The 86,401-nt window shown below is 71.0% G+C and carries 78 protein-coding genes and 1 pseudogene; 25 read left to right on the forward strand and 54 right to left on the reverse strand.

Features of this window, described 5'->3' with window-relative positions; genetic code table 11:
* Positions 1 to 37: 37 nt before the first annotated feature.
* From ACFQ2D_RS14340 to ACFQ2D_RS14390, 11 genes and pseudogenes are all read left to right on the forward strand, one after another.
* Entirely contained in the window at positions 38 to 766 is a 729-nt protein-coding gene (locus ACFQ2D_RS14340; protein ID WP_386795688.1) for an SIMPL domain-containing protein, read from the forward strand.
* 2 nt (positions 767 to 768) lie between these two features.
* Entirely contained in the window at positions 769 to 933 is a 165-nt protein-coding gene (locus tag ACFQ2D_RS14345; protein WP_280942441.1) for a hypothetical protein, read from the forward strand.
* A gap of 199 nt (positions 934 to 1,132) precedes the next feature.
* The gene (locus tag ACFQ2D_RS14350) at positions 1,133 to 1,723 is read left to right on the forward strand and encodes a hypothetical protein (protein ID WP_280942440.1); all 591 of its coding nucleotides are present in this window, start codon (positions 1,133 to 1,135) and stop codon (positions 1,721 to 1,723) included.
* Positions 1,720 to 3,393, forward strand: a pseudogene (locus tag ACFQ2D_RS14355) (type IV secretory system conjugative DNA transfer family protein); the annotation flags it as partial. The gene ACFQ2D_RS14350 and the pseudogene ACFQ2D_RS14355, both read left to right, overlap by 4 nt.
* 155 nt (positions 3,394 to 3,548) lie before the next feature.
* Entirely contained in the window at positions 3,549 to 4,367 is an 819-nt protein-coding gene (modA, locus tag ACFQ2D_RS14360) for a molybdate ABC transporter substrate-binding protein (protein WP_386795689.1), read from the forward strand.
* Positions 4,368 to 4,377: 10 nt separating this feature from the next.
* The gene (gene modB / locus ACFQ2D_RS14365; RefSeq protein WP_280942439.1) at positions 4,378 to 5,064 is read left to right on the forward strand and encodes a molybdate ABC transporter permease subunit; all 687 of its coding nucleotides are present in this window, start codon (positions 4,378 to 4,380) and stop codon (positions 5,062 to 5,064) included.
* Positions 5,064 to 5,684 carry an ATP-binding cassette domain-containing protein gene (locus ACFQ2D_RS14370; RefSeq protein WP_280942438.1) on the forward strand — a complete coding sequence of 207 codons (621 nt, stop codon included), beginning with the start codon at positions 5,064 to 5,066 and terminating at the stop codon, positions 5,682 to 5,684. Before modB ends, ACFQ2D_RS14370 begins: the two co-directional genes overlap by 1 nt.
* A gap of 59 nt (positions 5,685 to 5,743) precedes the next feature.
* Complete coding sequence (locus ACFQ2D_RS14375) at positions 5,744 to 6,301, forward strand: flavin reductase family protein (protein WP_280942437.1); 558 nt, start codon at positions 5,744 to 5,746, stop codon at positions 6,299 to 6,301.
* Between the two features lie 16 nt (positions 6,302 to 6,317).
* Positions 6,318 to 8,273: an acetyl-CoA hydrolase/transferase C-terminal domain-containing protein gene (locus ACFQ2D_RS14380; RefSeq protein WP_280942436.1), complete on the forward strand. Its 1,956-nt coding sequence runs from the start codon at positions 6,318 to 6,320 to the stop codon at positions 8,271 to 8,273.
* A 52-nt stretch (positions 8,274 to 8,325) separates the two neighbouring features.
* A complete protein-coding gene (locus ACFQ2D_RS14385) occupies positions 8,326 to 8,640 on the forward strand; it encodes a BolA family protein (protein WP_280942435.1) in 315 nt (104 codons plus the stop codon).
* A gap of 10 nt (positions 8,641 to 8,650) precedes the next feature.
* Complete coding sequence (locus ACFQ2D_RS14390) at positions 8,651 to 9,148, forward strand: NUDIX hydrolase (RefSeq protein WP_280942660.1); 498 nt, start codon at positions 8,651 to 8,653, stop codon at positions 9,146 to 9,148.
* Between the two features lie 36 nt (positions 9,149 to 9,184).
* On the opposite strand, the gene tkt is transcribed toward ACFQ2D_RS14390, so the two are convergent.
* From tkt to ACFQ2D_RS14455, 13 genes are all read right to left on the reverse strand, one after another.
* A complete protein-coding gene (gene tkt / locus ACFQ2D_RS14395) occupies positions 9,185 to 11,173 on the reverse strand; it encodes a transketolase (protein WP_280942434.1) in 1,989 nt (662 codons plus the stop codon).
* Between the two features lie 126 nt (positions 11,174 to 11,299).
* On the reverse strand, positions 11,300 to 12,613 hold the full coding sequence (locus ACFQ2D_RS14400; RefSeq protein WP_280942433.1) for a dicarboxylate/amino acid:cation symporter: 1,314 nt from the start codon (positions 12,611 to 12,613) through the stop codon (positions 11,300 to 11,302).
* A gap of 87 nt (positions 12,614 to 12,700) precedes the next feature.
* Complete coding sequence (locus ACFQ2D_RS14405; RefSeq protein ID WP_280942432.1) at positions 12,701 to 14,344, reverse strand: BatD family protein; 1,644 nt, start codon at positions 14,342 to 14,344, stop codon at positions 12,701 to 12,703.
* Positions 14,341 to 16,086 (reverse strand): tetratricopeptide repeat protein, encoded by a 1,746-nt coding sequence (locus ACFQ2D_RS14410; protein ID WP_280942431.1) that lies wholly within the window; start codon positions 16,084 to 16,086, stop codon positions 14,341 to 14,343. Before ACFQ2D_RS14410 ends, ACFQ2D_RS14405 begins: the two co-directional genes overlap by 4 nt.
* Positions 16,083 to 17,132 (reverse strand): vWA domain-containing protein, encoded by a 1,050-nt coding sequence (locus ACFQ2D_RS14415; protein WP_280942429.1) that lies wholly within the window; start codon positions 17,130 to 17,132, stop codon positions 16,083 to 16,085. The genes ACFQ2D_RS14410 and ACFQ2D_RS14415 overlap by 4 nt, the downstream gene beginning before the upstream one ends.
* On the reverse strand, positions 17,129 to 17,587 hold the full coding sequence (locus tag ACFQ2D_RS14420; RefSeq protein ID WP_280942428.1) for a DUF4381 family protein: 459 nt from the start codon (positions 17,585 to 17,587) through the stop codon (positions 17,129 to 17,131). The genes ACFQ2D_RS14415 and ACFQ2D_RS14420 overlap by 4 nt, the downstream gene beginning before the upstream one ends.
* On the reverse strand, positions 17,584 to 18,498 hold the full coding sequence (locus ACFQ2D_RS14425; RefSeq protein ID WP_280942427.1) for a DUF58 domain-containing protein: 915 nt from the start codon (positions 18,496 to 18,498) through the stop codon (positions 17,584 to 17,586). Before ACFQ2D_RS14425 ends, ACFQ2D_RS14420 begins: the two co-directional genes overlap by 4 nt.
* A 23-nt stretch (positions 18,499 to 18,521) precedes the next feature.
* A complete protein-coding gene (locus ACFQ2D_RS14430; protein WP_386795690.1) occupies positions 18,522 to 19,514 on the reverse strand; it encodes an AAA family ATPase in 993 nt (330 codons plus the stop codon).
* Positions 19,515 to 19,653: 139 nt separating this feature from the next.
* Positions 19,654 to 21,564 (reverse strand): type IV pilus secretin PilQ, encoded by a 1,911-nt coding sequence (locus tag ACFQ2D_RS14435; protein WP_280942425.1) that lies wholly within the window; start codon positions 21,562 to 21,564, stop codon positions 19,654 to 19,656.
* 16 nt (positions 21,565 to 21,580) lie between these two features.
* Positions 21,581 to 22,117, reverse strand: a complete 537-nt coding sequence (locus ACFQ2D_RS14440; protein ID WP_280942424.1) for a pilus assembly protein PilP — start codon at positions 22,115 to 22,117, stop codon at positions 21,581 to 21,583.
* Positions 22,117 to 22,797, reverse strand: coding sequence for a type IV pilus inner membrane component PilO (pilO, locus tag ACFQ2D_RS14445; protein WP_280942423.1), 681 nt, complete (start codon positions 22,795 to 22,797; stop codon positions 22,117 to 22,119). Before pilO ends, ACFQ2D_RS14440 begins: the two co-directional genes overlap by 1 nt.
* Positions 22,794 to 23,537, reverse strand: coding sequence for a PilN domain-containing protein (locus tag ACFQ2D_RS14450; RefSeq protein WP_280942422.1), 744 nt, complete (start codon positions 23,535 to 23,537; stop codon positions 22,794 to 22,796). The genes pilO and ACFQ2D_RS14450 overlap by 4 nt, the downstream gene beginning before the upstream one ends.
* A complete protein-coding gene (locus tag ACFQ2D_RS14455; protein WP_280942659.1) occupies positions 23,537 to 24,595 on the reverse strand; it encodes a pilus assembly protein PilM in 1,059 nt (352 codons plus the stop codon). Before ACFQ2D_RS14455 ends, ACFQ2D_RS14450 begins: the two co-directional genes overlap by 1 nt.
* Before the next feature lie 238 nt (positions 24,596 to 24,833).
* Here ACFQ2D_RS14455 and ACFQ2D_RS14460 point away from each other — a divergent pair, with 238 nt between their 5' ends.
* Together ACFQ2D_RS14460 and ACFQ2D_RS14465 are read left to right on the forward strand one after the other, a co-directional pair.
* Positions 24,834 to 27,359 (forward strand): penicillin-binding protein 1A, encoded by a 2,526-nt coding sequence (locus tag ACFQ2D_RS14460; protein ID WP_280942421.1) that lies wholly within the window; start codon positions 24,834 to 24,836, stop codon positions 27,357 to 27,359.
* A gap of 77 nt (positions 27,360 to 27,436) precedes the next feature.
* Positions 27,437 to 28,093 carry a hypothetical protein gene (locus ACFQ2D_RS14465; RefSeq protein WP_280942420.1) on the forward strand — a complete coding sequence of 219 codons (657 nt, stop codon included), beginning with the start codon at positions 27,437 to 27,439 and terminating at the stop codon, positions 28,091 to 28,093.
* Between the two features lie 75 nt (positions 28,094 to 28,168).
* Here ACFQ2D_RS14465 and ACFQ2D_RS14470 read toward each other — a convergent pair whose 3' ends face one another.
* From ACFQ2D_RS14470 to ACFQ2D_RS14510, 9 genes are all read right to left on the reverse strand, one after another.
* Entirely contained in the window at positions 28,169 to 29,452 is a 1,284-nt protein-coding gene (locus ACFQ2D_RS14470) for a citrate synthase (protein WP_280942419.1), read from the reverse strand.
* Positions 29,453 to 29,707: 255 nt separating this feature from the next.
* Entirely contained in the window at positions 29,708 to 29,956 is a 249-nt protein-coding gene (locus ACFQ2D_RS14475) for a type B 50S ribosomal protein L31 (RefSeq protein ID WP_280942418.1), read from the reverse strand.
* A gap of 72 nt (positions 29,957 to 30,028) precedes the next feature.
* Complete coding sequence (locus ACFQ2D_RS14480; protein WP_280942417.1) at positions 30,029 to 30,961, reverse strand: nucleoside hydrolase; 933 nt, start codon at positions 30,959 to 30,961, stop codon at positions 30,029 to 30,031.
* A gap of 94 nt (positions 30,962 to 31,055) precedes the next feature.
* Positions 31,056 to 33,161 carry an ATP-dependent DNA helicase RecG gene (gene recG / locus ACFQ2D_RS14485; protein WP_280942416.1) on the reverse strand — a complete coding sequence of 702 codons (2,106 nt, stop codon included), beginning with the start codon at positions 33,159 to 33,161 and terminating at the stop codon, positions 31,056 to 31,058.
* 11 nt (positions 33,162 to 33,172) lie between these two features.
* On the reverse strand, positions 33,173 to 33,556 hold the full coding sequence (locus tag ACFQ2D_RS14490) for a RidA family protein (protein ID WP_280942415.1): 384 nt from the start codon (positions 33,554 to 33,556) through the stop codon (positions 33,173 to 33,175).
* 63 nt (positions 33,557 to 33,619) lie between these two features.
* Positions 33,620 to 35,794: a RelA/SpoT family protein gene (locus ACFQ2D_RS14495; RefSeq protein WP_280942414.1), complete on the reverse strand. Its 2,175-nt coding sequence runs from the start codon at positions 35,792 to 35,794 to the stop codon at positions 33,620 to 33,622.
* A gap of 138 nt (positions 35,795 to 35,932) precedes the next feature.
* On the reverse strand, positions 35,933 to 36,235 hold the full coding sequence (gene rpoZ, locus ACFQ2D_RS14500; RefSeq protein ID WP_280942413.1) for a DNA-directed RNA polymerase subunit omega: 303 nt from the start codon (positions 36,233 to 36,235) through the stop codon (positions 35,933 to 35,935).
* Between the two features lie 162 nt (positions 36,236 to 36,397).
* Positions 36,398 to 37,015: a guanylate kinase gene (gmk, locus tag ACFQ2D_RS14505; protein ID WP_280942412.1), complete on the reverse strand. Its 618-nt coding sequence runs from the start codon at positions 37,013 to 37,015 to the stop codon at positions 36,398 to 36,400.
* 58 nt (positions 37,016 to 37,073) lie between these two features.
* A complete protein-coding gene (locus ACFQ2D_RS14510) occupies positions 37,074 to 37,922 on the reverse strand; it encodes a YicC/YloC family endoribonuclease (RefSeq protein ID WP_280942658.1) in 849 nt (282 codons plus the stop codon).
* An 83-nt stretch (positions 37,923 to 38,005) separates the two neighbouring features.
* Between ACFQ2D_RS14510 and rph the strand changes: the two genes are divergently transcribed.
* The 8 genes from rph (at position 38,006) to ACFQ2D_RS14550 (ending at position 47,366) form a co-directional block, all read left to right on the forward strand.
* Positions 38,006 to 38,734: a ribonuclease PH gene (rph, locus tag ACFQ2D_RS14515; RefSeq protein ID WP_280942411.1), complete on the forward strand. Its 729-nt coding sequence runs from the start codon at positions 38,006 to 38,008 to the stop codon at positions 38,732 to 38,734.
* Positions 38,731 to 39,123, forward strand: a complete 393-nt coding sequence (locus ACFQ2D_RS14520; protein ID WP_280942410.1) for a VOC family protein — start codon at positions 38,731 to 38,733, stop codon at positions 39,121 to 39,123. The genes rph and ACFQ2D_RS14520 overlap by 4 nt, the downstream gene beginning before the upstream one ends.
* Positions 39,120 to 39,722 (forward strand): RdgB/HAM1 family non-canonical purine NTP pyrophosphatase, encoded by a 603-nt coding sequence (gene rdgB, locus ACFQ2D_RS14525; protein WP_280942409.1) that lies wholly within the window; start codon positions 39,120 to 39,122, stop codon positions 39,720 to 39,722. Before ACFQ2D_RS14520 ends, rdgB begins: the two co-directional genes overlap by 4 nt.
* Positions 39,723 to 39,747: 25 nt before the next feature.
* The gene (hemW, locus tag ACFQ2D_RS14530; protein WP_280942408.1) at positions 39,748 to 40,944 is read left to right on the forward strand and encodes a radical SAM family heme chaperone HemW; all 1,197 of its coding nucleotides are present in this window, start codon (positions 39,748 to 39,750) and stop codon (positions 40,942 to 40,944) included.
* A 103-nt stretch (positions 40,945 to 41,047) separates the two neighbouring features.
* Positions 41,048 to 43,336 carry a DUF1631 family protein gene (locus ACFQ2D_RS14535; protein ID WP_280942407.1) on the forward strand — a complete coding sequence of 763 codons (2,289 nt, stop codon included), beginning with the start codon at positions 41,048 to 41,050 and terminating at the stop codon, positions 43,334 to 43,336.
* Positions 43,333 to 43,680, forward strand: a complete 348-nt coding sequence (locus ACFQ2D_RS14540; RefSeq protein ID WP_280942406.1) for a PilZ domain-containing protein — start codon at positions 43,333 to 43,335, stop codon at positions 43,678 to 43,680. The genes ACFQ2D_RS14535 and ACFQ2D_RS14540 overlap by 4 nt, the downstream gene beginning before the upstream one ends.
* Before the next feature lie 102 nt (positions 43,681 to 43,782).
* A complete protein-coding gene (pepQ, locus tag ACFQ2D_RS14545; protein ID WP_280942405.1) occupies positions 43,783 to 45,108 on the forward strand; it encodes a Xaa-Pro dipeptidase in 1,326 nt (441 codons plus the stop codon).
* 227 nt (positions 45,109 to 45,335) lie between these two features.
* Complete coding sequence (locus tag ACFQ2D_RS14550) at positions 45,336 to 47,366, forward strand: sodium-translocating pyrophosphatase (RefSeq protein WP_280942404.1); 2,031 nt, start codon at positions 45,336 to 45,338, stop codon at positions 47,364 to 47,366.
* Between the two features lie 94 nt (positions 47,367 to 47,460).
* Here ACFQ2D_RS14550 and ACFQ2D_RS14555 read toward each other — a convergent pair whose 3' ends face one another.
* Both ACFQ2D_RS14555 and ACFQ2D_RS14560 read right to left on the reverse strand, forming a co-directional pair.
* Positions 47,461 to 48,177: a hypothetical protein gene (locus tag ACFQ2D_RS14555; RefSeq protein ID WP_280942403.1), complete on the reverse strand. Its 717-nt coding sequence runs from the start codon at positions 48,175 to 48,177 to the stop codon at positions 47,461 to 47,463.
* Between the two features lie 97 nt (positions 48,178 to 48,274).
* Entirely contained in the window at positions 48,275 to 49,855 is a 1,581-nt protein-coding gene (locus tag ACFQ2D_RS14560; RefSeq protein ID WP_280942402.1) for a M91 family zinc metallopeptidase, read from the reverse strand.
* A 223-nt stretch (positions 49,856 to 50,078) separates the two neighbouring features.
* Here ACFQ2D_RS14560 and ppa point away from each other — a divergent pair, with 223 nt between their 5' ends.
* A complete protein-coding gene (ppa, locus tag ACFQ2D_RS14565; RefSeq protein ID WP_280942401.1) occupies positions 50,079 to 50,630 on the forward strand; it encodes an inorganic diphosphatase in 552 nt (183 codons plus the stop codon).
* Between the two features lie 19 nt (positions 50,631 to 50,649).
* Here the strand turns inward: ppa and ACFQ2D_RS14570 are convergent, their stop codons facing one another.
* The 14 genes from ACFQ2D_RS14570 to ACFQ2D_RS14635 form a co-directional block, all read right to left on the reverse strand.
* Positions 50,650 to 51,348, reverse strand: a complete 699-nt coding sequence (locus tag ACFQ2D_RS14570) for an ion channel (protein WP_280942400.1) — start codon at positions 51,346 to 51,348, stop codon at positions 50,650 to 50,652.
* Between the two features lie 94 nt (positions 51,349 to 51,442).
* A complete protein-coding gene (locus ACFQ2D_RS14575; protein ID WP_280942399.1) occupies positions 51,443 to 53,629 on the reverse strand; it encodes a carboxy terminal-processing peptidase in 2,187 nt (728 codons plus the stop codon).
* A 204-nt stretch (positions 53,630 to 53,833) separates the two neighbouring features.
* Positions 53,834 to 54,841 (reverse strand): lipoyl synthase, encoded by a 1,008-nt coding sequence (lipA, locus tag ACFQ2D_RS14580; protein ID WP_280942398.1) that lies wholly within the window; start codon positions 54,839 to 54,841, stop codon positions 53,834 to 53,836.
* A 6-nt stretch (positions 54,842 to 54,847) separates the two neighbouring features.
* Positions 54,848 to 55,564, reverse strand: coding sequence for a lipoyl(octanoyl) transferase LipB (gene lipB, locus ACFQ2D_RS14585; RefSeq protein WP_280942397.1), 717 nt, complete (start codon positions 55,562 to 55,564; stop codon positions 54,848 to 54,850).
* 55 nt (positions 55,565 to 55,619) lie between these two features.
* Positions 55,620 to 55,898 (reverse strand): DUF493 family protein, encoded by a 279-nt coding sequence (locus tag ACFQ2D_RS14590; RefSeq protein ID WP_280942396.1) that lies wholly within the window; start codon positions 55,896 to 55,898, stop codon positions 55,620 to 55,622.
* 96 nt (positions 55,899 to 55,994) lie between these two features.
* Entirely contained in the window at positions 55,995 to 56,903 is a 909-nt protein-coding gene (locus ACFQ2D_RS14595; protein ID WP_386795699.1) for a CsgG/HfaB family protein, read from the reverse strand.
* Between the two features lie 228 nt (positions 56,904 to 57,131).
* Positions 57,132 to 58,358 (reverse strand): D-alanyl-D-alanine carboxypeptidase family protein, encoded by a 1,227-nt coding sequence (locus ACFQ2D_RS14600; protein ID WP_280942394.1) that lies wholly within the window; start codon positions 58,356 to 58,358, stop codon positions 57,132 to 57,134.
* An 88-nt stretch (positions 58,359 to 58,446) separates the two neighbouring features.
* On the reverse strand, positions 58,447 to 59,736 hold the full coding sequence (locus tag ACFQ2D_RS14605; RefSeq protein ID WP_280942393.1) for a septal ring lytic transglycosylase RlpA family protein: 1,290 nt from the start codon (positions 59,734 to 59,736) through the stop codon (positions 58,447 to 58,449).
* On the reverse strand, positions 59,733 to 60,863 hold the full coding sequence (gene mltB, locus ACFQ2D_RS14610) for a lytic murein transglycosylase B (protein WP_280942392.1): 1,131 nt from the start codon (positions 60,861 to 60,863) through the stop codon (positions 59,733 to 59,735). The genes ACFQ2D_RS14605 and mltB overlap by 4 nt, the downstream gene beginning before the upstream one ends.
* A 132-nt stretch (positions 60,864 to 60,995) precedes the next feature.
* The gene (gene rodA, locus ACFQ2D_RS14615) at positions 60,996 to 62,123 is read right to left on the reverse strand and encodes a rod shape-determining protein RodA (RefSeq protein WP_280942391.1); all 1,128 of its coding nucleotides are present in this window, start codon (positions 62,121 to 62,123) and stop codon (positions 60,996 to 60,998) included.
* The gene (mrdA, locus tag ACFQ2D_RS14620) at positions 62,120 to 64,102 is read right to left on the reverse strand and encodes a penicillin-binding protein 2 (RefSeq protein ID WP_386795691.1); all 1,983 of its coding nucleotides are present in this window, start codon (positions 64,100 to 64,102) and stop codon (positions 62,120 to 62,122) included. Before mrdA ends, rodA begins: the two co-directional genes overlap by 4 nt.
* A complete protein-coding gene (gene mreD, locus ACFQ2D_RS14625; protein WP_280942390.1) occupies positions 64,102 to 64,584 on the reverse strand; it encodes a rod shape-determining protein MreD in 483 nt (160 codons plus the stop codon). The genes mrdA and mreD overlap by 1 nt, the downstream gene beginning before the upstream one ends.
* A complete protein-coding gene (mreC, locus tag ACFQ2D_RS14630; protein WP_280942389.1) occupies positions 64,581 to 65,642 on the reverse strand; it encodes a rod shape-determining protein MreC in 1,062 nt (353 codons plus the stop codon). The genes mreD and mreC overlap by 4 nt, the downstream gene beginning before the upstream one ends.
* Before the next feature lie 183 nt (positions 65,643 to 65,825).
* Positions 65,826 to 66,869: a rod shape-determining protein gene (locus tag ACFQ2D_RS14635; RefSeq protein ID WP_280942388.1), complete on the reverse strand. Its 1,044-nt coding sequence runs from the start codon at positions 66,867 to 66,869 to the stop codon at positions 65,826 to 65,828.
* 232 nt (positions 66,870 to 67,101) lie between these two features.
* On the opposite strand from ACFQ2D_RS14635, the gene ACFQ2D_RS14640 reads away from it, so the two are divergent.
* On the forward strand, positions 67,102 to 68,034 hold the full coding sequence (locus ACFQ2D_RS14640; protein WP_280942387.1) for a carbohydrate kinase family protein: 933 nt from the start codon (positions 67,102 to 67,104) through the stop codon (positions 68,032 to 68,034).
* A 45-nt stretch (positions 68,035 to 68,079) separates the two neighbouring features.
* Here ACFQ2D_RS14640 and ACFQ2D_RS14645 read toward each other — a convergent pair whose 3' ends face one another.
* From ACFQ2D_RS14645 to ACFQ2D_RS14665, 5 genes are all read right to left on the reverse strand, one after another.
* The gene (locus ACFQ2D_RS14645) at positions 68,080 to 68,313 is read right to left on the reverse strand and encodes a hypothetical protein (RefSeq protein ID WP_280942386.1); all 234 of its coding nucleotides are present in this window, start codon (positions 68,311 to 68,313) and stop codon (positions 68,080 to 68,082) included.
* Positions 68,314 to 68,345: 32 nt separating this feature from the next.
* Positions 68,346 to 69,080: a hypothetical protein gene (locus tag ACFQ2D_RS14650; RefSeq protein WP_280942385.1), complete on the reverse strand. Its 735-nt coding sequence runs from the start codon at positions 69,078 to 69,080 to the stop codon at positions 68,346 to 68,348.
* A 119-nt stretch (positions 69,081 to 69,199) separates the two neighbouring features.
* The gene (locus ACFQ2D_RS14655) at positions 69,200 to 71,218 is read right to left on the reverse strand and encodes a M1 family metallopeptidase (RefSeq protein ID WP_386795692.1); all 2,019 of its coding nucleotides are present in this window, start codon (positions 71,216 to 71,218) and stop codon (positions 69,200 to 69,202) included.
* 124 nt (positions 71,219 to 71,342) lie between these two features.
* A complete protein-coding gene (gene ubiE, locus ACFQ2D_RS14660) occupies positions 71,343 to 72,101 on the reverse strand; it encodes a bifunctional demethylmenaquinone methyltransferase/2-methoxy-6-polyprenyl-1,4-benzoquinol methylase UbiE (protein ID WP_280942384.1) in 759 nt (252 codons plus the stop codon).
* Between the two features lie 44 nt (positions 72,102 to 72,145).
* Positions 72,146 to 73,579 carry a hypothetical protein gene (locus ACFQ2D_RS14665; RefSeq protein WP_280942383.1) on the reverse strand — a complete coding sequence of 478 codons (1,434 nt, stop codon included), beginning with the start codon at positions 73,577 to 73,579 and terminating at the stop codon, positions 72,146 to 72,148.
* A gap of 125 nt (positions 73,580 to 73,704) precedes the next feature.
* Between ACFQ2D_RS14665 and ACFQ2D_RS14670 the strand changes: the two genes are divergently transcribed.
* Together ACFQ2D_RS14670 and ACFQ2D_RS14675 are read left to right on the forward strand one after the other, a co-directional pair.
* On the forward strand, positions 73,705 to 74,172 hold the full coding sequence (locus ACFQ2D_RS14670) for a nucleoside deaminase (protein ID WP_280942382.1): 468 nt from the start codon (positions 73,705 to 73,707) through the stop codon (positions 74,170 to 74,172).
* Between the two features lie 134 nt (positions 74,173 to 74,306).
* Entirely contained in the window at positions 74,307 to 75,131 is an 825-nt protein-coding gene (locus ACFQ2D_RS14675) for a D-hexose-6-phosphate mutarotase (protein ID WP_280942381.1), read from the forward strand.
* Between the two features lie 2 nt (positions 75,132 to 75,133).
* Here the strand turns inward: ACFQ2D_RS14675 and ACFQ2D_RS14680 are convergent, their stop codons facing one another.
* The 11 genes from ACFQ2D_RS14680 to ACFQ2D_RS14730 form a co-directional block, all read right to left on the reverse strand.
* On the reverse strand, positions 75,134 to 75,568 hold the full coding sequence (locus ACFQ2D_RS14680) for a hypothetical protein (protein WP_280942380.1): 435 nt from the start codon (positions 75,566 to 75,568) through the stop codon (positions 75,134 to 75,136).
* A 103-nt stretch (positions 75,569 to 75,671) separates the two neighbouring features.
* Entirely contained in the window at positions 75,672 to 77,054 is a 1,383-nt protein-coding gene (gene hslU, locus ACFQ2D_RS14685) for an ATP-dependent protease ATPase subunit HslU (RefSeq protein ID WP_280942379.1), read from the reverse strand.
* 101 nt (positions 77,055 to 77,155) lie between these two features.
* Positions 77,156 to 77,707, reverse strand: a complete 552-nt coding sequence (gene hslV, locus ACFQ2D_RS14690; protein ID WP_280942378.1) for an ATP-dependent protease subunit HslV — start codon at positions 77,705 to 77,707, stop codon at positions 77,156 to 77,158.
* Between the two features lie 190 nt (positions 77,708 to 77,897).
* Positions 77,898 to 78,362, reverse strand: a complete 465-nt coding sequence (locus ACFQ2D_RS14695) for a DUF1203 domain-containing protein (RefSeq protein WP_280942377.1) — start codon at positions 78,360 to 78,362, stop codon at positions 77,898 to 77,900.
* A 96-nt stretch (positions 78,363 to 78,458) separates the two neighbouring features.
* Complete coding sequence (gene xerC / locus ACFQ2D_RS14700) at positions 78,459 to 79,334, reverse strand: tyrosine recombinase XerC (protein ID WP_280942376.1); 876 nt, start codon at positions 79,332 to 79,334, stop codon at positions 78,459 to 78,461.
* A gap of 48 nt (positions 79,335 to 79,382) precedes the next feature.
* The gene (locus tag ACFQ2D_RS14705; RefSeq protein WP_280942375.1) at positions 79,383 to 80,063 is read right to left on the reverse strand and encodes a DUF484 family protein; all 681 of its coding nucleotides are present in this window, start codon (positions 80,061 to 80,063) and stop codon (positions 79,383 to 79,385) included.
* A complete protein-coding gene (gene dapF, locus ACFQ2D_RS14710) occupies positions 80,051 to 80,869 on the reverse strand; it encodes a diaminopimelate epimerase (protein ID WP_280942656.1) in 819 nt (272 codons plus the stop codon). The genes ACFQ2D_RS14705 and dapF overlap by 13 nt, the downstream gene beginning before the upstream one ends.
* Positions 80,870 to 80,938: 69 nt before the next feature.
* Positions 80,939 to 81,241, reverse strand: a complete 303-nt coding sequence (gene lptM / locus ACFQ2D_RS14715; protein ID WP_280942374.1) for an LPS translocon maturation chaperone LptM — start codon at positions 81,239 to 81,241, stop codon at positions 80,939 to 80,941.
* Between the two features lie 63 nt (positions 81,242 to 81,304).
* Complete coding sequence (locus ACFQ2D_RS14720; protein ID WP_280942373.1) at positions 81,305 to 81,715, reverse strand: YbaN family protein; 411 nt, start codon at positions 81,713 to 81,715, stop codon at positions 81,305 to 81,307.
* A 115-nt stretch (positions 81,716 to 81,830) separates the two neighbouring features.
* Positions 81,831 to 83,990: a S9 family peptidase gene (locus ACFQ2D_RS14725; RefSeq protein WP_280942372.1), complete on the reverse strand. Its 2,160-nt coding sequence runs from the start codon at positions 83,988 to 83,990 to the stop codon at positions 81,831 to 81,833.
* A 61-nt stretch (positions 83,991 to 84,051) separates the two neighbouring features.
* The gene (locus ACFQ2D_RS14730) at positions 84,052 to 86,127 is read right to left on the reverse strand and encodes a prolyl oligopeptidase family serine peptidase (RefSeq protein WP_280942655.1); all 2,076 of its coding nucleotides are present in this window, start codon (positions 86,125 to 86,127) and stop codon (positions 84,052 to 84,054) included.
* Positions 86,128 to 86,401 lie beyond the last annotated feature (274 nt).

The following is an 86,401-nucleotide window of genomic DNA, read 5'->3' on the forward strand; positions in this document are numbered from 1 at the left end:
TCCTGACGACCCTTTCCCCCGCCAACCGGAGACCACCATGTTCCGATCCACGCCCGCGCGCCTCCTGCTCGCCGGCCTCCTCGCCCTGGGGCCCATCGCGATGACCCATGCCCAGCAATCCCCGGCGGCCGCCACCACCGACGGCACCCTGCTCTCGGTCAGTGCGCGCGCCGACGCCAGCCGCACGCCCGACGTGGCCACGCTCTCGACCGGCGTGGTCACCCAGGCCTCCGACGCCAATGCCGCGCTCAAGGCCAACTCGGCGCAGATGGCCAAGGTGGTCGCCACCATCCGCGCCGCCGGCGTGGCCGAGCGCGACGTCCAGACCAGCGGCATCAGCATCCAGCCGCAGTACCGCTACGCCGAGAACCAGCCGCCCGCGATCACCGGCTACCAGGCCAGCAACACGGTCAACATCAAGGTCCGCGACATCGGCAAGCTGGGCGAAGTGCTCGACGCCCTGGTCGCCAGCGGCGCCAACCAGGTGCACGGCCCCAGCTTCGAGATCGACCAGCCCGAGGCGGTCTACGACGAAGCCCGCCAGGCGGCGCTGAAGCAGGCCCAGGCAAGAGCGGAGATGTATGCCCAGTCGCTGGGCCTGCGCGTGCGCCGGATCGTGAGCATCAGCGAGGGCGGCGGGTTCCAGCCGCCGGTGCCCATGATGAAGGCCATGGCGATGGACGCGCGCATGGAATCGGCCCCGGTGGCGCCGGGCGAGACCACGCTGTCGGCCAACCTCGACGTCGTTTTCGAACTGGGGAAATAGACATGCCCAAGGATCCGAGCAAGCCGGACGACCGCTCCGGCTATCGCGAGCACGAGCCGCGCGACCAGGACGAGGCGCGCCGCTCCGGCGCGAAGAAGCAGCCCAACCCGGACGCCGGCGGCCTTGATCGCGCGCCCGAGGGCGACGGCACCAACGAAGGCGAATAGGGCCGGACCCCGCCGGCCGCCACGCGGCGGCGGGTGTGGGCGGGCGCGTAGGCCGCCCCGCCCCCCTGTTTCTTCGGGTCGGCGCATCGGTCCCGACCGGGTTCGCCGCGGGCCATCGTCCCTGCGCGGGCGCGCTCGCACCACCGCCCCGGCTCTGGCAAGATGAGGCTGCGCCAGGATGGCGCGACGGGGTAACGCCATGGAACGGGCACAGCTCGAGGAATTCGTCGCCAGCGCCGCGCTGCTCGCCGCGCACCTGACGCGACAGTGCGAAGCATCCGTTGCCGACCAGCGCAGCGCGGCCGACGCGTTGCAGCGCAGCGCCGACGCCGTCGGCAAGGGCGTGCTGGACGGCCACGCAGGACTGCGCCAGCAGGCGCGCCTCGCGATCCGGCAGGCGCTGGCCGATGAGATCCCCGCCGCATCGCGTGCGCTGCAGGACAGTGCCGCCCGCCTGCAGGCGCTGGTCGAGCAGCTGCGGCGCGAGCAGGTCGGCGCCGCCCTGCGCATGCGCCTGCTGGGCTGGAAGGCATTGGGCGCCCTGGCGCTCGCCAGCGTGGCGATCGTCGGCGCCAGCGGCTACACGGCCGCCTACAACCTGCGCCGCGCCGAACAGGCGCGGGTACGCACCGAAGTGCTGCAGGCGCTGCAGCACGTGGCGATCACCTCCTGCGACGGCGATCCCTGCCTGCGCCTGGAGGAAGGCCTGGCGCGCTGGCCGAAGAACGACGAGTACGTGCTCGTGCATCGCGAGGGCGCGGCCGCTGGCGCCAGGGCGAGCGCGCCATGAACGAGCGTCGCCATCTCGCCGCGCTGTTCGCCGCCGCGCTCGCGCTGCTGGCCGGCGCGTATCTGTCGGGCAGCCTGGTGCTGCTGTTGCTGGGGCTGGATGCAGGCATGGCCACGCCCGCGACCTGGTTCGGCTACCTGCGCCACATCGACCACCCGCAGGTCGCGCCCTATGCCTGGCGCATCCGTGGCGCGGGTGCGGTCGGCTTCGGGCTGATGGCGCTGGCCTGGCTCGCGGTGCTGGCGATGCTCTACAGGCTGCGCAGCCATCGCAACATCCACGGGCGCGCGCGGTTCGCCGGCTTGCTGGAGCTGGCCCGGCGCGGTTTCCTGGCGCAGCGCGACGACGGCATCGTGGTCGGCCGCATGAACGGCAGGCTGCTGCGGCTGTCCGGGCAGCAGTTCGCGATCCTGGCCGCGCCCACGCGGTCGGGCAAGGGCGTGGGCGTGGTGGTGCCGAACCTGCTCGAATACCGCGAGTCGACCGTGGTGCTCGATATCAAGCAGGAGAACCATGCGCTCACCTCGGGCTGGCGACGCTCGATCGGGCACGAGGTCTACCTGTTCAATCCCTTCGCCGAGGACCGGCGCAGCCATCGCTGGAATCCGCTGTCCTATGTTTCGCCGGATCCGGCGATGCGCGTGTCGGACCTGCAGGCGATCGCCGCGATGCTGTATCCCGACGGCGAGGAACGCGACCGCTTCTGGGCCAGCCAGGCGCGCAATGCCTTCCTGGCCTTCGCCCTGTACCTGTTCGAACGCCGCGACCACGAGGAGCGCCTGCACGGGGATGCCGCCACGCCCACGCTCGGCGCGCTGCTGCGCCTGGCGGCCGGCGACGGCGGCGAGCTGCGGCCGTGGCTGCAGGCGCTGTCGCAGGCGGATTTCCTCGGCCAGCAGGCGCGTACCGCCTTCTCCGGCCTGCTCTCGCAGGCGGACGTGACCTTCGCCTCGATCATGGGCTCGTTCCGCGAACCGCTCAACGCCTGGCTCAACCCGGTGCTCGATGCCGCGACCAGCGGCGACGACTTCCGCCTCGACGACGTGCGCCGCCGGCGCATGACGATCTACGTCGGCATCCAGCCGGACAAGCTGGCCGAGAGCCGGCTGATCGTGAACCTGTTCTTCAGCCAGCTGATCAACGCCAACACGCGCACCCTGCCGGCCGACGACCCCACGCTGCGCCACCAGTGCCTGCTGCTGATGGACGAGTTCACCTCGATCGGCAAGGTCGACAGCATCGCCCGCGGCGTGGCCTACATGGCCGGCTACAACCTGCGGCTGCTGCCGATCGTGCAGTCGATGGCCCAGCTCGACGCGGTCTACGGGCGCGAGCTGGCGCGCACCATCGTCACCAACCATGCGCTGCAGATCGTGTTCGCGCCGCGCGAGCAGCAGGACGCGAACGACTATTCCGAGATGCTCGGCTACACCACGGTGCGCCGGCGCGCGCGTACCCGCGCGCACGGCCACGGACGCGGCGTGTCGGACAACGAGGTGCTCGAGCGCCGCGCGCTGATGCTGCCGCAGGAGCTCAAGGCGCTGGGCGCCGAGCGGCAGATCCTGCTCTACGAGGGATTGGCCAACCCGGTGCTGTGCCGCAAGATCCGCTACTACCGCGACCGCCGTTTCACCAGGCGCCTGCTGCCGCGCGTCGAGGTCCCGCGCTTGCGCACCGACGACGTCCACGCCCTGCAAGGCGCCCCGGACGCCTGGGACGCGACGCCCGCCGCGACGCCCGCCTGAAGGTTTCAGCGGCAACGGAAGCCGCCGACGCATCGGGGCTGCGCCGTTATAGTGCGTCCGTACCCCCACCCGCAGTGCGCATGACCCCGACCCGGACGCTTCGACGCCCATCTCCCGCCGCGTGCCTGGCGATGCTGCTGGCCGGCCTGCTCGTCGCCTGCGGTGCGCAGGAACCGGCGGATGCGCAGGCGTCCGCAATCACGCCGCTGCAGGTGTTCGCCGCGGCCAGCCTGAAGGAATCGATGGACGCGGCGGCCGCCGCCTACCACGCGTCCACCGGACAGCCCGTGCAGGTGACCTATGCGGGCAGCCCGGCGCTGGCGCGCCAGATCGAGCAGCGCGCGCCGGCCGACATCTTCGTCTCGGCCGATGGCGACTGGATGGACTGGCTGGACCAGCGCGGCCTGGTCGATGCGGCCTCGCGCCGCGACCTGCTGGGCAACCAGCTGGTGCTGGTGGCGCCGGCCGCGGGCACCGCGGCGCCGCTCGCGCTGGGGCCGGACACCGACCTGCTGCCGCTGCTGGGCGAGGACGGTCGCCTCGCGCTGGCCTTGACCGCCAGTGTGCCGGCCGGCAAGTACGCACGCGCCGCGTTCGAATCGCTGGGCCTGTGGCCGGCGCTGGAGCCGCGCGTGGCCGAAGCCGAGAACGTCCGCGCCGCCCTGCTGCTGGTGGCGCGCGGCGAGACGCCGCTGGGCGTGGTCTATGCCAGCGACGCGCAGGCCGAGCCGCGGGTGAAGGTCCTGGCCACCTTCCCGGAGGGCTCGCATCCGGACATCGTGTATCCGGCCGCGCGCGTGCGCGCGAGCACGCATCCACGGGCCCAGGACTTCCTGGGCTGGATGGCGGGCGACGAGGCGGACGCGATCTTCCGCCGCCACGGACTGCTGCCGCGCTGAGGCCGACAGCGTGTTCACCCCCGAAGAAACCACGGCCATCGCGCTGAGCCTGAAGGTGGCGGTGGCCGCCTCGCTGGCCAGCTTGGCCCCCGGGATCGCGGTGGCCTGGCTGCTCGCGCGGCGGCGCTTTTTCGGCAAGGCGCTGGTGGACGCGCTGGTGCACCTGCCGCTGGTGCTGCCGCCGGTGGTGGTCGGTTATGCGCTGCTCGTCGCACTGGGCCACGGCGGCACGCTGGGCCGGCTTCTGGCCGAACATTTCGGCATCACCCTCGCCTTCCGCTGGACCGGCGCCGCGCTGGCCAGCGCGATCATGGGCTTCCCGCTGATGGTGCGCGCGATCCGGCTCTCGATCGAATCGGTCGACAGGCGCCTGGAGCGCGCCGCCTCCACGCTCGGGGCCAGTCCGCTGCGGGTGTTCTTCACCGTCACCCTGCCGCTGGCCTGGCCGGGGCTGGTGGCGGGCGCGGTCCTGGCCTTCGCCAAGGCGCTGGGCGAGTTCGGCGCCACCATCACCTTCGTCTCCAGCATTCCGGGCGAAACGCGCACGCTGTCCTCGGAGATCTACGGGCTGATGCAGGTGCCCGGCGGCGAAGCCGGCATCTGGCGGCTGGCGGTGGTGGCGGTGGCGATCTCGCTGTCGGCCCTGCTGGCCTCCGAATGGCTGGTGCGCCGCGGCCGCCGAGAGGACCACGACTGATGCTCGACATCGACGTGCTGCTGCAGCGGGGAAGCTTCCGCCGCCACGTGCGCATCGCCGAGGACGCGCGCGTGCTGGCGCTGACCGGGCCTTCGGGGGCGGGCAAGACCTCGGTCCTCAATGCCATCGCGGGCCTGCTGCGCCCGGCCTCCGGCCGGATCGTGATCGACGGTCGCGTGCTGTTCGACAGCGCCGCGCGCGTGGACGTGCCCACCCACCGGCGCCGGATCGGCTACGTGTTCCAGGACGCGCGCCTGTTCCCGCACCGCGACGTGCGCGGCAACCTGCTGTATGGACGGCACGCGGTGCGCGGGCAGGCGGCGGCTTTCGGACTCGACGCGGTGGTGGACCTGCTGGGCATCGGCCAGCTGCTGCGGCGACGGCCGGCCAACCTGTCCGGCGGCGAAGCGCAGCGCGTGGCGATCGGCCGGGCGCTGCTCTCGCAGCCCGCGATCCTGCTGTTCGACGAACCGCTGTCGGCACTGGACAAGGCCCGCCGCGAGGAACTCATCCCCTGGCTGCAGCGGGTGCGCGACGAGGTGCGCCTGCCGATGGTCTACGTCAGCCATACCGAGGACGACGTGCGCCGCATCGCCGAAGCGGTGCACGTGCTGGCCTGACCACGCCGTGTTGGCGCGGCGGCGGGCATGCTGCAGGCCGGCTCCTCCACGGAAGCGACATGAAGCCCGTCCGCAAGCGCGCATTTCCCGTCGAGCAGGCCCGCCGCTGGCTCGAGCCCGGGCCGGTCCTGCTGCTGTGCACGCAGTGGCGCGACGAACGCGCGATCATGACCCTGGGCTGGCACATGATGCTCGGCTACGACCTGGTCGGCACCTACATCTGGGACGCCAACCGCAGCCACGCGCTGGCGCGGCGCAGCCGCGAGTGCACGCTCAACCTGCCGACCGCCGGGATGCTCGACACGGTGGTCCGCATCGGCAACTGCTCCAGCCGCGACGGCGACAAGTTCGCGCGTTTCGGGCTGGATGCGCAGGCCTCGCGCGAGGTCGCGGCGCCCTCGATCGGCCAGTGCCACGCCAGCTTCGAGTGCCGCCTGCACGAGACCCGCATCACCCGCGACTACCCGCTGTTCGTCTGGCGGATGCTGCACGCGCGGGTGGCGCCCACGCCGGAGTGGCCGCGCACGGTCCACTACCGCGGAGCGGGACGCTTCATGGTGTCGGGCGGCGAGGTCTCGCGGCGCCGCCTGTTCCGCCCCGACATGCTGGCGCAATGAACCGGGAGTTCCACGCATGACGCATTACTGCGATGGCCTCGACGAGGCGGTGGGCTGGATGCTGGCGCAGCTGCCGCGCGAACTGCATGTCGCCGCGCCGCTGGGCATCGGCAAGCCGCACCGGCTGCTCAACGCGCTGTACGCGCACGTGGCGCAGGATCCTGCGCGACCGATGCGGCTGTACACGGCCCTGTCGCTGGATCCGCCGCGTCCGGGCGGCGGGCTTGAAGGCCGCTTCCTGCGGCCGTTCGTGGAGCGGCATTTCGGCGGCGACTTTCCGCGCCTGGCCTACGTCGAGGCTCAGCGCCGCGACGCGCTGCCGGCACATATCGGCGTCGAGGAGTTCTACCTGCAGTCCGGCGCCCTGCTCGGCTCGACCCAGGCGCAGCGGCGCTACGCCAGCCTCAACTACACCCACGTGGCGCGCGCGCTCGCCGACCGTGGCGTGAACTGCATCGTGCAGAAGGTGGCGGCCAGCGACGACGGCTCGCGGCTGTCGCTGTCGAGCAATACCGACCTGACCTTCGACGCCATCGACGCCATCGTCGGGGCCGGCCTGCCGCGCCCGCTGCTGGTGGCCGAGATCGATCCGCACCTGCCCTGGCTCGACGGCGAGGCGGTGGTGGAGACCGGCTGGTTCGACCTGGTGGTGGCGCCGCCTCCGCCCTATCCGCGCCTGTTCGCGCTGCCGCGCGAACCGGTCGGCGACACCGAACACGCGATCGGCCTGTACGCCAGCGCGCTGGTGCGCGATGGCGGCACCCTGCAGATCGGTATCGGCGCGCTCTCGGACGCGCTGTGCCACGCACTGGCGCTGCGCCATACCGACAACGCAGCCTACCGCCGCGTGCTGGCCGCGCTCGACCCCGACCTGCCCGCGCATCCGGCCGTGGTTGCCAGCGGCGGGCTCGGCCCGTTCCAGCAAGGCCTGTACGGCTGCAGCGAGATGATCAACGAAGGGTTCCGGCGCCTGGTCGAGGCCGGCGTGCTCCGGCGCCGGGTCGTGGACAAGTCCGCGCTGATGGAGCGCATGAACGACGGCAGCGCCGATGCGTCCGAACGCGAGCTGGTGGAACGGGACGGGCAGTTCCTGCACGGCGCCTTCTACCTCGGCTCGCAGGCGTTCTACGACTGGCTGCACGGCCTGGACGAGGCGACCCGCGCCGGCATCGGCATGAAGCGCGTCAGCCACGTCAACGCGCTCCACGGCCAGGACGAACGGCTGGAGCGGCTGCAGCGCCGCGACGGGCGTTTCTTCAATACCTGCATGATGGCCACCGCGCTCGGGGCCGCGGTGTCGGACGGGCTCGACGACGGCCGCGTGGTGTCGGGCGTGGGCGGGCAGTACAACTTCGTGTCGATGGCGCATGCCCTGCCCGGCGGGCGTTCGGTGCTGATGCTGCGCGCCACGCGCGAAGCCGGCGGCCGCAGCGGATCCAACATCCGCTGGCAGTACGGGCACATCACGATCCCGCGCCACCTGCGCGACGTCTACGTCACCGAGTACGGCATCGCCGACCTGCGCGGCAAGTCCGACGAGGACTGCGTGGTCGCGATGACGGGGATCGCCGATGCCGCGGCCGCGCCGGACCTGCTGGACGCGGCGCGGCGCGGCCGAAAACTCGATCCGGGCCTCCAAGCGCCGCAGGCCTGGTCGCGCAATACCGCGGCGCGTGTGCACGCCGCGCTGGCGCCCTTCCGCGCCGATGGCACCTTGCCCGATTATCCGCTGGGGAGCGATTTCGACGCCGTGGAGCAGCGACTGCTGCGGGCGCTGGGCTGGCTGAAGCGCCGCGGCGGCACGCGTCGCGGCCTCGCGGCGACGCTGGGCGCGGCCCTGCTGCAGGCCGCGGCGCGCGACGACGAGGCCCTCGCCCGCATGGACCTGGCGCTGCCGCGCGGAATCGGCGAGTGGATCCAGGCGCGGATGCTGCGCCACGCGCTCACGCGGACCGCGCGCCCGCCGGCCTGAACGCAACGCTGCGGTGCGCCGGCACGCGCGGCGCCCGGCGTATCATCGGCCCATGAACAAGGCTGACCGACTCCGCGATACCCTGCAGGCGCTGCGGCCCACGCACCTGGAGGTGCTGGACGAAAGCCATATGCACAGCCGCGGACTGGAAACGCACTACAAGGCCGTGGTGGTGGGCGAGGCGTTCGCGGGCAAGCGCGCGGTACAGCGCCACCAGCTGGTGTACCGCACGCTCGGGCCGCTGATGCAGGAGATCCATGCGCTGGCCCTGCATACGTACACCCCCGCCGAGTGGGAGCAGGCGGGTGCGGCCCCGGATTCGCCCACCTGCCGCGGCGGCAGCAAGCACGACCGTCCGGCGTCCTGAAGGCGGCCGGATGGATGTCCCGGCGCCGCCCATCGTCAACGAACGCGGCGAACGCCTGCTCGCCTTCCGCCCGGCATCGGCCGATCCTCCGTCCCCACCCCGCTTCGCACTGGCGCTGCTGCTGAGACAGTCGCGCGTGCTGCTGGTCCACAACGCCCGGCGCGATGTCTGGGAGCTGCCCGGCGGCTGGATCGATCCGGGCGAATCCGCCCGCGACTGCGCCCGGCGCGAGTTCCGGGAGGAGACCGGCTGGCGCGCGAACCATCTCTCCCTGCGCGGCTGGGTGCTCGTCGGGCGCGGCCATGAGGCGCCCGGTGACACCTGCGCCGGCGCGGTCTTCGCCGTGCGCGGCCGGCGCGTGGCGCCACGCGCCGCCGATGGCGAAATCCTCGCGGCGACGCGATGGCCGCTCGATGCACTGCCGCCGCAAACGTCCGCGATCGACAGGTGGCTCATCGCGCGGATCGCAGCCGCCGGACACGACAGGGGGCGCCTCGGCGCCCCCTGAACCACTGCACTCGCGCGCCGCAACGCGCCGGCCGGACTACAGCGCGCGTGCGGCCGCGACCACGGCCTCGACCGTGATCCCGAAGTGCTTGTACAGTTCGCCCGCCGGCGCACTGGCGCCGAAGGTGTCGATGCCCACCACCGCGCCATCCAGGCCGACATACTGGCGCCAGAAGCCGGTGACGCCGGCTTCCACCGCCACGCGCTTGCGCACCGCGCGCGGCAGCACCGACTCGCGATACGCCGCATCCTGGCGCTCGAACACGTCGGTCGACGGCATCGACACCACGCGCACGTTCTCGCCCAGCTGTTCGGCAGCCGCGGTCGCCAGCTCCACTTCCGAGCCGGTGGCGATGAGGATGATCTCCGGCGTGCCCTTCGCTTCCTTCAGCACGTAGCCGCCGCGCGCGATGTCGCGCACCTGCTGCGCGTCGCGCGGCTGGTGCTGCAGGTTCTGCCGCGAGAACACCAGGCACGACGGGCCGTCGCGACGTTCGATCGCCGCCTTCCACGCCACCGCCGTCTCGACCGCGTCGCAGGGACGCCACACGTCGTTGTTGGGGATGTAGCGCAGCGAGGCCAGGTGCTCGACCGGCTGGTGGGTCGGGCCGTCCTCGCCCAGGCCGATCGAGTCGTGGGTGTAGACGTGGATGCCCGGCGACTGCATCAGCGCGCTCATGCGCACGGCGTTGCGCGCGTAGTCGCTGAACACCAGGAAGGTGGCGTCGTAGGGCAGGAAGCCGCCATGCAGCGACAGCGCGTTGGCGATGGCGGTCATGCCGAACTCGCGCACGCCGTAGTTGATGTAGTTGGCGTCCGGCGAGGTGCCGGTCACCGGCTGGCTGCCCTTCCACAGGGTGAGGTTGGAATGGGCCAGGTCGGCAGAGCCGCCGATCAGCTCGGGCAGCAGCGGCGCATAGGCCTCGATCGCCATCTGCGAGGCCTTGCGCGAAGCGACGACGGGACCTTCGGCCTGCAGCTTGGCGATGTAGGCGTCGGCCGCGGCGGAGAAATCCCGCGGCAGCTCGCAGCGCATGCGGCGCTGCAGCTCGGCGGCCTGCTCGGGATATTCGGCGGCGTAACGCTCCATCAGCGCGTTCCACTTCGCCTCGCGCTCGGCACCCGCGTCGGTCGCGCGCCAGGCATCGGCGATCGGCTGCGGCACGACGAAGGGTTCGTGCGCCCAGGACAGGCCCTGGCGGGTGGCCACGACCTCGTCCTTGCCCAGCGGCGCGCCGTGCGAGGATTCCTTGCCCGCCTTGGCCGGCGAACCGTAGCCGATCGTGGTGCGGCAGCAGATCAGGGTGGGCCTGTCGTCGTGCGCGAGCGCGGCTTCGATCGCCGCCTTGATCCTGTCGGCATCGTGGCCGTCGACGTCGCGGATCACGCGCCAGCCGTAGGCCTCGAAGCGCGCCGGCGTGTCGTCGGTGAACCAGCCCTCGACCTGGCCGTCGATTGAAATGCCGTTGTCGTCCCAGAACGCGACGAGCTTGCCCAGGCCCCAGGTGCCGGCCAGCGAGGCGGCCTCGTGGGAGATGCCTTCCATCAGGCAGCCGTCGCCCATGAACACCCAGGTGCGATGGTCGACGACGTCGAGGCCCGGGCGGTTGAAGCGCTGCGCCAGCAGCTTCTCGGCCAGCGCGAAGCCGACCGCGTTGGCGAAGCCCTGGCCGAGCGGGCCGGTGGTGGTCTCCACGCCCGGGGTCATGAAGTTCTCGGGATGTCCCGGCGTCTTCGACTCCAGCTGGCGGAAGCGCTTGAGTTCCTCGATCGACAGGTCGTAGCCGCTCAGGTGCAGCAGCGCGTACTGCAGCATCGAACCGTGGCCGTTGGACAGCACGAAGCGGTCGCGGTTGCTCCACTTCGGATTGGCCGGGTTGTGGCTGTGGTAGTCGTTCCACAGCACCTCGGCGATGTCGGCCATGCCCATGGGCATGCCCGGATGGCCGGACTTGGCGGCCTCCACGCCGTCGATGGCGAGGAAACGGATGGCGTTGGCGAGCTCTCTGCGGCTGGGAGTGGTCATGTGCGGACGGGCAGCGAAGGGAGAATCCCCGGAACCGGGGCCCGCCATTGTCCCATGCCCGGCCGCGGCTGTGGCCCGGCCGGGCCACGATGGCGCGGTTTCGTCCGCAACCGCCGCGCGGCGGCGTCAGGCCGCGGCGATATCCGGCCCGGAATCGCTCTCGCCGCGCGAGACCAGGGCGGCGATGCCGAGGTCGCCGGCCACGTTCACCGTGGTCCGGCACATGTCGAGGAAATGGTTCACGCCCAGCACCAGGCCGATGCCCTCCGGCGGCACGCCGACCATCGCACAGATCAGCGCCACCACCGGCAACGAGCCCGAGGGCACGCCGGCGGTCCCGATGCCGCCGAGGATGCACACCAGCATCACCATGACCTGCTGGCCGAGGCTGAGATCGACGTTGAAGAACTGCGCCAGGAAGATCACCGTCACGCCCTCGAACAGCGCGGTGCCGTTCTGGTTGGCGGTGGCGCCAATGGTGAGCACGAAGCGCGACACCTTCTTCGGCAGCTTCAGGTTGTCGTCGGCCACGCGCAGCGCGGTCGGCAGGGTGGCGTTGCTCGAGGCGGTGGAGAAGGCCATCAGCATCGCCTCCTGCACGCCGCGGAAGAACGCCAGCGGCGACCAGCCCGCCACCAGGCGAAGGGCCAGCGAGTAGGTCACCACCATGTGGATGACCAGGGCGCCCACCACCACCAGCACGAACTGGCCGAGCCGCAGCAGCAGGTCCCAGCCGAACAGCACGGCCAGGTTGAACATGAAGCAGAACACCGCATAGGGCGCGAGCCGGATCACCAGCCCGATCAGGGTCATCGAGATCTCGAACAGGCCCTCGATGCCGCGCTTGAGCACTGCGGTCTGCGGCGTCTGCGTGAGCACCAGGCCGACGCCGAACATCAGCGCGAAGAACATCAGCGCCAGGATGTTGGCGTTGTTGGAGGCCGCGCCGATCACGTTCTGCGGCACGATCGACAGCAGCATGTCCATGCCCTTGGGCTGCTGGGTGCTGTCGCGGACGATCGCCTGCGCGCGCTCGGCGCCTTCGGTAAGCAGTTGCTGCGCGAGCGCCGGGTCCACGCCGGCGCCCGGCTTGAACAGGTTGACCATCACCAGGCCCAGCAGCACGGCCAGGCCGGACAGCAGGATCGTCCAGGCCAGGGTGCGCCAGCCGATGCGGCCGAGCGCACCGATGTCGCCCATCTCCGATACGCCGACCACCAGCGCCGAGAACAGCAGCGGCACGATCAGCATGAAGATCAGGCTCAGGAACAGCTGCGAGAACGGCGTGGTGGCATAGCGCGTCAGCGCCTGCACCCATTCCGCGTCGGCACCGATGCCGTAGTGGACGAACAGGCCCAGGCCCAGGCCGACGACGAAGCCGATCGCGATCTTCCAGTGCAGGGGCATCGCCGCGCGGGTGCCACGGGTGGGTTCTGTCATCGGCGCTGTCTCTGCTGCAACAATCGCCGCAGCTTAACAAAAGCGGTGTCCGCGCCAGCGCCGCTGCGCGATGGCGTGGCCTTGCGGCTACCGGCCGCTGCGCGGGTACAGCGGCGGCAGCAGGTCCTCGCCGGGTTCGCCGGGGGGGCCCGGATCACGCCACGCAGGGCCCCTGGCGAACGCCGTGCGCAGCGCGGCGCGGGCCGTGCCCAGGTCGCCATCCGCCCAGCGCGCCAGCTGCAGCTGGTGCAGCGCGTCGCGCTGCGCCTCGTCGCCGAGCATCCGCGACAGCGCATCGAGGCTGGCGGCCGCAGGACTGGCGAGTGCGCGCAAGGCCTGTTCGACCTCGCCCGGATCGCCCACCTGCAGCACGCGCTGGAGCTCGCGCGCCGACGTCGCCTGCGCGCCCGCGACCGGTGCCGTGGGCGCGCCTCCTGCGACGACGGCAACAGGAGCCTTGCGCCGCAGCGCCCAGGCCAGCGTCGCCATCCACAGCAGCGCAAACATCATGGCGATCCACGGCCAGGGACCGGCAGCGCGAGGCGCGGCCTCGCCCGCCACCGACACCACCGGTGCGCCGTCCACGGCCGGCGCATCCCCGGCCGCGACCTCCAGCGACAGCGGCGGCAACGACGCGACGCGGGCGGCGCCGGCGCGCACGTCCCACCATTCCACCCGCGGCCCCGGCAGCTGCAGTGGACCGGCGGCTGCGGGCACCAGCGCGAAGCGACGGGTCATGCGGGTGCGCAGGCGGCCGTGCTCGAAACTTTCGTCCACCTGCGCCGGTTCGGGCAGGACCTGGACGCCGGCGATCGCGGGCAGCCGCAGCTCGGGCAGCTGGCTGGCCGCGGCGCCGTCGGCGACCAGTTCGATATCCACCGTCACCGCATCGCCGGCGCGCGCAGCCTGCGGGGTGGCCAGGTAGCGAAGCTCCAGCGCGTGCAGCGGCAGCCACGGCTGCGGCGCGCCATCGGGCACCGGGCGCACCTGCAGGATCCGCGGCGGCCCGTCGGCGCGCAGCGCGCGGCGCCCGCTGCCGAACATGTCGTCGAAGAAGCCGCCCACGCCGGTGCCCTCGAAGCGCGCGCCCGGGATGGTGAGCACGCCGCTGCGCTCGGGCACCACGAGGAAGCGGCGCTCGACCACGGTGTAGCGCCGGCCGGCCACTTCGCGGGTGTACTGCAGGTCGCTGCCGACCCGCTGCATCGACGCGCCCTCGGGCTGCGGCTGGTCGAGCTGGCCGGACACCAGCGGCGTGGCGTAGTACAGGCGCAGCGTGTAGCCGATCGACTGCTGGACGTAGGGTTCCTGGCTGTCGGCTTCGCCCTCGACGAAGGCCGGCTCGCCCGCCCGCGCCGGCGCGGCGGAGGCCGGCGCGACGGTCAGCTGCAGCGGGGCGGTGGACTCGTTGCCCACGCGCAGCGCCGGGATGGTCATCAGGCCGTCGCGGCGCGGCTTGAGCGCGACCGCGAACAGCACCCGGTCGCGCTGCCGGCCGCCGGTGCGCTCGATCCCGCGGCTGCTGCTGTGCCCGCTGAGCACGAAATCCGGCACCAGCGCATCGAAGTCGGGCATGCGCACGCCGGCCTGGTCGGTCTCGATGTTGAGCGTGGTGGTCTCACCGACCTCGATGCGGTCGCGATCGAGCCAGGCGCGGGTGGCCGCCTGCGCGGGCGGCACGCATGACAACAGCAGGATCGCGCAGGCCAGTGCGCGCAGGATCGGGGTCATGGCGAGGGTTCTCCGCCGGTGCGGCGCTGGTGCTCGAGGCGGAAGCGCGCGCGCAGCAGTCCGCCAGGGTCGTCGGGAACGCGCCGCAGCCAGGCCTCGCCCGCCTGCCGGCGCTCGCGCTCGGCCTCGGTCTCGGCCTGCTCCGGATCGCCGGCGACGCGCTCGCCCTGGTCGGTGCGCTGTCCGCCATCGTCGTCGAGGGCCTGCTGCATGCGTCGCTGCTGCGCGGCATCGGCGTCGCGCTGCCGGCGCGATTCATCGTCGCGGGACGCCTGTTCCGGCGCATGGTCCGGATCGGCCGACTCGCGCCCTGCGCCAGCATCGTCTTCGGGAGTTTCAGGTGTGGCCGACGTAGCCTCGCCTTCTCCACCGCCGCGTCCATCGCGCTGCCGGTCGGCCTGCTCCTGCTCCCGGTTGCCCTCGCCGCCCGCGGGCGGCTTGCGACGCAGCGCCGCCTCCACCACGGCGCGGTTGGCCACGGCGTCGGCCATGCCGGGCTGGCGTCGCAGCGATTCGTCGTAAGCCTCGAGCGCTTCTTCCAGGCGGCCCGCGCGCGCCAGTGCATTGCCGCGGTTGTAGGCCGCGTCGGCCCCGGGCAGCGTGGCCCAGGCCCTGGCCGCCTCGTCATAACGCCCGGCGCGATAGGCCTCGATCGCCTCGCGCATGCGCGCATGCGCCACCTGGTCGGCGCGCCGCCACGGCGTCGAAGCGGGCGCGTCGGCGGCCTGCAGCGCCGGCATCGGCAGCAGCAGGCAGGTGGCCAGCACCGCGACCATCGCGCCGCGGCGGAAGGCCAGCAACATCAACAGCATCAGCGGCGGCAGCAGCCACCAGCCCTCGTCGCGCGCGATCCGCGCACTGCCGCTTGCATCCGCCAGCGCGCCGGAACGCGCCGCGCCGTCCAGCACGCCCAGCGTTTCCAGGTCCCGGCTTCCCGCGGCCAGGGCGGCGTAGCCGCCACCGCCGGCCGCGGCGACGCGCTGCAGGGACGCGGTATCGAGGTGGCTCGAGCGCAGGCTGCCGTCGCGCGCGCGGAAGGCCGCGCCGGCCGGCCGGCCCAGCCCCAGCACCGCCACACGGAAGCCCGCGGCCGAGGCGCGCGCGGCGGATGCCACCGCAGCCGCGTCCGCGGCATGCGTGGCCAGCAGGATGTCGCCTCCGGCATGGCCGGCCTGCTGCAGCAGGCGCATCGCCGCGACGATGCCGCGATCCGGGCGATGCCCGTCCACAGGCATCACGTCGGGCGCCAGCGCATCGAGGAACAGCGCCACGTTGGCCGCGTCCGCGGTCAGCGGCGCCACGGTGTAGGCATCGTCGGCGAAGACGACCAGGGCCACCTCGCCGCCGCTGCGTTCGCGCAGCAGGCTGTCGAGCTTGGCGCGCGCCTGCAGCGTGCGCGAGGGCGGCAGGTCGGAGGCCAGCATCGCGTCGGACAGGTCGAGCACGACCACCAGCGCCCGGGCCTGGGCCTGCAGCGGCGCCTCGCCCTGGCGCCAGCTCGGGCCGGCCAATGCCAGTACCGCCAGCGTCCAGGCCAGCAGCGCGGCACACAAGCCGCCGAGATCGCGGCGAACGGCGCCTGCATCCACCAGGTGCGGCAGCAGGTGCGCATCCACGTGCCGGCGCCAGACGCTGCCCTGCCGCCGGCGCCACCACCAGGCCGCCGCCAGCAGCGGCAGCGCCAGCAGCGCCCACAGCCAGGCCGGGCGCAGGAACTGGACGTGGGCGAGCGCCGCGATCATGCGCCCCGCTCCATGGCTTGCCGGGCCCCGCGCAGGCGCGGCCACGGCAGCAGCGACAGCAGGCCCGCCAGCAGCGCGCCTGCCAGCGGCCAGGGATAGCGCTCCACCATCGGCCGCAGCAGTTCACCGGGCCGCAGCACCGGTTCGAGCCGGTCGATCTCCGCATAGATGCCGGCCAGCTCATCGGCATCGCGCGCACGGAAGGCGCGCCCGCCGGTGGCTTCGGCGATACGGCGCAGCGCTTCCTCGTCGATCTCGGCCTCGCCGGCGGGCATGCGGATGCCGAACATGGTCCGCGCCTGGTCGTCGCCGAAGGCTACGGTGTGGATGCGCACGCCGCGCTCGCGCGCCAGTTCCGCGGCCTTGACCGGATCGAGCTGGCCGGCGGTGTTCACGCCGTCGGTCAGCAGCACCAGCACCTGCGGCCCGGTCACCCGCGCGTCGTTCGCATCGCCGTCCAGGCGCTTGACGGCCAGGCCGATCGCATCGCCGATCGCGGTTTCGCGCCCGGCCAGGCCGACCACCGTGTCGAGCAGCTGCTGGCGCACGCTGTCGCGATCGAGCGTCATCGGCGTCAGCGCATACGCACGCTGCCCGAACACGATCAGCCCGACCCGGTCGCCCTCGCGCCGCGCGAGGAAATCGGAGATCACGGCCTTGGCGGCCGTGAGCCGGTCTACCAGCTGCCCGCCAAGCAGCATGTCCTCTTCGCCCATGCTGCCGGACAGGTCGACGGCCAGCATCATTTCGCGCCCCGAAGCCGGCGGCTGCACCGCCTCCCCCGCCTGCTGCGGCCGCGCGGCCGCCACGCACAGCAGGCACCAGGCCAGCAGCGCCAGGGGCGGCAGGCCGCGCAGGCCCGGCGCATCGCCGCGCTGGAGCACGCCTGCGATCCGTCCGCCCCACGGCACGCGCAGCGCCTCGAGCGCGGGCCGCACCGGAGGCAACCAGCGGCGGACCAGTAAAGGCAATGGCAGGGCAAGCAGCATCCAAGGCCAGGCCAGGTGCGGCAGCCAGTCGGGCCAGGCCGGCAGCAGGCCGCTCATGGCCGCGCCTGCATCCAGTCGACGAAACGCGCGCGCGCGAGCACGCGCAGCGCCTCGACTTCGGCGGGATCGACGTGTACCCGGAACGCACCCTCGAGCAGCAGCCGTCCCACCGCACCGTCGAAGTCGGGGATGGCCCGGCCGCGGTCGAGCAGTTCCAGCCAGGCCTCGCCCTCGCGGGTGGCCGCATCCGGCGCTTGCAGCCGCGCCGCGCGACGCAACAGGCCGGAGATGGCCGCGACCTGGGCAGGTCCCGCCGCAGCCGCATTCACGGTGCGGTCGAACAGTTCGCCCGCGCGACGGCGGCGCTGCAGCCGGCGCCAGCGCAGCCAGGCCAGGATCGCGACCACGACCAGCACGATGCCTGCACCGACCCACCACCCCGGCGCCGGTGGCCACCACGGAGGCGCGGCGGGCTCATGCACGTCGCGCAGCGGCAGTTGCGCGGGGCTCACGGCCTGCCTCCGCCGGAGACCGGCAGCAACCAGGATTGGCTGGGCGCGTCGGTCGACAGCAGGCCGACCCGGATGCCGCGCGCGCGCAGGCGCGCGACGGCCTGCCCTGCCGCGTTGGAGAACGCCTCGTCCCAGCGGCGGCGCTGCGCCGGGTCGCCGAGGTCGGGATCGAGCCGTTGCCCGCCGGCCAGCATCGGCAGGCGCTGCGGCGGGGGCGCACGCTCGAGCGGATCGTCAACCAGCACCACCGTCGCGTCGTGATGCAGGCTCAGCGCCGCCCACGTGGCGTCGCCCACCCCGTCCAGGCTGCCGGCCTCGGCCAGCACCACCAGCCGCGAGCCCGGCTTCAGCAGGCGTCGCGCCCGCGCGAGCGCATCGGCCAGGCCCGCATCGTCGTCAGGCGGACGGGCATACCAGCGGGCCAGCGCATCGAGCACGCGCAACGCCCCGCGCGTCCCGCCGGCGGGGCGGACCGCCGGTTGGGTGCTGCTGCCGCGCAGGGCCGCCACCCGGTCGCCCTCGCCGACCGCCGCCCACGCCGCGACCGCGCCCGCGCGCGCGGCCTGCACGGATTTGAAGCGCACGCGGGTGCCGAAATACAGCGCCGGCGCGGTGTCGGCCACCACCAGGGTCAGCCGCTCGCGCTCGGCCTGGAACAGCTTGGTGTGCATGCGGCCGCTGCGCGCGGTGAGCCGCCAATCGACATGGCGTGCGTCGTCGCCACGCGCGTACTCGCGTGATTCGGCGTACTCCATCCCGCGGCCACGCTGCGGCGAAGGTGCCTGCCCGCTGGCGCCATGGCGGCCAGGCTGCGCCGGCCGCCGCGATTGCGCGACGCGGCGCAGCGCAACCAGTTCGGCCAGCGTGGGCACGATGCCGGGCAGCGGATCGGCAGGGCGGCGGGCGGGCATCGCGTCGGGCCTGCTGGGAGCGCTCAGGGCAGCGGGACCCGGTCCAGCAGCGCCGACACCAGGCGGTCGCCGTCCCAGCCCTCGGCGGTCGCCTCGTAGCTGGGCAGGACGCGATGGCGCAGCACGTCCGGGGCGACGTCGCGCACGTCGTCGGGCGTCACGAAGTCGCGCCCGGCCAACCAGGCGCGCGCCCGCGCGCAGCGCTCGAGCGCGATCGAGCCGCGCGGGCTCGCGCCCCAGGCGATACGGCGCGCGAGTCCGGCGTCGTAGCGCGCCGGGTCGCGCGAGGCCAGCACCAGTTCCACGATGTAGCGCTCCACCGCCGGCGCCAGGTGGAGGTCGAGGACCGCGGCGCGCGCGGCGAACACGTCGGCCTGCGGCATCCTCGCCGGTTGGTGACTGCCGCCGCGCAGGCCTTCGCGGGCGCGCTCGCGCGCGAGCTGCAGGATGGCGGTTTCGGTGCCCGCTTCCGGATAGCCGATGCGCACGTGCATCAGGAAACGGTCGAGCTGCGCCTCGGGGAGCGGAAAGGTGCCTTCCTGCTCGATCGGATTCTGCGTGGCCATCACCAGGAACAGCGCCGGCAGCGCGTAGGTCTGCCGCCCCACCGTCACCTGTCGCTCGCCCATCGCCTCCAGCAGGGCCGACTGCACCTTGGCCGGGGCCCGGTTGATCTCGTCGGCCAGCAGCAGCGAATGGAAGATGGGCCCGGGCACGAACTCGAAGCGCGCTTCCTGCGGGCGCCAGATCTCGGTGCCGGTCAGGTCCGCCGGCAGCAGGTCGGGGGTGAACTGCACGCGCGCGAAGTCGCCCTCGATCCGCGCCGCCAGCGCGCGTACCGCCGTGGTCTTGGCCAGGCCGGGCGCGCCTTCGACCAGCAGGTGTCCATCGGCCAGCAGGGCGATCAGCAGGCGCTCGACCAGCGCCGCCTGGCCCAGGATACCGCCGGCCAGGTCGTCCCGCAGCGCGGAAAAGGCCGCGTGCAGGCGTGGGATGTCGTCACGCGAGGTATCCATGGACCGCCCGGGCTGCCGTGTCGGGCCCATTGGACCAGACCCGGGCGTGGAGGTTCAGTGCCGGAGGACACCCTCGTTCGCGCGGCCGGAAACAGGAACGGGGCCCGAAGGCCCCGTCCGTTGCGTCGCCGTCGCGGCCTCAGCGCTGCGCGACGCGCAGCACTTTCGGCGTGACGAAGATCAAGAGTTCGCCCTTCTCCCGATCACGCCCGCGGCTCTTGAACAGGTTGCCGAGAATGGGCAGGTCGCCAAGGAACGGGACCTTGCGCAGGTCACTACGGTCGCGGAACTCGTAGACGCCGCCGATCGACACCGTCTGCCCATCCTCCATCAGGACGGCGGTCGTGATCTCGCGCTTGTTGATCTGGGGGACCTCGCCAACGCCAGTCTGGATGAAGTCGAAGATCTCGTCCTTCTTCAATTCCATGCTCAGGAAAACCCGGCCATCGTTCGTGATGGTGGGAGTAACCTTGAGCTCAAGCAGGACATCCTTGAATTCGACCGTCGGAATATTGCCACCCTGACCACCAGTAATGGTGAGGTAGCCCACCTCCTGACCCTGGCGGATAATCGCTTCCCGCTGGTTGCTGGTGACGATACGGGGATTGGAAACGATTTCGCCGCGTCCCTCCTCCTGCAGCGCGGACAATTCCAGATCCCAGTCGATCGCATTGCCTAGGATGGTCAGCGCGAGCGCGCCCGCACCGGTCCCTGCCGGCGAACTGAAGTTCAGGTCGCGGCCGGGACGCACCCGCGGATCCGTCCCTGCGCCAACGGCATTGCCACGGCTCCCGGCGATGGAACCGGATGCGCCGAGCCGGTCCTTGGAGGCCTGGATCCCGAAACGGGCCCCAAGGTCCCGGGAGAACGTCTCATTGGCAATGACGATGCGTGCCTCGATCACGACCTGGTCAACCGGCTTGTCAAGCATGGTGACCAGACGTTTGATTTCTCCCACGCGTTGAGGAATGTCGATCACCAACAAGGTATTGGTGCGACGGTCGAAGCTCAGGCTGCCGCGGCGCGACAGGAACCCACGGCTGTCTTGGCCCTGACTGCCGCCGCTGGCGCCCCCACCCATGCTGTTCTTACTCTCCTCGGTCAGCAGCTTGGCGATGTCCTCGGCGTTGCCGTAGCTGATCGGGATGTACTCGGTGACCATCTCGGCGCGTTCCTCGAGTTCCAGGCGCGCATCTTCCTTGGCCTTCTCGAACGCGGCGATCTCGGCCTGCGGGGCCACCCACACCACGTTGCCGCTGCGGCGCTTGTCGAGCTGGCGCGCCTGCAGGACGATGTCCAGCGCCTGGTCCCACGGCACGTTGATCAGGCGCAGCGTGACGTTGCCGGTCACCGTATCGCTGGCGACGATGTTGAGGTTGGACTCCTCGGCGATCAGCTGCAGCACGGTGCGCACCGGCACGTCCTGGAAGTTGAAGGTCACCGGGCGGCCGCTGTAGGCGCGCGTGGCCGAGGCCTGCGCCGTGGCGGTGGTGGCCGACGGGCTGCTGGCGCCGACGGCACGGTCGGAGGCGGCGGCTGCGCGCGGCACGATCTCGACCACGTACTCGCGACCGCTCTGGTAGGCCATCGGCTCGAAGTTGCCCTGCGCGCTCAGCACCAGCTGCGCGCCTTCGCCGCCCTGGCGCGCGTCGATGCGCTGGACCGGCGTGGCGAAGTCGGTGACGTTGAGCGGGCGCTGCAGCGCCGTGGGAATCGAGGCGTTGCCGATGTTGACGATGATGTTCGATCCCTGGGTGCGCAGGTCGGGATTCGCGCCCTCTCCGTCGAACCTCAGGATCAGCTTGCCCGCCCCGCCATCGCCGCGCTTGAAATCGACGGCGGAGACGGAGACGGCGCCCGGGACCTGCTTGCCCGGATCGACGGCCGCGGCCTGCGCCACCGCGAGGAGGGCGGGTGCATGCCCGCGGAGATCCGGGGCGCCTGCGGCCGCGGAGGCCGACAGCAGGCCCGCGCAGAGGCCGATCGCCAGGGCCTGGACCGGGATGGCTCGCCGGGCCGGCTGCCGATTACGCACGTTGGTGACGGTCATCTTTGACTTCCCCTGATCAATTGTCTTCGAGCGCAACCGAGGCCGGCCGTTCCAGCCAGCCGCCAGCGCCATCCGGCACGAGTTCGACGAGATCGATTCGATCTTCCTGCACATGGGTCACCCGGCCATCGTTCTGGCCCATGTAGACGCCGGGGGAGACCCGGTAGGTCACCTTGTCGGGTGCCATCACCAGCGCAACCATGGACGGGCCGGTATGCAAGGTGCCGACCATGTCCAGGCTGTCGAGCGGGAACTGCTCGAGCACCTGCTTGCGACGGTTGGAGTCCGGCCGCGGCCCGCTGCCGCTGCCGTCGTCGCCGAACGCGGTGCTGAAGGGGTCGCGCAGGTCCTGGGCGGCGTATTCGAAGGTCTCGAACTGCTGCATCACAGGCAGCGGGTCGAGCGGCGGTGCCGGGCGCGCCTTCACGTTGGCCACCCACTCGTGCAGGTTGGGCGCGTCGCCGGGCGTACTGTCCACCCCGCGCACGCAGCCGGTGAGCGCCAGCGCCAGCACGCATGCCACGGCGCCGGCGGCCTTCCTGGTGTTCCGCATCAGTGTGCCCCCCCCGCAGCCGCAGCCGCCGCGGCCTGTTCCTGGGCCGCAGCCTCCTCCTCGTCCAGGTAGCGGTAGGTCTTGACCGTACCGGCCAGTTCCAGGCTCGAGTTCGGGCCGATGCCCGTGACGCTGTTGTTGTTGCCGCCGCCGCGCGGACGCAGCGAGATGTCGTGCATGGTCATGATCACCACGCGCGGCAGCGAGGCCACGCCGCTGACGAAGGCGCCGAACTGGTGGTAGGTACCCACCATCTTCAGCTCGATCGGCTTCTCGGCGTAGAACTCCTTGGGCGCCTCCGGACCAGGCTTGAACAGCTCGTTATGGATGCCCGTGGCCAGCGCGGTCTGCGAGATGTCGTTGATCAGCGCCGGCATCTCGGTGCGGCTGGGCAGCTGGCGCAGCATCTGCTGGAGCTGCTGTTCCATCTGCGCGAGCTGCTGCTTGAGCGGCTCCAGGTTGGAGGCGCGACCCTGCTTGGTCTCGAAATCCGTGCGCAGTTCGACTTCCCTGCGCTCCAGGTTCTCCAGCTCCGGCCCCTTGGGACGCGTCACCACGTACCACAGCAGGCCGAAGATCAGGGCGGCCAGCAGCACGCAGAAACCGATCTTGTACTCGCGCGGCCACGAACCCATGTTGTTGACGTCGAGCTCGCGCAGCGACACCTTCTTCTTGCTCACTGGGTGGCTCCTTCGGCAGGCGCGGTCTCGACTGCGGGCTCGTCCGCGATGGCCGGCGACCCGGCCGCCGCCGCGGCAGCGGCTTCGGCCGCGGCAGCAGCGTCAGCGGCCGCGGCGGCTTCCGGCGTGGCCGCGGGTTCTGCGTTGACCGGCGGCACCGGATCCGGCACGCCGTCGCCGTCCTCGTCCCTGGGCGCGTTGGGGTTGGCCAGCTGCACCGACAGGGTGAACGCGTATGGCAGGCCGGCGACGCCGTCGCGTGCCTCGATGATCGACAGGTCGGGCTTGGTCATCCAGCCGGACCCCTCCAGGTTGCGCATGTAGGTACTGACGCGCGAGTTGGACTGCGAACGGCCTTCCAGGGTGAGCTTCTCGCCTTCCTGCTTGATCCCGGTGAGGATCACGCCGTCGGGGATGGTGCGCACCAGCGAGTCGAACAGGTGGACCATCTGCGAGCGGTTGGCCTGCAGCTGCTCGATCACGTCCTTGCGCGCCAGCAGGCGGGCACGCTGGCGGTCCAGGGCCTCGATCTCGACGATCTTCTTGTCGACCTCGGCGATCTCCTGCTCGAGGAAGCGGTTGCGCTCCTTCTGGCCGTCGATCTGCGCGTTGTAGTACATGTTGAACAGGAACCAGAGCAGCAGGCCGGCCAGCGCGGCCAGCCCGAGCATCGCGCCGAATTCCTTCTGGCGCTGCTTGCGGCGCTCCGCCCGCCACGGAAGTAGGTTGATCCGGGCCATCAGTCGAAGCTCCTCAGGGCCAGGCCGCAGGCGATCATCAGCGCGGGCGCGTCCTGGGCGAGGGCGTGGGCCTGGACCCGGGAGCCGAGCGTCATCTGCGCCAGCGGGTTGGCGATGATGGTCTGGACGCCGAGCTGCTCTTCCACCATCTCGGCGATGCCGGGGATGGAGGCGCAGCCGCCGGCCAGCACGATCTGGTCGACCCGGTTGAACTCGCTGCCCGCGTAGAAGAACTGCAGCAGGCGGCTGATCTGCTGGACCAGGGCCTCCTTGAACGGCTCGAGCACCTCGATCTCGTAGCTTTCCGGCAGCCCGCCCTGGCGCTTGGCCAGGCCGGCCTCCTCGTAGCTCAGCCCGTAGCGGCGCATCACCTCGTCTGTCAGCTGCTTGCCGCCGAACACCTGCTCGCGCGCGTACAGGCTGCGCCCGTTGCGCAGGATGTTGAGCGTGGTCATGGTCGCGCCGACGTCGACCAGGGCGACGATGCCGTCGCGCGGGATGTTGAGCGTGCTGGCCAGCAGGCCGAAGGCGTTCTCGATGGCGAAGGCCTCGACGTCGACCACCTTGGCGGTCAGCCCGCCGAGTTCCAGTGCCGAGGCGCGCATCTCCACGTTCTCGGACCGGGAGGCGGCCAGCAGGACCTGCACCATCTCCGAATTGCCGGGCAATCCGCCCAGCACCTCGAAATCAAGGTTCACTTCCTCGATCGGGTACGGGATGTAGTTGACCGCCTCGAGCTCGACCTGGGATTCCATGTCGTCCTCGTCCAGGTCCGCCGGCATCGGGATGATCTTGGTGATCACCGCCGACCCGGATACCGCGGCGGCGGCGAACTTGGCCTTGGTGCCCGAACGCGAGACCGCGCGCCGGATGGCCTCGCCCACCGCCTCGACCTCGACGATGTTCTTCTCGACCACGGCGTTCGGCGGCAGTGGCTCCACGGCGTAGTGCTCAACCCGGTAGCGGTCGCCGGAACGCGACAGCTGGAGCAGCTTGACGGCCGTCGAACTGATGTCGACCCCGACAAGCGGCGCTTGACTTTTTGTGATCAGCCCCACGTTTTTCCCCTTTGCCACGGGCGCTTACGTGCGCAACGTGCCCCGGCGCATTAAATAACGGACTTTTCATCCGGTGGCAACAGTGGACCTTGCGGAGCGTGCTGCATGCCCGCTTTGCCCAGTCCGGCCACCTGCGGCCCCGGCTCCACCCCTCCCGACCCACCGCCCGGCCCGCTGCCCGGCCCCGTGAGCATCCGCCGACGGCGCCTCTCCGCGCCGCGCCTATACTTGCGCCCCTATGTCCGCGCCTACCCCAGCCCCCCGCAAGAAGCCCCGGCCACTGCTGCGCGTCCTGCGCTGGGTGCTGCTGGCCTGCATCGCGCTCGCCCTGGTCGCCGCCGCCGCGGGCGCGTTCGTCTACTACACGGTGTCCTCGAAGCTGCCCGAGGTGCAGAGCCTGCGCGACGTGGAGATGCAGGAACCGATGTACGTGTACGCACGCGACGGCAAGCTGATGGCGCTGTTCGGCGAGATGCGGCGCTACCCGGTGGAGATCGAGGACGTCCCCGAGCGCCTCAAGCAGGCCTTCCTCGCCACCGAAGACGCGCGCTTCTACGAACACGGCGGCGTGGACTACAAGGGCGTGGCGCGCGCGGTCTGGCTGCTGGCCAAGACCCGCGGACAGGAGCGCGTGCCGGGCGGTTCGACCATCACCCAGCAGGTCGCCCGCCAGTTCTACCTGAGCACGGAGTATAGCTTCACCCGCAAGTTCGCCGAGATGCTGCTGGCGATGAAGATGGAGCGGGAGCTCAGCAAGGACGAGATCTTCGAGCTGTACCTCAACAAGAGCTTCTTCGGCAACCGGTCCTACGGCATCGCCGCGGCGGCGGAGTTCTATTACGGCAAGACCCTCGACCAGCTGGACCTGGACGAGATGGCCTCGCTGGCTGCGATCCCGAAGTTCCCGTCCAGCGGCAACCCGCTGAGCAATCCCGAACGCGCGCGCGAGCGGCGCGACGACTACGTGCTCGCGCGCATGCGCGAACTGGGCTACATCACCGAGGACGAGTTCCGCCAGGCCCGGGCCGTGCCGATGCACGCCAAGCCACACGAGCGCCCCGTCGAGGCCTATGCGCCCTACGTCGCCGAGATGGTGCGCCTCGAGATGGAAGCCCGCTTCGGCGGCGACGTGCTCAACCGCGGTTACCACGTCACCACCACCATCGACCCGGTGATGCAGGCCGCGGCCGACCGCGCGGTGCGCAGCGGCCTGGCCACCTACGACCATCGCCACGGCTGGAGCGGCGCCGAGCAGACGTTCGAACTGGCCGCCGACGAGGACGCCGCCACCGCGAGCGCTCGCCTGCGCGGCATTCCCGCGCAGGGCGGCCTGCTGCCAGCGATCGTGCTCGCCACCGCCTCCCCCACCGCCGAGGTGGTGCTGGCCGACGGCACGACCCTGACCCTGGACGCCGCATCCAGCCGCTGGACCGGCAAGGTGCCGGCGGCGCTGGTCAAGCGTGGCGACCTGGTACGCGTGGCCCGCATCGAGACGCCGGCGAAAGGCGAGGCCGCCGCCGCGCCGCCGACGGTCAGGTGGCAGCTCGACCAACTGCCGCGCGGACAGGCCACGCTGGTGTCGCTGGAGCCCGATACCGGTGCGCTGCGCGCGCTGATCGGCGGCTTCAGCTTCGCCGGCAACAAGTTCAACCGCGCCACCCAGGCGCGTCGCCAGCCTGGCTCGAGCTTCAAGCCCTTCATCTATGCCGCCGCGTTCGAGCGCGGCTTCAACCCCGCCTCGATCGTGCTCGACGCGCCGGTGGTGTTCCGCATGCGCCGCGGCCAGGACTGGCGGCCGCAGAACGACGATGGCAAGTTCGCCGGCCCGATGCGCCTGCGCGAGGCGCTGGTGCGCTCGCGCAACCTGGTCTCGGTGCGGCTGCTCGACGCCATGGGCGTGGACTACGCGCGCCGGTATATCAGCCACTTCGGCTTCGAGGAATCGGAGCTTCCGCCCAACCTGTCGATCGCGCTCGGCACGCCGTCGCTGACGCCGCTCTCGGTCGCCCGCGGCTATGCGGTGTTCGCCAACGGCGGCTTCCGCATCGAGCCTTGGTTCATCGACGAGGTGCGCGACCGCAACGGCGAACTGGTCTACAAGGCGAACCCGCCGCGCGCGTGCCGCGGCTGCACCACCGGCGCGGACGGCGTCCAGGTCGCGCGCCCGACCGTGGTCGACGGCTTCGACCTCGGGCCGGCACGCCCGGTGACGGGGACCGGGGAAGACGGCGATGCGCCGGCGCAGGCGCCGGCCACGCTGCCCGAGGGCGCCGTGCTCGCGCCACGCGCGATCGACGAACGCGTGGCCTACCAGCTGGTATCGATGATGCGCGACGTCGTGCAGCGCGGCACCGGCACCGCGGCGAAGGTACTCGGCCGCGAGGACGTGGGCGGCAAGACCGGCTCGACCAACGACCATCGCGACGCCTGGTTCTCCGGCTTCGGCGGCAACCTCGTCACCTCGGTCTGGGTGGGGCGCGACGACAACCGCTCGCTAGGCTACCGTGAATACGGTGGCCGTTCGGCCCTGCCGATCTGGATCGACTTCATGCGCGTGGCCCTGGACGGCGTTCCGGTGGCCCGCAACGACCCCCCGCCCGGCATGGTCAAGGTCGCGGTGAGCGCGGGCGGCCAGCTGCTTCCGACCGCGTCCGAAGGCGGCATCGGCGAGTACGTCAAGGTCGAGGACCTCGAGCGCATGGAGGTGGTGACCACGTTCGAGTTCGACGACCTGCCCGCCGAGGAGGCGTTCGACATCTTCTGAAGCGCCGGCGGCACGCTCACGTTGACGTCCGGCTGGCGTGGGTTACAGTCGGCTCGTCGCCGGACCGGGGGATCGTGATGCACCGTGCCCGCCAGCATGCCGAAACGCGTACGCGCGAGCGCCGGCACCGCCTCGCCCACGAGGCCGCGAGGCTGATGGCCGAAGGCGGCATCCGCGACTTCCACCAGGCCAAGCTCAAGGCAGCCGACCGCCTCGGCTTCCACGACGACGCCTCGCTGCCGCGCAACCGCGAGATCGAGGACGCACTGCGCGAATACCAGCGCCTGTTCCTGGGCAGCCACGCCGACGACCTGCGCGCGCGCCGCGAGGCGGCGCTGCGTGCGCTGGAGTTCTTCGCGCGCTTCGATGCGCGCCTGGTCGGCCCGGTGCTCGATGGCACCGCCGACGCGCGCACGCCGATCGGCCTGCAGCTCTACAGCGACGATCCCGACGCGGTGACGCGCTTCCTGGACGAGGCCGGCATCCCGGCCGAATCGCGCAGCCGCCGGCTGCGCCTGGACAGGGCGCGCGAGGGCGATTTCCCTGTGTGGCTGTTCAGCGCCGAGGAACTGGGCTTCGAGCTGACCGTGCTGCCCGCCGTGGCGCTGCGGCAGGCGCCGCTGTCGGGCGTCGACGGCCGGCCGATGAAGCGCGCCTCGGCCAGCCAATTGCGACAGCTGCTGGTCGAGGAGGAGATCGCCGGTTACGACGCCGCCGGGACCGCCAGCGACTAGCGTCGCACCGGACGCGTCCGGAAACAGGAACGCCCCGCATCGCGGGGCGTTCCTTCGACCAGCTTTGCGGCGCGATCAGCGCTTGCCGGCGGGCACGTAGTCGCGCACGTCCGAGCCGGTGTAGATCTGGCGCGGACGGCCGATCTTGGCTTCCGGATCGACCTGCTGCTCCAGCCAGTGCGACACCCAACCGGCGGTGCGGCCGATGGCGAACATGACGGTGAACATTTCGGTCGGGATCTTCAGCGCCTTGTAGATGATGCCGCTGTAGAAGTCGACGTTCGGGTAGAGCTTGCGCTGGATGAAGTACTCGTCCTGCAGCGCGGCCTCTTCCAGGCGCATCGCCACTTCCAGCAGCGGATCGTCCACGCCCAGCTCGCCCAGCACCTTGTGGGTCATCTCGCGGATGATCTTGGCGCGCGGGTCGAAGTTCTTGTAGACGCGGTGGCCGAAGCCCATCAGGCGGAAGCCAGACTCCTTGTCCTTGGCCTTGGCGACGGCGGACGCGACGTTCTTCGCATCGCCGATCTCCTCCAGCATCTTCAGCACCGCCTCGTTGGCGCCGCCGTGCGCGGGACCCCACAGCGCGGTGATGCCGGCAGCGATGCAGGCATAGGGATTGGCGCCGGTGGAACCGACCAGGCGCACCGTCGAGGTCGACGCGTTCTGCTCGTGGTCGGCGTGCAGGATGAACAGCAGGTCCAGCGCCTTGGCGACCACCGGATTGAGCTCCAGCGGCTCGCTCGGCACCTCGAACATCATGTGCAGGAAGCGGTCGACGTATTCGAGGTTGTTGCGCGGATAGCGGATCGGCCAGCCGATCGAATAGCGGTAGGCGGCCGCGGCCAGGGTCGGCACCTTGGCCAGCAGGCGGATCGCGGCCTGGCGGCGGTGGGCCGGGTCCTCGAGGTCGAGGGTGTCGTGGTAGAACGCCGACAGCGAGGCCACGGTCCCGGCGAGCATCGCCATCGGATGCGCGTCGTAGTGGAAGCCGTGCAGGAAGTTCTTCAGCGACTCGTGCATCATCGTGTGATGCGTCACCTCGTGCTCGAACTTGGCGAACTCGGCCTGGTTCGGCAGCTCGCCGTTCATCAGCAGGTAGGCCACCTCGAGGAAGCTCGAATGCTCGGCCAGCTGCTCGATCGGGTAGCCGCGGTACAGCAGCACGCCCTTGTCGCCGTCGATGTAGGTGATCGCGGACTTGCAGCTGGCAGTGGCGGTGAACCCGGAGTCGTAGGTGAACAGCCCGGTTTCGCGGGTCAGCTTCGAGACGTCGACACAGTCGTTGCCGAGGGTGGGTTTCAGGACGGGCAGCTCGACGGACTTGCCGCCGGCGTTCAACACGACGTTGTCGGACACGGATTGGCTCCTCATGGTTCGGACGTACGGACGGGCGCCCATGGCGCCCGGCGACGGCGGTACAACGGCTACCGCAACGCAGCAATTATCGCACAGGCCGCCCGCCGGCCGTCTCGGACTTTGGTCCTGTCCCGGCGCATCCGGCGCAGGCGCCGATCGCGGCGCGGCACCGCTGCGCGCCGCGGCTCCGGAACGCAAACGGCCGCCCGGAGGCGGCCGTCTGGGACAACACGGAACGGTTTGTTCCGTTCGCGATTACTTCGCGTAGCGGCGCTTGAACTTGTCGATGCGGCCGCTGGTGTCCACGATCTTGTTCTGGCCGGTGTAGAACGGATGCGTCGCGGACGACACTTCGATCTTGACCAGCGGGTATTCGTTGCCGTCTTCCCACTTGATCGTCTCCTTGGAGGAGGCGGCCAGGGTGGAACGGGTGAGGAACTTGAAATCCGAGGTCACGTCCTGGAAGACGACTTCGCGGTATTCGGGATGGATGTCGGCCTTCATGGCGTCACACCGTGAGATTGCGCAGGGAAGCCCGGCATTATAGCGGCGCCTGCGCCGAGCGCGCAAGCCACCCTAACCGGCCAGCGCCCGCCGCACCCGGTCCTCGAAGGCGGTCTGGTCGTAGCCGACCAGGATGCGCGCCGCGTCGGGCCGGCCGGTCTGCCGGTTCCAGTCCACGACGGTGGCGCCGCGGCCGGGGCCACGCTCCAGGCAGACCTCCACCGGGCGCTCGGCGGTTTCACGGGCGTCCTCCGGCGCCAGCGCCCAGGCCATGGCCAGGGCGTCGGCGGCGAACCAGCGGTCGCCGCGCCGGTCGGCCGACCAGGCCCGCGTCTGCCGCGAGATGTCCTCGTAGAAGCGGCCGCGCGCCGACCCGGCCGCCAGCCAGGCCTCGACCTGGGCATGCGGCAGGCCGTGGGCGAGCGTGGCGTCCCAGTCGGCCAGGTCGAAGCGCGGGAAGGCCTCGAACACCAGGTGCGCGGCTTCGGGGTCGAAGTAGACGTTGAACTCCGCCGCCGGGGTGATGTTGCCGTGCGCGCTCACCGAGCCGCCCATCACCACCAGCCGCGCGACGCGTTGCGGCAAGGTCGGGTCCAGCTTCAGGGCCAAGGCCAGGTTGGTGAGCGGGCCAAGCGCCACCAGCAGCAGCCGGCCGGCATGTTCATGCGACAGGCGCAGGATCGCCAGGGCCGCGTGCTCCTGCGCCGCGGCCCGCGCCGCAGGCGCGTAGCCGGTGTCGCCGAAGCCGTCCTGGCCGTGCACGTAGGCCGCGTCGGGTGCCGCATGCAGCAGCGGGGCCGCGCAGCCGGCGAACACCGGCACGTCGGCGCGCCCGGCGACTTCGCACAGCTTCAGCGCGTTGGGCACGGTGTGCGCCAGGCCCACGTTGCCGGCCGCGATGCTCAGGCCGACGACCTCGTGGTCCGGCGCGTCGAAGGCCATCAGCAGGGCCAGCGCGTCGTCGACGCCCGGGTCGGTGTCGATGAGAAGGGGAATGCGTGGCATGGACGGGACCTGCGGCAGTGATCGGGACAGGCGCCAGGGGCGCGCAAGCCGGGCAGGTTAGCCGGTTGCCGGCGCCGACGCAGCCCGCCGCCGCTCAGGCCCCGGCGTAGCGCGCCGCGCCGCCGATCCAGCGGTCGACCACGCGGTCGGCCGCGTCCGGCGCCTCGCGCACCAGCGCCTCGGCGATCTGTTGCACCCCCGGCAGCAGGTCGGCATCGCGGGCCAGGTCGGCGATGCGGAAGCCCACGAGGCCGGTCTGGCGGGTGCCCAGCAGTTCGCCGGGGCCGCGCAGTTCGAGGTCCTTCTCGGCAATGACGAAGCCGTCGCCGGTGCTGCGCATGGTGTCCAGTCGCTCGCGCGCCATCTGCGACAGCGGCGGCTGGTAGAGCAGCACGCAGCTGGAGGCCTGGCTGCCCCGCCCCACCCGCCCGCGCAGCTGGTGCAGCTGCGACAGGCCCAGCCGCTCGGCGTTCTCGATGATCATCAGCGAGGCGTTGGGCACGTCCACGCCGACCTCGATGACGGTGGTGGCAACCAGCAGGTCGAGTTCGCCGGCCTTGAACGCGAGCATGGTGGCCTGCTTGTCGGCCGCCTTCATGCGGCCGTGGACCAGGCCCACGCGCAGGCCGGGCAGCGCGGCGGTCAGCTGCTCCCAGGTGGTCTGCGCGGCCTGCGCGACCACCTCGTCGCTCTCGTCGATGATCGTGCAGACCCAGTAGGCCTGCCGGCCCTCGGCGCAGGCGGCGCGGATGCGCTCGATCAGATCGGGCCGGCGCCCCGCGCCCAGCACCACGGTCTGCACCGGGGTGCGCCCCGGCGGCAGTTCGTCGATGGCCGAGACATCGAGGTCGGCGTAGGCGGCCATCGCCAGCGTGCGCGGGATCGGTGTGGCGGTCATCACCAGCTGGTGCGGCGCGATCCCCTCCGCCGCGCCCTTGTCGCGCAGCGCCAGGCGCTGGTGCACGCCGAAGCGGTGCTGCTCGTCGACGATCGCCAGGGCGAGGTCGCGGAACACCACGCCTTCCTGCATCAGCGCATGCGTGCCCACCACCAGCTGCGCGGCCCCGCTGGCGGCATCGGCCATGACCGCGCTGCGCGCCCGTCCCGACACCTTGCCCGCCAGCCAGGCCACGCGCAGGCCCAGCGGTTCCAGCCAGCCGCGGAGATTGGCCAGGTGCTGTTCGGCGAGCAGCTCGGTGGGTGCCATCAGCGCCGCCTGCCGGCCGCCGCCGATTGCCATGAGCGCGGCCATCGCCGCGACCACGGTCTTGCCGCTGCCCACGTCGCCCTGCACCAGGCGCAGCATCGGCACACCCTTGCGCAGGTCGGCACGGATCTCCTCGAACACGCGCTCCTGCGCACCGGTCAGCGCGAACGGCAGCGCCCGGCGCAGGCGCGCGAGCAGGCCGGCGTCGTCGTCGAGCACCGGCGCGACGTGCGACTGCAGGGCGATGCGCTGGCGCCGCAGGCTGAGCTGGTGGGCCAGCATTTCCTCCAGCGCCAGTCGCCGCTGCGCGGGATGGGTGCCGGCGAGCAGTGCGGCGACGTCGGCATCGCGGGGCGGCCGGTGCAGGGTCAGCAGGGCCTCGCGCAGGCTGGGCAGGGTCGGCGTACCGGCCAGCAGGCCCCGCGGGAGGAGTTCCAGCGCCTCCTCGCCGGGCAGCCGGTCCAGGGCCTGGCCCACCAGCCGCCGCAGCGTCGCCGGGCCGATGCCCTCCACCGCCGGATACACGGGGTCGAGCGCATCGCCCAGTCCACCATCCTCGCCCGCGCCCAGCACCCGGTAGCTGGGATGCACGATTTCCAGCCCGTGCTGGCCCGGGCGCGGCGTGCCGTAGGCGCGCACCCGCGCGCCGACCCGGAACTGGTTGACCTGCTGCGAGCGGAAATGGAAGAAGCGCAGCACCAGCGTGCCCCGCGAGCCGTCGTCGAGCGCCACGCGCAGCATCGGCCGGTAGCGGAAGCCGCGCTCGACCGCCTCGACCACGCCCTCCACCTGCGCCGCCGCCCCGGGCTGCAGCATGGCGATGGGCGTGATGCGGGTACGGTCCTCGTACTGCCGCGGCAGGTGCAGCCACAGGTCCTGCAGGCTCAGCAGGCCGCGCGCGGCCAGCTTCTCTGCCACCGCGGGCCCGACACCGGCCAGCGTCGTCAGCGGAGCGTCGCCGGCGGCCGCGAGGACGGGGGCTGGCCTGGCCATGCGATGGGCGGTCAGCCCAGCGCCATCACCGCATCGACCTCGAACAGCACGCCCTTGGGCAGCGCCGAGACCTCGATGGTCGAGCGAGCCGGGTACGGCGCCTCGAAGTACTCGGCCATCACCGCGTTCACCGCGGCGAACTGCGACAGGTCGGTCAGGTACAGCCCGACGCGGACGATGTCGGCCATCGAACCGCCGGCCGCTTCGGCCACGGCCTTGAGGTTGTCGAAGGCGCGCCGCGCCTGCGCGTCGATCCCGCCGGCGACGACCTCGCCGGTGGCCGGGTCGAGCGGGATCTGGCCGGAGAAGAACACCGTGTTGCCGGCGCGCGTGGCCTGCGAATACGGGCCGATCGCGGTGGGCGCCTGGTCGGTCTGGATGGGCGTACGTGGCATGGGACGTTCCCGTTCGGAAAGCCCGGATTATAGGTCGCGCCGCCCGCGGGGCAGCGCGGGTCGCTACATGCGCTGCACGCCGTGCACGGCGGCCAGGCGGCGCGTGCGCCGGATCACGTCGGCCAGGTGCTGGCGGTTGCGGACCTGGATCGAGAAACGGATCACCGCGATATTGGTATCGCGCTCCAGGTACTCCACGCCTTCGATGTTGGAGTTGGCCTTGGCGATGGCGGCCGCCACCTCCGCCAGCGACCCGGGCCGGTTTTCTGTTTCGATGATCAGCCCGACCGGATACTCGCCGATCACCTCGCGGTCCCAGCCGATCGCCACCCAGCGGTCCAGCGACTTGCGGTACTCGGCCACGTTGGGGCAATCCAGGCGGTGCACCACGATGCCCTTGCCGGCGGTGTGGTAGCCCATGATCTCGTCGCCGGGAATCGGCATGCAGCAGTTGGCGAAGCTGATCACGCCGCGCTCGTGTCCGCTGATCAGGATGCGCTCGCCGTGGCGCGGCACGCGTTCGCCACCGCTCGCCGCAGCGGTGGACCCGTCGGCCTGCGCCAGCGCGGTCGCCACCTGCGAGGGCATGCGGTTGCCCAGCGCGATGTCGGCCAGCAGTTCTTCCAGGCGCGGATAGCGCAGCTCGCCCAGGTAGGCGTCCAGGCGCGCCTGCGGAAGGCGGTCGAGCGAGGTGCCCACGTCCTCCAGCGCGCGGTCGAGCATGCGGTGGCCGAGAGTCACCGCGTCCTCGTGCTCGAGCTGCTTGAGCTGGGCGCGGATCGCGGTGCGTGCCTTGCCGGTGACCACGAACTCCAGCCACTGCGGCTTGGGCAGCGAGGACTTGGCGGTGACGATCTCCACCGTCTGCCCGCTGACCAGCTTGGTGCGCAACGGCACCAGCTTGCGATCCACGCGCGCGGCCACCGCGGTATTGCCCACGTCGGTATGCACGGTGTAGGCGAAGTCGAGCGCGGTGGAATTGCGCGGCAGCGACAGGATGTCGCCCTTGGGCGAGAACAGGTAGACCTCGTCGGGGAACAGGTCGACCTTGACGTTCTCGAGGAACTCCAGCGACGACCCGGTGGCGCGCTGGGATTCGAGCAGGTTCGCGATCCACGAGTGCGCGCGCGCCTGCGCGCCACTGGTCGCCATCCCGTGCTTGTAGGCCCAGTGAGCGGCGATGCCGCGTTCGGCGATCAGGTCCATCTCCTCGGTCCGGATCTGCACCTCGATCGGCGAACCGTAGGGACCGAACAGCACCGTGTGCAGCGACTGGTAGCCGTTGGCCTTCGGGATGGCGATGAAGTCGCGGAAGCGGCCGTCCAGCGGTTTGTAGACCGAGTGGGCCACGCCGAGCGCGTGGTAGCAGTCGGCGACCGAGGTGAGCACGATGCGGAAGCCGAACACGTCCATCACCTGGGCGAAGGTCTTTCCCTCGCTGCGCATCTTGCTGTAGATGCTCCAGGGCGACTTGACCCGGCTCACCAGGCGGTACTTGAGCCCTTCGCTGGTCAGGCGCTGGGCCAGCTGCGCCTCGATCTTGGCCATCGCCTCGCGCCGCAGCATCGGCTGGCCGCGGATGTGCTTTTCCAGGATCAGGTGGCGCAGCGGATGCAGGGCGTGGAAGCCGCGATCCTGCAGTTCGGCCTTGATCAGGTTCATGCCCAGGCGCTGGGCGATGGGCGCGTAGATCTCGAGCGTCTCGCGCGCGATGCGCTCGCGCGCCGGCCCCGGCTGCGCGCCGAGCGTGCGCATGTTGTGCAGGCGGTCGCTGAGCTTGATCAGGATCACGCGCAGGTCGCGCGCCATCGCCAGCATCATCTTGCGGAAACTTTCCGCCGCCGCCTCCTGGCGGCTGCTGAAGCTCAGCTTGTCGAGCTTGGTGACGCCGTCGACCAGTTCGGCCACGGTCTCGCCGAATTCGCCTGCGAGCTGCTCGCGGGTCAGCGGGGTGTCTTCGATCGTGTCGTGCAGGATCGCCGCGACCAGGGTCTCCACGTCCACCTTCTGGTCGGCCAGCACCTTCGCCACCGCGACCGGGTGGGTGATGTAGGGCTCGCCCGACTTGCGCGTCTGCCCCTCGTGGGCCGCCGCGCCCACCGCCCAGGCGCGCCGCAGCAGGGCGCGCTGGTCCTCGGGCAGGTATCCGGCGGCGCGCTCGAACTCGCGCACGTAGTCCGGCACGTCCTCCTCGGACGAAGGCACGGGCTGGATCAGGGCGGGAACACCGGACGTCATCCCGCGAGCCTAATTGGAAGGGGTCGAATGGGGAATAGGGGCGCACCGGCAAAGCGCGCAAACGCGAAGGCCCCGCCGGAGCGGGGCCTCGCCGGAAACGCCAGCGGGAAGATCCATCGCGGATCCCGCAAGGCGTTCTTACAGATCGTCGCCCTTCATGTCGTCGTCGCCGGCGACCACTTCGGCGGCGGCCCACTCCAGCGCCTCGCGCTCCTTGCGCTCGCGCTCGGCCTTGTCGACGGCATCGATGAACGGCTGGTCGATGCGGCGCGCGGCGATCTCGCGCAGCGCCAGCACGGTCGGCTTGTCCTGCGCCTCGGCATTGTCGATCTGCGGATCGACGCCGTTGGCGAGCTGGCGGGCGCGCTTGGCGGCCATCATGACGAGCTCGAAGCGGTTGTCGACCACTTGCAGGCAATCTTCAACGGTGATGCGGGCCATAAGTCTCCGGCGGCGCGGCGGCCGTCGCTCAGTGTTGGGGAGAACCGGGAAGTCTAGGCAAACGGGCGGCAAGAATCAAGCTGCCCCCATTGAAATCAGCAAGTTAGGCTCGCGACGGGGCGGTTTGCAGCGCCTGCGCAGCCGTGGCGGGACCGGATCGGCTCAGTCCTCGGCCAGCAGCGCCCCGATCAGGCCGGCATGCCGCCGCACCTGCAGGCTCCGCCGCAGGCGGCTCGCCAGGAAGATCGCGCACATCTCCTCCACCGCGGTGTCGAAGTCCTCGTTGACGATGACGTAGTCGAACTCGTCGTGGTGCGACATCTCCTCGCGCGCATTGGCCATGCGCCGGGCGATCGTCTCGTCGCTGTCCTGGCCGCGCTTGCGCATGCGCTCCTCGAGCGCGGCGCGCGACGGCGGGAGGATGAACACGCTGACCGCGTCCGGCACCTGCGCCTTCACCTGCTGCGCGCCCTGCCAGTCGATCTCCAGCAGCACGTCGCGGCCCGCGGCCAGCTGCGGCTCCACCGACTGGCGGGCGGTGCCCTTCCAGTCGCCGTGGACTTCGGCGTACTCGAAGAAGTCCCCGGCGCGGATCATCGCCTTGAACTCGTCGGCGGTGATGAAGTGGTAATGCTCGGCATGCCGCTCGCCCGGGCGCGGCGCGCGCGAGGTGAACGACACCGACAGGCAGATGTTGCGGTCGCGCGCCAGGCAGGCGTTGACGATGCTGGACTTGCCCGCGCCCGAGGGCGCCGCGACGATGAAGAGGGTTCCGCGCATCAGCGGGTTCTGACGGTCCGGGCCGGGCATTGTACGCGGCGGGCGCCGGCCGCGCCCGCTATTCGATGTTCTGCACCTGCTCGCGGATCTGGTCGATCAGCACCTTCAGTTCGACCGCGGCATTGCTGGTGCGGGCATCAACCGACTTGGATCCCAGCGTGTTGGCCTCCCGGTTGAACTCCTGCAGCAGGAAATCCAGGCGCCGGCCGACCGGCTCCTTCTGCCGGAACACGCGCCGGATCTCGTCGACGTGGCTGGCCAGCCGGTCGAGCTCCTCGTCCACGTCGAGCTTCTGCAGCGACAGCACCAGTTCCTGCTCGACCCGCGCCGGGTCCGCGCCCTGGGCAAGTTCGGCCAGGCGCGCCTGCAACCGCGCCCGCAGCGCGTCCCGGATCGCCGGGACCAGGCCGCGCACCTCGCCGGCGATGCGCTCGATGCCGTCCACGCGCTCCAGGATGGCCGCGACCAGCTTGCCGCCCTCGCGTTCGCGCGCGGCGACGAACTCGTCCAGCACCGCGTCCAGTAGCGCCAGCGCCTGCGCCTGCAGTTCGGCCGGGTCGGCGGCCTGCGACTGCAGCACGCCCGGGAACTGCAGCAGCTCCACCAGGCCCACGCGCAGGTCGGGGAACGGCCCGCGCAGCCCGGCCGCCAGCTCGCCCAGGCGCGACACCAGGGCATCGTCGACCTGCAGCGAGACCGCCGAGCCGGTCGCGCGCAGGCGCAGCGTGAGGTCGACCTTGCCGCGCGACACGCGGCCGCCCACGCGTTCGCGCAGCGCCGGCTCCAGCGCGCGCAGCTCGTCCGGCAGGCGCACGCCCAGTTCCAGGAAGCGGTGGTTCACCGCGCGCAGCTCGCAGCCGAGCGTGCCCCACGGGGTGTTGCGCTCGCCCGAGGCGTAGGCGGTCATGCTGCGGATCGACATCGGGCATCCGGTGCGTCAGGGGAGGCAATGGTAATCTGGCGCCCCGTTTTCTGCCGGAAATCCCGTACATGAGCATTGCCCGCCCCAGCGGCCGCGCGCCCGACCAGATGCGCGAGGTCCGCATCGAGCGCGGCTACACGCGCCACGCGGAGGGCTCGGTACTGGTCTGCTTCGGCCAGACGCGCGTGCTGTGCACGGCCAGCGTCGACAACAAGGTGCCGGGCTTCCTGCGCGGCAAGGGCGAGGGCTGGGTCACGGCCGAGTACGGCATGCTGCCGCGCGCCACCCATACCCGCAGCGACCGCGAGGCCTCCCGCGGCAAGCAGGGCGGACGCACGCTCGAGATCCAGCGCCTGATCGGCCGCACCCTGCGCGCCTGCGTGGATCGCGGCGCGCTCGGCGAACGCACCATCACCCTGGACTGCGACGTGCTGCAGGCCGACGGCGGCACCCGCACCGCCGCCATCACCGGCGCCTACGTGGCCCTGGTGGACGCGGTGCGCTGGCTGCAGCAGCGGCGCGAGATCAGCCGCGACCCGGTGTTCGGCGCGGTGGCAGCGGTGTCGGTGGGCGTCTACCGCGGCGTGCCCGTGCTCGACCTCGACTATGCCGAGGACAGCGCCTGCGACACCGACATGAACGTGGTGATGAACGACGGCGGCGGCTTCATCGAACTGCAGGGCACGGCCGAGGGCCACGCCTTCCGCCGCGACGAGCTCGACGCGCTGCTGGCGCTGGCCGAACTCGGCATCGGCGAACTGTTCGCCGCCCAGCAGGCGGCGCTGGCGCAGCAGTGAGCCGGCGACTGTCGCTGGTCACCGTGCTGGTGGCCGACTACGACGAGGCCATCGCCTGGTACACGCGCGCACTCGGCTTCGTGCTGCGCGAGGACGCCGTGCTGGGCGACGGCAAGCGCTGGGTCGTGGTTGCGCCTGCCGATGACGCCGGCTGCGCGCTGCTGCTTGCCCGGGCGAGCGAGCCCGCGCAGCGGGCGCGCATCGGCGACCAGGCCGGGGGCCGCGTGGCCTTCTTCCTGGAAACCGGCGATTTCGCCCGCGACCACGCCGCGATGCAGTCGCGCGGGGTGGAGTTCCTGGAAGCGCCGCGCCACGAGCCCTATGCCACGGTCGCCGTGTTCCGCGACCTGTACGGCAACCGCTGGGACCTGCTGGAGCCGCGCCGGTGAGCGCGCGCCTGGTGCTGGCCAGCGGCAACGCGGGCAAGCTGGCGGAGTTCCGCGCCCTGCTGGCCGATGCGGGCCACGCGCTGCTGCCGCAGGCGACCCTGGGCGTGGAGGACATCGAGGAGACCGGGCTGAGTTTCGTGGAGAACGCGCTGCTCAAGGCGCGGCACGCGGCGCGCGCGACCGGCCTGCCCGCGCTGGCCGACGACTCGGGCCTCTGCGTCGATGCGCTCGGCGGTGCGCCCGGCCTGTATTCGGCGCGCTATGCCGGCGGCCACGGCGATGCGCACGCCAACATCGAGCGGCTGCTGCACGAACTCGACGGCGTCCCCCCCGAACGGCGCGGCGCACGCTTCCGCTGCGTGATCGTGCTGCTGCGCCACGCCGGGGATCCCGAGCCCCTGATCGCCGAAGGCAGCTGGACCGGCCGCATCCTCAATGCGCCGCGCGGCGCGCAGGGCTTCGGCTACGACCCCGTCTTCCTCGACCCGGCGCACGGGCTGAGCGCGGCCGAACTGGCGCCGGCGCTGAAGAACCGCATCTCGCACCGTGGCCAGGCGATGGCGCAGCTGCGCGCGCGCCTGCACGAGGCCCTGCGCTGACGGCCGCCGGGCCCGCGGATTCCCGATGCAGCTGATCCCGCCGCCGCTCTCGCTCTACGTGCACCTGCCCTGGTGCGTGCGCAAGTGTCCGTACTGCGATTTCAATTCGCACCAGGCGCGCGGGCCGCTGCCGTTCGAGGCCTATGTCGACGCGCTGCTGGCCGACCTCGACCACGACCTGCCGCTCGCCTGGGGCCGCACCGTGCATTCGGTGTTCTTCGGCGGCGGCACGCCCAGCCTGTTCCCCGCGGCGGCGATCGACCGCTTCCTGCAGGGCGCCTCGGCGCGCCTGCGCTTCGCCCCCGGGCTGGAGATCACCCTGGAGACCAATCCGGGCACGGCCGAGCACGGGCGCTTCGAGGACTACCTGGCCGCGGGGGTGAACCGCATCAGTTTCGGCATCCAGAGCTTCGACGACGGCTGCCTGCAGCGGCTCGGCCGGATCCACGACGCGGCGCGCGCGGAAGGGGCGGTCAAGCTTGCCCAGGACGCGGGCTACGACAATCTCAATCTCGACCTGATGTACGCCCTGCCCGGGCAGTCGCTGGCCATGGCCGCGCACGATGTCGAACGCGCCCTGGCGCTGGCGCCGGCGCACATCTCGCACTACCAGCTCACCCTCGAACCCAACACCATGTTCGCCCTGCGTCCGCCCGAAGGCATTCCGGATGAGGACCTGGCCTGGGACATGCAGGAGCACTGCCAGGCGCTGCTGGCCGACGCGGGCTACGCCCAGTACGAGGTCTCGGCCTATGCGCGCCCCGGGCGCCAGTGCGCGCACAACCTCAACTACTGGCGCTACGGCGACTACCTCGGCATCGGCGCCGGCGCCCACGGCAAGCTCAGCCTCGGCGCGGAGCAGGCGATCCTGCGGCGCTGGAAGGTCCGCCATCCCACCGCCTGGCTGGCCGCTGCCGGCACGGAGAACGCGATCGGCGGCGACGAGCGCGTCGCGGTCGCGCAGCGGCCGTTCGAATTCATGCTCAACGCGCTGCGGCTGGTGGACGGCTTCGCCCTGGCCGACTTCGAGGTCCGCTGCGGCCTCCGGGCCGCGGCCATCGATGCGCCGCTGGCGCAGGCCGTCGAACGTGGCTGGCTGACCCTGGACGGGGGCCGCGTGCTCCCCACCGCCCTGGGCCGCCGCTTCGGCAACGACGTCATCGCCCTGTTCCTGGCGGATGGGCCGGCGATGGGAAGTGGCCGATCCGCGCCGGGCATGTAAGTATTCCGGCACCTCCGGGCCGGTCATCCGCATGCCGACTGCTCCCTCCAAAGACGCAGCACCGCCCCCGCGGTCGCTCGCCAACGCCGGACTGCCGCGCCGCGTGCACAAGGCGCTCGAAGCCGCGCTGACCCTGGTCACCGATGCCATCGAGCCGCAGCTGGCCATGATGCTCGGCGAGTTCGAGGAAGAACTGTTCCGGCTCGCCGACCAGGCGCGCAATCCTGGCGTGGAATCGGGCTACATGGCCACGCTGCGCTCGTTCCGCCTCAGCCGCGCCGACCTGGTGCCGCGCTTCATCCTCGAGATCGAGGCCGCCACCGCGGCGATCCGCACCCCGCCTTCGACGCCCCCGGCAACCGCAACCCAGGAAGAAGGCCGGCCTTCGCAGCAGGGCTTCGGCCGGCTGAGCCTGGTCGACGAGGCGGTGATGGACGAAGGCATGGTGCTGCGCGAAATCGCCAGCCGCCAGGAGGGCCGCGCCAACCTGCCCCTGCACCTGCTCGGACAGCGCTTCGGCGTGCTGGCGGGCACCCCGGCCTTCGACGCCGAGCGCCTGCCGCTGGGCCCGCACGGGATCTGCCGGGCGATGGGCGCGGTGGCCAAGGCGCTCGACATCGAGCACGACTCGCGGCTGCTGCTGTACAGGATCTTCGACCGGCACGTCATGTCGGGCTACCCCAAGCTGCTCGAGCGCCTGGACCAGCTGCTCGACGAGCAGGGCATCCTGCGCGGCCTGACCCATGTCCCGGTGCGCGCGCGCCCGGTGCCGCAGCCCCAGGGCGAGGGCCGCGGCGGCGCCGGCACCGGCGCGGCGGGGAGCGGCGGTCCGGGCGGCAGCGGCGGCGCGGGCGGAGGCCGTGGCGGATCCGGCGCGGGCGACGGCACTGGACGCGGCGCGCGCGACCTCGACCCGCAGCGCCCCCATACGGGCTGGCTGGGCGAACCGGTCGAGGCGACCGACGACGAGGAGCGCATCGCCACCGAGCAGCTGCAGCAGCTGCTGCAGAGCCGGCGCGAACTGCTCGGCAAGCTGCGCCCGGCCGGGCGCGGCAAGAGCCCGGGCACGGTGATCGGCACCGACGAGATCAGCGACGCGCTGGGGCACCTGCAGGGCCAGCCGCTGGCGGTCGGCGGCGCGCCGCAGACCCTGGCCGACGTCAAGCAGACCCTGCTGGCGCAGGCCCGGCAGCGCGCGGGGAAGAACGTCGAACTGTCGCCGCGCGACAACGACACGTTCGAGCTGCTGGGCATGCTGTTCGGCAACCTCGCCGAGGAAATCCGCCCGCAGGCCCCGGCCGCCGCCCTGGTCCAGCGCCTGCAGGTGCCGTTGCTGCGCGTGGCGCTGAAGGACAGCGCCTTCTTCGTGCGCAGCCGCCACCCGGCGCGGCAGCTGCTCAACACCGTCGCCGAGAGCGCCGCCAGGTGGCTCGACGAGGGCGACTACGATCCGCAGTTCCTGCCGCCGCTGCAGAACGCGGTCAACCACGTCGTCGAGAAATACGACGGCGACATCGAGGTCTTCAGCGCCTCCAACGAACAACTGCAGACCCACCTGCAGGCGCAGGTCCGCAAGGCCGAACTGCTCGAGCGCCGCCACGCCGAGGCCGCGCGCGGCAAGGAAAAGCTGGAGGTGGCCAAGCTGCGCGCCGCCGAGGTGATGACCGAGGTCATCGGCGACCAGCGCCTGCCGCACTTCACCCGCGCCCTGCTCAACCAGGCCTGGGCCGACGTGCTGACCCTGACCCTGCTGCGCCAGGGCGAGGGTTCGGACGCCTGGACGCGGCAGCTCGACGTCACCCGCCGCATCGCCGAGGCCTGCACGCGCGAGGACGCGCCGCGCGACCCGGAGCTCGTGGCCCACATCGAGTCGGCGCTGGCCCAGGTCGGTTACCACGGCGACGAAGCGAGCGTCATCGCCCAGCGCCTGACCAGCAACCGGCCGGAGGAGGCCGAAGGCGATCCGGCCTCGCGCACCGAACTGGCGATGAAGCTCAAGGCGCGCACCCGCCTGGGCGAGGACGCCGAACGCAAGAAGCCGCCGCTGCCGCCGCGCACGCCCGAGGAACAGGCGCGCTACGAGCAGCTGCGGGTGCTGCCGTTCGGCACCTGGATCGAGTTCACCACCAACCAGCAGGGCGACGTGGTCCGCCGCCGCCTGTCCTGGTACAGCCTGCTCACCGGCAACGCCCTGTTCGTCAACCATCGCGGACAGCGCGTGGGCGAGCAGTCGCTCGACAGCGTCGCGCGGCTGCTGGCCTCTGGCCAGGCCCGCATCGTCACCAGCGGCCAGGCCCGCCTGGTCGACCGCGCCTGGCAGGCGGCGATGCATGCGCTTCGCAGCTTCGCCGGGCTGGGCGACCGCGGCGAGAACGCGGAGGCGCAGGCATGAACCAGGAATTCCGGCGCGCCAAGCGGCGCAAGGCGTCCGACACCATCCCGGTCACCGACGCGATGACCGGCCGGGTGGTCGGCCGCATCGGCAACCTGTCTCAGACCGGACTGCTGCTGATCGCCAGCGAACCGCTGGTCGACGATGCCCTGTACCAGCTGCATTTCGCACTGCCGCACGACCACGGCCCGCTGGAGATCGAAGTGGGCGCGCACCTGCTGTGGATGGACAACGCCAGCGCGCGCTCGCAGCTGTGGGCGGGCTTCCGCTTCATCGCGCTGGGTGCCGAGCAGTCGCGGCGCCTGCGCAGCTGGATCGAGGCGCCGGGCAGCCACTACGAATAGCCCGCGAGCGCGTCGATCCGCGCGACACGGCGTTCGGTCGCCTGCAGCTTCAGGCCGCATGCGGCAGAATGGCGCCGGTTGTCTTTCGCGGAAAATCCCCCGATGTCCAGCGCCGCCTCCCTCTATTCCGACCACCTCGCCACCCTGCAGGCCCGCACCGCCACGGCGCTCGAACGCGGCGGCTTCGACCACCTGGTGGTGCCCAGCGGCACGGCGCACTACCAGGTCTTCGACGACCGCGATTATCCCTATGCGGTCAACCCGCAGTTCAAGCACTGGCTGCCGCTGACCCGCAATCCGGGCAGCTGGATCGTGGCCACGCCGGGGCAGAAGCCGAAGCTGGTCTACCTGCAGCCGCGCGACTACTGGCACGTGGTGCCGCAGGCGCCGGAAGGCTACTGGGTCGAGCACTTCGACATCGTGGTGATCCGCCAGCCGGAGGAAGCGCTCAAGCACCTGCCGCGCAACGCCTCGCGCTGCGCCGTACTGGGCGAGCCGCAGAGCGCGCTGGGCAAGTACGGCGCGTTCCTGCCCAACAATCCCCGGCCGGTGCTCGACTACCTGGAGTACCACCGCGCGTTCAAGACGCCCTACGAGATCGAGATGCTGCGCGAGGCCACGCGGCGCGGCGTACGTGCGCACCAGGCCGCCGAGCGCGCCTTCCGCAGCGGCGCCAGCGAGTTCGGCATCCACCTGTCCTACTGCCAGGCGGCCGGCCAGGACGCGGGCGAACTGCCCTACTCCAACATCGTCGCGCTCAACGAGCACGGCGCCGTGCTGCACTACACCGAACTCGACCGCGTGCCGCCGAAGCCCGCGCGCAGCTTCCTGCTCGACGCCGGCGCCAGCCACGGCGGCTACGCCTGCGACATCACCCGCACCCACGCGCAGGACACCGCGGGCGAGTTCCAGGCGCTGATCGACGCGGTCGACCGCGCGCAGCAGGCCATGTGCGCGCAGGTGCGCGCCGGCATGGACTATCGCCAGCTGCACCTGGATGCGCACCTGGCGCTGGCCGGGATCCTGCGCGAGGCCGGCATCATCACGGTGCAGCCAGAGGAGGCGGTGGCCACCGGCGTGAGCAGCGCCTTCTTCCCGCACGGCATCGGCCACGGCCTGGGCCTGCAGGTGCACGATGTCGCCGGCTTCGCCGCTTCCGACCGCGGCGGCACGATCGCCAGGCCCGAGGGTCACCCGTACCTGCGCCTGACCCGCACCCTGGAGCCGGGCTTCGTGGTCACGATCGAGCCGGGCATCTACTTCGTCGACATGCTGCTGGAAGACCTGCAGGCCGCGGGTCGCGGCGGCAGCGTGGACTGGAGCCGGGTGGACGCCTTCCGCCCCTACGGCGGCATCCGCATCGAGGACAACGTGGTCTGCACCGGGGGCGAGCCGCTCAACCTCACCCGCGAGGCCTTCGCCGGCTGAGCCACGCCATATCCCGTCCCCGCGCAACGCATCGGCGCCCGCGCCGCCTGCCTGGTGGCGGAGCGCCCGCCCCAGGCGCCATCGTCATGGCGTCGTTGCCGTGCTGCAACATGGGGTTTGCTGAAAATCGGTAAGAATCGATCCACCGGCCGGGCCGGTGGAGCATCTCCGAGCCCTGCCCGGATTCCTGTGTCTCTTCACGCTCCACTTTCTCCGGGGGAGGGTTCATGCTCGAGCAGTACGGTTTGACGCTGGCACTGGTCTGTGCGGCGGTAGCGATCGTCTACGGCATCATCCAGACGCAATGGATCAACCGGCAGCCAGCCGGCAACGAGCGCATGCGGCAGATCGCGGGCGCCATCCAGGAAGGCGCGCGTGCCTACCTCAACCGGCAGTACATGACGATCGGCATCGCGGGCGTGGTGCTGTTCGTGCTGGTCGGGGTGTTCCTCGACTGGTATACGGCGGTCGGCTTCCTGCTTGGCGCGGTGCTGTCGGGCGCCGCCGGCTACATCGGCATGAACGTCTCGGTGCGCGCCAACGTGCGCACCGCCGAAGCGGCGCGCCAGGGCATGGGCCCGGCGATGGACGTCGCGTTCAAGGGCGGCGCGATCACCGGCATGCTGGTGGTGGGCCTGGGCCTGCTCGGCGTCGCGGGCTACTGGGCCGTGCTCAACCTCGGGCTCAAGCTGCCCACTGCCGACGTGCTGCACGCGCTGGTGGGCGTGGCTTTCGGCTCGTCGCTGATTTCGATCTTCGCCCGCCTGGGCGGCGGCATCTTCACCAAGGGCGCCGACGTCGGCGCCGACCTGGTGGGCAAGGTCGAAGCCGGCATCCCCGAGGACGACCCGCGCAACCCTGCGGTGATCGCCGACAACGTGGGCGACAACGTCGGCGACTGCGCCGGCATGGCCGCGGACCTGTTCGAAACCTACGCGGTCACCGTGATCGCGACCATGCTGCTGGGTTACCTGATGGTGACCGAGGTCGGCAGCAATGGCGTGCTCTACCCGCTGGTGCTGGGCGGCGTGTCGATCATCGCCTCGATCATCGGCGCGTTCTTCGTCAAGGTGAGGTCCGGCGGCTCGATCATGGGCGCGCTGTACAAGGGCGTGATCGTGTCCGGCGTGCTGGCGGCGATCGCCTACTTCCCGATCACCCGCGAGCTGATGGCCGACAACGCCCACGGCGCGATGAACATCTACTGGTGCGCGCTGATCGGCTTGGCGCTGACCGGCGCGATCGTGTGGATCACCGAGTACTACACCGGTACCCAGTACGCCCCGGTCAGGCACGTGGCCCAGGCCTCCACCACCGGCCACGGCACCAACATCATCGCCGGCCTGGGCGTGTCGATGAAATCCACCGCGCTGCCGGTGGTGGCGGTGTGCATCGCGATCTGGGCGTGCTTCGCCCTGGGCGGCCTGTACGGCATCGCGATCGCGGCCACCGCCATGCTGTCGATGGCCGGCATGATCGTGGCGCTCGATGCCTACGGCCCGATCACCGACAACGCCGGCGGCATCGCCGAGATGGCGGAACTGCCGTCCGAGGTGCGCGACGTCACCGATCCGCTCGACGCGGTGGGCAATACCACCAAGGCGGTGACCAAGGGCTATGCGATCGGTTCGGCCGCGCTGGCGGCGCTGGTGCTGTTCGCCGACTACACGCACAACCTGGAGGCGGCCAACCCGGGCGCGAGCTTCGCGTTCGACCTGTCCGACCACCGCGTGATCATCGGCCTGCTGATCGGCGGCCTGATCCCCTACCTGTTCGGCGCGATGGCGATGGAGGCCGTGGGCCGCGCCGCGGGCAGCGTGGTGGAGGAAGTGCGTCGCCAGTTCCGCGAGATCAAGGGCATCATGACCGGCGAGGCCAAGCCGCAGTACGACCGCGCGGTGGACATGCTGACCCGGTCGGCGATCAAGGAAATGATCGTGCCCTCGCTGCTTCCCGTGGTGGTGCCGATCATCGTCGGCCTGCTGCTGGGGCCCGAGGCGCTGGGCGGCCTGCTGATCGGCACGATCGTGACCGGCCTGTTCGTGGCGATCTCGATGACCACCGGCGGCGGCGCCTGGGACAACGCCAAGAAGTACATCGAGGACGGCAACTTCGGCGGCAAGGGCTCGGAGGCGCACAAGGCCTCGGTCACCGGCGACACCGTGGGCGATCCCTACAAGGACACCGCGGGCCCCGCGATCAACCCGCTGATCAAGATCATCAACATCGTCGCCCTGCTGCTGGTGCCGCTGCTGTAACCGCGGTCGCCTAGGCGTGCGCTAAGCCCCGGCCATGCCGGGGCTTTTCTTTGCGCCGTTTCCGGACGCGGTTTTCGCAACTGCTTGACGATGGTCAAGGGGACGCGAACGACTGCGCCGCCAGGTCGAACCATGGCGTGCACAGCAGCTGCTGCCCCGCGACCGCCTCCGCGCCGGCCTGCCAGATCCGGCCGGCCTCCACGTCCTCGGCGGCGAAGAACGCCGTGTCGTCGAACGGCGCCACGCCCACGCACCAGCGCACGCGCCGGGGCGGCGCTGACGATGGCAGCGTCGTGCTGAACTCGCCCGCCAGCACCGCGCCTGGCGCCAGCTGCAGGGCGAGCGGCGTCGCCGGCACCGTCGGCCCGGTGAAGCCCGCGGGCGGGGGAAGTGCGAGGTGCCGCAGTTCCACTGAGCCTTCGGCCGCCTGCAGGACATGCGGCGCACCGATCGCGCCTGCCTCCTGTCGTCCGGTGAGCACCGCGCGGCGGTCGCCGCGATCGAACACGGCCAGCGATGCCTGGCCGGTGTTGCGCAGACGGTAGCGCACCCGCACTGCGTTCGGCATCTCCGGTTCGATGCTGGCCTCGAGCCGGACGCCATCGCGCTGGACGAGGGTGGACGCGGATCTTGCCGTGCTCATGGCCTGCCGCTCTCCGGACGGGATCGTGCCTGTTTCATCGTGGGCCATGACCTGTGTCCAGGTGGGCGCGCCTGCCAACACCGCCGCCGCGAATGCGCGGACACTCCAAATCGCGCCGCCCGCCTCGCGCCGGGCTTGCGCATGTCCAGGTCGCGCGACCGGATTCACCGGCCGCCACCGGAAAAAAAGATGGCCAGCCGGCACTGCGGTGCCGGCTGGCCATCCGTCCATCCCTGGAGCATGCAACCATGGCTCCCTGCCGCGGTTACAACCTGTAGCTGGGCCGGTCCGGCAGGCCCAGTTCCTCGCGCAGCCCGTTCTCGGTGAGATGGTCGGGATTGGCGGTCGTGGGCGGCGTGGACGGATCGCCGTCGAAGTCGAAGGGCGCGGCGGTGGTCTCCAGCCCCACCGCCTGGCGCTCGGAGTTGGAGATGCCGCGGTCGGCGGCGTCGGGGCCGCTGTAGTTGCCCGGCTGCAGCGAGCCGTTGACGAAGTTGTAGGCGTGCGACATCTCGTGGTACAGCACCACCACCGGCGCCGGGAACGCGTCCATGTGGAACGACGGGTTGTAGCGGATGTCGGTATCCACGCCGCGGCCGGCGACGCCGTTGGTGATCTGCACGTCGGGCCAGGTGGCGTTGGGATCGGCCGGCATGGCGTAACCGTTGTGCTCGTTGGCGAGTTCCTTGATGGTCACGGTGTTGCCGCGCGCGGCCGCGGTGGCGTCGAACTCGCCGAGCATGCGCTGGCCGTTGGGCGAACTGCGCAGGAAGTCGATCTCCGCCTGCACGCGCTGCACGAACGCGTCCGAGCCCTCGACCTTCAGGCTGCTGCCGGCCTGCGGGTCGATCTCGACGTTGACCACGGTGGGGCGCGCGCCGGTGGCGGCGTTGATCAGGTCGCCGATCTCGGCATAGACCGTGGTGCGGTCGCCCGCGCCTTCGATGGTGTCCTTGCCGGCGCCGGCATAGATGCTGCTGGCGCCGCTGGCGGCGTGGAGGACGTCGTCGCCGAGGCCGCCGGAGACCATGTCGCCCTCGCCCCGGCTGCGGAGGGTGTCGGCGCCCGCGCCGCCCTCCAGGAAGTTGCGGCCCGCGCCGCCGTCGATGCTGTCGTCGCCGTCGCCGCCGTGGATCACGTCGACGCCCCTGCCACCCTGGATCGTATCGTTGCCGCCGCCGCCAAACACGTCGTTGCGACCGCCGCCGGTGAGGGTCACGCGATCGTCGCCGGCGCCGGCGTCGATCCGGTTGTCGCCGCTGCCGGCGATGTCGACCTGGTCGGCGCCATCGCCCGTGTCGGCGACGATGTTGACGGTGACGTTGGCCGCGACCTCGATGACGTCGTCGCCGCCGCCGCTGCGGATGGTCAGCTCCTGCCCCTCCGCCATCGTCACGGCATACGCATTGCCATTGACCGTCACGTCGAGGGTCCCGTCGTCGCGCTGGCTCACGCCCACCCGGTCGTCGGCGCCGCCCGTGGTGAACACCAGCTGGTTGGCGCTGACGTAGGTCTGGCCGAAGCCGGCGTCGGCCAGGGTGACCTCGCGGGCGACCTGGAGGTCTCCGTCCCGATGCAGCGGGTCGACCTGGATGGTCTTGCCGTCCGGGGTCTGGCCCAGGGTCCGGTCCTGCGGGTTGCTGCGGCCGCCGTCGATCTCGGTGATGCCCAGCCGCGGCAGCAGCGACAGCACGTCCGGACGCTCGACCTGGCGGGGATCGACCGGGTTGCGGTCCAGCTCCGCGCCCGATTCCAGCAGGCGGCTGTCGGCGGACGGGTCGTCCCAGTAGCCGTCGGTGCGCGGCAGTGCGGCATCGGCGACGCGGGAGCTATCGGTGATCGACATGGCGCAGGTCTCACTGGCTCGGGGACGGGATCATGTGTACGCCTGCGTATGGGCCCCGCACAGCTGGGGCGTACCCTGCCTCGGGCCGACCCTAGGGGCTTCCACCGTCGGTCGCCGTCGCGTCCGCCGGGTTTTTCTGCAATGCAGCATCGGCTCGCGTAAAATGGCCCGATCCGCTCGCCGCGGGCGCCCCGCCCGCCCCACCATTCGGAGTTGCAGTCTCATGGGTCTCGACCACGTCGCCACCGGGAGGAATCCCCCGGACGAAATCAACGTCATCATCGAGATCCCGAAGGACTCCGAGCCGGTCAAGTACGAGGTGGACAAGGAGAGCGGCGCGATCTTCGTCGACCGCGTGCTGTCCACCCCGATGCGCTACCCCTGCAACTACGGCTACGTGCCCAACACCCTGTGCGGCGACGGCGACCCGGCCGACGTGCTGGTGGTGCTGCCGCTGCCGCTGGTGCCCGGCTCGGTGGTGCGGTGCCGCCCGGTCGGCGTGCTGAAGATGACCGACGAGGCCGGCAGCGACGAGAAGCTGCTGGCGGTGCCGGTGGCCAAGGTGTTCCAGGGCTACGCCCACGTCGACAACATCGACAAGGTCAGCGGCCACTGGCTCGAGCGCATCGGCCACTTCTTCGAGCACTACAAGGACCTCGAGAAGGGCAAGTGGGTCAAGCTCGAAGGCTGGGGCGGCGCCGAGGAGGCGAAGAAGATCCTCGTCTACGCGATGGAGCGGCACAACGCGCAGAAGGCCGCCGAAGCGGCCGCCTGACCCCCCGCGCCGGCCGGCGCTACGGCGTACCGGCCGGTGGCCGGTCCTGCCTGCGCAGGATCGTCAGGCCGATCAGGCGCGACACCACCAGGGCGATGTACATCACCCCGGCGAAGGCCTCGAGCATGACCAGCGCGCGCGCCGGGGGCGATACCGGCAGGATGTCGGTCAGGCCCACGCCCGAGAGCGTGCTGAAGCTCAGGAACAGCAGTTCGGTCCAGCTGCGCGGCGACTGCGGGTCGACCGCCGCCAGGAAGCTGCCCGGGAACCAGTACTGGCAGGCCGCATAAGCGAAGGCGAAGCCCCAGGCCAGCAGGGTGAAGGTTGCGCCCGCGGCGTAGAGTTCGTCGCTGGTGACCTTGTGGTCGCGCAGCATGTAGGCGATCAGCGCCGCCGCCGTGTAGAAGTACAGCGCCGCTTCCACCACGTAGGCGGATACCAGCGCTCCCGGGCGCGCGGCCAGCAGCGACCACAGCGACAGCCCGACCGACGCGACCGCCAGGGCCAGCGCGACGCGGGTGCTGGCCGCGCTGCGGTTGACCACCCACAGGGCCAGTACCAGCACCAGGATGCCGAACGCGCCGAATACCACACGCGCCGAGTCCGTGCCTTCCATCGCCGGGTAGAGCAGCACGCCGGCGAGCTGGACCAGCAGCAGCCAGCCCGAGGGGTGGCGCTTCGCGGCGACCAGCAGGCGCAGGGACTGGAACGAAGCCATGGGGCCGAGCCGGCGCTGCCGGCCTATGCCTCGCGCCGCAGTGCGGGGCCTGCGCGCCCCGTCCGCCCGCGAACGCCGGCCAGCGGCATCCGGCCTACTGCGTCCAGCGGCCCGGGCCGGTGGACTCCGGCAGCACCTGGGCGGACAGGCGCCGGTCCTGGTTGAGCAGGCGCACCGCGTCGGCGAGGATCGCCGCCGATTCGTGCAGCAGCGGGTCCGGGCGCTTCTCGGCCGCCTTCTCGCGCGCGGCGTCCTCGGCCACGTTGCGCTCGCTGGCCTGCAGGCCGTCGTCGGTGCTGCTGTCGGCCAGCGGGTCCAGGGCCAGCCCGAGCGCCTTGCGCTCTTCCTGGCGCTGCTTGCGCTTGGCCTCGTCGCGGTCGCGCTCGGCACGGCGCTCGGCCTCGTTGAGCGACACATACTTCTTCTCGCGCTCGGCGCGGAACTCGGCCACGTCCTCGGACCACCAGCGGAACTCGCGGTCGTTGGCCACGCGCCGCTCGTGCAGCTGCCTGAGCTTGGGCAGCAGCGGCGAGAAGTCGCCGTAACGCTGGTGCGGCACCGCGGCGATCTGGCGCCATTCCAGCGCGTTGTCGTAGGTGCTCTCGCCGAACTCGCTGGCGTCCACCGTCACCGGGAAGGCCAGGTCCGGCACCACGCCCCGGTTCTGGGTACTGCTGCCGCCGGGCAGGAAGAACTGCGCAATGGTCAGCTTGACGTGCCCGAACCGGTCGCCTTCCGACGATGGCCAGCGGTCAAGCGGCACGATGTTCTGCACCGTGCCCTTGCCGAACGAGGTCTCGCCGATCACCAGCCCGCGGCCGTAATCCTGGATCGCACCGGCGAAGATCTCCGACGCCGAGGCCGAACCGCGGTCGATCAGCACCGCCAGCGGCCCGTCCCAGGCCACGCCCGCGGTACGGTCGCTCTCCACGCTGATGCGGCCACCAGACTCGCGCACCTGCACCACCGGACCCTTGTCGATGAACAGGCCGGTGAGCTCGATCGCCTCGTTGAGCGATCCGCCACCGTTGCTGCGCAGGTCCAGCACCACGCCGTCGATGCCGTCCGCACGGAACTGGCCGAGCAGGCGGGCGACATCGCGGCTGGCCGAGGTGTACTCGCCGTTGCGGGTGCGCCGGCCTTCGAAGTCCTGGTAGAAGGCGGGCAGCTTGATCACGCCGATGCGCTTCTCAGCGCCGCCCTCGACGGCCGGCAGGGTGATGACCTCCGACTTCGCGGCCTGCTCCTCGAGCTTGATGCGGGCGCGGGTCAGCACCACGCGCACCGGGTTGCTGTCGAGCGTGGCTTCGCCGGGGACCACGTCCAGGCGCACCTGGGTGTCCTTCGGCCCCTTGATCTTCTCGACCACGTCGTCGAGGCGCCAGCCGACCACGTCCTCCATCGGGCCGCTGGTGCCCTGGCCGACGCCGACGATGCGGTCGCCGGGCTTGAACTTGCCGCTCAGCGCGGCCGGGCCCCCGGCGATCAGCTCGCGGATCACCACCACGTCGTCCTGCTTCTGCAGCTGCGCGCCGATGCCTTCGAGCGAGAGCGACATGCTCTGGTTGAACAGCTTGGCCGTGCGCGGACTCATGTAGTCGGTATGCGGATCGACCGTGGACGTGTAGGCGTTGAGGAAGGTCTGGAACGCATCCTCCTGCTTGAGCGCGGCCACGTTGTTGGCGAGGTTGAGGTAGCGCCGATCGAGCGTCTTGCGGATCTCGTCGGGCTTCTTGCCGGCGAGCTTGAGCCTCAGCCAGTCGTTGCGCACCGACTGCTTCCACAGTGCATCGAGCGCCGCCGCGTCCGCCGCCCAGGGCGAGTCCTCGCGGTCGTAGACCCAGCGGTCCGGCCCGGTGAAGTCGAAGATGTCCTGCTTGAGCAGCGCGCGCGCGTGCGCGACGCGCTCGGCCACCCGCTGCTTGTACACCGCGAAGATCGCGTAGGCGGGCTCGAGGTTGCCGCTGCGCACGTTCTCGCCCATCTGCGGCTTGTACGCCTCGAAGCGCGCGACGTCCTGCGCGGTGAAGAACAGCTTGGAACCGTCCAGCGCCTCGAGGTAGTGGTCGAAGATCTCGGCCGACATGGTCGCGTCGAGCGGCCGCGGCCGGTAGGCGTAGCGGCTGTCGGACAGCAGCCCGTAGACCAGCTTGGAGGTGGTGGCCTGTTCGGCCGTGGGGGCGCCCGGAAGCGCATCGCCTTCGCTGCGCGCCATCAGCCCCAGCGGCACGGCCAGCACCAGTGCGATCAGGGAGACGGGGGCGATGCGGTTCAATTTCATCGGAACGGTCCTGGTGTGCGGCGCGTGGCCCTGCGCCACGATCCGCCTTGGTCTGACCCCGCGCCAGTGCATAAAGTTGCGCGGACGGTCCACTCTAGCCGGGCGGGCTGCAGGTGACGTGAATGCCCGTCGCACGGGCGGTCGCGGCACGCCCAGCCGCCAGCGGCGGCCAAGCCCACGCCCGGAAGCACGCGGTCCGCCGGCTCAGGCGGCCACGCCGGCGTCCCTGGCCTGCTGGTCGGCGTGATAGGACGAGCGCACCAGCGGACCCGAGGCGACGTGGCTGAAGCCCAGCGCCATGCCGTACTCCTCCAGCGCCTTGAACTCCTCGGGGGTCCAGTAGCGCAGCACCGGGTGGTGGTGCGCCGAAGGCTGCAGGTACTGGCCGATGGTGACCATCTCCACGTCGTGCGCGCGCAGGTCGCGCAGGGTGCCCTGCACCTGCTCCATGGTCTCGCCCAGGCCGAGCATGATCCCCGACTTGGTCGGCACGTCCGGATGCTGGGCGCGGAACTTCTGCAGCAGGGTCAACGACCACTGGTAGTCGGCGCCCGGGCGCACGTTGCGGTACAGCTCCGGCACGGTTTCGACGTTGTGGTTGAACACGTCCGGCGGCGCGGCGGCCAGGATTTCCAGCGCGCGCTCCATGCGGCCACGGCCGCGGAAATCCGGGGTGAGGATCTCGATCCGGATGGCCGGGGACTGCGCGCGCACTGCGCGGATGCAGTCGACGAAATGCTGGGCGCCGCCGTCGCGCAGGTCGTCGCGGTCCACCGAGGTGATGACCACGTACTTCAGGCCCATGTCGGCGATGGTGTTGGCCAGGCTCAGCGGCTCGGACGGATCCGGCGGCTTCGGCCGGCCGTGGGCGACGTCGCAGAACGAGCAGCGCCGGGTGCAGACCTCGCCCAGGATCATGAAGGTCGCGGTGCCGTGGCCGAAGCATTCGTGGATGTTCGGGCAGCTGGCCTCCTCGCAGACCGTGACCAGGCGATTGGCGCGCAGCTTGGACTTGAGCGCGGCCACCGCCCCGTTGGACGGGATCCGCACGCGGATCCATGAGGGCTTGCGCAGCACCGGCGCGTCCACGAACTCGACCGGCGAGCGCGCGATCTTGTCGCCGGCCAGTTGCTTGGCGCCCGCCTCCAGCGGCGCCGGCGCGGCCGTCTGCACGACCTGCAGGGGGATGGAGCGCGGACTGGACTCGGACATGGCGGCTCAGGCGGCCTGGGCCGCTGCAATGGGGAGGGGGTTGGCCAGGTCGGGCGCAGGCGCCTCGCGCAGCGCCAGCCCGAGTTGCCGGGCCAGTTCGTCCAGCAGGACGGGCTTGACCGCGTCCAGGCCCGACGGACCGCCCAAGTCTAGCATCGAGGTCACCTGCAGCCCCGCGTAGCCGCAGGGATTGATGCGGGCGAACGGCGCCAGGTCCATGTCGATGTTGAAGGCCAGGCCGTGGAAGCTGCGGCCGTGGCGCACCCGGATCCCGAGCGCCGCGACCTTGGCGCCGGCCACGTACACGCCCGGCGCGCCCTCGCGGCGCGAGCCGATGATGTTCCACTCGAGCAGGGTATCGATCACCGCCTGCTCGATCCTGCACACGTAGTCGCGCACGCCCAACCGCATGCGGCGGATGTCGAGCAGCGGGTAGACCACGATCTGGCCCGGGCCGTGGTAGGTCACCTGGCCGCCGCGGTCGACGTGGAGCACCGGGATGTCGCCGGGCATGAGCACGTGCTCGGGCTTGCCCGCCTGGCCCAGGGTGAACACCGGGTCGTGCTCGACGACCCACACTTCGTCGAGCGAATCGCCGTCCCGCGCGTCGGTGAAACGCTGCATCGCGCGCCACACCGGCTCGTAGGGCTGGCGGCCGAGGTCGCGGACCAGGCAGGCGGACGCCCCCTGACGCGGCTGGCCGCGCTCGCAGGCGTCGTTCACCGGCCCCTCCCGTCCCGCAGCCGGGCGCGACCCGGCGCCGGGGCGTGCACGGACGTCACAGCGTCCACTTCACCTCGGGATGGTTGCGCAGGGCGGTATGCGCGGCCTCGTACTGGGCGCGGTCGCTGGCGCGGAAACTGAGCTTCACCGAGACGTAGCGCCCGCCGCTGCTGCCGCGCCACTGGATGGTCTCCTCCAGCACCGTCAGGCCGGCCTCGCCCAGCAGGCGCGGAATCTCGGACTCCAGGCCGATGCCGGCGGCGCCCATCGCGGTGATCTCGAACACGCCCGGGAACTGGAAGCCGTGGTCGGGGTTGTCGGACTTGATTTCCATCCCGCGATTATGGGGGCGCGAACGCGGATCCCAAACCGCCACCCCGGAAACGCGAACGGCCGCCCCATGGGCGGCCGTCCATGACGACGCTGGCGGTCAGCGCGAGAGCTGCAGCAGGGTCGAGGACACCCAGCCCTTGTTGCCGAGCTCGTCCTCGACCTCCCACATCACGCCCTCCTTGGTCCCGGTGGGATACAGCATCATGCCCACGTCGAGGTCGCGCACGACGCCCTTGCCGTCCGGGCCGGTGAACAGCCGCGCCGGCTTGGTCACGGTGACCGCCTGCTGGGCATTGGCCGCCGAGGCGTTCTCCGGCAGGCCGCCGAGCTGGGCGACCAGGTCGGTGTAGGCCTGGAGGTAGGCCAGGGTGATCACCTGGCCGAGTTCGGTGTTGGCGTAGCCGCCGACGCCCGCGGCTCCCAGGCCGCTGCCGCCGAACAGGCCGCCGCCCGCGCCCCAGCCGATGTCGGTCTTCTTGGCGTGGCCTTCGGCCATCGCGACCTGCTCGGACGAGCGCACGTCGGTGACGGTGAGCACCACGTCCGCGGTCTTGCTGCGGAAGTTCAGGCCACCGACGATGGCGCCCGCGCGGCCGCCGATCAGGCCACCCAGCAGGCCGCCCACGGCGTTGCCGCCGGAATTGTTGTTGGCGCCGATCAGGTCGGGAACCATCACGTAGTCGGCGGCCTTGATCTGGCCCTTGCCGACGTTGGAGCGGTTGCGCAGCTCGCCGCTCGCGCCGAGGTCGCGCTCGCGCATGGCGGCGTCGAGGCCGGCGCCGCGGTCGACCAGGGTGAAGCAGCGCGACTTGTTGACGAACACCTTGATCAGGCGTGAGGGCGCCGGCAGCTGCTGGCCGGTCCACCAGTGCACGCCGTCCTCGGGCTCGAGCACCGAGATCGCGCCAAGCGGCTCGGCGCACACCGGGATCTGCGCCACCTGCTCCTGGCGACGCTCCTGCGCGCTCTGCCGCTGGGCCAGCGCCGGCGTGGCCGCGGCCAGCATGGCCACCGTCGAGATCGCGACTGCAAGCGTGCGCCTGCCATTGAATACGGACATGGTCTCCCCTTCTCCCTAAGTTGTCTGTGCGGACACGCCACGGCGCGCCTTGTCCCCAGCGTGGCGATGCGTCCTGCATCGCACGCGCGAAGGATCTTAGCAGAGACGGATTTCGTTCCAGGCAGCGGACAGGCGCGAAACGCGACCGCCGTCAAAGCGGACGAAGGACCCGGGTCAGACCGATTTCCACCACATCAGCAGCTCGTGCCAGAGACGCTTGAAGAAGCCCGCCTCCTCGACCGCATGCAGCGCCACGAGCGGGCGCTCGGCCACCACCTTGCCGTCCAGGGTCACGCGCACCTTGCCGATGGCCTGGCCCTTGGTGATCGGTGCGACCAGGGTCTCGGGCACGTCCATCGACGGCTTGAGCTGGTCGTACTTGCCGCGCGGCAGGCTCACCAGCAGCGGCGCGGCCACGCCCAGCTGCACCTCGTTCACCGCGCCCTTCCAGACCTGCTGGGTGGACACCGGCTTGGACGCGTCGTAGAGGCGGTGGGTCTCGTGAAAGCGGAAGCCCCAGTTGAGCAGGGCCAGCGAATCGGTGGCGCGCTGCGCCTCGCTGGTCGAACCCATCACGACCGAGATCAGGCGCTGGTCGCCGCGCTTGGCCGAGGCCATCAGGCAGTAGCCGGCGCCGGAGTGGTGGCCGGTCTTGATGCCGTCCACGCTCGAATCGCGCCACAGCAGCAGGTTGCGGTTGCGCTGGGTGATCGGCCCGACGGTGAATTCCTTGATCGCGTTGTAGCCGTACTCCTCGGGAAAGTCGCGCACCATCGCGCGGCCCAGCAGGGCCAGGTCGCGCGGCGTGGAGTAGTGCTCCGGATCCGAAAGGCCGTGGGCGTTGACGAAGTTGGAGCCGGTCATGCCGATGCGCTTGGCGTAGGCGTTCATCAGCGCGGCGAACGCGTCCTCGCTGCCGGCCACGTGCTCGGCCAGGGCGATGGCGGCGTCGTTGCCCGACTGCACCACCATGCCCTTTTCCATCTCGATCAGCGGCGCGGTCTGGTTGACCGGGAAGCCGCTGTAGCTGCCGTCGGTGCCGGCGCCGCCCTTGCGCCAGGCGTTCTCGGTCATCATCACCTGGTCGTCGGGCTTGACCTTGCCGGCCTTCATCTCGGCCGCGATCACGTAGCTGGTCAGCACCTTGGTGATGCTGGCCGGCTCGACGCGCTCGTCGATGTTCTCGCCGGCCAGGATCTGGCCGCTGGCATAGTCCATCAGCAGCCAGGCGTTGCCGGTGACGGACGGCGGCGGCGGCGTGGGCAGCGCATCGCTCAGCGCGGCGGCCGCGGGCGCGGCCGGCGCGGGCTGCGGCGCGTCCTGTGCGGTGGCCAGGCCGACGGCCAGCAGTGCGGCCAGCGCGGCCACGGCGAGACGATGGGTGAATACAGCGGATTTCATCGGATGGCGGACTCCGGTAGGCCGGACATCCCTGGCCGGACGGAAGATGGATTGCGCAGGCAGGCGCCTGCGGCGAATGGCGGACAGTCTACTCGCGAACGATCTGGGGCACGCCCAGGCCCAGGCCCGAAACCCGGGACGTCATCTCGGCCAGGGCGGCCGCGGCGACCGGCCCGACCCGCAGCCGCCACAGCTGCCGGTCAGCGACGCGGACATCCTGCAGGTGCGCGGCGCCGATGCCGGCGCGCTGCAGCGTGCCGAGCGCGCGTTCGGCGTTGTCGCGCACCGAGAACACGGCCACCTGGAGGGTGACCGCGTCCGCGGCCACGGTGGCGGGCGCGGACGGGGTCGTCCGGGGCGCGGGTACGGCCTGCGGGGCCGACACGGCAGCGGCCTGCGCGACGGGCTGCCCGGCACCCTGGGCCGCGCCATCCAGCCGCGCCTGGCGCTCGCGCATCCAGGTCTCGAACTCCGCGGCGCTGCGCACCCGCCCGTCCTCCGCCACCAGGCGGAACCGGTTCTCCTCGAGGCCATAGCCGGGGCGATCGGCCACGCGCGCAGCCGCCACCTGGACTGGCATGCCGGTGGCCGTCGGTGCGGGTGTCGGCGCGGCGGGCGCAGCCGCGGCAACCGGAGTGGCCGGCAGCTGGCCGACCAGCGCATCCATGCCGCTCGGCCCCGCCGGGGCCGCGGGCGCGGCGCGGGCGCTGAGATCGCCGGCTTCGCCGGGTCGCAGCGCGCGCACCTCGACCCGGCCGGTGCCGCGACGATGGATATCGAGCTTCACCGCCGCCGCGTAGCTCAGGTCGATGACGCGCCCTTCGTGGAAGGGCCCGCGGTCGTTGACCCGTACCACCACGCTGCGGCCGTTGTCGAGGTTGGTCACCCGGGCGAAGCTCGGCAGCGGCAGCGACTTGTGCGCGGCGCTGAACGCGTACATGTCGTAGACCTCGTGGTTGGACGTGCGCCGGCCGTGGAACTTGTTGCCGTAGTACGAGGCGATGCCGGTCTCGACGAAGCCCTCGGTGGAATCGAGGACCCGGTAGCTCTTGCCCAGCACGCTGTAGGGAGAACGGTTGCCGTAGGCCGAGCGCGGCTCGGCCACCACCAGCGGCTCGGGGATGCAGTCCACCCGCGGCAGGTAGTCGGGCGTGGTGTCGCGGACCCCGGGCTTGTACAGGCCGCCCGCGACGTAGTCGCCGCGGGTGGACGGATCCTCCTGCGCGGCCGGATACGGCACGAAGTCATGGCAGTCCGGCGCCGGCCCGCCCTGCGCCACCGGCGGCGCGCCGGGACCGGCCGGGGCCGAAGGCTTGTTCGGGGTGCCGGCGCAGCCGGCCAGCAGCGCCAGCGCCAGGAGCGGCAGCAGCCGCCTCACGGCGCGGGTCCCACCCCGGCGCGGATGGCCTGCGCCAGCTGGTACACCGACATCGAATACATCGGCGAGCGGTTGTAGCGCGTGATCACGTAGAAGTTGCGATAGCCGAGCCAGTACTCCGGTCCCGCATCGCCCTGGAAACTGAGCAGGGTGGCGCCTTCGGCGACCGGCTCGCCCGGCTGCGGCCGGTAGCCGCGCGCCGCGAGCGCGGCCAGGGGATGCACCGGATCCCAGTTCTCGGGGACGAAGTCGGCCGCGTCCGCATCGCGCGAAGCGCGCGCCACCACCGGCTCACCGCGCTGCCAGCCGTGCACCACGAAGTAGTTGGCGATCGACGCGAACACGTCGGGCAGGTGGTCGAGCAGGTCGCGACGGCCGTCGCCGTCGCCGTCCTTCGCCCACAGCCGGTAGCTCGATGGCATGAACTGGCCCAGCCCCATCGCCCCGGCGTAGCTGCCCTTGAGCGCGAGCAGGTCGAGCTGCGGTTCCTCCTTCTTCAGCGCGAACAGCTGCGCCAGCTCGCCGGCGAAGAACGGCGCGCGCTTGGGATAGTCGAAGGCCAGCGTGTACAGCGCATCGACCACGCGGAAGCTGCCGGTCACGCGCCCGTAGCTGGTTTCCACGCCGATGATCGCGACAATGATCTCGGCCGGCACGCCGGTTTGCGCGGACACGCGCTGGAGCGCGGCGCGATGGGTGTTGTAGAAGGCGATGCCGCCTTTGATGCGGGCGTCGTTGAGGAAGATCGGGCGGTACTCGTGCCACTGCTTCACCGCCTCGGCCGGGCGGTTCATCGCGTCGATGATGTTCTGCCGCACCTGGGCCTGGGCCAGCACCTCGCGAACCTGCGCGCGATCCACGCCGTAGGTCGTCGCGGTGTATTCGACGAAGGCCTCGATGCGCTGCGCGCGCGGGATCGACGGATCGGTCACCGAAGGCGGCGCCACCGGGCGCTCGGGCGGCTGCGGCACCCCGGGCAGCAACCCGTCGCCGGCGGCTTCGGTGGGCGGCTGCGCGCTCGCCGTGTCGGCCTCGACGCTGGCGGCGGAAGGAGCCGGTGTCGCGCATGCGCAGAGGGCGGCAGGCAACAGGCACAGGGCAAGTCGGACAGCGTGCGCTCGGATCATCGGAGGGAGCGTAGCACGCAGCCGTGGGCGCAAAGATGGGCGGAACGTGAACGCAGGATCACCGCATGGCACGTCCGCAACCACGTTCCGCGGACGCCGGGATCGGCGCGATGTTGCGTGTCGCCGCCGCGCTCAGCGCTTGGCCTGTCCGTGCGCACCGACTGCCATCACCACGCCCATGCCGGCCAGCAGCGACACCGCAGCGGTGCCGCCGAAGCTCAGCAGCGGCATCGGCACGCCGACCACCGGCAGCAGACCCGAGATCATGCCTCCGTTGACCACGACATACACCGACAGCGCCAGCCCCAGGCTGCCGGCGAGGATGCGTGCGAAGGGCTCGCGCGCGCCTGCGGCGATCCACAGGCAGCGGCCGATCACGAACGCGTACAGCGCCAGCACGGTGGCCACGCCCAGCCAGCCGAATTCCTCTGCCAGCACGGCAAAAATGAAGTCGGTGGTGTGCTCGGGCACGTAGTTCAGATGCGACTGGGTCCCCTCGCCCCAGCCTTGGCCGGCCACGCCGCCGGAGCCGATGGCGATCTTGGACTGGATGATGTTCCAGCCCGCGCCCAGCGGATCGTTCTGAGGATCGCGGAAAGTGAGGATGCGGTCCTGCTGGTAGGGCCGCAGGAACGAGAACCACCCGATCGGCGCGAACAGCGCGAAGCCCGCGGCGGTGGCCGCCCCCACGCCGGCGGCGATGAACCACCACGGCGACAGCCCGGCCAGGTAGAGCGCGAACACGCCGCTCGCGGCCACCAGCATCGCCGTGCCGAAGTCGGGCTGCAGCAGGATCAGGCCGGTGGGCACGCCGATGACCGCCGCGGCGGCGAGCAGGATCTCGATGCGGGGCGGCGGCGCGCTCTGCGCCAGCACCCAGGCCGCCATCATCGGCAGGCTCAGCTTCATCAGTTCGGCCGGCTGGAAATAGAACACGCCCAGGTTGATCCAGTGCGCGCCGCTGCGTCCGGTGCCGATGAACAGCACAACCAGCAGCGGCAGCAGCGAGACGATGTAGAACACCGGCGTGGACCGGCGCAGCGGCGCGGTCGGCACCCGCGACAGCAGCCACATCACGCCCAGCCCCACCACGTAGCGCGCGCCCTGCGACTGCACCAGCGACAGGTTCTGCCCGCCGGCGCTGTGCAGGACCGCCAGGCCGATCGCCATCAGCGCCAGCAGCGCTCCGAGCAGCGGCCAGTCGAGCGTGCGGGTGAAGCGCAGGAACATGTCCAGCAGCCAGCGCAGGATGATGTTCATGGGCGCGTGGCCTCCGGGGCTGCGGGCGGTGCGGCCGGCGCCTCATTGCCCGCCTCTGCCCCGATGTCCCCGTCCGGCCCGTCCTCGCCGCCGGTGTCCCCGGGGGCGGGCCGTTGTACCTCGGGCTCGACCTCCTGCTCCGGGTAGATGCCCAGCAGCCAGGCATCGAACACCTTGCGCGCGATCGGCGCGGCGGCGCTGCCGCCGTAGCCACCGCCCTCCACCGCGATCGCGACCGCGATGGTCGGCGCCTCGGCCGGCGCGAAGCCGACGAACAGGGCGCGGTGGCGCAGGTTCATCGGCAGGCTGCGCGGATCGACGGCGGCGGTGCCGCGGCGGCTGACCACCTGCGCGGTGCCGGTCTTGCCGGCCATCAGGTAGCCCGCGCCGACGGCGACGCGCCAGCCGGTGCCGCCGGGCTGCATCGTGTCCATCATCCCCTGGCGCACCACGTCCAGGTGCTCGCGGCTGGGGCTGATCGGCACCGGGGCCGGTTGCGGCGTCGCCATCCAGGCTGCGTCGAAACCGGTGCGGGTGGCCGACACCAGGTGCGGGCGCCGCAGCATGCCGTCGGCCAGGCCCGCGCTGGCCCGCGCCAGCTGCAGCGGCGTCACCTTCCAGTCGCCCTGGCCGATGCTGGCATTGACGGTGTCGCCCGGGTACCAGCGCTCCTTGCGCACCTTCATCTTGGCCGCGGGCGAAGGCAGGATGCCGTCCGCCTCGCCGACCAGGTCGATGCCGGTGGGCGCGCCGAAGCCGTAGTGCTGCATGTACTGCACGAAGCGCTCGATCCCCAGGTCCAGCGCCAGCCGGTAGTAGTAGGTGTTCACCGAGGCCGAGATCGACTTGCGCAGGTCGGTCCAGCCGTGGCCGCCGCGCGCGGCGTCACCCCAGCCGCGGCTGGTGCCGGGCAGGTAGAACATGCCGGTGGACAGCACCCGGTCCTCGGGCCGGCGCACGCCGCTGTCGAGGCCGGCCAGGGCCAGCAGCGGCTTGAGCGTGGAACCCGGCGCCACTCCGCCCAGCACCAGGCGGTTGTACAGCGGACGCGAGGGCGCGTTCATCAGCCGCTGGTAGTCGGTGTTGGAGATGCCGTTGACGAACAGGTTGGGATCGAAGGCCGGCAGGCTGACCATGGCCAGGATCTCGCCGCTGCGCGGATCGATCGCGATCGCCGAACCCTCCTGCTCGCCGAAGGCCGCCACCATCGCCCGCTGCAGGTCCAGGTCGATCCCCAGCCGCAGGTCGGCGCCGGCCTGCGCCGGCACCATGCCGATGCGGCGCAGCGCGCGCCCCTCGACATTGGTCTCGACCTGCTCGTAGCCGACCCGGCCGCGCAGCTGCTCGTCGTAGGCGCGCTCCAGGCCGGTGCGGCCGGTATGCGGGAACAGGATCTGGTCGCGGCCGTAGCGCTCCACGTCGCCCTCGTCGGTGCGTCCGACGTAGCCGATCACATGCGCGAACAGGTCGCCATGCAGGTAGCGCCGGTTGAGGTAGGGCACCACCTCCACGCCGGGAAAGCGCCAGCGGTCCACCGCGAAGCGCGCCACCTCCTCGTCGCTCAGCCGCGCCTTGAGCGTGATCGAGCGGAAGCTGCGGGTAGCCTTGCGCGCCGCCTCGAAGCGCGCGATCTCCTCCGGCGTGAGCGCCACCACCTGCGAGAGCTGCGCGAGCATGCGCGGGATGTCGCCCGCGTCCTCGGGGGTGACGTCGATGCGGTAGGCCGGCACGTTGTCGGCCAGCAGCCGGCCCTTGCGGTCGTAGATCAGGCCGCGGGCAGGCACCACGGGATGCGGCTTGATCCGGTTGGCCTCGGACGCGCGCGCGTATTCGTCGTGGTCGACCACCTGCAGCCGGAAATACCAGGCGGCCAGGCCCAGCAGGCCCAGCAGCACCAAGCCGAACCCCACCAGCGCCCGCAGCCTGAACTGGGCGGCCTCGGCCGAGGCGTTGCGGATGCGCTGGCGGCGCACGCGCATCAGCGCGGCCTCCGCACCTGCCGGACGGCGTCGAAGCCGAGGAACAACGGCATCCACAGCGCCATGCCCACCAGCGGCGCCAGCCAGTAGGCCCAAGGCAGCTGCGGCAGGCCCAGCACCAGGTGCAGGGCGGCGGCGACCACGCGGTCGTTGAACAGCAGGCCGCCGATCGCCAGCGCCTGCTGCGGCAGCGGGAAGAAGCGCAGCTGGGTGCGGAATCGCTGCAGGATGAAGGCCATGATCACCAGTCGCAGCGCCTGCTCGCCCAGCAGCGCGCCAAAGGCGACGTCGGCCAGCAGCCCGGCCACGAACGCGAGGCCGAGCCCGGCGCGCTCAGGCTCCTCGATCACCCAGTAGGCGACCACGAGCGCCAGCCAGTACGGGCGCAGGCCCTGCACCGGCGCGGGCAGCGGCAGCAGCCCCAGCACCAGCGCGGCCAGTACGCTCACCGGCAGCAGCCACAGGCGTCCGCGGCGGTTCACGGCCGGGTCTCCGGTGCGGGCGATGGCCTGGGGGCGGCCGCGGACCGGTCGTCGGACGGCGCTGCGGCCGGGGTCGCCGGCGCGTTGCCGGGCTGCGCCGCGGCGTTTCCGGCAGGCGGTGCCTGCGTCGCGGCCGCCCCGCCGGCGCCTTCGGCGGCCGGGGCCACGCCGTCACCAGCGCCCTGGCCCGCCTCCGCCGCGCCCGTCGCGGCAGCCGGCGCGGGGTCGGAGCGCAGCAGCAGCACGTCGCGGCCGCGGTCGAGCTGGGCCGAGGGTTCGAGTTCGCCCACCAGGAAGGCCAGGCTGTCGTCGGGCCGCAGGCTGACCAGGGTCCCGACCGGGAAACCCGGGGGAAAGCGCCCGCCCAGGCCCGAGGTCACCACGACGTCGCCAGCCTTCACGTCGCTGGAAACCGGGATGTTGCGTACCTCCAGGCGGTCGCTGCGGCCGATGCCGTAGGCCACGAGGCGCACGCCGGTGCGCGAGATCGAGACCGGCACGGCGTGGTCGAGATCGGTGAGCAGCAGGACGGTCGCGGTGCCGGGGGTGACGTCGATGATCTGCCCGACCAGTCCCCCGGCGTCGATCACGCTCTGGCCCTGGCGCACGCCGTCGCGGCTGCCGGCGTTGAGCAGCAGGCGCTGGCGCGCGGGGTCCAGGTCGACGTCGAGGATCGGGGCGAGCTGCACGTCCAGGCCGTGGCGCGTGGCCGCCCCGAGCAGGTCGCGCAGGCGCGCGTTCTCGTCGGCCTCGACCTGCAGCCGCGCCTGGCGCGCGCTCATCACCAGCAGTTCGTTGCGCAGGCGCCGGTTGTCGTCGGCCAGCAGCGAACGCGTCACCGCATCCTCGCGCACGCTCTGGCCCAGCCTCGAGGGCAGGCCGGCCAGCTGCCACAGCGGCTGCACGGCGATGCTGGCGACGGAGCGCGCGCGCGTGAGCCAGCCGCCGCGGTGGTCGAGCACGATCAGCACGACCGAGAGCGCGAGGAACGCCAGCAGCCGCAGCGTGCCGGCGACGTCGCCGGGTCGTTGGGCAGCCGGGCTGGCGAAGGAAGACACGTTAGGGGCCGGTGCTCGGGGGGCGGAAGGCGCTGGACGCGGCGGCGGCCGTCATGGACGGCCGCGGTCGGACGGGAGTCGGGGAATGCAGGAAGCCGTTGCGCGCAGGCGGTGCCGGCCCCGGACCGACGGGCCGACCGGCGACGCGGCGTTCCGATGGCGCGGTGCCGGTGCCTCCTGCCATCACTCCGACGCGAAGAACTCGTTGCCGTGCAGGTCCAGCAGTTCCAGTGCGCGGCCGCCGCCGCGGGCGACGCAGGTCAGCGGATCGTCCGCGACCTGCACGTGCAGGCCGGTTTCCTCGCTGATCAGGCGGTCCAGGTCGCGCAGCAGGGCGCCGCCGCCGGTGAGCACGATGCCGCGCTCGGCGACGTCGGCGCACAGCTCCGGCGGCGTCTGTTCCAGCGCCTGGCGCACCGCGGCGACGATGCCCGACAGCGGCTCGCGCAGCGCGTCGAGCACTTCGCTGGAGGTGATCGAGACGACCTTCGGCACGCCCTCGGCCAGGTGCCGGCCGGAAATCTCCATCGAGGCCACCTTTTCCTGCGGATAGGCGCAGCCCAGCTCGATCTTGATCTTCTCGGCGGTGGTCTCGCCGATCAGCATGCCGTGGTTGCGGCGCACGTAGTTGATGATCGATTCGTCGAAGCGGTCGCCGCCGATGCGCGCGGACTGCGAATAGACGATGCCGTTGAGCGCGATCACCGCCACCTCGGTGGTGCCGCCGCCCACGTCCACCACCATCGAGCCGCGCGCCTCGGTCACCGGCATGCCGGCGCCGATCGCCGCCGCCATCGGCTCCTCGATCAGCGACACGTCGCGCGCGCCGGCCTCCATCGCCGAGTCGCGGATGGCGCGCTTCTCCACCTGGGTGGAGCCGGCCGGCACGCAGATCAGCACCCGCGGGCTGGGGCGCAGGAAGCGGCTCTTGTGCACCTTGCGGATGAAATGCTTGAGCATTTCCTCGGTGTAGGTGAAGTCGGCGATGACGCCATCCTTCATCGGCCGGTGGGTGGTGATGTTGCCGGGGGTGCGGCCGAGCATCATCTTGGCCTCGCTGCCCACCGCCGCCACCGCCTTCTGGCCGCCGCTGCGGTCCTGGCGCACCGCCACCACCGACGGCTCGTTCAGGACGATGCCTTGGCCGCGGACGAAGATCAGGGTGTTGGCCGTGCCCAGGTCGATGGACAGGTCGTTGGAGAACATGCCGCGGAACTTCTTGAACATCGGGGGGCTGGATCCGTCTCGGGGCGCTGGCGCACAGGGGCGGCTAGCCTAGCAAAAAAGCGCATTCCGGCGGCCTCCGGGGTCCAGGAACGGGCGCTGCGGCACATCCCGGACCGGCGGCCCGCCGCAGGGGGCCCGAAAGCGCCGCGAGCGGCCCCCGACCCGCCGCACGGCTGGCCTCGTCGTGCCCGCCCGGCTACCCTATCGGCCCATTTTCCAGCCGAGACACCTGATGTCCGCACTGATCTGCGGTTCCCTGGCCTACGACACCATCATGGTGTTCCCCGACCAGTTCAAGAACCACATCCTGCCGGACAAGGTCCACATCCTCAACGTCTCGTTCCTGGTGCCGCGGATGCGCCGCGAGTTCGGCGGCTGCGCGGGCAACATCGCCTACAACCTCAAGCTGCTGGGCGGGGACCCGATCCCGATGGCCACCGTGGGCGGCGACTTCGGGCCCTATCGCGAGTGGTTCGAGGAAAACGGGATCACCCTCGACCGGGTCAAGGTGATCGACGAGCTGTTCACCCCGCAGGCCTTCATCACCACCGACCACGACAACAACCAGATCACCGCCTTCCATCCGGGCGCAATGATGCGCAGCTACGAGAACCACGTGAAGGACGTGCCGGGCGTGAGCATCGGCATCGTCAGCCCCGACGGCTACGAGGGCATGCTGCAGAACGCGAAGGAATTCGCCGAGTCGGGCATTCCCTTCATCTTCGATCCCGGCCAGGCCATGCCGCTGTTCAATGGCGAGGAGCTGCGCGCCTTCATCGAACAGGCCGACTACGTGACGGTCAACGACTACGAGTCGAACCTGCTGCAGGAGCGCACCGGCTGGACCGAGAAGGACATCGTGCAGCGGGTGAAGGCCTACATCATCACTCAGGGCCCGCGCGGCGCGCTGATCCATACGCCAGACAAGGCCTACACCGTGCCGCCGGCGCACGAGCGCCGGATCACCGACCCGACCGGCTGCGGCGACGCCTTCCGCGCCGGGCTGATCTTCGGCATCGAGAAGGGCTTCGACTGGCAGACCATCGGCCGCATCGGCAACCTGATGGGCGCGCTCAAGGTCGAGCACCCCGGCACGCAGAACCAGCGCTTCGACTACGACGAGTTCGCCGGCCAGTTCCGCCAGCAGTTCGGGTACGCGCTGTAACACACGTATTCCGCATATGCCCGGCGAGCGGCCGGGCGCTGCGGATCAGCCGCAATACGCTTCGGCGCGTGCCCGCAGCCAGTCGGGCAGCGCGCGACGCCCCACCCGCTCGCGGCGTGCAGTCGCCAGGCTGTCGAGCATGTAGGCGCGCATGCCCGCGTCCTCGCCGGCGAACGACAGCGCCAGGTCGCGATCCATCCAGCGGCGGATCAGCAAGAACAGCACCAGGTGCAGCGCCAGTGCCAGCCCGCTGACCACGGCGACGATCGCCACGTCCATCGCGCCCGCGCCCGCTCAGACGTGTCCGGGCTTCAGTCCCACTTCGGCATCTTCGCGCGGTCCAGGCCCGCGATCTCGAACTCGGCCACGCGGTTGCCGACGTCGCGCGTCGGGAACTCGATGCGCATGCGCGTCGCGTCCCGCGTCAGCCGCCACAGCGTCTTCTCGTCGTCGATGAACATGGCGATCGCCTCGTCCGTCTTCGGACGGTTGGCGGCCATCTTCTTCGGCGGCTGGTCGTCGACGGTCACGGTGACACTGCAGCTGCGATAGCACGCCTTGGCGAAGTCGCCGCCGGGCAGGACCAGGTAGCTGCTGCGGCCCCAGTCGGGATGGTCGCGGAAAATGAGCCGCACGGGTTTGGCGCCGCTGCCGTCCACATCCAGCGGCTGCTTCGCATAGATCGTCGCGGACAGCTGGGTGCCACCAGTCACCGGCTGGCTCTGGTAGGCCCACAGCGCCGCGACGCGCTGCGCCTCGCTCTCGGCAGCGGCCTTGCTCCGCGCCTCCTCGTGCCTTGGGCGCACGCGTTCGGCGGCTTCGGTCGTCGGCCACTTCGCCAACAGCAGGTCGCCATGCGCCTTGGCCAGGCCCCAGTTGCCCTCGGCGAGGGCCGCATCGAAGGCGGCTTCCGCTTCGGCCGCGGCCTGTTCGTTGGCCTGGGCCAGTGCGGCAGCCTGCGCCGCCGCCTCTGCCTCGCGATCCTTGCAGCCCGCCAGCAGGGACAGGGCCAGCAGCGCGGCGGTCAGCGGCTTGACGATATGCATGGATGGGCTCCTCTGGACGTCTGGCGACACCGTGTCACGCGGCGGCGCGGCTGTCACCTTCGCGCACCACGCGGACCACAACCGCGCCGGCCGCCCCGCGGCGCCGGCCGTACCACTGATCAGTTGGACGCGGCGCCGTCGTCTGCCGCGGCAGGCGCATCGGCCCCGGCGGCCGGCGCATCGGCTGCAGGCGCCGGCGCCGCATCTCCGGAAGGCCGCGCGTCGGCGATCACCTTCTCCACCGACGCCGTGGTGATCGGGTGGTAGCCCGGCCGCGCCTGCTCGAAGGCCGCTTTCGCCAGCGCCAGGCCGTCGTGGGTCTCCACCAGCGCCTCGTACACCGGGATGATCAGCTTGCGCCGGCCGATGCCGCGCACGAAGGCCACGATCGCCTCGTTGGCCTGCGCGTAGCCGCTGCGGATCGCCAGCGGATACCAGCGCATGGCGATCTCGCCGTTGCTGGTGCCGGTGAAGCGGTAGGCCTGGTCGAGCTGTTCGAGCTCGGCCACCGGCAGGGTTTCGGGCATGCCCTCCAGGAAGTGCAGCCACTCCTGGGTGCTCCACTGGCTGGTGATCTGCGTCGGCGGCAGCTGCTTGCTGCCGCGCCAGCCCAGGCGCGCGGAGTCGACGATGCCAAGGCGCGGCGACAGCGCCTGCGGCGCCTCGGCCGGGATACCCGGGCCGTACAGCCATTCGTCGATCTCGGCCTCGGTGACCTTGCCCGGGTGCACGTCGAACAGGTGCTGCCTGGCGTAGGCCAGGAAATCCTCGGTGGTGATGCTCTGGAAGGCGAAGTGGTCGAAATAGCCGCGCAGGAAGCGATCGAACGCCTCGCGGCCGAAGCGCTCCTCGAGGAAGTGCAGGAACCACGCGCCCTTGTCGTACGAAACCTGGCTGAGCGCATCGTCGGCGTCGAGCGGCGTGCCCGGCCGGATCGCCAGCGCCTGGGTGGCCTCGGGCATGTCGCCGATGTCGCGCTTGAGCGCGTCGCGGGCGATCACCCACTCCATGTCGCTGAACTCCTCGCCGTACAGCGCCTCGACGATGCGGTTCTCGACGTAGCTGGTCATGCCCTCGTTGAGCCAGCCGTGCTTGGCGCTGGAGAAGGTGACCAGGTTGCCCGACCAGCTGTGCGCCAGCTCGTGCGCGATCAGCGAAACCAGGGACTTGTCGCCCACGATCACGGTGGGGGTGATGAACGACAGGCGCGGGTTCTCCATGCCGCCGAACGGGAACGACGGCGGCAGCACCAACAGGTCGTAGCGCTCCCAGCGGTAGGGACCGTACAGCGCCTCGGTGGCCGCGATCATCTTCTCGGTGTCGGCGAACTCGAGCGCGGCGCGCTCGACCATCGACGGCTCGGCCCACACGCCCGAGCGTCCGGAGATCGGTTTGAACACCAGGTCGCCGGCCGCGATCGCCATCAGGTAGGAGGGGATGCGCTGCGGCATCGAGAAGCTGTATTCGCCGTCGCGCGTCGCCTCCGGATCGTTGTCCGCGCTCATCAGCACCATCACGTCCGGGCGCGTGGTGATGCGGGCGCTGTAGGTGTAGCGCACCTGCGGCGTGTCCTGCAGCGGCACCCAGGAGCGCGCGTGGATCTGCTGCGACTGGCTGAACATGAAGGGCAGCTGCCCGCCTTCGGTCATTTCCGGCGCCAGCCACTGCAGGCCGGACGCGTCGGGCGAGGTGCGGTAGGACACGCGCACCTTCTCCGGGCGCCGCGGGGCCTGGATGGTCAGCTTGCTGCCGAGCGTGGCGTCCGCCCCCGCCAGCGCGAACTCCAGCGGCTGCCAGCCACCGTCGACCTCGGCGTCGACCTTCTCGATCACCAGCGCGCGGGTGTCCAGCACCAGCTCGGTGGCGGTCTGGTCCTTCCACTGCAGGGCGTAGGTGGCGCTGCCGGCCAGGGTCTTCGTGTCGAAATCGAGCGCCAGGTCCAGCGCCAGGTCGTCGATCGCGACCCGGGCCGGTTCGGCATAGGAGTGTTCGTCGGCATCGACCATGGCGGCGGGCTCGGCGGAAGGCGCAGCGACGGGATCGGGTCCGGCCTGGTCGCGCTTGCAGGCCGACAGCGCCAGCAGGACGGGGAACAGCAACAGCAGGGCGCGCAGTACGCGCACGCGGGGATGGCGCATGGCCTGGGGAGCCTTCTTGCGGAAAACAGGCGGCAATTCTAGTCCCGATGCCGCCGGCCCGCATTCCGGGACGGTCGTCCCGGTCTGGCGCGAGCGTCCGCCCGGACGCCGCGCCGGGGCCGTGTCAGGCCTTCCAGCCGTCGTGGATCGCGACGATCCCGCCCGACAGGTTGCGGTAGCGCGCGCGCGCGAACCCGGCCGCCTCCATCATGCCCCGCAGTTCGTCCTGCGGCGGATGCTTGCGGATCGACTCGGCCAGGTAGCGGTAGCTGTCGGCGTCGCCGGCGAACAGCCGGCCCAGGCGCGGCAGCACCTTGAACGAGTGGAAGTCGTACAGCGGCCGGAACCATTCGGCCCTGACCTCGGAGAACTCCAGTACCCGCGCCTGGCCGCCGACCTTCAGCACGCGCAGCATCTCGCGCAGCGCGGCGTCCTTGTCGGTGACGTTGCGCAGGCCGAAGGCGATCGTGACCAGGTCGAAGCTGCCGTCGGGGAACGGCAGCTTCTCGGCATTGCACTGCACGTACTCGAAGCCGCGCACGTTGCCGCGGTCGGTCATGCGGTCGCGGCCGACGCGCAGCATCTCGCCGTTGATGTCGCCCAGCACCAGCTCGCCCGTCTCGCCGACGCGGTCCTTGAGCAGGGCGGCGATGTCGCCGGTGCCGCCGGCCAGGTCGAGCACGCGCGCGCCGCGGCGCACCTGGGCGGTGGCGACGAAGTAACGCTTCCACAGCCGATGGATGCCCATCGACATCAGGTCGTTCATCAGGTCGTAGTTGCCCGCGACCGAGGAAAACACCTCGCCGACCAGCTTCTGCTTCTCGCCGACCGGCACCTCGCGGTAGCCGAAATGGGTGGTGCCGCTGTCGTCGGGTGCGCTCATGGGGTCATTATCGCACCGACGCGTGGACCGGGCATCACGCGGCGCTACTTGAGCCGCCGCGCACCCTCGCCGCCCGTGACGCGGCCGCGCTGGCCCACCACCACGGTGAATCCGTTGGCGGTCGCGGCCTCGACGTAGAGCGTGAACAGGCCGTCGGGCGAGATCCAGGCCTCGCCGGGCCTGAACATCGAGCCCTCGTTGTTGGCGACGTCCGCGGGCGGGCGGTCGGCGTCCTGGCTCTCGGCCTCGTAGCGGTATCCGCTGCCGACGCGGTGGATGATCACCGCGTCGCCCGCCAGGGCGCTCTCGTAAGCTCCCGCGCGACGGCGGGCCTCGACGACGTAGAAGGTGCCGCTGTACGGATCGGGCGTTGCCGGCGACTGCAGGACGATCATCTGCGTGGCGGACGAGTCGGGGCGATCCGCGTAGTCCAGCTGCAGGCGCGTGCGCGCGGCGCCGACTTCGAAGCTGCGCTTGCGGGCGGCGGCCACCCAGCCGAGGCGGTCGCGCTGGAGCATGTTGATGTGCTTGGGCAGCGAGCCGTAGGTCGGGTCGGCGACGGCATTGCTCCAGCCATCGCTCATCACGTCCCACGGGTTGTCGTAGGTATCGTCGTCGCCGTCGGAGTTGTCCGAATGCGGCAGGCCGTAGCCGTGGCCCATTTCATGGGCGAGCGGAGCGAGGTTGTTGAACGACCAGGGCGGATTCCATGTGCTCGACCAGCAGCGGTTCGCCCCGTCGAGCGTTGCGCAGCGGCCACCACCCCAAGCGTAGCCGTCGAGATCGCCGTTGAACATCATGTTGATGCCGACGACGCCGCTGAAATCGACGTCGGCGTCGGCAGCGGTGGTGCAGTCGTCGAACAGGGCATTGAGATCGGCCTTGTCCTTGCCGTCCTCGCTGGTCACGTAGTGCGAGCGCGGATGCGGCAGCGCGTACCAGCCCGCCGCGTCGCTCCCGGCCAGGTTGATCCTGTCGTAGGACACCTCGCGCCAGTAGTGGCCCAGCTGCCCGGCCTGTTCGCCGTACTGGCCGCGGAAAAAGTCCACGGGCTTCTGCTCCTGTGCGATGTCGCTGAAGCGGCAGGCCACCGTGATCCAGCGAGTCGCCCCCAGCGTCGCCTTGGCCACGCCGTCGGCCTGGCCGCTGCGGATGTGCGGCGTGCCGTGCGCCGGCTCGTCCACCGCGACGATCGCCTCGACCGCCCGACGCCCGCCCGACTTGGCCGGGCCGAAAGCCACGGCGACGCGCCGGTTGGCCAGCGCGTACAGGTCGCCCGCGCCGCGGCGCGCCTGGTCCGGATCGAGCGCGATGCGGCCGCCGCCGTCGAGCGCCACGGCCGCCTCGAACCGGGGCGCCAGGCGTGCGGCGGCCTCCGGGGCCGCGTCACCCCAGCGCAGCTCGAGGCCGCCCTGGACCACCTGTCCATGGGCGATGCCGGCCAGCAGGCAGCCGAGCACGAGGGTTCCGATCCGCATCCTGTCCATCCGTTGTCCCCTGCTTCCGGGTGCGCGCGCCTCTGTTCCGCACATGGTAACGGCAGGGGCGGGCGCAGCTTGATTCGGCTATCGTGCCACGCAGGCCCGACCTCCACCCGCCATCCATGCCCCGACCCGACTACCGCGCCCTGCTCGCCACCGCCGTCGAGGAGGCCCGCCTGGGCCTGGCCGAGGGCGGCATTCCGATCGGAGCGGCCCTGTTCGCCAGCGACGGCACCCTGCTCGGCCGCGGCCGCAACCGGCGGGTACAGGAAGGCGATCCGTCCGTGCACGGCGAGACCGACGCCTTTCGCAAGGCCGGCCGCCAGCGCTCGTACCGCGACACCATCATGGTCACCACGCTGTCGCCCTGCTGGTATTGCAGCGGGCTGGTGAAACAGTTCGGCATCGGCACCGTGGTGATGGGCGAGTCGGTCAACTTCCAGGGCGGACACGGGTGGCTGCGCGAGCAGGGGGTGGACATCGTCGATCTCGAGGACCCCGAGTGCATCGCCCTGCTCCGCGACTGGATCGCCGCCAATCCCTCGATCTGGAACGAGGACATCGGCGAGGACGACTGCCCCCACGGCTGAATCCGGCCGGCGAGCAAGGGTCCGACGCGGGTGCCAGGTTGCCGTCGGGCTGCCGGCGCGTCCTTCCCATCCGCTACAAGCCGCAGCGCCCGTCGCGACCGCCGGGCGCCCCTTCCTGCAACCGAACCCCCCGCATGTCCCTGATCCACCAGACCACCCGGCTGCACGACCTGCCCTGCATCCAGCTGCGCAACGGGGATGCGCGCGCCATCGTCGCCCTGCGCGGCGCGCAGCTGCTGTCCTGGACACCGGCCGGCGGGAACGAGCGCCTGTTCCTGTCCAGTCGCGCGGATTTCTCTGCCGGCGCGGCCATCCGCGGCGGCATGCCGGTGATCTTTCCCCAGTTCGGCGAACGCGGACTGCTGCGCAGGCACGGCTTCGCCCGTCTGCTCGACTGGTCCTTCGCCGGGATCGAAGACGGCGCCGCCATCTTCGAACTGCGCGACGGGCCGGGCACGGCGGACTGGCCGCACGCCTTCGCCTGCAGACTGTCGGTCGAACTGGGCATCGACACGCTGTGCGTCGGCCTGGAGGTGGAGAACCGGGGCGAACAGGCCTTCGCGTTCACCGCCGCGCTGCATGGCTACCTGCGCATCGGCGACATCGAAGCGGTCGCACTCGAGGGCCTGCAGGGCTGCGACTACGAGGACAGCGCCAACGGCGGCACCCTGCATCGCCAGGACGCGCATGCGGTCGGTTTCGACGGCGAGGTCGACCGCATCTATGGGGATATCGTCGCGCCGCTGCGCCTGGGCGACGGCGAGCGTACGCTCGGAATCGAGCAGGACGGATTCGGCGACTGCGTCGTGTGGAACCCCGGCCCGGGGCTGGCCGCGCGCCTGCCCGACCTCGCCGCCGACGAATGGCGACGGTTCGTCTGCGTGGAGGCTGCCCAGGTGCTGCAGCCGATGGTGCTGGCGCCCGGCGCGCGATGGCGGGGCCGGCAGCGGCTGGGCTGAATTCAGCGCGCCTCGATGGTGAAGGCGCCGAAGGCCACGCCCAGGTCCCAGCCCTTGCCGGTGCCGGCCAGGGCCAGCGAGACGTCGCCCTTGGTCATGGCCTGCGCCTTGCTGGACTTCACGGCGCCGGCATGGGCTTCCGCGGCGACGTAGGTGCCCAGCAGCTCGCGGATGTCGTCGACCGCGGAGAAGTCGCCGCGGCCATCGCGGATCTCGGACTTGCCCACGCTCAGGCCGCCGCCCCGCGCCTCGATCCGCACCGCCATCGACTGGCCGTTGTCGCAGCTCACGCGCCCGGTTCCCGAGGCGGTCTTGTAGAAGGCCGACCAACCGCTCATGTCGAAGGCCAGGCGGCAGGACACGTCGCCGGCGCTGGCGGGCGCCGCACCAGCGAGGCCGGCCAGGAGGGCGGCGATCAGGACGGGACGCAGGGGCATGGATCGTCTCCTCGGGGTTCGGCGGGTGCCGCGGTTCACGGGGCGACAGGATGTCGCCTGGCGGGTGAATCGCCCATGCACGCCGCGCGGCGGCCGGACACGGTCAAAGGATGTAGCGGCTCAGGTCGGGATCCTGCACCAGCTCGCCCAGGTGCGCATCGACGTAGGCGCGGTCGATGACCACCGCGCTGCCGTCCTTGTCCGGCGCCTCGTAGCTGAGCGTGTCGAGCAGGCGCTCGAGCACGGTGTGGAGGCGGCGGGCACCGATGTTTTCCTGGCGCTCGTTCACCTGCGCCGCGATCTCGGCCAGGCGCTCGACCGCCTCGTCGGCGAACGACAGCTGCACGCCCTCGGTCCGGAGCAGCTCGACGTATTGCCGGGTCAGCGCGGCACGCGGCTCGGTCAGGATGCGCACGAAATCGTCCTTGCTCAGCGCGGAAAGTTCGACGCGGATCGGAAACCGGCCCTGCATCTCCGGAATCAGGTCGCTGGGCTTGGCCAGGTGGAATGCGCCCGAAGCGATGAACAGGATGTGGTCGGTCTTGACCGCGCCGTACTTGGTGCTGACCGTGCTGCCTTCCACCAGCGGCAGCAGGTCGCGCTGCACGCCTTCGCGGCTGACGTCGGCGCCCACGCCCTCGCTGCGCTTGGCCACCTTGTCGATCTCGTCGATGAACACGATGCCGTGCTGCTCGCAGGCCTCGATCGCCGCCTCGCGCACTTCTTCCTCGTTGACCAGCTTGGCCGCCTCCTCCTCGATCAGCTGCGGGCGTGCCGCCTTGATCGAGAGCTTGCGCGCATGCGTCTTCGCGCCGCCGAGGTTGGCGAACATTTGCCGCAGCTGCTGGCCCATTTCCTCCATGCCGGGCGGGGTCATGATGTCGACGCCGACGTTGGCCGACAGCTCGAGTTCGATCTCGCGCTCGTCCAACTCGCCGGCGCGCAGCTGGCGGCGCAGCTTCTGGCGCGTCTCCGATTCCTTCGACGACGGTTCGGCGCCGATATCGACGGTGGTCTGGCCGGCGAAGCCGAAGCCCGGCTGCGAGGCCTCGCGCCGCGGCAGCAGCGCGTCGAGGATGCGATCCTCGGCGCGCTCCTCGGCCTGGGTGCGCACCTTCTTCTTGGCCTGCTCGCGATACAGCTTGACCGCAGTGTCGGCCAGGTCTCGGATGATCTGTTCCACGTCTTTGCCGACGTAGCCGACCTCGGTGAAGCGCGTGGCCTCCACCTTCACGAACGGGGCGTTGGCCAGCGTGGCCAGGCGCCGCGCGATCTCGGTCTTGCCCACGCCGGTGGGGCCGATCATCAGGATGTTCTTGGGCATCACCTCGTTGCGCAGCTCGTCGGGCAGCTGCGCGCGGCGCCAGCGGTTGCGCAGCGCAATGGCGACCGCGCGCTTGGCGGCCTGCTGGCCGACGATGTGGCGGTCGAGCTCCTGCACGATCTCGCGCGGGGTCATGGTGGAGGAAGAGCCGTGATTGGTCATTGGTGATTCTTGATTTGTGAGCGCGGGATGGGTGATCCGGAGCAGGAGCGGGGGGGCGACGGAGTGATCGGCTTTGCGAATCACCAATCACGAATCACCAATCACAGCTCCTCAACCACCACGTTGCGGTTGGTGTAGATGCAGATGTCGCCGGCGATCGCCAGCGCCTCGGTCGCGATGCTGCGCGCGTCGAGCTGCGTATGCGCCAGCAGCGCACGCGCCGCCGACAGGGCGTAGGAGCCGCCCGACCCGATGGCGATAATGCCGTCCTCCGGTTCGATCACGTCGCCGGTGCCGCTGATGATCAGCGACGTGTCCTTGTCGGCCACCGCGAGCAGCGCCTCGAGCTTGCCGAAGCGACGTTCGGTGCGCCAGTCCTTGGCCATCTCGACCGCGGCGCGCTGCAGCTGGCCGTGCTTCTCCAGCTTGGACTCGAACAGTTCGAACAGGGTGAACGCGTCGGCCGCGGCGCCGGCGAAACCGGCCAGCACCTGGCCATCCTTGCCGAGCCGGCGCACCTTGCGCGCATTGCCCTTCATCGCGGTGTGGCCGAGCGTCACCTGGCCGTCGCCGGCCACGGCGACCTTGCCGTCGCGGCGCACCGACAGGATCGTGGTGGCGTGGAATACGTTCGGGTTCTGGCTGGGATCCATGCGACCTCCGGGGGTGTCCGACGAAGGTGGGGACGCCCGGGGCGGGTTCAAGCGCGGGCCGGAGTCCGGACTCGCCGCCTCGCGGCGATCCTCCCGGACCTAGGGCGATCCGCGTCCGAGCCCGAGGCCGCGGCAAGCCACCCGTACGGGACATCGCCGACTGCCCCGCGCCGGCGGGCTGCGGCGTGGATCAGGCCCGGTTCGCGACGCAGGAAAAACAGCCGCGTCGCGCGTTGTGCAGGTGGATGAAGGCGATCTGCGGATCTTCGAACATCCGGTCCAGGCACCCGGCGACCTGTGGCCCGTCGACGACCTCGGCCTCGCGCATCAGGCCTTCCGCGTCATAGGCACGCAGCGACATCAGCCGCAGCGCAACGTAATCCGGCACGACGCCTTCGGGCACCACCACCCGGCCGACGCCCTGGCCGACGAAAATCGGGCCGCACGCGCGGTATGGCGACGGTTGCGGCAGGTGTTCGTAGGGCAACAGCAGCACCTCGTCGCGGCGTGCATCCTGCAAGGAGACGCGGCAGGGATACCCGCTGTCGCTGTCGGCGACCACGCGCCGCATGCCGCGTCGACGCAGCGCCGGATCGTCCAGCGCGAACAGGGGCTCGAAACGGGCGGGGTCGAGCCCGGAAAGCTGGAAAGCCATCGAAGTGCAGCCGTCAGGAACAGGCGGAAAGCTTCAGGCCGGCGAGCCGCACGTGCTCGCCGGTTCCGGACGTGTAATCCGGCGCCTGGCCTGCCGTCAGCCCTTCCGGCGGCGCGCCCGCGGGTGCGCGGCATCGTACACCCTGGCCAGGTGGCCGAAGTCCAGGTGCGTGTAGATCTGCGTGGTGGAGATGTCGGCGTGGCCGAGCAGTTCCTGCACGCCGCGCAGGTCGCCGGAGGACTCGAGCACGTGGCTGGCGAACGAGTGGCGCAGCAGGTGCGGGTGCACGCGCTTGAACAGTCCCTGGCGCTGGGCCAGCTGCCGCATCCGGATCTGGATCGCACGTGGGCTGATCGGCCCGCCGCCGCGCCCCGGGAACACCGGCGCCTCGTCGGCGCCACGGTTGTCGGCGCGCCATTCGCGCAGCGCCTGCCGCGCGAACGATCCCACCGGCACGATCCGTTCCCTGCCGCCCTTTCCGCGTACCGCGACTAGGCCCTCGTCCAGCTGCAGGTCGCGCCAGCGCAGCGCGCACAGCTCGCTCAGGCGCAAGCCCGAGGAATAGAACAGTTCCAGCATGGCGCGATCGCGCAGGCCCAGCGGCACGTCCGTGGGCACCTCCACCAGCGCCTTGGCCTCGTCGGCGTCGAGCACCTGCGGCAGCTTGCGCGGCGCCTTGGGCGCGCGGACACCGCCGGCGGGATTGGCCGCGATGCGTCCATGCTTGAGCTGCCACTGGTAGAAGCTGCGCACCGCCGACAGCCGCCGCTGCAGGCTCTTGGGCGACAGGCCGCGCCGGTGTTCGGCGGCGATGAAGGCGCGGATGTCGGCCTCCCCCAGGCCGAGGACGCCGCCATGGGCCCGCGCCCAGGCCGACAGCGCCTCGAGGTCGCGGCGATAACCGTCCAGCGTATGCGGCGAGACGCGGCGCTCGACCTGCAGGTACGCGAGGAAGGCCTGGACGTCAGTCACCGCGGCCGGGCTCCGGCCGCGCACGAACGCCAGCGGATGACAGCAGGCTCAGCCATCGAACCTGCGCAGCGCGACCTCGAAGGCTTCGCCCATCATGCGCAGGAACAGCGTGCCCATGCCCGGGTAGAACCGGTTGGGATCGGCGCTGCCGACCGCGACCAGGCCGGTGCCCTCAAGGGCCAGCAGTGCGCTCGACTGCACTTCGTCGATGCGCGCGCCGTACAGCAGCGCCTGCTTGTCCGGGTGCAGTCGGCCGCACAGCGGCTCGCCTCCCTTGAGCGCATCGGCGAAGGGCGCGAGCACCGCCGCGTCGCGATCGATCACCTGCAGCCACGGTTGCTCTCCGAGCCCTTCGACCGGCTTGAACAGCACGACGCGCACCAGGTCCCCGGCGAAATCCTCCTCCAGCGTCGCCACCATCGCGCTCACCACGCCCGCGCGATCGGGCTGGCGCATCAGCGCCAGGGTGAGCTGGTGCGTGCGCACGGCCAGCCGTTCGTTCTCCTGCGAGATCGCGTACAGGTCGTGCAGCCGGCGCGAAAGCTCGCGATTCTTGTCGCGCAACACCTCGAGCTGGTAGCTGGCCAGCGACGCGGCCGGCCCATCCTCGCGCGGCACCACCAGGCTCAGCGCGAGGTCCGGGAACTGCTGCAGGAACTTCGGCTGCCGTCGCAGCCACGCGGCGACTTCGTGCGCGCCGAGCTTGTCGGTATTGCTCATCCGGTCCATTCCCCTTCGAAAACAAATGCGGTGGGTCCGGCCATCTCGACCTGCGCATGGTCGTCGGGCCAGGCGATGTGCAGTTCCCCGCCCGGCAGCGACACCGCCACCTCGCGATCCACGCGCCCGGCGCGGACCAGCACCGCCGCCGCGGCGCAGGCGCCGCTGCCGCAGGCCAGGGTCTCGCCGACGCCGCGTTCGTACACGCGCAGGCGGATACGCCCGCGGTCGATCACCTGGGCGAATCCGACGTTGGCCGACGCCGGGAACAGCGCCGAGCCCTGCAATGCCGAGCCGATACGTGCCACCTCCGCACCGGCCACGTCGTCGACCTCGACCACCGCATGCGGGTTGCCCATCGACACCGCGCCGAAGCGCAGCAGGCCGATCCCGGGCAGCGCGATCTCGTAGGCCGGTTGCGCCTGGGCGATGCCCGACAGCGGCACCTGCGCGGGTTCGAAGCGCGGCACGCCCATCGCGATGCGGAAGCGCCCGTCGCCCAGCGCGTCGACCATGTGGGTGCCGGCCGGGCTGTCGAGGACGAAGCGCGACGTGTCGCCAGCCGCGCCCTCGCGCACCAGCCAGGCCGCCACGCAACGCGCTCCGTTGCCGCACTGCACGGCAGACGAACCATCCGAGTTCCAGATGCCGTAGCTCGCCAGCGCCCCCGCGCTCGCGGGCGGGCCGATGGTCAGGATCTGGTCGCAGCCGACGCCGGTCCGGCGATCGGCCAGGGCACGGCACAGGTCCGGGTCAGGCGGCGGCGCGCCATCGCGCAGGTCGAGCACGACGAAATCGTTGCCAGCGCCGTGCATCTTGCTGAAACGCAACGTCGGCGCCGGCAGGTCCTTGCGGTGCGGGTGCGGGGCGGTCGCGGCCACGGATCAACCGTTGCCGGGATCCGCCGGCGGCTGCGGCACTTCGGCCGGATCCTCGTCCCCGTCGGTGTCATCGGCATCGTCGGCGTCGGCGTCCGCGCCCCCGCCTTCGTCATCGGCCGCATCCCAGGCCGCGTCTTCCGGCTCCTCGCCGGCTTCCTCTTCCACCGCATCGACGTCATCGTCCGCCACGTCTTCCACGTCCTCGATGTCGCTCGGCCGCACCAGCGGCCCCTTGTTGCCGCAGGCGGCGAGGTTGAGGGCGAACAGCAGCGCCAGGGGCGCGAGGAGGATCGGGAATCGGCGCATGGCCGCAGTGTAGCCCGCGCGCGGGGACGCGACGAGTCCCGGACGGCGACGCCGCCCCGCCCTTCAGCCGCCGTCGTGCCCGGCCGGTGGCGGCTCGGGCCGCAGCCAGAGCCAGGTGGCGACCACGGCCATGCAGCCCACCGGCAGCGCGAAGGCCCACCATCGCCTTCCGTCTCCGTTCGCGGCCACGAGGAGCAGGACCAGGGCCGAGGCCAGCATCGTCCAGGTCGCCATCCATTTCGCGCGTCGCGCGACCGTGCGGCCCGCCTGCCAGTCGCGGATCATCGGCCCGAAGCGCGGATCGGCCAGCAACCGGCGGTGCAGCCGCTCCGAGCCGCGCGCGGCGGCGAAGGCCGACAGCAGGATGAAAGGTACGGTCGGCAGCCCCGGCAGGAACATGCCCAGCAGGCCGAGGCCCAGGCTGGCGTAGGCCAGCAGCCACCAGGCCCACCGGAAGCGAGGCGCAGAACGCATGCCGGCATCATATCGGGATGCCGTCGCGGGCGGCGGCCGGGTTCACGCCATGCGGTGGCGGACCGGACGCCCGCGGAAGGCCGCCCGAAAGCGACCTTTCCGGGGTCTCTGGCGCCTACTTCACGCCCAGCTGGTCGAGCATGAAGGCATACATCTCGGCCTGCTCGCGGAAGCGACGGAAGCGCCCGGACTTGCCGCCGTGGCCGGCCTCCATGTTGGTGCGGAACACGATCGGCCCGTTCCCCGTATCCAGGTCGCGCAGACGCGCAACGTACTTCGCCGGCTCCCAGTACTGCACCTGCGAATCCCACAGCCCCGTGCCGACGAACATCGCCGGGTAGGCCTGCGCCTTGAGGTTGTCGTAGGGCGAGTAGGTGACCATGTAGTCGTAGAACCGCTTCTCCTCGGGGTTGCCCCACTCGTCGTATTCGTTGGTGGTCAGCGGGATGCTCGGATCGAGCATCGTGGTGACCACGTCGACGAAGGGCACCTGCGAAAGGATCACGCGGTAACGGTCCGGCGCCATGTTCGATACCGCGCCCATCAGCAGGCCGCCCGCGCTGCCGCCGAAGGCCGCGACGCGATCCGGCGCCGCATAGCCTTCCTGCACCAGGAAATCGGTGACGTCGATGAAATCGGTGAAGGTGTTGATCTTCTTCAGCAGCTTGCCATCGTCGTACCAGCGGCGCCCCATCTCCTGGCCGCCGCGGATGTGGGCCAGCGCGTACACCATGCCGCGGTCCAGCAGGCTCACGGTGGTGACGCTGAAGCCGGGATCCATCGACATGCCGTAGCTGCCGTAGGCGTATTGCAGCATCGCCGCGGTACCGTCCTTCCTGAACCCCTTGCGGTACACCAGCGACACCGGAATCTTCTCGCCGTCGCGCGCGGTCGCCCAGACGCGCTCGGTGACGTACTGCGACGGGTCGTATCCGAGCACCGGCTGCTGCTTGAGCAGGGTTCGCTCCCCCGTGGCCGTGTCGAGTTCGTAGGTGGTCGCCGGCGTGGTCAGCGAGGTGTAGGTGTAGCGCAGCTTCGTGGTGTCGGGCTCGGTATTGGCCGACAGCCCCATCGAATACGCCGGCTCGTCCGCCTTCACGTAGTCCGAGCCGCCGTCCTCGCGCAGGATGCGCACGCGCTCCAGCGCATCGGAGCGCTCGCCCAGCGCGATGAAGCCGTCGAACAGCTCGAAGGTCTCCAGGAACACCGACTCGTCGTGCGCGACCAGGTCCTTCCATTCCCCACGGCTCGCCGAGGCGGTCGGCGCCTCGACCAGCTTGAAGTTCTTCGCGCCGTCGGCATTGGTCAGGATCACCCAGCGATCGCCCAGATGGTCGGCGCTGTATTCCAGGTCGCGCTCGCGCGCCGCCAGCACGGTGAACGCCGCCGGATCGGCGGCCGGCGCGTAGCGCAGCTCGTCCGAGACGGTGCTGCTCACGCCGATCACGATGTACTTGTCGTCGCGGGTGCGGTCCAGGCCCATGTAGAAGCTGTCGTCGCCTTCCTCGTAGACGACGGCGTCATCCTTCGGGTCGGTGCCGATCACGTGCCGCTTCACCCGCTTGGTGAGCAGGGTTTCCGGATCGTTCTCGATGTAGAAGACGGTGCGGTTGTCGTCGGCGAAGACCAGGTCGCCGGAGGTGCCACGGATCTGTTCCGGGTAGTCCTCGCCGGTGGCGAGGTTGCGGAAGCGGAAGGTGTACTGGCGACGGCCGTTGGTGTCGTCGGCCCAGGCCATGACGGTGTTGTCCTGGCTGATCTCGTACGCGCCGACGGCGTAGTAGTCCTTGCCCTCGGCCAGGACATTGACGTCGAGCAGGATCTCCTCGCCCGCGAAATCGCCGGCTTCGTTCGCCCGCTGGATCGACACGGCGTCGACGCCCGGGCCGTCCTTGCGGCGGGCATGGATCGGATAGTCCTTGCCGGTCTCGTAGCGGGCGTAGTACCACCAGCCGCGCTCGCGTGCGGGGATGGAACTGTCGTCCTGCTTGATGCGGCCCACGATTTCGTCGTAGAGCCGGTCCTGGACCGCCTTCAGCGGCGCCAGCACCTGGTCGGCATAGGCGTTCTCCGCCTCGAGGTAGGCCAGCATGGCCCGGTCCTCGCGCTTGTCGTCGCGCAGCCAGTAGTACTCGTCCTTTCGCTCGGCGCCATGCGGCGCCTTGACGACATGGGGGCGCTTCTCGGCGTCGGGTGGCGTGGCGTCGGCGGCGCTGGCGGGATTGTGCGAAAGGGTCATCAGGATCGTGGTCGCAAGCAGGAGGGTGGTTCGCATCGGCAAGGTGCCTGGAAGTGGAGGATGCGGCGCCCGGGCCGGAGCCCGGGCGCCAGGCGGGTCACTCGCGACCCAGCTGCTGCCAGAGGAAGGTCAGGTACAGCGCATCCATGTGCGCGGCCTGGCGGTTGTCCGCCGCGCCGCCGTGCCCGCCCTCGATGTTCTCGTAATAGCGCACGTTCTTGCCGGCCTCCGACATCTTCGCGTACATCTTGCGCGCGTGGCCGGGATGCACGCGGTCGTCGCGGGTCGAGGTCAGCAGGATGGTCGCCGGATAGTCCTTGGCAGGATCGAACAGGTGGTAGGGCGAGAACGTGCGGATGAATTCCCACTCCTCGGGCTTGTCCGGATCGCCGTACTCGGCCATCCACGAGGCGCCGGCCAGCAGCTTGTTGTAGCGCTGCATGTCCAGCAGCGGGACCTGGATCACCACCGCGCCGAACAGCTCGGGATACTGCGTCAGCATGTTGCCGGTGAGCAGGCCGCCGTTGCTGCCGCCGCGGATACCAAGGTGCTGTGGCGAGGTGATCTTGCGGTCGATCATGTCCTGCGCGACCGCTGCGAAATCCTCGTAGGCCTTGTGCCGGTTCTGCTTCAGCGCCGCCTGGTGCCAGCGCGGGCCGTATTCGCCGCCGCCGCGGATGTTGGCGACCGCGTAGACGCCGCCCTTCTCCAGCCAGCCCTTGCCCACGCCGCCCGAATAGCCGGGCGTCAGCGAAATCTCGAACCCGCCGTAGCCGTAAAGCAGGGTCGGATTGCGGCCGTCATGGGCCATGTCCTTCGGCCGCACCAGGAAGTAAGGCACGCGGGTGCCGTCCTTCGAGGTCGCGAAATGCTGCTCGACCGTGTGCTTCGACGCGTCGAAGAAGGTCGGCATGGTCTTGAGCGCTTCGGGCTCCGCAGCCGAGGGGCCGGCATCGGCCAGCATCAGCGTGGTCGGAGTCAGGTAGTCGGTAACCGTCAGCCACAGCGCATCCGACTCGTCCGCGTCGACCGCGCTGACGCTGATGGTGCCGAAGGCCGGCACGCCCGACAGCGGCCGCCGCTCCCATCCATTCGCGCCCGGCGTCAGGACCGTCAGCCGGTTCTTGACGTCGTCCAACACGTTCAGCACGAGGTGGTTCTTGGTGAACGTGGCGCCCGCGAGCGAAGTGGTTTCGGTCGGCTCGAACAGCACGTCGAACTCGCGCTTGCCGGCCATGAAGTCGTCGAACTTCGCCGCCAGCATGGAACCGGCCTGGTAGGTCCTGCCGCCGACCGTCCAGGGCTCGCGCAGCTCCAGCCCGATCCACTCGCGCTGCACCGACTTCTGCGCCGAGTTCGGCGCATCGACCTTGGTCAGCGTGCCATCCGCGTTACGCAGGTACAGCTCGTCGTTGTAGAAGGCGATCGTGCGGACCACGAAGTCGCGCTCGTAGCCCGGCGTGTGGTCCCGCCCTGCGGAGATGTACATGTCGCCGGCCTGGCCTTCGTAGACCACCTTGGCATCGGCGATCGGAGTGCCGCGCTTCCATTCCTTGACGATGCGCGGGTAGCCCGAGCTCGTCAGCGAGCCGTCGCCGAAGTCGGTGAAGACGTACACGGTGTCCCGGTCGATCCACTGCAGCGCGCCCTTGGCCTCGTCGCGGAAGAAGCCGCCATCGACCCAGCGCTTGGCGTGCAGATCGAACTCGCGAGTCACGTCGGCGTCCGCACCGCCGCGCGACAGCGCGACCAGGCAGCGGCTGTAATCGGGCCGCAGGCAGTCGGCGCCATGCCAGACCCAGTTCTCGCCCTCGGCCTTGTTCAGCGCGTCGAGGTCGATCAGCACCTCCCACTGGGGCCTGGGCTTGCGGTATTCCTCCAGCGTCGTGCGTCGCCAGAGGCCGCGGGGGTTCTGCTTGTCGCGCCAGAAGTTGTAGTACCACTCGCCCTGCTTGTAGACGCCGGGGATCTTGTCGTCGGAATCGTAGATGGCGAGCAGGTCCGCCTCGAGCTGCTTGAACTCCGGCGTGCTCGCCAGTTCGGCCTCGGCCTGTGCGTTCTGCTTCCTGACCCACTCCAGCGCCTTGGGATCCTCCACGCCTTCCAGCCACTGGTAGGGATCGGACACCTTCGCCTCCTCGTCCGCGTGCACGGCGCCGGCCGCAAGGCCCATCGCCAGCGCGAGGGTCGCCACAGGAATGAAATTCGCCATCGCTGGTTCCATCTGGAAATGATGGCGAACGCTACCACGGACCGCTCGCGGGCCGCAGTGTCGAAAGTCGGGCGCGGCGCGCAGGCAGTCAATCGCCGTCCGCCCATTTCGCGTCCAATAAAAAACCCCCAGCCGTGTGGGCTGGGGGTTCGGGGTAAAGACCCTGGCGATGACCTACTCTCGCATGCGGCTGCACACTACCATCGGCGCGTTTGCGTTTCACTTCCGAGTTCGG

This window comes from Luteimonas composti (assembly GCF_042678665.1).
Taxonomy (GTDB): Bacteria; Pseudomonadota; Gammaproteobacteria; order Xanthomonadales; family Xanthomonadaceae; genus Luteimonas; species Luteimonas composti.

Bases quoted from the DNA above. Each gene is read 5' to 3' on its own strand.
- modA (WP_386795689.1), top strand. From the start codon at position 3,549: ATGACCCCGACCCGGACGCTTCGACGCCCATCTCCCGCCGCGTGCCTG.
- ACFQ2D_RS14350 (WP_280942440.1), top strand. From the start codon at position 1,133: ATGGAACGGGCACAGCTCGAGGAATTCGTCGCCAGCGCCGCGCTGCTC.
- lptM (WP_280942374.1), bottom strand. From the start codon at position 81,241: ATGCGCCGATTCCCGATCCTCCTCGCGCCCCTGGCGCTGCTGTTCGCC.
- ACFQ2D_RS14665 (WP_280942383.1), bottom strand. From the start codon at position 73,579: ATGCGGATCGGAACCCTCGTGCTCGGCTGCCTGCTGGCCGGCATCGCC.
- ACFQ2D_RS14375 (WP_280942437.1), top strand. From the start codon at position 5,744: ATGAAGCCCGTCCGCAAGCGCGCATTTCCCGTCGAGCAGGCCCGCCGC.
- ACFQ2D_RS14720 (WP_280942373.1), bottom strand. From the start codon at position 81,715: ATGCGTTCTGCGCCTCGCTTCCGGTGGGCCTGGTGGCTGCTGGCCTAC.
- ACFQ2D_RS14440 (WP_280942424.1), bottom strand. From the start codon at position 22,117: ATGCGGAACACCAGGAAGGCCGCCGGCGCCGTGGCATGCGTGCTGGCG.
- ACFQ2D_RS14640 (WP_280942387.1), top strand. From the start codon at position 67,102: ATGTCCGCACTGATCTGCGGTTCCCTGGCCTACGACACCATCATGGTG.
- rph (WP_280942411.1), top strand. From the start codon at position 38,006: ATGAGCATTGCCCGCCCCAGCGGCCGCGCGCCCGACCAGATGCGCGAG.
- ACFQ2D_RS14385 (WP_280942435.1), top strand. From the start codon at position 8,326: ATGAACAAGGCTGACCGACTCCGCGATACCCTGCAGGCGCTGCGGCCC.
- ACFQ2D_RS14495 (WP_280942414.1), bottom strand. From the start codon at position 35,794: ATGACGTCCGGTGTTCCCGCCCTGATCCAGCCCGTGCCTTCGTCCGAG.
- dapF (WP_280942656.1), bottom strand. From the start codon at position 80,869: ATGCACGGCGCTGGCAACGATTTCGTCGTGCTCGACCTGCGCGATGGC.
- rodA (WP_280942391.1), bottom strand. From the start codon at position 62,123: ATGAACATCATCCTGCGCTGGCTGCTGGACATGTTCCTGCGCTTCACC.
- ubiE (WP_280942384.1), bottom strand. From the start codon at position 72,101: ATGAGCGCACCCGACGACAGCGGCACCACCCATTTCGGCTACCGCGAG.
- ACFQ2D_RS14415 (WP_280942429.1), bottom strand. From the start codon at position 17,132: ATGAGCGGCCTGCTGCCGGCCTGGCCCGACTGGCTGCCGCACCTGGCC.
- ppa (WP_280942401.1), top strand. From the start codon at position 50,079: ATGGGTCTCGACCACGTCGCCACCGGGAGGAATCCCCCGGACGAAATC.
- hslU (WP_280942379.1), bottom strand. From the start codon at position 77,054: ATGACCAATCACGGCTCTTCCTCCACCATGACCCCGCGCGAGATCGTG.
- ACFQ2D_RS14705 (WP_280942375.1), bottom strand. From the start codon at position 80,063: ATGGACCGGATGAGCAATACCGACAAGCTCGGCGCGCACGAAGTCGCC.
- ACFQ2D_RS14550 (WP_280942404.1), top strand. From the start codon at position 45,336: ATGCTCGAGCAGTACGGTTTGACGCTGGCACTGGTCTGTGCGGCGGTA.
- recG (WP_280942416.1), bottom strand. From the start codon at position 33,161: ATGGCCAGGCCAGCCCCCGTCCTCGCGGCCGCCGGCGACGCTCCGCTG.
- ACFQ2D_RS14650 (WP_280942385.1), bottom strand. From the start codon at position 69,080: ATGCATATCGTCAAGCCGCTGACCGCCGCGCTGCTGGCCCTGTCCCTG.
- ACFQ2D_RS14435 (WP_280942425.1), bottom strand. From the start codon at position 21,564: ATGACCGTCACCAACGTGCGTAATCGGCAGCCGGCCCGGCGAGCCATC.
- ACFQ2D_RS14570 (WP_280942400.1), bottom strand. From the start codon at position 51,348: ATGGCTTCGTTCCAGTCCCTGCGCCTGCTGGTCGCCGCGAAGCGCCAC.
- ACFQ2D_RS14475 (WP_280942418.1), bottom strand. From the start codon at position 29,956: ATGAAGGCCGACATCCATCCCGAATACCGCGAAGTCGTCTTCCAGGAC.
- ACFQ2D_RS14465 (WP_280942420.1), top strand. From the start codon at position 27,437: ATGCACCGTGCCCGCCAGCATGCCGAAACGCGTACGCGCGAGCGCCGG.
- mltB (WP_280942392.1), bottom strand. From the start codon at position 60,863: ATGATCCGAGCGCACGCTGTCCGACTTGCCCTGTGCCTGTTGCCTGCC.
- ACFQ2D_RS14725 (WP_280942372.1), bottom strand. From the start codon at position 83,990: ATGCGAACCACCCTCCTGCTTGCGACCACGATCCTGATGACCCTTTCG.
- lipA (WP_280942398.1), bottom strand. From the start codon at position 54,841: ATGTCCGAGTCCAGTCCGCGCTCCATCCCCCTGCAGGTCGTGCAGACG.
- gmk (WP_280942412.1), bottom strand. From the start codon at position 37,015: ATGCGCGGAACCCTCTTCATCGTCGCGGCGCCCTCGGGCGCGGGCAAG.
- ACFQ2D_RS14340 (WP_386795688.1), top strand. From the start codon at position 38: ATGTTCCGATCCACGCCCGCGCGCCTCCTGCTCGCCGGCCTCCTCGCC.
- ACFQ2D_RS14540 (WP_280942406.1), top strand. From the start codon at position 43,333: ATGAACCAGGAATTCCGGCGCGCCAAGCGGCGCAAGGCGTCCGACACC.
- ACFQ2D_RS14410 (WP_280942431.1), bottom strand. From the start codon at position 16,086: ATGATCGCGGCGCTCGCCCACGTCCAGTTCCTGCGCCCGGCCTGGCTG.
- ACFQ2D_RS14680 (WP_280942380.1), bottom strand. From the start codon at position 75,568: ATGCCCCTGCGTCCCGTCCTGATCGCCGCCCTCCTGGCCGGCCTCGCT.
- hslV (WP_280942378.1), bottom strand. From the start codon at position 77,707: ATGGATCCCAGCCAGAACCCGAACGTATTCCACGCCACCACGATCCTG.
- ACFQ2D_RS14645 (WP_280942386.1), bottom strand. From the start codon at position 68,313: ATGGACGTGGCGATCGTCGCCGTGGTCAGCGGGCTGGCACTGGCGCTG.
- ACFQ2D_RS14390 (WP_280942660.1), top strand. From the start codon at position 8,651: ATGGATGTCCCGGCGCCGCCCATCGTCAACGAACGCGGCGAACGCCTG.
- ACFQ2D_RS14460 (WP_280942421.1), top strand. From the start codon at position 24,834: ATGTCCGCGCCTACCCCAGCCCCCCGCAAGAAGCCCCGGCCACTGCTG.
- tkt (WP_280942434.1), bottom strand. From the start codon at position 11,173: ATGACCACTCCCAGCCGCAGAGAGCTCGCCAACGCCATCCGTTTCCTC.
- ACFQ2D_RS14405 (WP_280942432.1), bottom strand. From the start codon at position 14,344: ATGACCCCGATCCTGCGCGCACTGGCCTGCGCGATCCTGCTGTTGTCA.
- ACFQ2D_RS14370 (WP_280942438.1), top strand. From the start codon at position 5,064: ATGCTCGACATCGACGTGCTGCTGCAGCGGGGAAGCTTCCGCCGCCAC.
- ACFQ2D_RS14730 (WP_280942655.1), bottom strand. From the start codon at position 86,127: ATGGGCCTTGCGGCCGGCGCCGTGCACGCGGACGAGGAGGCGAAGGTG.
- ACFQ2D_RS14590 (WP_280942396.1), bottom strand. From the start codon at position 55,898: ATGGAAATCAAGTCCGACAACCCCGACCACGGCTTCCAGTTCCCGGGC.
- pepQ (WP_280942405.1), top strand. From the start codon at position 43,783: ATGTCCAGCGCCGCCTCCCTCTATTCCGACCACCTCGCCACCCTGCAG.
- ACFQ2D_RS14450 (WP_280942422.1), bottom strand. From the start codon at position 23,537: ATGGCCCGGATCAACCTACTTCCGTGGCGGGCGGAGCGCCGCAAGCAG.
- ACFQ2D_RS14595 (WP_386795699.1), bottom strand. From the start codon at position 56,903: ATGCTGGCCGCGGCCACGCCGGCGCTGGCCCAGCGGCAGAGCGCGCAG.
- ACFQ2D_RS14510 (WP_280942658.1), bottom strand. From the start codon at position 37,922: ATGACCGCCTACGCCTCGGGCGAGCGCAACACCCCGTGGGGCACGCTC.
- ACFQ2D_RS14480 (WP_280942417.1), bottom strand. From the start codon at position 30,961: ATGCCACGCATTCCCCTTCTCATCGACACCGACCCGGGCGTCGACGAC.
- ACFQ2D_RS14400 (WP_280942433.1), bottom strand. From the start codon at position 12,613: ATGACAGAACCCACCCGTGGCACCCGCGCGGCGATGCCCCTGCACTGG.
- ACFQ2D_RS14600 (WP_280942394.1), bottom strand. From the start codon at position 58,358: ATGAAATCCGCTGTATTCACCCATCGTCTCGCCGTGGCCGCGCTGGCC.
- ACFQ2D_RS14425 (WP_280942427.1), bottom strand. From the start codon at position 18,498: ATGCCCGCCCGCCGCCCTGCCGATCCGCTGCCCGGCATCGTGCCCACG.
- ACFQ2D_RS14490 (WP_280942415.1), bottom strand. From the start codon at position 33,556: ATGCCACGTACGCCCATCCAGACCGACCAGGCGCCCACCGCGATCGGC.
- ACFQ2D_RS14655 (WP_386795692.1), bottom strand. From the start codon at position 71,218: ATGCGCCATCCCCGCGTGCGCGTACTGCGCGCCCTGCTGTTGCTGTTC.
- ACFQ2D_RS14560 (WP_280942402.1), bottom strand. From the start codon at position 49,855: ATGTCGATCACCGATAGCTCCCGCGTCGCCGATGCCGCACTGCCGCGC.
- mrdA (WP_386795691.1), bottom strand. From the start codon at position 64,102: ATGCGCGTGCGCCGCCAGCGCATCCGCAACGCCTCGGCCGAGGCCGCC.
- ACFQ2D_RS14635 (WP_280942388.1), bottom strand. From the start codon at position 66,869: ATGTTCAAGAAGTTCCGCGGCATGTTCTCCAACGACCTGTCCATCGAC.
- ACFQ2D_RS14675 (WP_280942381.1), top strand. From the start codon at position 74,307: ATGTCCCTGATCCACCAGACCACCCGGCTGCACGACCTGCCCTGCATC.
- ACFQ2D_RS14695 (WP_280942377.1), bottom strand. From the start codon at position 78,362: ATGGCTTTCCAGCTTTCCGGGCTCGACCCCGCCCGTTTCGAGCCCCTG.
- ACFQ2D_RS14345 (WP_280942441.1), top strand. From the start codon at position 769: ATGCCCAAGGATCCGAGCAAGCCGGACGACCGCTCCGGCTATCGCGAG.
- ACFQ2D_RS14380 (WP_280942436.1), top strand. From the start codon at position 6,318: ATGACGCATTACTGCGATGGCCTCGACGAGGCGGTGGGCTGGATGCTG.
- rpoZ (WP_280942413.1), bottom strand. From the start codon at position 36,235: ATGGCCCGCATCACCGTTGAAGATTGCCTGCAAGTGGTCGACAACCGC.
- ACFQ2D_RS14430 (WP_386795690.1), bottom strand. From the start codon at position 19,514: ATGGATACCTCGCGTGACGACATCCCACGCCTGCACGCGGCCTTTTCC.
- hemW (WP_280942408.1), top strand. From the start codon at position 39,748: ATGCAGCTGATCCCGCCGCCGCTCTCGCTCTACGTGCACCTGCCCTGG.
- ACFQ2D_RS14575 (WP_280942399.1), bottom strand. From the start codon at position 53,629: ATGAAATTGAACCGCATCGCCCCCGTCTCCCTGATCGCACTGGTGCTG.
- ACFQ2D_RS14670 (WP_280942382.1), top strand. From the start codon at position 73,705: ATGCCCCGACCCGACTACCGCGCCCTGCTCGCCACCGCCGTCGAGGAG.